Origin of the sequence: Streptomyces sp. NPDC102437 (assembly GCF_044765565.1) — a bacterium.
Classification (GTDB): domain Bacteria; phylum Actinomycetota; class Actinomycetes; order Streptomycetales; family Streptomycetaceae; genus Streptomyces.
On sequence record NZ_JBIWKI010000008.1, the window covers coordinates 56600 to 168864 of the forward strand.

100 protein-coding genes, 5 tRNA genes and 9 pseudogenes (2 of these 114 running past the window's edge) are annotated in these 112265 nt (G+C 71.3%); 77 read left to right on the forward strand and 37 right to left on the reverse strand.

Annotated features, from left to right (window positions below; genetic code table 11):
• A protein-coding gene (locus ACIRJP_RS12490; RefSeq protein ID WP_404171863.1) for an IclR family transcriptional regulator crosses the window boundary here: on the reverse strand, positions 1 to 325 show its beginning. Its footprint begins 440 nt before the window's first position; 325 of the gene's 765 nt are visible here — the first part of the coding sequence; it begins with the start codon at positions 323 to 325; its stop codon lies off the left edge, out of view.
• 239 nt (positions 326 to 564) lie between these two features.
• Here ACIRJP_RS12490 and metH point away from each other — a divergent pair, with 239 nt between their 5' ends.
• From metH to ACIRJP_RS12505, 3 genes are all read left to right on the forward strand, one after another.
• Positions 565 to 4077: a methionine synthase gene (gene metH, locus ACIRJP_RS12495; protein WP_404171866.1), complete on the forward strand. Its 3513-nt coding sequence runs from the start codon at positions 565 to 567 to the stop codon at positions 4075 to 4077.
• Positions 4078 to 4197: 120 nt separating this feature from the next.
• Positions 4198 to 4899 (forward strand): HAD family hydrolase, encoded by a 702-nt coding sequence (locus tag ACIRJP_RS12500; protein ID WP_404171869.1) that lies wholly within the window; start codon positions 4198 to 4200, stop codon positions 4897 to 4899.
• A gap of 365 nt (positions 4900 to 5264) precedes the next feature.
• Positions 5265 to 6866: an ABC transporter substrate-binding protein gene (locus tag ACIRJP_RS12505; RefSeq protein ID WP_404171872.1), complete on the forward strand. Its 1602-nt coding sequence runs from the start codon at positions 5265 to 5267 to the stop codon at positions 6864 to 6866.
• Between the two features lie 48 nt (positions 6867 to 6914).
• Here the strand turns inward: ACIRJP_RS12505 and ACIRJP_RS12510 are convergent, their stop codons facing one another.
• A complete protein-coding gene (locus ACIRJP_RS12510) occupies positions 6915 to 7586 on the reverse strand; it encodes a response regulator transcription factor (RefSeq protein ID WP_266736078.1) in 672 nt (223 codons plus the stop codon).
• Between the two features lie 10 nt (positions 7587 to 7596).
• Positions 7597 to 8442: a RecB family exonuclease gene (locus ACIRJP_RS12515; RefSeq protein ID WP_404172280.1), complete on the reverse strand. Its 846-nt coding sequence runs from the start codon at positions 8440 to 8442 to the stop codon at positions 7597 to 7599.
• Positions 8443 to 8613: 171 nt separating this feature from the next.
• Between ACIRJP_RS12515 and ACIRJP_RS12520 the strand changes: the two genes are divergently transcribed.
• The 3 genes from ACIRJP_RS12520 to ACIRJP_RS12530 all read left to right on the forward strand — a co-directional run bounded on the left by ACIRJP_RS12520 (position 8614) and on the right by ACIRJP_RS12530 (position 11660).
• Positions 8614 to 9864: a site-2 protease family protein gene (locus tag ACIRJP_RS12520; protein WP_404171875.1), complete on the forward strand. Its 1251-nt coding sequence runs from the start codon at positions 8614 to 8616 to the stop codon at positions 9862 to 9864.
• Between the two features lie 61 nt (positions 9865 to 9925).
• Positions 9926 to 10834 carry a tRNA (adenine-N1)-methyltransferase gene (locus tag ACIRJP_RS12525; RefSeq protein ID WP_351252494.1) on the forward strand — a complete coding sequence of 303 codons (909 nt, stop codon included), beginning with the start codon at positions 9926 to 9928 and terminating at the stop codon, positions 10832 to 10834.
• Between the two features lie 247 nt (positions 10835 to 11081).
• On the forward strand, positions 11082 to 11660 hold the full coding sequence (locus tag ACIRJP_RS12530; RefSeq protein WP_351252623.1) for a hypothetical protein: 579 nt from the start codon (positions 11082 to 11084) through the stop codon (positions 11658 to 11660).
• A 57-nt stretch (positions 11661 to 11717) separates the two neighbouring features.
• Here ACIRJP_RS12530 and ACIRJP_RS12535 read toward each other — a convergent pair whose 3' ends face one another.
• Positions 11718 to 12029: a ferredoxin gene (locus ACIRJP_RS12535; RefSeq protein ID WP_404171878.1), complete on the reverse strand. Its 312-nt coding sequence runs from the start codon at positions 12027 to 12029 to the stop codon at positions 11718 to 11720.
• A gap of 242 nt (positions 12030 to 12271) precedes the next feature.
• On the opposite strand from ACIRJP_RS12535, the gene arc reads away from it, so the two are divergent.
• The 6 genes and pseudogenes from arc to prcA all read left to right on the forward strand — a co-directional run bounded on the left by arc (position 12272) and on the right by prcA (position 18084).
• Positions 12272 to 14038: a proteasome ATPase gene (gene arc / locus ACIRJP_RS12540; protein WP_404171881.1), complete on the forward strand. Its 1767-nt coding sequence runs from the start codon at positions 12272 to 12274 to the stop codon at positions 14036 to 14038.
• 234 nt (positions 14039 to 14272) lie between these two features.
• Complete coding sequence (gene dop, locus ACIRJP_RS12545; RefSeq protein WP_404171884.1) at positions 14273 to 15784, forward strand: depupylase/deamidase Dop; 1512 nt, start codon at positions 14273 to 14275, stop codon at positions 15782 to 15784.
• Between the two features lie 121 nt (positions 15785 to 15905).
• Positions 15906 to 16124: a ubiquitin-like protein Pup gene (locus ACIRJP_RS12550; RefSeq protein WP_124718707.1), complete on the forward strand. Its 219-nt coding sequence runs from the start codon at positions 15906 to 15908 to the stop codon at positions 16122 to 16124.
• Between the two features lie 101 nt (positions 16125 to 16225).
• Positions 16226 to 16416 (forward strand): annotated as a pseudogene (locus ACIRJP_RS12555) (endonuclease domain-containing protein); the annotation flags it as partial.
• Positions 16368 to 17213 (forward strand): proteasome subunit beta, encoded by an 846-nt coding sequence (prcB, locus tag ACIRJP_RS12560; protein ID WP_356081054.1) that lies wholly within the window; start codon positions 16368 to 16370, stop codon positions 17211 to 17213. The pseudogene ACIRJP_RS12555 and the gene prcB, both read left to right, overlap by 49 nt.
• A gap of 58 nt (positions 17214 to 17271) precedes the next feature.
• On the forward strand, positions 17272 to 18084 hold the full coding sequence (gene prcA / locus ACIRJP_RS12565) for a proteasome subunit alpha (protein WP_404171889.1): 813 nt from the start codon (positions 17272 to 17274) through the stop codon (positions 18082 to 18084).
• A 68-nt stretch (positions 18085 to 18152) separates the two neighbouring features.
• On the opposite strand, the gene ACIRJP_RS12570 is transcribed toward prcA, so the two are convergent.
• Complete coding sequence (locus tag ACIRJP_RS12570) at positions 18153 to 19193, reverse strand: LacI family DNA-binding transcriptional regulator (protein WP_404171892.1); 1041 nt, start codon at positions 19191 to 19193, stop codon at positions 18153 to 18155.
• 137 nt (positions 19194 to 19330) lie between these two features.
• Between ACIRJP_RS12570 and ACIRJP_RS12575 the strand changes: the two genes are divergently transcribed.
• The 12 genes from ACIRJP_RS12575 (at position 19331) to ACIRJP_RS12630 (ending at position 31453) form a co-directional block, all read left to right on the forward strand.
• Positions 19331 to 20590 carry an MFS transporter gene (locus ACIRJP_RS12575; protein ID WP_404171895.1) on the forward strand — a complete coding sequence of 420 codons (1260 nt, stop codon included), beginning with the start codon at positions 19331 to 19333 and terminating at the stop codon, positions 20588 to 20590.
• Between the two features lie 9 nt (positions 20591 to 20599).
• Positions 20600 to 21961 (forward strand): Pup--protein ligase, encoded by a 1362-nt coding sequence (gene pafA / locus ACIRJP_RS12580; protein WP_404171898.1) that lies wholly within the window; start codon positions 20600 to 20602, stop codon positions 21959 to 21961.
• 126 nt (positions 21962 to 22087) lie between these two features.
• The gene (locus ACIRJP_RS12585) at positions 22088 to 23041 is read left to right on the forward strand and encodes an FKBP-type peptidyl-prolyl cis-trans isomerase (protein WP_404171901.1); all 954 of its coding nucleotides are present in this window, start codon (positions 22088 to 22090) and stop codon (positions 23039 to 23041) included.
• Positions 23042 to 23087: 46 nt separating this feature from the next.
• Positions 23088 to 23462, forward strand: a complete 375-nt coding sequence (locus ACIRJP_RS12590; RefSeq protein WP_404171904.1) for an FKBP-type peptidyl-prolyl cis-trans isomerase — start codon at positions 23088 to 23090, stop codon at positions 23460 to 23462.
• Between the two features lie 113 nt (positions 23463 to 23575).
• Positions 23576 to 24529: a WYL domain-containing protein gene (locus tag ACIRJP_RS12595; protein WP_351252485.1), complete on the forward strand. Its 954-nt coding sequence runs from the start codon at positions 23576 to 23578 to the stop codon at positions 24527 to 24529.
• A gap of 17 nt (positions 24530 to 24546) precedes the next feature.
• On the forward strand, positions 24547 to 25503 hold the full coding sequence (locus tag ACIRJP_RS12600; protein ID WP_404171907.1) for a helix-turn-helix transcriptional regulator: 957 nt from the start codon (positions 24547 to 24549) through the stop codon (positions 25501 to 25503).
• A gap of 19 nt (positions 25504 to 25522) precedes the next feature.
• On the forward strand, positions 25523 to 25792 hold the full coding sequence (locus ACIRJP_RS12605) for a hypothetical protein (RefSeq protein WP_404171910.1): 270 nt from the start codon (positions 25523 to 25525) through the stop codon (positions 25790 to 25792).
• A 99-nt stretch (positions 25793 to 25891) separates the two neighbouring features.
• Positions 25892 to 26089, forward strand: a complete 198-nt coding sequence (locus tag ACIRJP_RS12610; RefSeq protein ID WP_404171913.1) for a hypothetical protein — start codon at positions 25892 to 25894, stop codon at positions 26087 to 26089.
• A gap of 263 nt (positions 26090 to 26352) precedes the next feature.
• Positions 26353 to 26646: a Sec-independent protein translocase subunit TatA gene (tatA, locus tag ACIRJP_RS12615; RefSeq protein WP_266736054.1), complete on the forward strand. Its 294-nt coding sequence runs from the start codon at positions 26353 to 26355 to the stop codon at positions 26644 to 26646.
• 110 nt (positions 26647 to 26756) lie between these two features.
• On the forward strand, positions 26757 to 27647 hold the full coding sequence (gene tatC / locus ACIRJP_RS12620; RefSeq protein ID WP_404172283.1) for a twin-arginine translocase subunit TatC: 891 nt from the start codon (positions 26757 to 26759) through the stop codon (positions 27645 to 27647).
• A 17-nt stretch (positions 27648 to 27664) separates the two neighbouring features.
• Positions 27665 to 28573 carry a diacylglycerol kinase gene (locus ACIRJP_RS12625; protein ID WP_404171916.1) on the forward strand — a complete coding sequence of 303 codons (909 nt, stop codon included), beginning with the start codon at positions 27665 to 27667 and terminating at the stop codon, positions 28571 to 28573.
• Positions 28574 to 28618: 45 nt separating this feature from the next.
• Positions 28619 to 31453: a DEAD/DEAH box helicase gene (locus ACIRJP_RS12630; RefSeq protein ID WP_404171919.1), complete on the forward strand. Its 2835-nt coding sequence runs from the start codon at positions 28619 to 28621 to the stop codon at positions 31451 to 31453.
• A gap of 190 nt (positions 31454 to 31643) precedes the next feature.
• On the opposite strand, the pseudogene ACIRJP_RS12635 reads toward ACIRJP_RS12630, so the two are convergent.
• Positions 31644 to 32909: pseudogene (locus ACIRJP_RS12635) on the reverse strand (allophanate hydrolase); the annotation flags it as partial.
• A gap of 369 nt (positions 32910 to 33278) precedes the next feature.
• Between ACIRJP_RS12635 and ACIRJP_RS12640 the strand changes: the two are divergent.
• The 3 genes and pseudogenes from ACIRJP_RS12640 to ACIRJP_RS12650 form a co-directional block, all read left to right on the forward strand.
• Positions 33279 to 33857 (forward strand): annotated as a pseudogene (locus ACIRJP_RS12640) (DUF917 domain-containing protein); the annotation flags it as partial.
• 157 nt (positions 33858 to 34014) lie between these two features.
• Complete coding sequence (locus ACIRJP_RS12645; protein WP_404172286.1) at positions 34015 to 35883, forward strand: DUF917 family protein; 1869 nt, start codon at positions 34015 to 34017, stop codon at positions 35881 to 35883.
• A complete protein-coding gene (locus ACIRJP_RS12650; protein ID WP_404172289.1) occupies positions 35883 to 36383 on the forward strand; it encodes a DUF917 domain-containing protein in 501 nt (166 codons plus the stop codon). Before ACIRJP_RS12645 ends, ACIRJP_RS12650 begins: the two co-directional genes overlap by 1 nt.
• An 86-nt stretch (positions 36384 to 36469) precedes the next feature.
• Here ACIRJP_RS12650 and ACIRJP_RS12655 read toward each other — a convergent pair whose 3' ends face one another.
• From ACIRJP_RS12655 to ACIRJP_RS12675, 5 genes are all read right to left on the reverse strand, one after another.
• Positions 36470 to 36913, reverse strand: coding sequence for an SPW repeat protein (locus tag ACIRJP_RS12655; RefSeq protein ID WP_266736039.1), 444 nt, complete (start codon positions 36911 to 36913; stop codon positions 36470 to 36472).
• A 119-nt stretch (positions 36914 to 37032) separates the two neighbouring features.
• Positions 37033 to 38007 carry an ADP-ribosylglycohydrolase family protein gene (locus ACIRJP_RS12660; protein WP_404171922.1) on the reverse strand — a complete coding sequence of 325 codons (975 nt, stop codon included), beginning with the start codon at positions 38005 to 38007 and terminating at the stop codon, positions 37033 to 37035.
• Positions 38008 to 38085: 78 nt separating this feature from the next.
• On the reverse strand, positions 38086 to 39732 hold the full coding sequence (locus tag ACIRJP_RS12665) for a molybdopterin-dependent oxidoreductase (RefSeq protein WP_404171925.1): 1647 nt from the start codon (positions 39730 to 39732) through the stop codon (positions 38086 to 38088).
• Positions 39733 to 39793: 61 nt separating this feature from the next.
• Positions 39794 to 41155, reverse strand: coding sequence for a cryptochrome/photolyase family protein (locus ACIRJP_RS12670; RefSeq protein ID WP_404171928.1), 1362 nt, complete (start codon positions 41153 to 41155; stop codon positions 39794 to 39796).
• Between the two features lie 79 nt (positions 41156 to 41234).
• Positions 41235 to 41819 (reverse strand): sigma-70 family RNA polymerase sigma factor, encoded by a 585-nt coding sequence (locus ACIRJP_RS12675; protein WP_404171931.1) that lies wholly within the window; start codon positions 41817 to 41819, stop codon positions 41235 to 41237.
• A 76-nt stretch (positions 41820 to 41895) separates the two neighbouring features.
• On the opposite strand from ACIRJP_RS12675, the pseudogene ACIRJP_RS12680 reads away from it, so the two are divergent.
• Positions 41896 to 42096 (forward strand): annotated as a pseudogene (locus ACIRJP_RS12680) (ABC transporter permease); the annotation flags it as partial.
• A 12-nt stretch (positions 42097 to 42108) separates the two neighbouring features.
• Here ACIRJP_RS12680 and ACIRJP_RS12685 read toward each other — a convergent pair.
• Both ACIRJP_RS12685 and ACIRJP_RS12690 read right to left on the reverse strand, forming a co-directional pair.
• On the reverse strand, positions 42109 to 42579 hold the full coding sequence (locus ACIRJP_RS12685; RefSeq protein WP_404171934.1) for an ABA4-like family protein: 471 nt from the start codon (positions 42577 to 42579) through the stop codon (positions 42109 to 42111).
• Positions 42576 to 43580: a hypothetical protein gene (locus tag ACIRJP_RS12690; protein WP_404171937.1), complete on the reverse strand. Its 1005-nt coding sequence runs from the start codon at positions 43578 to 43580 to the stop codon at positions 42576 to 42578. Before ACIRJP_RS12690 ends, ACIRJP_RS12685 begins: the two co-directional genes overlap by 4 nt.
• Positions 43581 to 43700: 120 nt before the next feature.
• Between ACIRJP_RS12690 and ACIRJP_RS12695 the strand changes: the two genes are divergently transcribed.
• Complete coding sequence (locus tag ACIRJP_RS12695) at positions 43701 to 44396, forward strand: MerR family transcriptional regulator (protein WP_404171940.1); 696 nt, start codon at positions 43701 to 43703, stop codon at positions 44394 to 44396.
• A gap of 63 nt (positions 44397 to 44459) precedes the next feature.
• On the opposite strand, the gene ACIRJP_RS12700 is transcribed toward ACIRJP_RS12695, so the two are convergent.
• Together ACIRJP_RS12700 and ACIRJP_RS12705 are read right to left on the reverse strand one after the other, a co-directional pair.
• Entirely contained in the window at positions 44460 to 45302 is an 843-nt protein-coding gene (locus ACIRJP_RS12700; protein WP_404171943.1) for a siderophore-interacting protein, read from the reverse strand.
• A gap of 46 nt (positions 45303 to 45348) precedes the next feature.
• On the reverse strand, positions 45349 to 46257 hold the full coding sequence (locus ACIRJP_RS12705; protein WP_404172292.1) for a 5'-3' exonuclease H3TH domain-containing protein: 909 nt from the start codon (positions 46255 to 46257) through the stop codon (positions 45349 to 45351).
• A gap of 381 nt (positions 46258 to 46638) precedes the next feature.
• On the opposite strand from ACIRJP_RS12705, the gene ACIRJP_RS12710 reads away from it, so the two are divergent.
• The 4 genes from ACIRJP_RS12710 to ACIRJP_RS12725 all read left to right on the forward strand — a co-directional run bounded on the left by ACIRJP_RS12710 (position 46639) and on the right by ACIRJP_RS12725 (position 51170).
• Entirely contained in the window at positions 46639 to 47712 is a 1074-nt protein-coding gene (locus ACIRJP_RS12710; RefSeq protein ID WP_404171946.1) for a glycine betaine/L-proline ABC transporter ATP-binding protein, read from the forward strand.
• Positions 47705 to 49582: an ABC transporter permease/substrate binding protein gene (locus ACIRJP_RS12715; RefSeq protein WP_404171949.1), complete on the forward strand. Its 1878-nt coding sequence runs from the start codon at positions 47705 to 47707 to the stop codon at positions 49580 to 49582. The genes ACIRJP_RS12710 and ACIRJP_RS12715 overlap by 8 nt, the downstream gene beginning before the upstream one ends.
• A gap of 323 nt (positions 49583 to 49905) precedes the next feature.
• Entirely contained in the window at positions 49906 to 50451 is a 546-nt protein-coding gene (locus ACIRJP_RS12720; RefSeq protein WP_404171952.1) for a helix-turn-helix domain-containing protein, read from the forward strand.
• A gap of 11 nt (positions 50452 to 50462) precedes the next feature.
• Positions 50463 to 51170 carry a helical backbone metal receptor gene (locus ACIRJP_RS12725; RefSeq protein ID WP_404171955.1) on the forward strand — a complete coding sequence of 236 codons (708 nt, stop codon included), beginning with the start codon at positions 50463 to 50465 and terminating at the stop codon, positions 51168 to 51170.
• Here the strand turns inward: ACIRJP_RS12725 and ACIRJP_RS12730 are convergent.
• Complete coding sequence (locus ACIRJP_RS12730; RefSeq protein WP_404171957.1) at positions 51109 to 52305, reverse strand: TDT family transporter; 1197 nt, start codon at positions 52303 to 52305, stop codon at positions 51109 to 51111. The two genes, ACIRJP_RS12725 and ACIRJP_RS12730, sit on opposite strands and share 62 nt — an antisense overlap.
• 70 nt (positions 52306 to 52375) lie before the next feature.
• Between ACIRJP_RS12730 and ACIRJP_RS12735 the strand changes: the two genes are divergently transcribed.
• Both ACIRJP_RS12735 and ACIRJP_RS12740 read left to right on the forward strand, forming a co-directional pair.
• On the forward strand, positions 52376 to 53299 hold the full coding sequence (locus ACIRJP_RS12735; RefSeq protein WP_404171960.1) for a LysR family transcriptional regulator: 924 nt from the start codon (positions 52376 to 52378) through the stop codon (positions 53297 to 53299).
• Between the two features lie 125 nt (positions 53300 to 53424).
• On the forward strand, positions 53425 to 54381 hold the full coding sequence (locus ACIRJP_RS12740) for an aminoglycoside phosphotransferase family protein (RefSeq protein WP_404171963.1): 957 nt from the start codon (positions 53425 to 53427) through the stop codon (positions 54379 to 54381).
• 87 nt (positions 54382 to 54468) lie between these two features.
• Here the strand turns inward: ACIRJP_RS12740 and ACIRJP_RS12745 are convergent, their stop codons facing one another.
• Positions 54469 to 55164 (reverse strand): FadR/GntR family transcriptional regulator, encoded by a 696-nt coding sequence (locus ACIRJP_RS12745; protein ID WP_404172295.1) that lies wholly within the window; start codon positions 55162 to 55164, stop codon positions 54469 to 54471.
• Positions 55165 to 55339: 175 nt separating this feature from the next.
• Here ACIRJP_RS12745 and ACIRJP_RS12750 point away from each other — a divergent pair, with 175 nt between their 5' ends.
• Positions 55340 to 56272: a DUF2510 domain-containing protein gene (locus ACIRJP_RS12750; RefSeq protein WP_404171966.1), complete on the forward strand. Its 933-nt coding sequence runs from the start codon at positions 55340 to 55342 to the stop codon at positions 56270 to 56272.
• A gap of 24 nt (positions 56273 to 56296) precedes the next feature.
• On the opposite strand, the gene ACIRJP_RS12755 is transcribed toward ACIRJP_RS12750, so the two are convergent.
• Positions 56297 to 57499, reverse strand: a complete 1203-nt coding sequence (locus ACIRJP_RS12755) for an amino acid deaminase/aldolase (RefSeq protein WP_404171969.1) — start codon at positions 57497 to 57499, stop codon at positions 56297 to 56299.
• Between the two features lie 485 nt (positions 57500 to 57984).
• On the opposite strand from ACIRJP_RS12755, the gene ACIRJP_RS12760 reads away from it, so the two are divergent.
• The 3 genes from ACIRJP_RS12760 to ACIRJP_RS12770 all read left to right on the forward strand — a co-directional run bounded on the left by ACIRJP_RS12760 (position 57985) and on the right by ACIRJP_RS12770 (position 60897).
• Positions 57985 to 58890: a hypothetical protein gene (locus ACIRJP_RS12760; protein WP_404172298.1), complete on the forward strand. Its 906-nt coding sequence runs from the start codon at positions 57985 to 57987 to the stop codon at positions 58888 to 58890.
• Positions 58887 to 60083, forward strand: coding sequence for a type VII secretion-associated serine protease mycosin (gene mycP, locus ACIRJP_RS12765; RefSeq protein ID WP_404171972.1), 1197 nt, complete (start codon positions 58887 to 58889; stop codon positions 60081 to 60083). The genes ACIRJP_RS12760 and mycP overlap by 4 nt, the downstream gene beginning before the upstream one ends.
• Positions 60084 to 60168: 85 nt before the next feature.
• On the forward strand, positions 60169 to 60897 hold the full coding sequence (locus ACIRJP_RS12770) for an SseB family protein (protein WP_404171975.1): 729 nt from the start codon (positions 60169 to 60171) through the stop codon (positions 60895 to 60897).
• Between the two features lie 81 nt (positions 60898 to 60978).
• Here ACIRJP_RS12770 and ACIRJP_RS12775 read toward each other — a convergent pair whose 3' ends face one another.
• Positions 60979 to 61341 (reverse strand): DUF1844 domain-containing protein, encoded by a 363-nt coding sequence (locus tag ACIRJP_RS12775; RefSeq protein ID WP_351252451.1) that lies wholly within the window; start codon positions 61339 to 61341, stop codon positions 60979 to 60981.
• Positions 61342 to 61683: 342 nt separating this feature from the next.
• On the opposite strand from ACIRJP_RS12775, the gene infC reads away from it, so the two are divergent.
• The 9 genes and pseudogenes from infC to ACIRJP_RS12820 form a co-directional block, all read left to right on the forward strand.
• The gene (gene infC / locus ACIRJP_RS12780) at positions 61684 to 62382 is read left to right on the forward strand and encodes a translation initiation factor IF-3 (protein WP_404171978.1); all 699 of its coding nucleotides are present in this window, start codon (positions 61684 to 61686) and stop codon (positions 62380 to 62382) included.
• A 121-nt stretch (positions 62383 to 62503) separates the two neighbouring features.
• On the forward strand, positions 62504 to 62698 hold the full coding sequence (gene rpmI, locus ACIRJP_RS12785) for a 50S ribosomal protein L35 (protein ID WP_072484441.1): 195 nt from the start codon (positions 62504 to 62506) through the stop codon (positions 62696 to 62698).
• A gap of 113 nt (positions 62699 to 62811) precedes the next feature.
• On the forward strand, positions 62812 to 63195 hold the full coding sequence (gene rplT / locus ACIRJP_RS12790; RefSeq protein ID WP_072484442.1) for a 50S ribosomal protein L20: 384 nt from the start codon (positions 62812 to 62814) through the stop codon (positions 63193 to 63195).
• A 121-nt stretch (positions 63196 to 63316) separates the two neighbouring features.
• Positions 63317 to 64147 (forward strand): TrmH family RNA methyltransferase, encoded by an 831-nt coding sequence (locus ACIRJP_RS12795; protein ID WP_404171982.1) that lies wholly within the window; start codon positions 63317 to 63319, stop codon positions 64145 to 64147.
• 89 nt (positions 64148 to 64236) lie between these two features.
• The gene (locus ACIRJP_RS12800; RefSeq protein ID WP_404171985.1) at positions 64237 to 65397 is read left to right on the forward strand and encodes an ATP-binding protein; all 1161 of its coding nucleotides are present in this window, start codon (positions 64237 to 64239) and stop codon (positions 65395 to 65397) included.
• Positions 65398 to 65544: 147 nt separating this feature from the next.
• Positions 65545 to 66672, forward strand: coding sequence for a phenylalanine--tRNA ligase subunit alpha (gene pheS / locus ACIRJP_RS12805; protein ID WP_404171989.1), 1128 nt, complete (start codon positions 65545 to 65547; stop codon positions 66670 to 66672).
• A complete protein-coding gene (gene pheT, locus ACIRJP_RS12810) occupies positions 66672 to 69182 on the forward strand; it encodes a phenylalanine--tRNA ligase subunit beta (RefSeq protein WP_404171992.1) in 2511 nt (836 codons plus the stop codon). The genes pheS and pheT overlap by 1 nt, the downstream gene beginning before the upstream one ends.
• A 424-nt stretch (positions 69183 to 69606) precedes the next feature.
• A pseudogene (locus ACIRJP_RS12815) lies at positions 69607 to 70955 on the forward strand (transcriptional regulator).
• 101 nt (positions 70956 to 71056) lie between these two features.
• Positions 71057 to 71394: pseudogene (locus ACIRJP_RS12820) on the forward strand (NUDIX hydrolase); the annotation flags it as partial.
• Positions 71395 to 71500: 106 nt separating this feature from the next.
• On the opposite strand, the gene ACIRJP_RS12825 reads toward ACIRJP_RS12820, so the two are convergent.
• Positions 71501 to 72361 (reverse strand): 3-hydroxybutyryl-CoA dehydrogenase, encoded by an 861-nt coding sequence (locus tag ACIRJP_RS12825; protein WP_404171995.1) that lies wholly within the window; start codon positions 72359 to 72361, stop codon positions 71501 to 71503.
• A 198-nt stretch (positions 72362 to 72559) separates the two neighbouring features.
• Between ACIRJP_RS12825 and ACIRJP_RS12830 the strand changes: the two genes are divergently transcribed.
• Positions 72560 to 73837: a glycoside hydrolase family 10 protein gene (locus ACIRJP_RS12830; protein WP_404171998.1), complete on the forward strand. Its 1278-nt coding sequence runs from the start codon at positions 72560 to 72562 to the stop codon at positions 73835 to 73837.
• A 118-nt stretch (positions 73838 to 73955) separates the two neighbouring features.
• Here the strand turns inward: ACIRJP_RS12830 and ACIRJP_RS12835 are convergent, their stop codons facing one another.
• Together ACIRJP_RS12835 and ACIRJP_RS12840 are read right to left on the reverse strand one after the other, a co-directional pair.
• A complete protein-coding gene (locus tag ACIRJP_RS12835; protein ID WP_351252444.1) occupies positions 73956 to 74156 on the reverse strand; it encodes a DUF1918 domain-containing protein in 201 nt (66 codons plus the stop codon).
• A 111-nt stretch (positions 74157 to 74267) separates the two neighbouring features.
• A pseudogene (locus ACIRJP_RS12840) lies at positions 74268 to 74492 on the reverse strand (EamA family transporter); the annotation flags it as partial.
• 8 nt (positions 74493 to 74500) lie between these two features.
• Between ACIRJP_RS12840 and ACIRJP_RS12845 the strand changes: the two are divergent.
• Positions 74501 to 74703, forward strand: a pseudogene (locus ACIRJP_RS12845) (PLP-dependent aminotransferase family protein); the annotation flags it as partial.
• Positions 74704 to 74849: 146 nt separating this feature from the next.
• Complete coding sequence (locus ACIRJP_RS12850) at positions 74850 to 75425, forward strand: histidine phosphatase family protein (protein WP_404172001.1); 576 nt, start codon at positions 74850 to 74852, stop codon at positions 75423 to 75425.
• A 279-nt stretch (positions 75426 to 75704) separates the two neighbouring features.
• Here ACIRJP_RS12850 and ACIRJP_RS12855 read toward each other — a convergent pair whose 3' ends face one another.
• From ACIRJP_RS12855 to ACIRJP_RS12870, 4 genes are all read right to left on the reverse strand, one after another.
• On the reverse strand, positions 75705 to 76448 hold the full coding sequence (locus ACIRJP_RS12855) for a Clp protease N-terminal domain-containing protein (RefSeq protein ID WP_404172004.1): 744 nt from the start codon (positions 76446 to 76448) through the stop codon (positions 75705 to 75707).
• Positions 76449 to 76479: 31 nt separating this feature from the next.
• Complete coding sequence (locus ACIRJP_RS12860) at positions 76480 to 77037, reverse strand: hypothetical protein (protein WP_404172007.1); 558 nt, start codon at positions 77035 to 77037, stop codon at positions 76480 to 76482.
• Positions 77038 to 77147: 110 nt separating this feature from the next.
• Positions 77148 to 77645 carry a peptidylprolyl isomerase gene (locus tag ACIRJP_RS12865; RefSeq protein ID WP_404172010.1) on the reverse strand — a complete coding sequence of 166 codons (498 nt, stop codon included), beginning with the start codon at positions 77643 to 77645 and terminating at the stop codon, positions 77148 to 77150.
• A gap of 99 nt (positions 77646 to 77744) precedes the next feature.
• Positions 77745 to 78089 (reverse strand): hypothetical protein, encoded by a 345-nt coding sequence (locus ACIRJP_RS12870; RefSeq protein ID WP_404172013.1) that lies wholly within the window; start codon positions 78087 to 78089, stop codon positions 77745 to 77747.
• Between the two features lie 115 nt (positions 78090 to 78204).
• Between ACIRJP_RS12870 and argC the strand changes: the two genes are divergently transcribed.
• The 5 genes from argC to ACIRJP_RS12895 are packed head-to-tail and all read left to right on the forward strand — an operon-like array spanning position 78205 to position 83035.
• A complete protein-coding gene (argC, locus tag ACIRJP_RS12875; protein ID WP_404172016.1) occupies positions 78205 to 79233 on the forward strand; it encodes an N-acetyl-gamma-glutamyl-phosphate reductase in 1029 nt (342 codons plus the stop codon).
• Complete coding sequence (gene argJ / locus ACIRJP_RS12880) at positions 79230 to 80384, forward strand: bifunctional glutamate N-acetyltransferase/amino-acid acetyltransferase ArgJ (protein ID WP_404172019.1); 1155 nt, start codon at positions 79230 to 79232, stop codon at positions 80382 to 80384. Before argC ends, argJ begins: the two co-directional genes overlap by 4 nt.
• Complete coding sequence (gene argB / locus ACIRJP_RS12885) at positions 80381 to 81295, forward strand: acetylglutamate kinase (protein ID WP_404172022.1); 915 nt, start codon at positions 80381 to 80383, stop codon at positions 81293 to 81295. The genes argJ and argB overlap by 4 nt, the downstream gene beginning before the upstream one ends.
• Positions 81292 to 82488 (forward strand): acetylornithine transaminase, encoded by a 1197-nt coding sequence (locus tag ACIRJP_RS12890; RefSeq protein WP_404172025.1) that lies wholly within the window; start codon positions 81292 to 81294, stop codon positions 82486 to 82488. Before argB ends, ACIRJP_RS12890 begins: the two co-directional genes overlap by 4 nt.
• Positions 82489 to 82498: 10 nt before the next feature.
• A complete protein-coding gene (locus tag ACIRJP_RS12895; protein ID WP_266735980.1) occupies positions 82499 to 83035 on the forward strand; it encodes an arginine repressor in 537 nt (178 codons plus the stop codon).
• 24 nt (positions 83036 to 83059) lie between these two features.
• On the opposite strand, the gene ACIRJP_RS12900 is transcribed toward ACIRJP_RS12895, so the two are convergent.
• Positions 83060 to 83761 carry a L,D-transpeptidase gene (locus ACIRJP_RS12900; RefSeq protein WP_404172028.1) on the reverse strand — a complete coding sequence of 234 codons (702 nt, stop codon included), beginning with the start codon at positions 83759 to 83761 and terminating at the stop codon, positions 83060 to 83062.
• Between the two features lie 55 nt (positions 83762 to 83816).
• Positions 83817 to 84416, reverse strand: a complete 600-nt coding sequence (locus ACIRJP_RS12905) for a pyridoxamine 5'-phosphate oxidase family protein (protein WP_404172031.1) — start codon at positions 84414 to 84416, stop codon at positions 83817 to 83819.
• A gap of 262 nt (positions 84417 to 84678) precedes the next feature.
• Between ACIRJP_RS12905 and argH the strand changes: the two genes are divergently transcribed.
• The 5 genes from argH (at position 84679) to ACIRJP_RS12930 (ending at position 90403) form a co-directional block, all read left to right on the forward strand.
• Complete coding sequence (gene argH / locus ACIRJP_RS12910; protein WP_404172034.1) at positions 84679 to 86112, forward strand: argininosuccinate lyase; 1434 nt, start codon at positions 84679 to 84681, stop codon at positions 86110 to 86112.
• A gap of 136 nt (positions 86113 to 86248) precedes the next feature.
• Positions 86249 to 87220, forward strand: coding sequence for an aldo/keto reductase (locus ACIRJP_RS12915; RefSeq protein ID WP_404172037.1), 972 nt, complete (start codon positions 86249 to 86251; stop codon positions 87218 to 87220).
• A 141-nt stretch (positions 87221 to 87361) separates the two neighbouring features.
• Positions 87362 to 88276 (forward strand): sigma-70 family RNA polymerase sigma factor, encoded by a 915-nt coding sequence (locus ACIRJP_RS12920; RefSeq protein ID WP_404172040.1) that lies wholly within the window; start codon positions 87362 to 87364, stop codon positions 88274 to 88276.
• Between the two features lie 34 nt (positions 88277 to 88310).
• A complete protein-coding gene (locus ACIRJP_RS12925; RefSeq protein WP_404172043.1) occupies positions 88311 to 88862 on the forward strand; it encodes a TetR/AcrR family transcriptional regulator in 552 nt (183 codons plus the stop codon).
• Positions 88859 to 90403: an MFS transporter gene (locus ACIRJP_RS12930; RefSeq protein ID WP_404172046.1), complete on the forward strand. Its 1545-nt coding sequence runs from the start codon at positions 88859 to 88861 to the stop codon at positions 90401 to 90403. Before ACIRJP_RS12925 ends, ACIRJP_RS12930 begins: the two co-directional genes overlap by 4 nt.
• Before the next feature lie 111 nt (positions 90404 to 90514).
• Here ACIRJP_RS12930 and ACIRJP_RS12935 read toward each other — a convergent pair whose 3' ends face one another.
• A complete protein-coding gene (locus tag ACIRJP_RS12935; protein WP_124718788.1) occupies positions 90515 to 91186 on the reverse strand; it encodes a 1-acyl-sn-glycerol-3-phosphate acyltransferase in 672 nt (223 codons plus the stop codon).
• 235 nt (positions 91187 to 91421) lie between these two features.
• Between ACIRJP_RS12935 and ACIRJP_RS12940 the strand changes: the two genes are divergently transcribed.
• The 3 genes from ACIRJP_RS12940 (at position 91422) to ACIRJP_RS12950 (ending at position 93783) form a co-directional block, all read left to right on the forward strand.
• Positions 91422 to 92588: a glycerophosphodiester phosphodiesterase gene (locus ACIRJP_RS12940; protein WP_404172049.1), complete on the forward strand. Its 1167-nt coding sequence runs from the start codon at positions 91422 to 91424 to the stop codon at positions 92586 to 92588.
• A 94-nt stretch (positions 92589 to 92682) separates the two neighbouring features.
• Positions 92683 to 93243 carry a sigma-70 family RNA polymerase sigma factor gene (locus ACIRJP_RS12945; protein ID WP_404172052.1) on the forward strand — a complete coding sequence of 187 codons (561 nt, stop codon included), beginning with the start codon at positions 92683 to 92685 and terminating at the stop codon, positions 93241 to 93243.
• Between the two features lie 36 nt (positions 93244 to 93279).
• Entirely contained in the window at positions 93280 to 93783 is a 504-nt protein-coding gene (locus tag ACIRJP_RS12950) for a GNAT family N-acetyltransferase (protein ID WP_404172055.1), read from the forward strand.
• Between the two features lie 4 nt (positions 93784 to 93787).
• Here the strand turns inward: ACIRJP_RS12950 and ACIRJP_RS12955 are convergent, their stop codons facing one another.
• Positions 93788 to 94225 carry a hypothetical protein gene (locus tag ACIRJP_RS12955; RefSeq protein WP_404172058.1) on the reverse strand — a complete coding sequence of 146 codons (438 nt, stop codon included), beginning with the start codon at positions 94223 to 94225 and terminating at the stop codon, positions 93788 to 93790.
• Between the two features lie 2 nt (positions 94226 to 94227).
• Complete coding sequence (locus tag ACIRJP_RS12960; RefSeq protein WP_351252416.1) at positions 94228 to 94587, reverse strand: hypothetical protein; 360 nt, start codon at positions 94585 to 94587, stop codon at positions 94228 to 94230.
• Between the two features lie 592 nt (positions 94588 to 95179).
• Here ACIRJP_RS12960 and ACIRJP_RS12965 point away from each other — a divergent pair.
• From ACIRJP_RS12965 to ACIRJP_RS13005, 9 genes and pseudogenes are all read left to right on the forward strand, one after another.
• Positions 95180 to 96241: an ATP-binding cassette domain-containing protein gene (locus ACIRJP_RS12965; protein WP_358946668.1), complete on the forward strand. Its 1062-nt coding sequence runs from the start codon at positions 95180 to 95182 to the stop codon at positions 96239 to 96241.
• Positions 96238 to 96909: a methionine ABC transporter permease gene (locus tag ACIRJP_RS12970; RefSeq protein WP_266735965.1), complete on the forward strand. Its 672-nt coding sequence runs from the start codon at positions 96238 to 96240 to the stop codon at positions 96907 to 96909. The genes ACIRJP_RS12965 and ACIRJP_RS12970 overlap by 4 nt, the downstream gene beginning before the upstream one ends.
• Positions 96910 to 96984: 75 nt before the next feature.
• On the forward strand, positions 96985 to 97851 hold the full coding sequence (locus ACIRJP_RS12975) for a MetQ/NlpA family ABC transporter substrate-binding protein (RefSeq protein ID WP_404172063.1): 867 nt from the start codon (positions 96985 to 96987) through the stop codon (positions 97849 to 97851).
• Positions 97852 to 97988: 137 nt separating this feature from the next.
• Positions 97989 to 98636 carry a GNAT family N-acetyltransferase gene (locus tag ACIRJP_RS12980; RefSeq protein ID WP_404172066.1) on the forward strand — a complete coding sequence of 216 codons (648 nt, stop codon included), beginning with the start codon at positions 97989 to 97991 and terminating at the stop codon, positions 98634 to 98636.
• 94 nt (positions 98637 to 98730) lie between these two features.
• The gene (cbiE, locus tag ACIRJP_RS12985) at positions 98731 to 99966 is read left to right on the forward strand and encodes a precorrin-6y C5,15-methyltransferase (decarboxylating) subunit CbiE (RefSeq protein WP_404172069.1); all 1236 of its coding nucleotides are present in this window, start codon (positions 98731 to 98733) and stop codon (positions 99964 to 99966) included.
• 333 nt (positions 99967 to 100299) lie between these two features.
• The gene (gene cobT / locus ACIRJP_RS12990; RefSeq protein WP_404172072.1) at positions 100300 to 103761 is read left to right on the forward strand and encodes a nicotinate-nucleotide--dimethylbenzimidazole phosphoribosyltransferase; all 3462 of its coding nucleotides are present in this window, start codon (positions 100300 to 100302) and stop codon (positions 103759 to 103761) included.
• A gap of 172 nt (positions 103762 to 103933) precedes the next feature.
• Positions 103934 to 105190, forward strand: coding sequence for a uroporphyrinogen-III C-methyltransferase (cobA, locus tag ACIRJP_RS12995; protein WP_388667996.1), 1257 nt, complete (start codon positions 103934 to 103936; stop codon positions 105188 to 105190).
• A 100-nt stretch (positions 105191 to 105290) separates the two neighbouring features.
• The gene (locus tag ACIRJP_RS13000; RefSeq protein ID WP_404172075.1) at positions 105291 to 106127 is read left to right on the forward strand and encodes a TrmH family RNA methyltransferase; all 837 of its coding nucleotides are present in this window, start codon (positions 105291 to 105293) and stop codon (positions 106125 to 106127) included.
• A gap of 387 nt (positions 106128 to 106514) precedes the next feature.
• Positions 106515 to 106900, forward strand: a pseudogene (locus ACIRJP_RS13005) (heme-binding protein).
• A gap of 151 nt (positions 106901 to 107051) precedes the next feature.
• On the opposite strand, the gene ACIRJP_RS13010 reads toward ACIRJP_RS13005, so the two are convergent.
• Positions 107052 to 108371, reverse strand: a complete 1320-nt coding sequence (locus ACIRJP_RS13010; protein ID WP_404172078.1) for a serine/threonine-protein kinase — start codon at positions 108369 to 108371, stop codon at positions 107052 to 107054.
• Between the two features lie 617 nt (positions 108372 to 108988).
• On the opposite strand from ACIRJP_RS13010, the gene ACIRJP_RS13015 reads away from it, so the two are divergent.
• From ACIRJP_RS13015 to ACIRJP_RS13025, 3 genes are all read left to right on the forward strand, one after another.
• On the forward strand, positions 108989 to 109195 hold the full coding sequence (locus tag ACIRJP_RS13015) for a hypothetical protein (protein ID WP_266735954.1): 207 nt from the start codon (positions 108989 to 108991) through the stop codon (positions 109193 to 109195).
• Between the two features lie 254 nt (positions 109196 to 109449).
• On the forward strand, positions 109450 to 110421 hold the full coding sequence (locus ACIRJP_RS13020) for a phosphotransferase family protein (RefSeq protein ID WP_404172081.1): 972 nt from the start codon (positions 109450 to 109452) through the stop codon (positions 110419 to 110421).
• A 68-nt stretch (positions 110422 to 110489) separates the two neighbouring features.
• Positions 110490 to 110762: a zf-TFIIB domain-containing protein gene (locus ACIRJP_RS13025; RefSeq protein WP_404172083.1), complete on the forward strand. Its 273-nt coding sequence runs from the start codon at positions 110490 to 110492 to the stop codon at positions 110760 to 110762.
• Between the two features lie 134 nt (positions 110763 to 110896).
• On the opposite strand, the gene ACIRJP_RS13030 is transcribed toward ACIRJP_RS13025, so the two are convergent.
• The 5 genes from ACIRJP_RS13030 to ACIRJP_RS13050 form a co-directional block, all read right to left on the reverse strand.
• Positions 110897 to 110971, reverse strand: a tRNA-Val gene (locus ACIRJP_RS13030).
• Positions 110972 to 110994: 23 nt separating this feature from the next.
• A tRNA-Val gene (locus ACIRJP_RS13035) sits at positions 110995 to 111066 on the reverse strand.
• A gap of 19 nt (positions 111067 to 111085) precedes the next feature.
• Positions 111086 to 111157: transfer RNA gene (locus ACIRJP_RS13040), tRNA-Val, on the reverse strand.
• Between the two features lies 1 nt (position 111158).
• A tRNA-Cys gene (locus ACIRJP_RS13045) sits at positions 111159 to 111232 on the reverse strand.
• A 37-nt stretch (positions 111233 to 111269) separates the two neighbouring features.
• Positions 111270 to 111342, reverse strand: a tRNA-Gly gene (locus ACIRJP_RS13050).
• 163 nt (positions 111343 to 111505) lie between these two features.
• Between ACIRJP_RS13050 and ACIRJP_RS13055 the strand changes: the two genes are divergently transcribed.
• A protein-coding gene (locus ACIRJP_RS13055) for a chorismate-binding protein (protein WP_404172301.1) crosses the window boundary here: on the forward strand, positions 111506 to 112265 show its 5' portion. Its footprint extends 275 nt past the window's final position; the window shows 760 of its 1035 coding nt (coding positions 1-760); it begins with the start codon at positions 111506 to 111508; its stop codon lies off the right edge, out of view.

The window sequence follows — 112265 nt, forward strand, 5'->3', positions numbered from 1 at the left end:
GCTGATGCAGCACGCCCAGATGGGCGCTCTCGCCGCTGGAGCGGGCCAGGTCGTCCGTCCAGACCAGCGCGCGGGCCCGCAGCTCGTGGACGTCCAGATAGCTGTTGCCCAGGCGCAGCAGCTCGGCGCCCAGCTGATAGCGGCCGGACGCGGCGTCCTGCTCGACGAAGCCCTCATGCTGGAGCGTGCGCAGGATGCCGTGCGCGGTGCCCTTGGCCAGGCCCAGTGAAGAGGCGATGTCGGAGAGCCCCAGCCGACGCTCGCCACCTGCCAGCAGGCGCAGCATCGCCGCCGCCCGCTCCAGCGACTGGATGTTCTTGGCCATCGCGCCGTACTCCTCCACCTTGGTTCGACAATGCTGAACACTATCGGTCGATGCCGACCCCCGCTCGATCGTGCGCCAAAACCGCGACACCGCTGCGAACCGGACATCACCCCGCACAGCATGCAGTCCGTTCCGTGGGACGGAGTGACGGCCCCGGGCGTCGCCCGGCTACGCTGGCCTGGTGCGCCTTCCACCGAAGACGCAAAGCCGACAGCCGTCGCATCCCAGGGAGTACATCCATGGCCCCGTCGCCGACCCCTTCCGCCGACAGCCGGAACCGAGCCGAAGCCCTCCGCGAGGCGCTCGCCACCCGCGTGGTGGTGGCCGACGGTGCCATGGGCACCATGCTCCAGGCACAGGACCCGACCCTTGAGGACTTCCAGAACCTCGAAGGGTGCAACGAGATCCTGAACGTCACCCGCCCGGACATCGTGCGTTCGGTGCACGAGGAGTACTTCGCCGCCGGCGTCGACTGCGTCGAGACGAACACCTTCGGCGCGAATCTCGCGGCGCTGGGCGAGTACGACATTCCCGAGCGGGTCTTCGAGCTCTCGGAGTCCGGTGCGCGGATCGCCCGCGAGGTCGCCGACGAGTTCACCGCGTCGACGGGGCAGCAGCGGTGGGTGCTGGGCTCGATGGGCCCCGGTACGAAGCTGCCGACGCTGGGCCACGCCCCGTACACCAAGCTCCGCGACGCCTACCAGCAGAACGCCGAGGGCATGATCGCGGGCGGCGCCGACGCCCTCCTGGTCGAGACGACCCAGGACCTGCTCCAGACCAAGGCCTCCGTCATCGGTGCCCGCCGTGCCCTGGAGGCCACCGGGGCCAACCTTCCCGTGATCTGCTCCGTCACCGTCGAGACGACGGGCACCATGCTGCTCGGCTCCGAGATCGGCGCGGCGCTCACCGCCCTGGAACCGCTCGGCATCGACCTCATCGGCCTGAACTGCGCCACCGGCCCCGCCGAGATGAGCGAGCACCTGCGCTACCTCGCCCGGCACTCCCGCATCCCGCTGTCCTGCATGCCCAACGCCGGTCTCCCCGTGCTCGGCAAGGACGGCGCGCACTACCCGCTGTCCCCGTCCGAGCTCGCCGACGCCCAGGAGACCTTCGTCCGGGAGTACGGCCTCTCGCTGGTCGGCGGCTGCTGCGGCACGACTCCGGAGCACCTGCGCCAGGTCGTCGAGCGGGTCCGCGGCGTGGCCGTCACCCCCCGTACCCCGCACCCCGAGCCGGGCGCCGCCTCCCTCTACCAGACGGTCCCGTTCCGCCAGGACACCTCGTACCTCGCGATCGGTGAGCGTACGAACGCCAACGGGTCGAAGAAGTTCCGCGAGGCCATGCTCGAAGCCCGCTGGGACGACTGCGTGGAGATGGCCCGCGACCAGATCCGCGAGGGCGCGCACATGCTCGACCTCTGCGTCGACTACGTGGGCCGCGACGGGGTGGCGGACATGGAGGAGCTGGCCGGACGCTTCGCGACCGCGTCCACCCTCCCGGTCGTGCTGGACTCCACGGAACTGCCCGTGCTGCGGGCCGGTCTGGAGAAGCTGGGCGGGCGTGCCGTTCTGAACTCGGTGAACTACGAGGACGGTGACGGTCCGGAGTCCCGGTTCGCCAAGGTCACGGCGCTGGCCGTGGAGCACGGTGCCGCACTGATCGCGCTGACGATCGACGAGGAGGGCCAGGCCCGCACCGTCGAGCACAAGGTCGCCGTCGCCGAGCGGCTGATCGCGGACCTCACCGGCAACTGGGGCATCCAGGAGTCGGACATCCTCATCGACACCCTGACCTTCACCATCTGCACGGGACAGGAGGAGTCGCGGGGCGACGGCATCGCCACGATCGGGGCGATCCGTGAGCTGAAGAAGCGCCACCCCGACGTGCAGACCACCCTGGGTCTGTCGAACATCTCCTTCGGTCTCAACCCGGCCGCCCGGGTCGTGCTGAACTCGGTCTTCCTGGACGAGTGCGTCAAGGCCGGCCTCGATTCCGCGATCGTGCATGCCTCGAAGATCCTGCCCATCGCCCGACTGGAGGAGGAGCAGGTCAAGGTCGCGCTCGACCTGATCCACGACCGCCGCGCCGAGGGCTACGACCCGCTCCAGAAGCTCATGGAGCTGTTCGAGGGGGTCAGCACGAAGTCGATGAAGGCGGGCAAGGCCGAGGAACTGCTGGCCCTGCCGCTGGACGAGCGGCTCCAGCGCCGCATCATCGACGGCGAGAAGAACGGCCTGGAGGCCGACCTCGACGAGGCGCTCACCACCACGCCCGCCCTGGACATCGTGAACAACACCCTCCTGGAGGGCATGAAGGTCGTCGGTGAGCTGTTCGGTTCCGGGCAGATGCAGCTGCCGTTCGTGCTGCAGTCCGCCGAGGTGATGAAGACCGCGGTGGCCTATCTCGAACCGCACATGGAGAAGTCGGACGCCGAGGGCAAGGGCACCATCGTCCTGGCCACGGTCCGCGGCGACGTCCATGACATCGGCAAGAACCTCGTCGACATCATCCTGTCCAACAACGGCTACAACGTCGTCAACCTCGGGATCAAGCAGCCCGTCTCCGCGATCCTGGAGGCAGCCGAGGAACACCGAGCCGACGTCATCGGCATGTCCGGCCTCCTGGTCAAGTCGACCGTGATCATGAAGGAGAACCTCCAGGAGCTGAACCAGCGCAAGCTGGCCGCCGACTTCCCCGTCATCCTCGGCGGCGCGGCCCTGACCCGCGCCTATGTCGAGCAGGACCTCCACGAGATCTACGAGGGCGAGGTCCGCTACGCCCGCGACGCGTTCGAGGGGCTGCGGCTGATGGACGCGCTGATCGCGGTCAAGCGCGGGGTCCCGGGCGCGGTCCTGCCCGAGCTCAAGCAGCGCCGGGTGCCCAAGCGCGACACCGCGGTCCTGGAGGTCGACGAGCCGCAGGAGGGCGTGCGCTCCGACGTCGCGGTCGACAACCCCGTCCCCACCCCGCCGTTCTGGGGCACGCGCGTCGTCAAGGGCATCCAGCTCAAGGAGTACGCCTCCTGGCTCGACGAGGGTGCCCTCTTCAAGGGCCAGTGGGGGCTCAAGCAGGCCCGCACCGGCGACGGACCCACGTACGAGGAGCTGGTGGAGACCGAGGGCCGCCCGCACCTGCGCGGCTGGCTCGACAAGCTCCACACCGAGAACCTCCTGGAAGCGGCCGTGGTCCACGGCTACTTCCCGTGCGTGTCCAAGGGCGACGACCTGATCCTGCTCCACGAGGACGGTTCGGAGCGGACCCGCTTCACCTTCCCCCGCCAGCGCCGCGGCCGCCGCCTGTGCCTCGCGGACTTCTTCCGCCCCGAGGAGTCCGGCGAAACCGATGTGATCGGCCTCCAGGTCGTCACCGTCGGCTCGAAGATCGGCGCCGAGACCGCGAAGCTCTTCGAGGCCAACTCCTACCGCGACTACCTCGAACTCCACGGCCTGTCCGTCCAGCTCGCCGAGGCACTCGCCGAGTACTGGCACGCCCGGGTCCGCGCCGAGCTGGGCTTCGGCGGCGAGGACCCGACCGACGTCGAGGACATGTTCGCCCTGAAGTACCGGGGCGCGCGCTTCTCCCTCGGCTACGGGGCCTGCCCCGACCTGGAGGACCGCGCGAAGATCGCTGAGCTGCTCCAGCCGGAGCGGATCGGGGTGCATCTCTCGGAGGAGTTCCAGCTGCATCCGGAGCAGTCCACCGACGCGATCGTCATCCACCACCCTGAGGCGAAGTACTTCAACGCGCGGTAAGACGCCGTTCAACGCGCGGTAGCACGACAAGTCGTACACTTGTCGGCCCAGTGCAGGCCGGTCGCCCTTCCCACGGGAAATGGCGACCGGCCTTCTCGTCCCTTACGGAAGGTGTGCCGGATGACCAGCACCGTCCCCGCGTCCCTGACCCGCACGGCCGAAGGCGCCGCGCTCCAGGCCGTCCTCCTCGACATGGACGGCACCCTCGTCGACACCGAGGGGTTCTGGTGGGACGCGGAGGTGGAGGTATTCGCCGAGCTCGGGCACCAGCTCGACGAAGCCTGGCGGGACGTGGTGGTCGGCGGGCCGATGACCCGCAGTGCCGGCTACCTCATGGACGTCACCGGTGCGGACATCACCCTCGACGAGCTGACCGTGCTGCTCAACGACCGCTTCGAGGAGCGCATCGGCCGCGGTGTACCGCTGATGCCCGGCGCGGCCCGGCTGCTGGCCGAACTGGTCAGGCACGACATTCCCACGGCCCTGGTCTCCGCCTCGCACCGGCGGATCATCGACCGGGTACTGGAGTCGGTGGGCCGTCACCACTTCGCCCTCACCGTCGCGGGCGACGAGGTCTCCCGTACGAAGCCGCACCCGGAGCCGTACCTCTTCGCCGCTTCCGGCTTCGGCGCGGATCCCGAGTACTGCGCGGTCATCGAGGACACCGCGACGGGTGTCGCGGCCGCCGAGGCGGCGGGCTGCCTGGTGGTCGCCGTACCGTCCGTCGCCCCCATCGCCCCCGCGTCCGGCCGGGTGGTCGTACGTTCGCTCGAAGAAGTCGACCTCGCCTTCCTCCGGGGCCTGGTCACGGGAAAGCGTTGATCCGCATACCGAGAGTATTTCTGTGAATGAACAGAAAAGCTCTCGGCGGCGGATGGTGCATTTTCTGTCGTCCGCATGTGGGCAAGCCGTTGATCGAATAGTGGATTCGAACGGTCCCGGGCGTGAGCTTTCTCACCGAAAAAGCGGTCCGGAGGCTTTTCAAGATCCCTCGGCGTGTCTGTTTTGGGACACTTGGGTGTCCGGGTTCATCCTGATATCTGCGGAACATTTCTGGTGCGGAGAATGGGCTCGCCGTTAATTCCCCTCACCATCCGATTCCGCGCCGGTAGTTCTCCGGTCCGGCATTGCCGACGGTGCCTACTAATGTCGCTTTCTCCATGCCCGGATGAGGGAGAACGTCCAAGATGAACCGCAAGACTCTGGTGCTGCCGGCCGTTGTCGGCCTGCTCGCGCCCGTACTCGCCGCCTGCGGCGCGTCGGGTGACGGGGGCGATGGCAAGGACGCCGTCGTCGTCGGCGCCACGGACCGGTTCGTCGCCTCCAAGGACAACCCCGCGCCGCTCGATCCCGCCATCGGCTACGAAGCCGGCGTGTGGAACGTGCTCCGGCAGACCGTGCAGACCCTGATGCATGTTCCGCGCGGCGGCGGCCTGCCGGTGCCCGAAGCGGCCGAGAGCTGCGCCTTCACGGACACCCAGAACGAGAGCTACCGCTGCAGACTGCGCAGCGGCCTGGAGTTCGCCGACGGCAAGCCGGTCACCGCCGACGACGTGAAGTACTCCCTGGACCGGGTCGTCGGCATCCACGCCTCCAATGGGCCGGTCGCCCTGCTCGACAACATCGACATGGTCGAGACGAAGGGCGAACGGGAGGTCGTCTTCCACCTGCGCACACCGGACGCCACGTTCCCGTACAAGCTCGCCACCCCCGTCGCCGGGATCGTGCCGCGGAGCGCGTACCCGGCGAAGTCCGCACGGACCGGGTTCCGGGTGGACGGCTCCGGCCCGTACACCATGAAGGCGGAAGTTCGGCACAACAAGGCCATCAAGATCCACTTCACCAGGAACCCCCGCTACAAGGGGGACCTGAAGGTGCGCAACGACAAGGTCGAGCTGGACCTCTTCCCCGACGCGGCCGCGATGGGGAAGGCGTTCGACAGCAGGAAGATCGACATGATGGCCCACACCATGACGCCGGCCCAGGCCCAGGAGCTGCTGGAGAAGCCCGAGAGCGGCGTCAAGCTCACCGAGATGCCCGGCCTCGCCATCCACTATCTCGGCTTCGACACCAAGGACCCGGCCGTCAAGGACAAGGCGGTCCGTCAGGCCATGGCCCAGGTCATCGACCGGGGCGAGATCGCGGGCAAGGTCTACGGCACCACGGCCGAGCCGCTGTACTCGCTGATCCCCTCCAGCATCGCCGGGCACACCAACTCGTTCTACAACAAGTACGGCGAGCCCAGCACCGCGAAGGCCGCGGCGATCCTGCGCTCGGCGGGCATCCACACTCCGGTGAAGCTCACCCTGCACTACACGACCGACCACTTCGGCGTCGGCACCGCCGCCGAGTTCCGGGCCCTGAAGAAGCAGTTCAACGACACCGGGCTGTTCGACGTCACCGTCAAGGGCACCCCCTGGGAGAAATTCCGCCCCGCCCAGGTCCGCGGCGACTACGCCGTCTACGGCATGGGCTGGTTCCCCGACTTCCCGGACCCCGACAACTTCACGGCGCCGTTCCTCGACCGGAACAACTTCCTCAACTCGCCCTACAAGTCGGCCCTGGCGCAGAAGACGCTCATCCCGCAGTCCCGCCGCGAGACCGACCGCAGCGCCGCGGCCAAGACCTTCCAGCGGCTCCAGGACGTCGTCGCCACCGACGTACCCGTACTGCCGATCTGGCAGGGCAAGCAGTATGTCGCCTCCCGCGAGGGCCTCACCGGCGTCGAATGGGCGGTCAACGCCTCCGCCGACCTCCAGCTGTGGGAGCTGGCGGAAGACCCGCGCTGAGCCAGGAGGTGCCCCGGACCCGTCAGGCCGGGGCGCCCGCCGCTCAGGTCACTGGGCGCCGGGGCGGACCAGGCCGCTCTCGTACGCGTACACCGCGGCCTGCACCCGGTCGCGCAGCCCGAGCTTGGTCAGCACATGGCCGACATGCGTCTTGACCGTCGTCTCGCTGACGAACAGATCCGCGGCGATCTCCGCGTTCGACAGGCCGCGGGCCACCAGCTTCAGCACCTCGACCTCGCGGTCGGTCAGCGTGTGCAGGGTGTCGGGCAACGGTTCCTCGCCGGACGGCAGATGGTCCGCGTACTTGTCGAGGAGCCTGCGCGTGATGCTCGGGGCGAGCATCGCCTCGCCCGCCGCGACCACCCGGATGGCCTGCACCAGCTCATTGGCCGGGGCGTCCTTCAGCAGGAAGCCGCTGGCACCGGCGCGCAGCGCCTCCACCACGTACTCGTCGAGATCGAACGTGGTCAGCACCAGCACCTTCGCCGGGCCGTCGCGGCCCGGTCCGGTGATCTGGCGGGTCGCCTCGACACCGTCCATCCGCGGCATCCGGATGTCCATCAGCACCACATCGGGCTGCAACGCCCGCACCTGGTCGAGAGCCTGGAGACCGTCACCGGCCTCACCCACCACCGCGAGATCGCCCTCCGCCTCCAGGATCATACGGAAGCCGGTGCGCAGCAGGGGTTGGTCGTCGACCAGTAGGACGCGGATAGCCACAGGGTCTCCTTCAGGGTCCTTCGGGGGCCACAGGCCGGCCGGCCTCAGCTCGGACCGGATCCATTCTGCCCTGCACATCCTGCTCCGCCCCGGCCGGGCGGGTCGTCAACGGATAGACCGGGGGAGTGCCACCGAATTCGGGACAGACCGGCCGGTGGTCGCACCAGCCGCAGAGCTTCGTCGGCCGGGGCCGCCACTCGCCCGTCTCCGTGGCCAGCCGGATCGCGTCCCACAGCGCCAGCAGCTTGCGCTCCACCCGCTCCAGGTCGGCCACCACCGGGTCGTACGTCAGGATGTCCCCGCTGCCGAGGTAGACCAGCTGGAGCCGGCGCGGCACCACACCCTTCAGCCGCCAGATCACCAGGGCGTAGAACTTCATCTGGAAGAGCGCGCCCTCCGCGTACTCCGGGCGCGGCGCCTTCCCCGTCTTGTAGTCGACGATCCGGACCTCGCCCGTCGGCGCCACGTCGATCCGGTCGATCACCCCGCGCAGCCGCAGCCCCGACTCCAGCTCCGTCTCGACGAACAGCTCCCGCTCGGCGGGCTCCAGCCGCGTCGGATCCTCCAGCGAGAACCACCGCTCCACCAGGCTCTCCGCCTCCGAGAGCCAGCGGGCCAGCCGCTCGCCCCCGGCGTCCTCGGCGAACAGCTCCGACAGCTCCGGCCTGGACTCCAGCAGCCGGTCCCACTGGGCGGGGATCAGCGCCGTGGCCCGGCCCGCCGTGCGCTCCACCGCGGGGTTGTCGAACAGCCGCTCCAGCACCGCATGGACCAGCGTGCCCCGGGTAGCCGCCTCGCTGGGCTTCTCCGGCAGTTTGTCGATGACCCGGAAGCGGTACAGCAGCGGACACTGCATGAAATCGCTCGCCCGCGACGGAGACAGGGACGAAGGCGGCTGAGCGGGCCGCGGCAGGGAGGTCATGTCGAAGACCCTACGGCCCGCCACTGACAGCGGGCGGCATACCATCGACCACACAGCCTCGAACACTGAATGATCGTGCCGTAGGGCACCGACCGAAGGGACCCCGTGGACGAGAGCGGCGACAGCGGGCGGCCGCAGCCCGGTACAGGGGGAACAACCCCCGGACCCGGCCCCGACAAGGGCGAACCGCAGCGCCCCGAAGAGCCCGGAGGCGGCCTTCTCATGGGCCGCCCCTTCGGCGTGCCCGTGTACGTCGCGCCCAGCTGGTTCCTCGTGGCCGCGCTGATCACCTGGGTCTTCGGCGGCCAGCTCGAACGGGTGCTGCCCGAGCTCGGTTCGGCGCGCTATCTGGTCTCGCTCTTCTTCGCGATCGCCTTCTACGCCTCCGTGCTCGTCCACGAACTGGCCCACACCGTCGTGGCACTGCGCTACAAGCTGCCGGTGCGCCGCATCCAGCTCCAGTTCTTCGGCGGAGTCTCCGAGATCGAGAAGGAGTCCGAGACCCCGGGCCGCGAATTCCTGCTCGCCTTCGTCGGACCGCTGCTCTCCCTGGTGCTCGCGGGCCTCTTCTACATCGGGATGATGTTCGTCGAGCCCGGCACCGTGCCCGGTGTCCTGCTCGCCGGCCTGATGATCTCCAACCTCCTGGTGGCCGCCTTCAACCTCCTGCCGGGACTCCCGCTGGACGGCGGACGCATGCTCCGCGCCGTCGTCTGGAAGGTCACCGGAAAGCCGATGAGCGGCACCGTCGCCGCCGCCTGGGTCGGCCGCGCCCTCGCCGTCATCACCCTGATCGGCCTGCCGCTGCTCACCCACACCGGGACCTTCGGCAACGACCCCGGCGACCTCAGCAGCATGGACACCATCACCGACGCGCTGCTCGCCGCCATCCTCGCCGCGATCATCTGGACCGGGGCGGGCAACAGCCTGCGCATGGCCCGCCTGCGCGAACACCTCCCCGAACTGCGCGCCCGCACCCTCACGAGGCGCGCCGTCCCGGTGGAGTCCGCCACCCCGCTCTCCGAGGCCCTGCGCCGGGCCAACGAAGCCGGCGCCCGCGCCCTCGTCGTCGTCGACGGCCACGGCGAACCGAAGGGCATCGTCCGGGAGACGGCCATCGTGGGCGTGCCGGAACACCGCCGCCCCTGGGTCGCCGTCAGCGGTCTCGCCCAGGACCTCACCGAAGGCATGAAGGTCTCCGCCGAGCTGTCCGGCGAAGCCCTCCTGGACCGGCTCAAGGCCAGCCCGGCCACCGAGTACCTCGTCCTGGAGGAGACCGGCGAGATCTACGGCGTCCTCTCCACCGCAGACGTCGAACGCGCGTTCGTCGCCGCTCTGGCCAGGCCCACCGCCTGACCCGCCGCCCACGCCCCGGGCTCGCGGTCGGAGCCCGGGGAATCACCGGTACGCTGGTCACATGTCTGAACCGACCGGTGCCGCCCGCCGACGCGGGCCCTTCAAGGTCGGGGACCAGGTCCAGCTCACCGATCCCAAGGGACGCCACTACACCTTCACGCTCGAAGCCGGAAAGAACTTCCACACCCACAAGGGTTCTTTCCCGCACGACGAGCTGATCGGTGCCCCCGAGGGCAGTGTTGTCCGAACCACGGGAAACGTCGCCTATCTCGCGCTGCGCCCCCTGCTCCCCGACTACGTCCTGTCCATGCCCCGCGGCGCCGCCGTGGTCTACCCCAAGGACGCGGGGCAGATCCTGGCCTTCGCCGACATCTTCCCCGGCGCCCGCGTCGTGGAGGCCGGCGTCGGCTCCGGCTCGCTCTCCACCTTCCTGCTGCGCGCCATCGGCGACCAGGGCATGCTGCACTCCTACGAGCGCCGCGAGGACTTCGCCGAGATCGCCCAGCAGAACGTGGAACGCTACTTCGGCGAACCGCACCCGGCCTGGCAGCTCACCGTCGGCGACCTCCAGGACAACCTCTCGGACACCGACGTCGACCGTGTCGTCCTCGACATGCTCGCCCCCTGGGAGTGCCTGGAGGCCGTCTCCAAGGCGCTGGTGCCCGGCGGCATCCTCTGCGCGTACGTCGCCACCACCACCCAGCTCGCGCGGACCGTCGAGTCCATCCGTGAGATCGGCTGCTTCGCCGAGCCGCAGCCCTGGGAATCGATGATCCGCAACTGGCACGTCGAGGGCCTGGCCGTCCGCCCGGACCACCGCATGATCGGCCACACCGGCTTCCTCGTCACCGCCCGCCGCCTGGCCGACGGTGTGGAGGCCCCACTGCGCCGCCGCCGCCCCGCCAAGGGCGCCTACGGCGAGGACTACGACGGTCCCGGCAGCCAGAGCGGCGGCTCCTCCCGCGGCTGACCCGCGCAACGCACCGGCGCCGCCGTCGAGTTCCCGGACCGACCCGGGAACTCGACGGCGGCGCCCTTTCGTTGCCGGTTGGAGGACACCGTCCTCGAACGCGCCGTAATACGTGCCGACCCCACCGTTCCGCCGTTCTGTGAGGTGTGGCACGATGCTGGCCACCCCATGCCGCCGCGGCAGCCCCACCGGTGGCGCCGCCCACCCGGGCGTCCTCGATCCACAGGAACCACAGGAGACATCCCGCGTGCAGCCCTCCGAGCTCCCGGACCTCGCGCACACCGACACCAAGCCGCTGCACTGGCTCGCCACGGCGGCGGCCATGGCCGCAGTGGTCGCGGCCGCCGGCCTACTCCAGCCGGACCCCTCGGCCTCGGCCTCCACCCCCCACCGCACCACGGCGCAGCACGGCACCACGACAGTCACCGCCCCCGACCCGGCGCAGGCGGACTTCCCCCTGGAATGCGGCGGACTGGAGAACACCGTGGCCAAGCAGGCCACCGGCGACCTCGACGGTGACGGCCGGCCCGAGACGGTCGCGGTGGTCCACTGCGCGGCCGGCTCCGGCACCCCGCCCAGCGGGGTCTACGTCCTCACACGCGGAAGCGGGGCCGCACCGCGGGTCGTGGCGACCCTGGTGGACCCTGCTCAGGCGATGAGCATCAGCGATTTCGCGGTGCGTGACGGAATCATTTCGGCCACCCTGCTCGGCTACTCCTCCGACGAGGTGGCGCGCTGCTGCCCCGACCAGCAGGAGCGGGTCACCTGGCAGTGGAAGGGCGGTGCGTTCGTCCGCGCCACCCAGGCCGCCCCCGGCAACGCCTGACCGGTCACCGCGCCTGACTGGTCACCCGCGCGTGACCGGGGACCCGCGATCGCCGGGTCAGGCGGCCTCGGGGCCGTACACCTCGACGCTGTCCGAGACGCGCCGGACGTGGATGCAGTCCCCCGGGCACTCCTTGGCCGAATCGACCACGTCCTGGAGGAGCGGCAGGGGAACGCGCGTCGTAGCGCCCGGGTCCTGCAGCAGCTCGTCGTCGGCGCTCTTCACATAGGCCAGACCGTCGATGTCCAGCTCGAACACCTCGGGTGCGTACTGGACGCAGATACCGTCGCCCGTGCAGAGGTCCTGGTCGATCCAGACTTCCAGGTCCTGCGCGTCGCCACCGATGGGAGCGTCCTGCTGCACGGTCATTTCTCCTGCCGTTCCCTGCGTTATCCGAACCAAAAGAAGCCAGCCCTGACGGGTGTTGAACGGTTCGACGATACAACCGGCAGCTTTCCGATGTTGAAGGGTGGGTATTCCCCTGACACGAGGGGGAACGCAAGGGTGAAGATCGGACACGCCCCGCAGTCTTTGTGATCTAGGGGTTTCAATCATCACCCACCCAGGTAGGGTCAGGAAGCGTCCAGCTCCCCTTGGAGGAGGTGAGGACCGTGGCAGCCCACGACGACGACATCAACCGCGGCATCCGGCCCGGGCGGGGGTCCGAAGACCCAGCCGGCCAGGTCGCCTATCTCGAGCAGGAAATCGCCGTCCTGCGACGTAAGCTCGCCGACTCTCCGCGCCATACGAGGATTCTCGAAGAGCGGATCGTCGAGTTGCAGACCAACCTGGCAGGCGTGTCCGCACAGAACGAGCGGCTCGCCAACACACTGCGCGAGGCCCGCGACCAGATCGTGGCCCTCAAGGAAGAAGTCGACCGGCTCGCACAGCCGCCGGCCGGTTTCGGTGTGTTTCTTCAGGGCAATGAGGACGGCACCTGCGACATCTTCACCGGAGGCCGAAAGCTCCGGGTGAACGTCAGCCCCAGTGTCGAGATCGACGACCTCCGGCGCGGCCAGGAAGTCATGCTCAACGAAGCGCTCAACGTGGTCGACGCCATGGAATTCGAGCGGGCCGGGGACATCGTCACCCTCAAGGAGATCCTTGAGGACGGCGAGCGGGCCCTGGTCATCGGGCACACCGACGAGGAACGGGTGGTGAGGCTCGCCGAGCCGCTGCTGGACATCACCGTCCGCCCCGGCGACGCCCTCCTGCTCGAACCCAGGTCCGGCTACGTCTACGAAGTGGTCCCCAAGAGCGAGGTCGAAGAACTCGTCCTCGAAGAGGTACCGGACATCGACTACGACAAGATCGGCGGCCTGGGCGACCAGATCGAACTGATCCGGGACGCGGTCGAACTCCCCTACCTCCACCCCGACCTCTTCAAGGAACACGAACTGCGTCCGCCGAAGGGCATCCTGCTCTACGGTCCCCCCGGCTGCGGCAAGACGCTCATCGCCAAGGCCGTCGCCAACTCCCTTGCCAAGAAGGTCGCCGAGGTCACCGGCCAGCCGGCGGGCAAGAGCTACTTCCTCAACATCAAGGGTCCGGAGCTCCTCAACAAGTACGTCGGCGAGACCGAGCGGCACATCCGCCTGGTCTTCCAGCGTGCCCGTGAGAAGGCGAGCGAGGGTACCCCCGTCATCGTCTTCTTCGACGAGATGGAGTCGCTCTTCCGTACCCGCGGATCCGGTGTCAGCTCGGACGTGGAGAACACCATCGTCCCCCAGCTGCTCGCCGAGATCGACGGCGTCGAGGGCCTGGAGAACGTCATCGTCATCGGCGCCTCCAACCGCGAGGACATGATCGACCCCGCGATCCTGCGACCCGGCCGCCTCGATGTGAAGATCAAGATCGAGCGCCCGGACGCGGAGGCCGCGAAGGACATCTTCGCGAAGTACCTCACGCCTTCGCTGCCGCTGCACGCCGACGACCTCGCGGAGCACACCGGCTCCAAGGAAGCCGCCGCGCACGCCATGATCCAGTCGGTCGTCGAGCGGATGTACACCGAATCCGAGGAGAACCGCTTCCTCGAGGTCACGTACGCCAACGGCGACAAGGAAGTCCTGTACTTCAAGGACTTCAACTCCGGCGCGATGATCCAGAACATCGTCGACCGGGCCAAGAAGATGGCCATCAAGGCCTTCCTCGACCAGGGCCAGAAGGGCCTTCGCGTCTCCCATCTCCTCCAGGCGTGCGTGGACGAGTTCAAGGAGAACGAGGACCTGCCGAACACCACCAACCCGGACGACTGGGCCAGGATCTCCGGCAAGAAGGGCGAGCGGATCGTCTTCATCCGCACGCTCGTCACCGGAAAGCAGGGCGCGGACACCGGTCGCTCCATCGACACGGTGGCGAACACCGGTCAGTACCTGTAGAACGCAGTCAGGCTGCGGATGCCCGGCCGGGCATCCGCAGCCGGTTGCTTTCGGACCCGATCGCGCGACACCGCAGCAATGACGTAATTGATCTCCCCACCAGCACAGAGGCGCTCTAGGCTCTTGCGTACCGCCCGGTCGCGCAGTGCGTGGACGGGCAGTGCACGCGCACCGACAAGCAGCGGTACTTGAGCGCCGCCCCTCAAGGGAGCGCCGCCGGGCAAGGAGGGCCGCATGACCGTACGGCGAGTAATGGGCATCGAGACGGAGTACGGGATCTCCGTCCCCGGCCACCCCAACGCCAATGCCATGCTCACCTCGTCCCAGATCGTCAACGCGTACGCAGCGGCGATGCACCGGGCGCGCCGCGCCCGCTGGGACTTCGAGGAGGAGAATCCGCTGCGGGACGCGCGAGGTTTCGACCTCGCCCGCGAGACCGCGGACTCCAGCCAGCTCACCGACGAGGACATCGGCCTCGCCAATGTCATCCTCACCAACGGGGCCCGCCTCTACGTCGACCACGCGCATCCGGAGTACAGCTCCCCGGAAGTCACCAATCCGCGGGACGCGGTCCTCTGGGACAAGGCCGGCGAACGCATCATGGCCGAGGCCGCCGAGCGCGCGGCCCAGCTCCCCGGCGCCCAGCCGATCCACCTCTACAAGAACAACACCGACAACAAGGGCGCCTCGTACGGCACGCACGAGAACTACCTGATGAAGCGGGAGACCCCGTTCTCCGACATCGTGCGTCATCTGACGCCGTTCTTCGTCTCCCGCCAGGTGGTCACCGGGGCGGGGCGCGTGGGAATCGGCCAGGACGGCCACGAGCACGGCTTCCAGATCAGCCAGCGCGCGGATTACTTCGAGGTCGAGGTCGGGCTGGAGACCACGCTCAAGCGCCCCATCATCAACACCCGCGACGAGCCCCATGCCGACGCCGAGAAGTACCGCCGGCTCCATGTCATCATCGGTGACGCGAACCTCTCGGAGATCTCCACCTATCTCAAGCTCGGCACCACCGCACTGGTCCTCTCCATGATCGAGGACGGCTTCATCAACGTCGATCTCGCGGTCGACCAGCCGGTGCGCACCCTGCACCATGTCTCGCACGACCCGACCCTGAAGTACCTCATCACGCTGCGCAGCGGCCGTACGCTCACCGCGGTGCAACTGCAGATGGAGTACTTCGAGCTGGGCCGCAAGTACGTCGAGGAGCGGTACGGGGCGGATGCCGACGAGCAGACCAAGGACGTCCTGATCCGCTGGGAGGACACGCTCACCCGGCTGGAGAACGACCCGATGAGCCTGTCGGGCGAGCTCGACTGGATCGCCAAGCGGGAGCTCATGGAGGGCTACCGCCGCCGCGACAGGCTGGACTGGGACGCGGCACGCCTGCACCTGGTGGATCTCCAGTACGCCGACGTGCGGGCCGAGAAGGGCCTGTACAACCGTCTGGCGGCCCGCGGGAAGATGAAGCGGCTGCTGGACGAGAACGAGGTCGAGAAGGCCCGTACGAAGCCGCCGGAGGACACCAGGGCCTATTTCCGGGGCCGCTGCCTGGAGCAGTACGCCGACGACGTGGCGGCGGCCTCCTGGGACTCGGTCATCTTCGATCTGCCCGGTCATGACTCACTGCAACGGGTACCCACCCTGGAGCCGCTGCGGGGTACCCGGGATCACGTCAAGGAGCTGCTGGACCGTTGCCGCACGGCGGAGGAGCTGGTCCAGGTCCTGTCGGGCGGCTGAAAGGGCCAGGATCGGGGAATCATCGGGAGGACCCCCGGACGTTGAGGGAAAGTACCGGGCCGATGTCGGAGCCCGTGGGTAGGGTCTGATCAAGTGCTTCGAACCGAGCGGGGTGAGCTAGATGGCGACCAAGGACACCGGCGGCGGACAGCAGAAGGCGACGCGTTCCACCGAGGAGGTCGAGGAGCAGGCGCAGGACGCGCAGGTCTCCGAGGACCTTAAGGACCGCCAGGAGAAGCTGAGCGACGACGTCGACTCGGTTCTGGACGAGATCGATGATGTGCTCGAGGAGAACGCCGAGGACTTCGTGCGCTCCTTCGTTCAAAAGGGTGGACAGTAGTTCACGGATGTGAACGCGGGGGAGTGGAGAGCGGTGCGCGCGGTACGGGCCGGTTCGGCCCGTGCCGCGCGGGCGCAAACGGCACCGCGAGCCGCGCAGCTGCCCCCGCGGTTCATGTGGATCACCACCACGGGACGGGTAGGGTCCGTGGCGTAACCGCATCAACTGCAACTCGGCCATCGGCAAGTTGGGAGACGATCCTGACGCCTTGCTCAGGGCCGTCGCTTACCTGGAGGGAAACGCGTGGAAGCCAACACTCGTAGCACCGGGCGTCTACCAGCTGCCTTCCTGACGCCGGGATCCTCTTCGTTCATGGATTTCCTGTCCGACCAGTCGCCCGGGATGCTTCCCGGCAACCGGAACCTGCCGCCCCTCCAGGGGGCCATCGAGGCGCCGCACGGGACGACGATCGTCGCGGTGACGTTCGCCGGCGGCGTGGTGCTGGCCGGTGACCGGCGAGCGACCATGGGCAATGTGATCGCCCAGCGTGACATCGAGAAGGTCTTCCCGGCCGACGAGTACTCGGCGGTGGGCATCGCCGGCACGGCCGGACTGGCCGTGGAGATGGTCAAGCTCTTCCAGCTGGAGCTGGAGCACTTCGAGAAGGTCGAGGGCGCACAGCTCTCCCTGGAGGGCAAGGCGAACCGGCTCTCCACGATGATCCGCAGCAATCTGGCGATGGCCATGCAGGGCCTTGCCGTCGTGCCGCTCTTCGCCGGTTTCGACATCGACCGCGAGAAGGGCCGGATCTTCTCGTACGACGTCACCGGAGGCCGTTCCGAGGAGCACGGGTACGCGGCCACCGGCTCCGGGTCGGTCTTCGCCCGGAGCTCGATGAAGAAGCTCTACCACGGGGAGCTGACGGAGCAGGAGGCCCTCACCCTGGTCGTGCAGGCGCTGTACGACGCAGCGGACGACGACTCGGCGACCGGTGGCCCCGATGTGGCCCGGCGGATCTACCCGATCGTCACCGTCATCACCGACGAAGGCTTCCGGAGGCTGGACGAGGCGGAGTCCTCCGAGATCGCGCGCTCGGTCCTGGAACGCCGGCTGGAGCAGCCCGACGGCCCGCGCGCCGCGCTGCTCTGACCACCGTTCCGCTGCTTCTCCGATGCTCTCGTCACTGACAGAAAGGGACGGATAACCGGTGTCGACGCCGTTCTATGTCTCACCTCAGCAGGCCATGGCCGACCGGGCGGAATACGCCCGGAAGGGCATCGCCCGTGGTCGCAGCCTGGTTGTGCTGCAGTATGCCGACGGCATCGTGTTCGTCGGCGAGAACCCGTCCCGCGCGCTGCACAAGTTCAGCGAGATCTACGACCGGATCGGTTTCGCCGCCGCCGGTAAGTACAACGAGTACGAGAATCTCCGTATCGGCGGCGTGCGCTACGCCGATCTGCGCGGGTACACCTACGACCGTGACGATGTGACGGCCCGTGGGCTGGCCAACGTGTACGCGCAGACGCTGGGCACCATCTTCTCCAGTGCGGCCGAGAAGCCGTACGAGGTGGAGCTGGTGGTCGCCGAAGTGGGGACCGACCCGGAGGGCGACCAGATCTACCGGCTGCCGCACGACGGCTCGATCGTCGACGAGCACGGCTCGGTGGCGGTCGGCGGCAACGCCGAGCAGATCAGCACGTTCCTGGACCAGCGCCACCGCGACGGGATGACGCTCGCCGAGGCACTCAAGCTGGCGGTGCAGGCGCTGTCGCGCGATCCCAACGGCACCGAGCGGGAGATCCCCGCCGAGCGGCTGGAGGTCGCGGTCCTGGACCGTACGCGGCCCCAGCAGCGCAAGTTCAAGCGGATCGTCGGCAGGCAGCTGGCGCGGCTGCTGGAGGCGGACGGCGGCTCAGCGCCGACGGATGCCCCGTCCGACACCGAGGAGGGCGAGGGCAACGGGTCCGCCGCCGCTCCCGACGCATCGAAGCCCACCGACTCCGGTGGTGACGTGGAGTAGTCCGTCGAAGGACGGTCCACCGCTGTGACCGTGCCCCGGTCCGCCGCTCCCGGCGGGCCGGGGCACGGTCATGCCCGCGGGGTGTCCGGGGGCGGGGGTGCCGAGGAGCCGCGGGCGACCAGCTGCACCGGGAGGCTGCCGGTCTCGGCCGGCCGGTCGTCCAGGACCGCCAGCAGGGCGGCCATGCCGCGCTCCCCGACCTGCTCGGCGGGCAGCCGCACGGTGGTGAGCTCCGGCTCGACGGCCGTGGCCAGGGCCAGATCGTCGAACCCGGTGACGGACAGGTCGTCGGGCACCCGCAGGCCCAGCCTGCGGGCGGCCTTGCAGGCGCCCGCGGCGAGGATGTCGTCGTCGCAGACGAGGGCGGTGGGCCGGGGGCCCGGGGCGGCGAGCATGTGCTCCGCGGCGACGCGGCCCGCGTGGACGTCGAGCGCCGCCGTGACGGTCCGCACGGAGGTGCCGGGCACCGCCCGCAGGGCCTCGTGGAGCGCCCTGCCGCGTACCGCGAAGGTCCAGGAGCCGACCGCCGACGCCAGGTGGACGAAGCGGCGGTGGCCGAGGGCCAGGAGGTGCTCGGCGACCTGCCGCATGCCGTCGGCGATGTCCAGGTTGACGCGGGCCGCGACACCGGCGTCCGCCGGATCGCTGTCGAGCATCACCAGCGGCAGTCCCGCGCCTCGCAGCGCGTCGAGCGCCCCGGCAGCCATGGAGGAGGCGATCACGCCGTCCAGGGAGGCGCTCGCCGAGGCGAAGGGGTCCCGGGCCGGGCCGGTGCCGTCGGGGGACGGGTACAGGACGACGCCGAAGCCGTGCTCGGCGGCGACCTCGGCGGCGCCGGTGTAGACGCGTGCGAAGAACTCGTTGGTGAGCGCGGGGACGACCAGCAGTGCCGTCCTGGTGCTGCCCAGGCGCAGGTTGCGGGCGGCGAGGTTGGGCCGGTAGCCGAGGTCGTGGGCGGTGCGGCGCACGCGTTCGGCGGTGGCCTCGGAGACCCGGCCGCGCCATTTGCCGCCGAGCACGAGGGAGACCGTGGCCTGCGAGACGCCTGCGGCCCGCGCGACGTCGCGGCTGGTGGGCCGGGTCGGGGCGGGCTGTGGTGCGCTGGTCACTCGGGCCTCCGGGGCCGGTCGGGGCAGGCGTCGTGAGGTGGACCTGCGGACTGGGCACATGGTACGTATGAACCTCGACGTTATACGTAAAACCTCTGGGTGCCGGAAGAGCGCCCGAGGGAGAGGGGCGACAGGACATGGCCGCGGGATATCTGGACATCCTCCGGGCGCGGCATGCCGCCCGCCTGCTGGCGGGAACCCTGGTGGGGCGGCTGCCGAGCGGTACCGCCCACATCGCGATCGTGCTCTTCACCAGGGCCGAGGGCGGCAGCTACACCCTCGCCGGCGCGCTCGCGGCCGTGTACGGACTGTCCACCGCGGTCGGGCAGCCGCTGCTGGGCCGTGCCGTGGACCTGTACGGCCAGCCGCGCGTCCAGCTCCCGGCCGCCGTGGTGTCGGCGCTGGGAATGGCCCTGCTGGCCCTGGTGGGTCTGGGATCGCTGCCGCTGGCCTACGGGGCGGTGGTGGTGGCCGGTCTCTTCACACCGCCGCTGGAGGGTGGTCTGCGGGCCCTGTGGCCGAGCGTGCTGGGCGGTGAGGACCGGGTGCACCGGGCGTACGCCATGGATGCCGTCGCCCAGGAGGTCATGTTCACCGTGGGCCCGCTGCTGGTGACGGTGCTGGTCTCGCTGTGGTCGCCCGCCGCCGCCCTGCTCGTCATCAACGCGATAGGCGTCCTGGGGGCGCTCTCCGTCGTCCTCTCCGAGCCCTCCCGGGCCTGGCGCTCCGCGCCCCGCGAGGCGCACTGGCTGGGCGCGCTGCGTTCACCGGGGCTGCTGGCGCTGCTCGGGTCGTTCTTCTTCGTCGGGCTGGCGCTGGGCTCGATCACGGTGGCCGGCGTGGCCTATGCCGACGACCACGGCCGGGAGTCGGTCTACGGCTGGCTGATGGCCGCGCTCGGGCTGGGCGCACTGGTCGGCGGCGCGGTCTACGGGGCACGGCAGTGGGCCGGGGCGCCGGAGCGTCGGCTGCGGGTCATCGTCGCGCTGCTGGCGCTGGGCTATCTGCCACTGATGCTGACCCCGGGAGTGGTCGCCATGACCGCACTGGCGGCAGTGGCCGGAGTCTTTCTGGCGCCCGCGATCGCCTGCTCCTTCATCGTGGTCGACCGGCACGCGCCCCGGGGCACCGTGACCGAGGCGTTCTCCTGGCTGGTGACGACCTTCGGGGTCGGCGCGGCGGTGGGAACGGCCGTGGCGGGCCCGGCCGTCGAGCTGGGCGGCACCTCGTGGAGCTTCGCGGTGGCGGGGGCCGGTGGGGTGGCGGCGCTGCTCGTCCTGCTGGCGACGGGAAGGGTACTCGCAGTTCCCGGGCGTACGGCCGTTTCCGTACGGGGATCGGAAAATGATCGAAACGGTGCTGTCGAACCCGGTTTCAGCTCAGGCCATCAGGCGTAATGTTCAGTCATGGACCGCCGCATTTTCGGGCTGGAGAACGAGTACGGCGTCACGTGCACGTTCAGGGGACAGCGCCGACTGTCCCCTGATGAAGTGGCGCGCTACCTCTTCCGCCGTGTTGTGTCATGGGGCCGCAGCAGCAATGTCTTTCTGCGGAACGGCGCCCGCCTCTACCTCGACGTGGGATCGCATCCGGAATATGCAACCCCCGAATGCGACAACCTGACCGAGCTGGTCACCCACGACAAGGCCGGCGAGCGCATTCTCGAAGGCCTGCTCGTCGACGCCGAACGCCGCCTGCACGAGGAGGGAATCGCGGGCGACGTCTATCTCTTCAAGAACAACACCGACTCGGCGGGAAACTCCTACGGATGCCATGAGAACTACCTCGTGGCACGGCACGGAGAATTCTCCCGGCTCGCGGACATCCTCATTCCCTTCCTCGTCACGAGGCAACTGATCTGCGGCGCGGGCAAGGTGCTGCAGACCCCCAGGGGCGCGGTCTACTGCGTCAGCCAGCGTGCGGAGCACATCTGGGAGGGCGTCAGTTCCGCGACCACGCGTTCCCGCCCGATCATCAATACGCGTGACGAACCGCACGCCGACGCGGAGCGGTACCGCCGCCTCCACGTCATCGTCGGTGACTCCAACATGTCCGAGACGACCATGCTGCTCAAGGTCGGCGCGACCGACCTGGTGCTCCGCATGATCGAAGCGGGCACGGTGATGCGGGATCTGACGCTGGAGAACCCGATCCGGGCGATCCGCGAGGTCAGCCACGACACCACCGGGCAGCGCAAGGTGCGCCTGGCCAGTGGCCGCGAGGCGTCCGCCATCGAGGTGCAGCGCGAGTACTACGAGAAGGCGGTCGACTTCGTCGACCGCCGTGGCATCCGCACCGGAACCGTCGCCCAGGTCCTGGAGCTCTGGGGCCGCACGCTCGACGCGGTCGAAACCGAGGACCTCGACCGGATCGAGACCGAGATCGACTGGGTGATGAAGTACAAGCTCATCGAGCGGTACCGGGCCAAGCACAACATGACCATGTCGCATCCGCGGGTCGCCCAGATAGACCTCGCGTACCACGACATCCACCGTCGTCGCGGCCTGTACTACCTGCTGGAGCGCAAGGGACAGGCCGCCCGCGTCTGCAACGACCTGAAGATCTTCGAGGGCAAGTCCGTGCCCCCGCAGACCACCAGGGCGCGGCTGCGCGGCGACTTCATCCGCAGGGCGCAGGAGCAGCGGCGGGACTTCACCGTCGACTGGGTCCACCTCAAGCTCAACGACCAGGCGCAGCGCACCGTGTTGTGCAAGGACCCGTTCCGTTCGGTCGACGACCGGGTGGAGAAATTGATCGCGGGTATGTGAGCCGGCACGGCACGGTCTTGGCCACCGACGCGACGCGGGCCCCGTACGTTCCTCGTACGGGGCCCTGCGTACGCCCTAGAGTGTCGGGGACTCATCCAACTGTGCCGTCTGAGATCTGAGGAACAAGTGCGCCGACTTGCCGGCCTTCTCGTCGTCCCCCTGTTGCTGCTGACAGCGGCCTGCGGTGGCGAAAAGGGCTCCGATTCCGATTCCGTTTCTGCTTCCGCCGCGACGAAGGACGGGTTCCCCGCGATCACCGCGGGCGCGAAATTCGGTGAGAAGCCGACCCTGGCCAAGGGGACGGGGAACCCGCCCAAGGAGCTGAAGACCAGGGTCGTCAGCCAGGGCGACGGCGCCACGCTCAAGAACGGCGACGCGATCCAGGTCAACTACCTCGGCCAGTCCTGGGATTCCGACAAGCCGTTCGACAACAGCTTCGACCGCAAGCAGCCGTTCGACCTGACCCTCGGCGCCGGCATGGTCATCCAGGGCTGGGACAAGGGCCTCGTCGGCCAGAAGGTCGGCAGCAGGGTCCAGCTGGTCATCCCGCCGGACCTCGCGTACGGCGACCAGGGCCAGGGCGACATCAAGCCCAAGGCCACGCTCGTCTTCGTCGTCGACGTCCTGAAGGCGACGCAGATCCCTGTCTCGGCCAAGGGCACCGAGGTCGCCCAGGACAACATCGGCCTCCCGAAGGTCGGCACCAACACGGACGGCAAGGCCCCCAAGGTCACCATCCCGACCAAGACCGACCCGCCGACGAAGCTCGTCTCCAACTACATCCTGGAGTCCAAGGGCGAGGTCGTGAAGGACACCGACAGCGTCGTCGTGAACTACGTCGCACTGACGTGGAAGGACGGCAAGACCTTCGACAGCACCTACGCGGCGGGCAAGACGCAGACCTTTCCGCTCGCCCAGGTGACCCTGAAGGGGCTGAAGAACGGTCTGGTCGGCAAGAAGATCGGCAGCCGGGTGCTGCTCGTCATCCCGCCGGACCAGGGCTTCGGTGACAAGGCGCAGCAGACCATCCCCGCGAAGTCCACGCTGGTCTTCGCCGTGGACCTGCTGACGAAGATGTAAGACTGTCCCGGTTGTCCAGCAGTTCATCAGTAAGAGGAGCAAGTCAGTGAGCATCGAGAAGCCCGAGGTCGACTTCCCGGGTGGCGAGCCGCCGGCCGATCTGGAGATCAAGGACATCTGGGAGGGCGACGGCCCGGTCGCCCAGAAGGGCGCCGTCGTCTCCGTCCACTACGTGGGCGTGGCCTTCTCCACAGGCGAGGAGTTCGACGCCTCCTGGAACCGCGGCACCCCGCTGCAGTTCGAGCTCGGTGCCGGCCAGGTCATCGCCGGCTGGGACCAGGGTGTCCAGGGCATGAAGGTCGGCGGGCGCCGCCAGCTGATCATTCCCGCGCACCTCGCGTACGGCGACCGCGGCGCCGGTGGCGGCCGCATCGCGCCCGGCGAGACGCTGATCTTCGTCTGCGACCTGGTCGCCGTCTGATCCGCACCCGTGCGATACGAGGGCCCGTGCCGCCAGGCACGGGCCCTCGCTTTTGTCCCGACAGCGCGTAGCGGTACGGTCGAGCGTCGTAGAGCGAAACAGAAAGGGCGTCGATGGCGATTGCCAAGGCCGAGCGGCTGATGAACCTGGCGCTGTGTCTGCTGGGGACCCGCCGCCCGCTCAGCAAGCGCGAGCTGCGCGGCTCCATCGAGGCCTATCTGGAGGCGGGCTCCGACGACGCCTTCAACCGGATGTTCGAGCGCGACAAGGACGATCTGCGTGAGCTCGGTCTGATCATCGAGACCGTGGAGAACCTGGACGGCGAGACGGGATATCTCGCCCGTCGCGACAGCAACCGGCTGCCCCCGATCACGCTGGACGCAGAGGAGGCCGCGGCGCTCGGACTGGCCGCCAAGGTCTGGCAACAGGCGCGACTGGCCGGTGCGGCCAGCGGTGCGCTCCAGAAGCTGCGGGCCGCCGGCATGCCGGAGGCCGAGGACGCGTACGAGGTGCACAGCGCTCTCGAACCGCGCATCCCCGTCCACGAGGCGGCGTTCGAGCCGCTGATGCTGGCCTGCCGCGACCGCCGGCCGGTCACCTTCGACTACCGCAAGGGCAACGCCGCCACGCCGGAGCAGCGCCAGGTCGAGCCGTGGACCCTGGAGTGCTGGCGCGGACACTGGTACCTGGCCGGCTGGGACCGGGACCGGGGAGCCGAGCGGGTGTTCCGGCTCTCCCGGATCACCGGCCGGGTCCGCTCCCGGGCCGGGGCGTTCACCGCCGCGGTGCCCGACGTCGTGACCGTACGCGAGACGGTCGAGAGCTGGGCGGGGGAGACGGCGACCCGGACCGCGCTGATCAGGCTGCGCACCGGGGCCGGGTACCCGCTGCGCTCGCGCGCCGTGTCGGTGCGGGAACTCGGGAACGGGTGGGACGAGTTGGAGATTCCGTACGGACACGGTCTGGACGCCTGGCTCGTCGAGTTCGGCCCGGACGTGGTCGTACAGGAACCCGCCGATCTGCGGGCCGATGTGGTGGACCGGCTGCGCGCCGTGGCCAAGGACTGAGAGAGGGACGGCAACCCATGGCCACGAACGCGATCGACCAGACCCGCCGGATGCTCTCCCTGGTGACGTATCTGCGCGAGCGCCCCGGCGCCCATGTCCAGGACGTCGCCCGCGCCTTCGGGATCACCGAGGACGAGCTGATCTCGGACCTCGACGTGCTGCCCATGTGCGGGACGAGCTTCCGCGGCGGGGACCTGCTGGACATCGACACCGACGGCGACCGCATCTGGTGGCACAATCCGGACGACGTCGCCGAGCCGCTGCGGCTCGCCGCCGACGAGGCGACGGCCCTGCTGGTCGCCGCCCGTGCCGTGGCCACGCTGCCGGGGCTGCGCGAGAGCGACCGGCAGGCGCTGCTGCGGGCCACCGCGAAGCTGGAGACCGCGGCCGGTGAGGTGGGGGCGGCGAGCTCGCGGCTCTCGGTCACCTTCGAGTCCGAGGGCGGCGTCTTCGCCGATGTCGACCGGGCGATCTCCGAGCGGCGCCGGCTCTGGCTGCGCTACTACTCGCCCGCGCGCGACGAGCTCACCGAGCGCGAGGTGGACCCTATCCGGCTGTTCGCCGTGGGGCACACGTACATGGAGGCCTGGTGCAGGTCGTCCGAGGACCGGCGTACGTTCCGGCTGGACCGGGTCGCCGAGATCCGGCTGCTGGACGAGCCCGCCGCACCGCCCGAGCTGGAACTGCGCGACCTGTCCGAGGGGCTCGTCCAGCCGGCCGCGGAGGACCCGGAAGTCGTCGTCGAGGTGGGCCCCGGCGGACGCTGGGTCGCCGAGTACTACCCGCACGACAGCGCACGGGAACTGCCCGACGGCGGGCTGCGGATCACCCTGCGCACCCCCGACCCGGCCTCGCTGCGCAGGCTCGCGCTGCGGCTGGGCGGCGAAGGCCGCATCGTCTCCCCGCCGGAGCTGGCGCGCAGCGCACAGCAGGCGGCCCGTGCGGCGCTCGCCGCGTACGACGAACCGGCCTGAGCGGAAACCTGAGGAAGATATGAGCAATATGTCTGTGGTGTCAGGTGTTCCGACCGTGGTGGTGCCCGAGTCCGTACGGTTCAAGGCCGCCTGCCCGGACTGCCGCGAACGGTTCGAACTGGCCGCGGGCGCCATTCGCCTCGCGGTGGGTGCGAGCCGCCGGACGACGTTCTACTCCTTCACCTGCCCGCAGTGCGGTGCGGCCGTCCGCAAGCCCGCGGGGGAGCGGATAGTCGAGCTCCTCACCAGTGGCGGGGTGCGGACGCTGCGTCTGCACGCCGGCCTCTAGACCCTTTCCATGCTGTCGGCCCCCAGGGAGTGTCTGGCAAATGCCTGCAGCGTCGCATCCATTTATCAGACACCCCCTAGACACATCGAGGCTCAGCCCATGTTCTGGCCCATGCTCGCCATCGCCCTGGGGTTCCTGGGGATCGCCGTTCTCGGCGTGCTGGCCGTCAAGGTCTTCATCGAGACTCAGCGGCTCGGGCGTCAGGTGACGCGTACCACCCAGCGCATCAACCGGGCCGCCGAGGACCTCGAAAGGGCGGCGACAGACCTCGCCGCCGCCGGCGAGGCGCTGCGCTAGCCGTACCGCCTTTGCTGCCCCGATTTGCCCTGTGAGCAGGGCGGATGGATCGGAGCGGGCGCGGCCTGCAGTTTCCCGGTTTCGAGGGGTACGCTGCTGAAGGCGGCCCGGAGAGCGAGGCGTGGGCCGTAATCGCGAGGATGCGTGGGTATTGCCCTGCGTTTACTCCTGCGGGATACGATCGCTGACAGTACGAAGGTCGGACGTCCGTCCGAGGTTCGATCCGCCCCACCCCTGCTGCCTCGGTGAGAAGGTACACACATATGTTCGGAAGGCTCGGCGCTCCCGAGATCATCCTGATCCTCGTCGTCATTGTTCTGCTGTTCGGCGCGAAGAAGCTTCCTGACATGGCTCGCTCGCTCGGCAAGTCGGCCCGCATCCTCAAGAGCGAGGCCAAGGCCATGAAGTCCGAGGGCAGCCCTTCGGCGACCCCGGCCGAGCCGGCCGCCAACGACGCCGCCCAGGACCAGACCGCCCAGCGCACCATCAAGGCGGCCCCCGGCGACGTGAGCAGCTCGCGTCCGGTCGCGGAGCCGACCGACTCGACCAAGCGCTGACGACAACCGGGCCGACGCAGGCGCCCTGATCAGTGAGGGCCTGCTGCACGAGATGAGGACGTGGGTTGCTCAAGTCTGCCCGCAAGCAGGAGACGGACCCAGAGGGCCGCATGCCCTTGGTGGAGCACCTGCGTGAGCTGCGTAACCGGCTGGCGAAGGGCATGCTGGCCATCGTCGTCGTGACGATCGCCGCAGCCTTCTACAGCCAGGCGCTGATGGAGTTCCTCTCTGCTCCCGTGCCCCGTTGCGAGAAGGGTCTGGGCGAGACGACCGGGGGCGCGTGCGCGGTCATCGCGTACACCGACCTTCTCTCCCCCTTCACGACGACGGTCAAGGTCAGCCTCATGGCCGGCGTCATAATCGCCAGCCCGATCTGGCTGTACCAGCTGTGGGCGTTCGTTGCGCCCGGACTCCACAAGCACGAGCGGAAGTACACGTACGCCTTCGTGGCCGCCGCAGTGCCGCTGTTCCTCGGTGGTGCCGCGCTCGCCTACACGATCCTGCCGATCAGCATGCGTGTCCTGTTGGGCATCACGCCCGACGGGTCGGCGAACATCCTCCCGATGGACAAGATCCTCGACTTCACGGTCCGGATGGTGCTCATCTTCGGAGCGGCCTTCGAGCTGCCACTGCTGCTGATCATGTTGAACCTGACGGGGATAGTGACCGGTCGGCGCATGCTCGGCTGGTGGCGCGGTGTGGTCATGGGGGTGTTCGTCTTCGGGGCAGTGGCGACTCCCACCACCGACCCCGTGGGGATGATCGCGCTCGCGGGTCCGATCGTGGTCCTGTACTTCCTGGCGGTGGCCTTCTCCCTGCTGAACGACAAGCGGCGACGCCGCGCAAATCCCGACGCCGAGCTGGACGACGACGAGGCGTCGGAGCTTGACCTCACCCCCGAGGATGTCGGTGAGATCGAATCGGTCTCCTCCAGCCGGGCGTTGCCCGCACAGGCGAGTTCGGACCGGGACCGTGTGAACGGTTACGACGACATCACCTGACCTTGTAGGGTCCCCGGGTGACCAGCGAGATCACCCTCTTCGTCAATCCCACCGCAGGACGCGGCCGGGGCGCGCACGCCGCGCAGCCGGCCGCTTCCGCGTTGCGGGACGCCGGATTCTCCGTGCGCACGGTTCTCGGTGAGGACGCCGACGACGCTTTGCGGCGGGCCCGTGAGGCCGTCGCGGGCGGGACCGGAGCGTTGATAGCCGTGGGCGGGGACGGCATGATGTCCCTCGCCCTGCAGGCTGTCGCGGGGACGATGACCCCGCTCGGGGTCGTCGCGGTCGGCACCGGCAACGACTTCGCCCGCGCGCTCGGGCTGCCGATACGGGATCCGGCCGCCGCCGGACGGCTGGCCGCCGAGGCGCTCAAGGGCGGCGGCGTCCGAGAGATCGACCTCGGACGGGTCGGCGAGCGATGGTTCGGTTCGGTGCTCGCCTCCGGCTTCGACTCCCGGGTCAACGACCGCGGGAACCGCATGCGATGGGTCGGCGGACGGTTCAAGTACGACCTCGCGATCCTCGCTGAACTCGCCGCGTTCAAGCCCATCGCGTACCGCGTCAGACTGGACGACGGACCGGTCAGGGAGATCGAGGCGACGCTCATCGCGGTCGGCAACGGGTCGACGTACGGCGGGGGCATGCGGATCTGCGCGGACGCGGAGATGGACGACGGGTTGTTCGACGTGACCGTCGTCGGGGACTGCAGCCGTACCACCCTGCTCAAGGTGTTCCCCCGGGTCTACAAGGGAACGCATCTCAGCCACCCCGAGGTCACCGTGCACCGGGTTTCCTCGATCGAGCTGGTCGCAGCGGGGGTCACCGCCTACGCGGACGGTGAACCGCTCGGTGCCCTGCCGCTCACCGCGCGCTGCGTGCCCGGTGCGGTGCGGGTCCTCACGCCGGGTTGTTCCGGCGGGATTTAAAGATCGCGCCTGGTGTCAGAGGTGGCGGGTAGGCTCGAAAGCACGATGACAGAGGACCTCTCACCAGCTGAGCGATACCAGGCTTCTCGGATCCGCGCCGCCGAGCAGGCCACCGCACTCGCGCCCTTCCGCGAGCTGTACGAATTCGATCTGGACCCCTACCAGATCGAGGCCTGTGAGGCCCTGGAGGCGGGCAAGGGAGTGCTCGTCGCCGCCCCGACCGGCTCGGGCAAGACGATCGTCGGCGAGTTCGCCGTGCACCTCGCCCTCGCACAGGGTCGCAAGTGCTTCTACACCACGCCCATCAAGGCCCTTTCCAACCAGAAGTTCGCCGATCTGGTCAAGCGTTACGGGCCGGAGAAGGTCGGCCTGCTGACCGGCGACAACAGCGTCAACGCCGATGCCCCGGTGGTCGTCATGACCACCGAGGTGCTGCGGAACATGCTGTACGCGGGCTCGCAGGCGCTGCGGGGCCTCGGGTACGTGGTGATGGACGAGGTGCACTACCTCTCCGACCGCTTCCGGGGCGCGGTCTGGGAGGAAGTGATCATTCACCTCCCGGATTCCGTGACGCTCGTGTCACTGTCGGCGACCGTGTCCAACGCCGAGGAGTTCGGCGACTGGCTGGACACCGTCCGCGGTGACACCGAAGTGATCGTCTCCGAGAGCCGGCCCGTGCCGCTCTGGCAGCACGTCCTGGCCGGCCGCCGGATGTACGACCTCTTCGAGGAGGAGACCGACCACGGCGGCCGTGGCGCCGGACGCCGCGAGGTCAACCCCGACCTCGTCCGGCTCGCCCGGATGGAGAACCAGCGGGGCTACAACCCGCGTGAGCGCCGTCGCGGCAAGATGGTCCGCGAGGCGGACCGGGAGCGCGAACGGCGCCAGCGCAGCCGGATCTGGACCCCGGCCAGGCCCGAGGTCATCGACCGGCTGGACGCCGAAGGGCTGCTCCCCGCCATCACGTTCATCTTCAGCCGCGCCGGCTGCGAGGCCGCCGTGCAGCAGTGCCTGCACGCCGGACTGCGGCTCAACGACGAGGAGAAGCGGCGCCTGGTCCGCGAGATCGTCGAGGAGCGGACCGCCTCCATCCCCGGGGAGGACCTCCACGTCCTGGGCTACTACGAGTGGGTCGAAGGACTTGAGCGGGGCATCGCCGCGCACCACGCGGGCATGCTGCCGACGTTCAAGGAAGTCGTCGAGGAGCTGTTCGTCCGCGGGCTCGTCAAGGCCGTCTTCGCCACGGAGACGCTCGCCCTCGGCATCAACATGCCGGCACGCTCGGTGGTGCTGGAGAAGCTCGTCAAGTGGAACGGCGAGCAGCACGCCGACATCACCCCCGGCGAGTACACCCAGCTGACCGGGCGGGCCGGGCGGCGCGGTATCGACGTCGAGGGCCACGCGGTGGTGCTGTGGCAGCGCGGCATGGATCCGGGGGCGCTGGCCGGACTCGCGGGTACGCGCACGTATCCGCTGCGGTCCAGCTTCCGGCCCTCGTACAACATGGCCGTCAACCTGGTGCAGCAGTTCGGGCGGCACCGCTCGCGCGAGCTGCTGGAGACCTCCTTCGCGCAGTTCCAGGCCGACCGGTCGGTGGTGGGCATCTCCCGGCAGGTCCAGAAGAACGAAGAGGGGCTGGAGGGCTACCGGGAGGGCATGACCTGCCACCTCGGTGACTTCGAGGAGTACGCGCGGCTGCGCCGCGACCTCAAGGACCGGGAGACCGAGCTGGCCAAGCAGGGCGCGACGCAGCGGCGGGCCGAGGCGGCGGCGTCCCTGGAGAGGCTCAAGCCCGGCGATGTCATCCATGTGCCCACCGGCAAGTTCGCCGGGCTGGCGCTGGTGCTCGACCCGGGTCTGCCCGCCGGGCGGACCAATGGGCACGGCCATCGCGGGCTCGAATACCACGACGGGCCGCGGCCGTTGGTGCTCACGGCCGAGCGCCAGGTCAAGCGGCTCGCCTCGATCGACTTCCCGGTTCCGGTGGAGGCGCTGGAGCGGATGCGGGTGCCGAAGTCGTTCAATCCGCGCTCCCCGCAGTCGCGCCGCGACCTGGCCTCCGCGCTGCGGACCAAGGCCGGGCACATAGTTCCGGAGCGGCACCGCAAGAGCCGGTCCGTCGCGGCCGACGACCGGGCGATCGCCCGCTACCGGGCGGAGCTGCGCGCGCACCCCTGCCACGGGTGCGACGAGCGCGAGGACCACGCGCGTTGGGCCGAGCGGTATCACCGGCTGCAGCGCGACACGAGGCAGTTGGAGCGGCGGATCGAGGGGCGGACGAACACGATCGCCCGCACCTTCGACCGGATCGTCGCGCTGCTCACCGAGCTCGACTACCTGCGGGGCAATGAGGTCACCGAGCACGGGCGCCGGCTCGCGCGGCTCTACGGTGAGCTCGATCTGCTGGCGAGCGAGTGCCTGCGGGCGGGTGTGTGGGAGGGGTTGAACCCTGCCGAACTCGCGGCCTGCGTCTCGGCGTTGGTGTACGAGGCGCGGCAGGCGGATGACGCGGTGGCGCCGAAGCTGCCGTCGGGGCCCGCGAAGACCGCGATGGGCGAGATGGTCCGGATCTGGGGCCGGCTCGACGCCCTGGAAGAGGACTTCAAGATCAACCAGGCGGAGGGGGTCGGGCAGCGCGAACCCGACCTCGGCTTCGCCTGGGCGGTCTACATGTGGGCGTCGGGGCGGACGCTGGACGAGGTGCTGGGCGAGGCGGAGATGCCGGCCGGGGACTTCGTTCGGTGGTGCAAGCAGGTGATCGACGTGCTGGGGCAGATCGCGGCTGCGGCGCCGAGGGACGGGAGCTCCGTGGCCCGGAATGCGCACAAGGCGGTGGACGCGGTGTTGCGGGGGGTTGTGGCGTACAGCTCTGTGGGGTGAGGTGCCTGCGTGGTGCGGTGAGTTGAGGTGTGGTGAGCGCTGACGTGGGAACGGTCAGCGGCAACACGAGGCGGACCACGCGACCGAGGTCGATGTGGTCACGGGTGACCAGCCGCAGCTGAGGGCGCATTCGTCCAGTGGAAGGTGTGCTGGTGAGCGGTCAACCGGTTCCGGGGAGTAATGGGCGGGCGGGTTCGGCGAGTTCGGTGATGCGGGCCAGGTGTTCGTCCGTGTGTGCCGGGCCGATCAGCATCACGCCGTACGGCAGCCCGTCCACCTCGCCGACGGGCGCCGCCACCGCGCACTGGTCGAACAGGTTGGTGGAGCCGGTGAACCGGGCGAGGCGGGCGTTGACGGCCCGCGGGTCCGCCATGGCCTCGGCGAGCGTGGGGTGTTCCGGCACGGTGGGCAGCAGGAGGGCGTCCGCGTCGCCGAGCGCGGCCGTCGCGGCGGCACGGAGGCCGGTCAGCCGGGCCCTGTCGGCGAAGAGCCGGTGCGCCGGGATGTCGCGGGCCGCGGTGATGATCCCCGCCACCGTGGGGTCGAGGCCGGGTGCGTCGGGCGCGCCGTCGATGAACGCGCCGACCGCGGCATAGCGCTCGGAGACGAACGCGGAGTCGTACAGCATCGCGGACGCCTCGGTGAACGGCGTCGGATCGACCGGCCGGAGTACCGCGCCCGCCGCCCGGAGCCGGGCGGCCGTCGACTCGTACGCCGCGGCCCAGTTCGGGGCGGTTTCCAGTTGCCCGGTGGGCGGGACCGCGATCCGCCAGGGGCCCGGGACACGGGAGCGGTCGGGGTGCGGGGCGGGGGTGGCCATCAGGGCCACCGCCCGTTCGGCCTCGGGGAGCGTACGGGCGAAGACGGTGACGCAGTCCAGGCTCGCGCATGCGGGGACCACGCCGTCGGTCGGTACGAGACCGCGGGTCGGCTTCAGTCCGAAGACGCCGTTGAACGCCGCGGGGACACGGCCGGAGCCCGCGGTGTCGGTGCCCAGGGCGAGATTCACGATGCCCAGGGCCACGGCGACCGCCGAACCGGAGCTGGAGCCGCCGCCGATCCGGTCGGGATCGTACGCGCAGGCCACCGCGCCGTGCGGGGAACAGGTGCCGGTCAGGCCGGTGGCGAACTGGTCCATGTTGGTCGTGCCGATCACCAGGGCACCGGCGGCGCGCAGCCGGGCCACCACCGGGGCGTCGGAGCCCGGTTCGTACGCGTACGAGGGGCAGCCCGCAGTGGTGGGGAGGCCGGCCACGTCGATGTTTCCCTTGACGGCCAGCAGGCGGCCCGCCAGGGGGAGCCGCTCGCCCGAGGCCAGGCGGGCGTCGAGCCGTGCGGCCTCCGCCTCCACGTCGTGCCGGGGGCGCAGATCGATCCAGAGCTCGGGGCGCTCCACCGCGTCGATACGGGCATGGGCGTCCCGGACGCGGTTGAGGACGGGGGAGGTTGTCGCCATGGTCGGTCCTCGGATTCTTGTCCTGCCTCATTGTGCCGTCGGGGCGTCGGGGGCGCCGCCGGCGGACGTGGCCGGCTCGGTCGGGTGAGTGGACAGGCCCGCGCGGCAGGCCAGTTGGAGCGCGAGGCGGACATCCGGCTCGTGGCGGCGAGCCGGTCCGGGCGCGGCTCCAGCCGCACCCCGGTGACCTCCACCGCGTCGAGCGGGCCCACCAGCGGGCGGACCGCTTCGAGTCCGGGGGAGGAGAGGAGTTCCAGGATGTTCGCCATCCCTTCAGTGTGCTGCCGATGTGCCACCAGCACACCCGGCCGCCGCATCACGGGCCCATGGCCCATGGGGGGCGCGATCCGTCTCCGTACGCTGGGATTCATGCACGTGGACGCCAGAGCACTCGCCGACTTCGCGCGGGGCTGTGCCGTCCTGGGATCAGGGGGCGGCGGACCCGCCGATGTGACCCTCCCCGTCGCCGGACAGGCGATCGAGGAATGCGGTCCGGTGCCCGTCGTCGGCCCGGCGGCGCTCCCCGCCGACGGGCTCGTCATGCCGGTGGGGCTGGTCGGATCGCCCGCCGTCGCCGCCGAACGGATCGGCGGCCGGGCCGAGCCCGCACGGCTGCGGGACCGCTTCGAGGCGCTGCACGGCGCACCGGTCGCCGCGGTGATGAGCAGCGAGATCGGCGGCCTCAACGGCTGTGTCGCCGTCGCCTGGGCGGCCCGGCTGGGGCTGCCGCTGCTCGACGCCGACTCGATGGGCCGGGCCTTTCCCCGGATGGACCAGAACGTCCTGGAGCTGGCCGGGCTGCGTCCGGGACCGGCCGTCCTCGCCGACGAGCACGGTCACACCGCCGTGGTCGACGACGTGGACGGCGCGCACCTCGAACAGTTCGCCCGCGCCGCCGTCGTCGCCTTCGGCGGGCGCGCCGCGTCCACCGACTACCCGCTCACCGCCGGGCAGGCGGCCCGGCACGCCGTCCTCGGATCGGTCACCCGCGCCCTGGCGCTGGGCCGCGGCGAAGGCCCGGCCCCGCTGCTGACCGGCAAGGTCTCCTCCGTCCGGCAGGTACGCCACCGAGGGCGCCGACAGCGACGACGCCACGGGCGTCCTGCTGGAGGGCGGCGGCTCCGACGCGGGCCGGCTGGTGCTCGTCGAGGCCCGCAGCGAATTCGTCGCGGCCCTGGAGGACGGCATCCCGCTCGCCGTCGTACCGGACGTCATCGCCCTGGTCGACGTGACGACCGGCTGGGCCGTCCCGGTCGAGGAGGTCCGCTACGGACTGCGCGTCCACCTCGTCACGCTCCCCTCGGACCCCGTCTGGTACACCCTCGAGGGCCTGCGGCTCGCCGGGCCCGCCGCATTCGGTCTGGCCGGCCTCGCCGGAGCCGCCGACGGGTTCCGGGCTCCGGCGAGGCACCTCATGATCCTCGGTGTGGATGTCGGGCCCACCAACACCGATGCCGTGCTCCTCGACGGGGACCGGGCGGTGCGGGCCGTCAAGGTGACCTCGCTGGCCGGGGACGCCGTCGGATCGCTCGCCGCCGCCGTCCGCGCGCTCCCCGCCGAACTGCGCGGCCGGGCCACCCAGCTCGCCGTGGGCCTGCGGGTCGCCGCCCGAGCGGTCAGGGAACGGCACGGGCTCGCCCGGGTCGGCGTGCTGCGGGTCGGCGGCCCGGCCGCCGACGCCGTGCGGCCGCTGTTCGGCTGGCCCGAGGCGCTGCGCGACGCCGTGTGCGCCGACGCCGCGAACGTGCGGGGCGGCGGTGGTCTGGTCCCCCGTGACACCACGCCGCTCGACCGGGACGCGGTCGCCCGGTTCGGCGCCTCGCCGGCCGGACGCGCCGAGGCGTTCGCCGTCACCGCCGTGTTCTCGCCCGTCGACGGGGGCCAGGAGCGGGAGGCCGCCGAGATCCTGCGCGCCGAGACGGGCCCGGACACGACCGTCCTGCTCTCCAGCGACGTCGGCACCCTCGACCTGCTGGCCCGCGAGAACGCCACGGTCCTCGACGCGGCCCTGTCCGTGCTCGTGGCCCGGGTCGCCGACGAACTGACCGACACCCTGCCCCGGCTCGGCCTCGCCCCCGCCGCCGCCGTCCTCGTCACCCGCAGCGACGGCACGCTGATGAGCCTGGAGTACCTGCGCCGCCAGCCCGGACTCAGCCTGGGCAGCGGACCCGCCTGCACCATCCGCGGCGCCGGACTCCTGGCAAGGCTCAAGGACGCCGTGGTCGCCGACATCGGTGAACGCCGCGCCCGGGTCGGTGCGCTGACCGGCGGCTACCCCCAGGAGGCCGGCCCCGGAGAACGCTTCGGCGGTGTCCCGGTCAGCGTGCGCTTCCCCGACCTGATCACCGTGCGCGCCGACGCACACCGCGAACTCGCCGAGGCCGCCGACCGGATGCGCCCCGCCGCCGGACTCCTCCCGCTGATCCTGGTCGGCGGCGGTGCGGGCGGCGTACCCGCCGAGGTGCTGGCCGGGTTCGACGTCGTACGGCCCGGACACGGCGGCGTCGCCGGGGCGTTCGGCGCGGCGGCCAGCCCGGTCGGCGGCCAGTACGACCGGATCGTCCGCCGGGGACCCGGCCGACGGCTCGACGCCGTACGGGACGAGGTGCGGGATCTGGCCCGGGCCGGCGCCGTACGGGCCGGGGCCGATCCCAGGGGGATGGGGGCACCGACGGTGCTACTGGAACGCGTCCCTGCCGGGGGCGAGGAAGTGGCCGCGCTGCGCGCCCTGGAGAAGCACATCGGCCGGGCCGCCACCCACATCGCGCCGATCGAGGTCGGCGGCGTCAACTCCATGCTGCCCATCGCGTGCGCGGCGGAGGCCGGGCTGCCGCTGGTCGACGGCGACGCCATGGGCCGCGCCTTCCCCGAGGCGCAGATGGTGCTGCCCGGCCTGATCGGGGTGGCCAACACCCCGATGGCGCTCGCCGACGACAAGGGCAAAGCTGCCAGATCTCCAGCGCCGACACCGTGATGCGCGGCGACCAGCTCACCGACGGGCTCGTCCCCGCCATGCTGACACTCGCCGAGCGGTTGGGCGCAGCGGTGCGCGAGGCGCGGGCGGCGCACCCCGACCCGGTGCTCGCGGCCCGGACCATGCTGTCCGGAACCCATCTGCTGACCGGCGAGGTGATCGACGTCAGCCGCCGCACCGAGGGAGGCTTCACCCGGGGCAGCGCCCGGATGGAGGGCATCGGAGAGGACGCGGGCCGGGTGCTCGAACTCGGCTTCCAGAACGAGCATCTGCTGGCCACCCGCGACGGCGGGACGGTCGCCACCATGCCCGACCTGATCTGCGTGCTGGACACCGACACCGGCGATCCGGTGACCACGGAAGGGCTGCGTTACGGCCTGCGCGTCAGCGTCCTCGCGGCGCCCTGCGACCCGCGCTGGACCGCCCCGGGCGGCCTGGCGCTCGCAGGGCCGCGGTACTTCGGGTACGACGTGGACCACCTGCCGTTCCGCGAGAGCTGACCCACGGGCCGGCCCGCTCCGGCGCCCGGCCGGTCCGCACGGAGCGGGCCGGCCGGGCATTCCCTTCCGCCGGACGATCCCTCGTCTCAGACCGTCCGCTTGCCGCTCTTCATGGACACGGCGACGCAGGCCAGGCCCAGCAGTATGGTCAGGCCGCCGATGATGACGTTGTTGAGGACGATGCCGAGGTCGGGGCTGCTGCCGACGATCCACGTCGCGAGGATCGTCCAGATCCCCATCGCGCAGATGGCCCAGCTCAGGCCGTACATGCGTTCCGGCATCACGGTGAACCCGAGGCCCAGCGCGGCGATCGCGAGACCCATGATCAGGTTGTGCGTCGCGAGTGTGGGCTGACTTGCCGTGAAGTGCAGCACCCACGGCGAGATGGCGCAGTAGAGACCGACGAGGAACACCGGTGCGTCCACCAGGGCCACATCGCGGCCACCGAGCATGCGGGCATAACGATCGCGCATTTCGGAGACATCGGGGTGACTGGCCATGTCACGGCCGGTGTGCGAGATGTTTGACATGGGGTTCGTCTCCTTCGCTCCTGGCAGACCGTCGACCGCCGCAGCGACCGACCGCGCCGGTTGTGCGCGTTGAGGGCCTGCTCTGCCATTCTGCGCTTATATCGCCCTTATGTGTAGATTCAGGACTCGCGGAAATCCGTGGGAACCGCACGCGGTGACGCACTGTCCAGCCGCCGGGCCAGGGCCACCAGTCCGGGCGTCCGCAGCACCCGGTCCCCGTACCCCGGAAGAGGTACGTGCAGCGGCTCGGTCCAGCGCGGGGGGATCGCGCCGAAGCCGTGCACCGCACCCGCCAGGGCGCCGGTCACGGCGGCGACCGTGTCGGTGTCCCCGCCCACGTCCACAGCGGCGGCCAGGGCGTTCTCGTACGAATCCGTCGTGCGCAGCGCCCACAGCGCGGTGCCCAGGCACGGCCAGACCGCACCGTTGAACTCCGTCGCCGCCTCCGGGCGCCAGCCGGGCGCGAGGACGGCGGCCCAACGGCGCCGGTGATCCTCGTGCACGCTCTCCAGGGCGTCCGGGACGACGGAGAGCGGATCGCCGCCGTCCAGCGCCACCCGGATCAGCTCGTGGAGCACGGCGGTGCCCTCCCAGGCGGCCCGGTCGCCGTGAGTCAGGGCGGCGATCCGGCGGGCGGCGTCCATGGTCGCCGCACGGCCCAGGGCCGCGAAGTACACGGCGGAGGTGGCCGCCCGCATCAGCGAACCATTGCCCGCCGCACGTCCGCTCACCTGGAAGTGCAGCGCCGCCGCGAGGTCCCACTCCTCACCGCTCGTCAGGACTTCCTCGGTCTGGAGCCCGATGTCCTTCGGGTCGCCCGCCGCCCACCTGCAGAACCGGCCGAACATGTCGGGAAGGTCCAGACCGCCCCGCTCCAGCAGGGACTCAGCGACCAGCACGGCCATCTGCGTCGTGGCCTCACCGGGGGCCCAGCCGCCGCCCCCGCACATCGTGCCGACGCCGTCGGGGAAGCGCGCCGTGTACACACCGGCGGGCCCGAACTCGAAGGGCGCGCCCAACGCGTCACCCACCGCCGAACCGACGACGGCACCCGCCACCCTGTCCTGCCGCTCCACCATGCCCGGACGTCTCATCCGGTCAGGGTACGGAGCGCGAGTTCCTGCTGTACGTCGCAGAGGTGTTCCCGCCTGTGCTTTGTGGGGGAGCCGGGCTCAGGACACATCGACCACCACCGAGTGCCAGCCGGTCGCACCGTCGGGCACGGTGCCCGTACGGATGCCGGTCTGGGTGGCGCCGGTTCCGTCGGTTGCGCGGACCTCCAGGGTGTGACGGCCGGATGCGGCGGGCCACTCCCACACCCACTGGCGCCAGGTGTCGCGGGTTCCGGCGGCGGCCAGGCGGGCGGTGTGCCACTTCCCGCCGTCCACCCGGACCTCGACCCTGGAGATGCCGCGGTGCTGGGCCCAGGCGACCCCGGCCACCGGCACGACGCCGGCCTTCGGGGAGGCGGACGGGCGGGGGGTGTCGATCCGGGACTCGGTCTTGACCGGTGCCTGCTGGGCCCAGCCGCGCCGGACCCAGTAGGCGTCGTAGGCGGCGAACGTGGTCAGCTCGATGTCCTCGATCCACTTGCAGGCTGACACGTATCCGTACAGGCCGGGGACGACCATCCGGACCGGGAAGCCGTGCTCGAAGGGCAGCGGCTCACCGTTCATGCCGAAGGCGAGCATCGCGTCACGGCCGTCCATGACCGTTTCCACCGGTGTGCCGATCGTCATGCCGTCGACGGAACGCGCCACGATCTGGTCGGCGGGGCCGCCCTCGGACGGGGGGCGTACTCCCACCTCGCGCAGCAGGTCGGCCAGCCGTACCCCGAGCCACCTGGCGTTGCCGACCAGGGGTCCGCCGACCTCGTTGGACACGCAGGCCAGGGTGATGTCGCGTTCGACGACCTCCCTTCGCAGCAGGTCGTGGAGGCCGACGGTGGCGGGCCGCGTCACACCACGGCCGTGGATCCTCAGCCGCCAGGCGCCGGCATCGACGCGTGGCACGACCAGCGCCGTGTCCACCCGGTAGAAGTCCTTGTCCGGCGTGATGAACGGGGTCAGCCCCCGGATCCTCAGATCGGCCCCGGCCGGCACCGCCGGGGCGGCGGACCGCGGGGCCGGGAGGACCAGGTCATGACGGGAGGCGGAGGCCCCCGCCTGGACGGAGGAGGCGAGCCGGCGGCCCAGGAGCCCCGCGCCGGCGGAGACCGCAGCCGTGGCGGTGGCCGCGACCACGAAGCCGCGGCGGTCGAAGTCGCCGTCCGCGGGAGCAGGAGCAGGAGCAGGAGCAGTAGCAGTAGCAGGAGCGGGACCGGGACCGGGCGCCGGTGCGAGCCGTCCGACCAGGAGGTACAGCACCGCCACCGCCACCGCGGCCCCCACCACCGACGGCAGCGCATCGGCCGGCACGCCCTCCGGACGCCCTGCCGCCGCCACCGCCCCGACCAGGCCGAAGACCAGGACGGCGGCCGAACCCAGCCTTCGGTGACGTAGCGCCAGTACCCCGATCGCCATGGCGAAGAGCGCCAGGAGGACCAGGATCCCGAGCCGGAGCGCCAGCTTGTCGGCGGTGCCGAAGTTCCGTACGGCGAAGTCCCGCACGGCCGGGGGTGTGCCGTCGATCACCGCACCTCCCACCGCCGTGACCGGGCCCGCCTCGGGACGTACGAGGGCCGCGGCCAGCTCGGCGACCGCCAGGGCGCAGAATCCGGCGATCAGACCGCTGAGCGCGGCGAGGGCGGTGCGCGTCGCGCCCGGTCGTGGGGGCCGGGCGGTTCCGGTGGTCTGTGCGTCGTCTCGGTGTTCACTCACGACCGGGATTCGTCGCCCGGCGCCGGGCGGATTGGTACCTCACCCGATCGGTCGCGGGCCGTCACAGGCCGCGGGCCCGTTCGAACCGGGCGCGTGCCTCGGCCAGGCCGACGAGCGGATCCGGGTAGTCGATCGCGGCCCGGCGCGGCCCGGTGAGTTTCCACGGCTCATGGATCTCGCCGTCCGCCAGCTCCGCGAGCTCCGGCACCCAGCGGCGCACATAGGCGCCGCGCGGATCGAACCGCTTGCCCTGGACCACCGGATTCAGGAGCCGGTTGGGCCGGGTGTCGGTGCCGGTGCCCGCCATCCACTGCCAGTTGAGCTGATTGTTCGCCACATCGCCGTCGACCAGCAGGTCCAGGAAGTGCCGCGCACCCACCCGCCAGTCGGCATACAGCGTCTTGGTGAGGAAGCCGGCCACGAGCATCCGGCCCCGGTTGTGCATCCAGCCCTCGTACGCCAGCTGCCGCATCGCCGCGTCGACCAGCGGATAGCCGGTGCGACCCGTGCGCCAGGCCTGGATCTCGTCCTCGTCGCACCGCCAGCGGTCGTGCCGGGTGCGGTAGTCCTCCCGGGCGGCGTCCGGCCGTGCGGCGAGCACCTGGTGGTGGAAGTCCCGCCACGCCAGCTGCCGTACGAACGCGTCGGCGCCCGGTCCGCCCCGCTGCCTCGCCCGGTTGATCACTTCGGCTGCCGAGAGCGAGCCGAAGTGGAGGTGGGGGGAGAGCCTGGAGGTCGAATCACCGGCCAGATCGTCGTGGCCGCTCTCGTAGTCGGCCAGCGGGCCGCACAGCCAGGACGACAGCAGCCGGCGTCCGGCCGACTCGCCGCCCCTCGCGAGCCCGGGTGAGACACCGGCCACCTCCGCCCGCTCCGGCAGCGGTCCCGACTCCACTCCTTCCGGCAGCCGCACCGCCCGCGGCGCGGCCAGTGTTCCCCGTACCCCCGACTCCTGCCATCGGCGCAGGTACGGCGTGAACACCGCGTAGTGGTCACGGCCCGCCGGGACGAGCCGGCCCGGGGCGACCGCGGTGACCACCGCGTCGTGGACGTGCACGGCGCAGCCGACCGCCGCCAGCTCCGTACGGAGCCGGCTCTCGCGGTGCGTCGCGTACCCGCTCACCCCGTCGGCGACGTGCAGACTCCGCGCCCCGGTCTCCACGGCCACGGCACGGGCGACGGCCACCACATCGCCGTCCCGGACCACGAGCCGTCCGCCGCGGTGGCGCAGCGCCGCGTCGAGATCGGCGAGGCAGTCGGCGAGGAAGGCCAGCCGGTTCGGTGCGTCGAAGCCGGTCCGGTGGATGCCCCGGTCGCGCACGAACAGCGGAACGACGGCATCCGCCTCCCGTACCGCGGCCCGCAGCACCGGGTTGTCGTGCACCCGAAGGTCGGAGGTGAACAGTGCGACGGAGACAGCCATGGAGTGTGCCCTTCCCGGTCATGGGGGTGTGCGCTTGCGGCGGCGGCCCGGTGTGGCCCCGGTATCGGCCCGGTGCCGGTCATTCGCTCGTCCCGAGGCAGTCGCGCAGCCGGGTCAGTCCGTCGCGCAGCCGTGTCTTGACCGTCCCGAGCGGCACGGAGAGCAGCTCCGACACCTCGCGGTGGGTCAACCCCCGGTAGTACGCGAGGGTCACGGACTGGCGCTGCACCTCGGAGAGCCGCCCCAGGCAGCGGCGGACCTGTTCGTGCTCCAACCGGGTCTCCACCTGCTCGGTGACCTGGTCGTAGGCAGGCGTACGGTCCAGCAGCGCCGCCGCGCGCTCACGGGCCGCCGACGCCTCGGCCGAGCGGACCCGGTCCACGGCCCGGCGGTGGGCGAGGGTCAGCACCCAGCTCATCGCGCTGCCGCGGGCGGGCCGGAAGCGGGGGGCCGACCGCCACACCTCGACCAGGACCTCCTGCGCGACCTCCTCCGCCTGGGCCGGATCCCGGAGCACGTTCCGTACCAGCCCGAGGACGGGCCCGCTCACGGCGGCGTACACCGCGGCGAAGGCCTCCTGATCGCCCCGGGCGACCAGTCCCAGCAACTCCTGGAGGTCGGGCCCCGCCGACGACGCTCCGCCGGTGTGCGCGGCTTCCTTCACACGGGCTCCCTCTCTGGCGGACCGGTGCGCGAGATCCTTCCACGCCTCCCGGAAATCGCGATACATCTTGATTGACGCGCCCCGCCAGATGCCGTCCTGGATGCGTCACGTCGCCGACTTCGACCCGGTCGACCGGGCGATGGTGGCGGGCCGTTCCGCGTTGACCGCCGCCCCGGACTGGGGCGTGGTGCTCGGCCACGGGGGAGCCCTGCTGCTTCTCGCGGTGGTGGCGGTCGCGCTGTCGACCCGCACGTTCCGCTCGTACCAGAAGTCCGTCCGACAGGCGCGCCTACGACAGCGTCGTACCGCCGACCCGGTCCGGAACCGCACTCCCGGGCCGGGTCCTCGGCTTCAGTACCGCCCTCACCGCGAGGAAGACCAGCAGCCCGAACGGCGACAGCAGAACGGTCAGCACCAGCAACGGCCCCATCACCAGCGGCGAGATCCCCAGCCGCCGCCCCTCCAGGTACATCCACTGGCCCAGCAGCAGATCCCAGGCGATCACCTGCGCCCAGATCGCCCCGGCCCCGTTCGCCAGCGCCATCAGATCGCGGAAGGTGTCGATGTCGGGGCTGCGCACCGCGCCCCAGAGCTCGGGAAAGACGGGCACGGCCATGATCAGGTAGAGCGCCAGCACCGGCAGGACGGTGAGCGGCGAGGCGGCGACGCGCGCGGTGGGACGCCAGTTGGGCGCCAGAATCATGAGCAGCCAGAACGGAGCTGCCAGGAAGAACGAGATCTTGAAGAGCGCACCGGTCATGACGCGAACTCCTTCTGGGCGGAAGCGGATTCGGAGCCGGAGACGGCGTCGGATTCGGGGCTCGTGCCTGTTCGCCGCCCCGGGGGAGCCGGCCTCAGCGCCCCCAGCGTCCCGACGGTGCTCGCGACCACGATCAGCGTGGCGGCACCGAGCGTCGCACCGTCGGGGTGGATCAGCGGCTGGCCGCGCAGCGCCTGCCAGGTGACCAGCGCGACGACCGCCGCGTACGCCCCCGAGGCCACCAGTACCAGCCGCAGCCGGACCCGCGGGTCGCGCAGCCGCGCGAAGCGCGGGGCCAGGGCGACCAGCGCGAGCAGGAAGAGCGGCAGCAGCTGGAGCGCGTGCATTCCGATGAAGTGCGGGATTCGCAGATCGCCGCCGGTCGTGGACCAGCCGGTCAGCGGCATCGACGGGCCGCCGTCCGGTACGCCCACGGAGTGCGCGCCGATCACATCGGCGGTGTCCAGGTTCCCGGCCGCCCGCTGCTCGCGGGTTGGCTGGGTCATCAGGAAGCCGAATCCGGCGCCCACCAGGGCGAGCAGTACACCCGAGCGGATCGCCCAGGCGGAGGCGCGGTCGGCGATCCGGGCGCGCAGCAGCAGGATCGCGATGACCAGAGTGCTGGTCCAGAGGATGACGACGGTGACGGCCATCGCGTTGAACAGCGACTCGTCGAACGGTGTGGCGTGGTTGAAGTGGCTCCGCTTCCCGCGGATCACCTGCCCGGTGATGATCGCCATCTCGGCCAGGCTGGACAGCGCGACCACGGTCCCGGCCCACCAGCCGATCCGTCGGCCACGGGTGACCAGCGTCAGCATCCAGGCGAGGGCGAGTGCGTACACGACGAACGAGACCGCGAACTTGAACGGTTTGAACCATATCGCCGCGCCCGCGAGGACCCGGTCGTCGGCTATGAGGCCGATGGCCGAGACGACCGTCATGACGGCCATCACCGCGGCGAAGAGGACTAACGGGCGATGCCAGGAACGCCAGGAGGACATGAGGACCCCTCAGAGGTTATGGATAGCGGCACTTCCCGCTATCCGATAGTGGAACTATCTATGATGGGTCGGGGGACTGGCAAGCGCGGAAGTCGGCAAGCGCGGAAGGAAGAACACGCGGTGCGCATCGGCGAGTTGAGCAGCAGGTCCGGGGTCCCGGTACCGACGATCAAGTTCTATGTACGTGAAGGGCTGCTGCCGGCAGGGCAGTTGACCAGTCCGAACCAGGCGAGTTACGACTCCGGGCACGAGCGCAGGCTGCGGCTGATCCGCGCCCTGCTGGATGTCGGCGGGCTCTCGCTGGCCGCCATCGGCGATGTGCTGCGGGTGGTCGAGGATCCGGCGCAGCCGGTGCACAAGGTGCTGAACGCCGCGGCGAAGCGCCTCACTCCGCTGCACGAGGACGAGGCGGGGCCCGAACTGGAGGATGCCCGCGACGAGGTGGCGGAGCTGGTGGAGCGGCGGGGCTGGCGGGTCGAGGCGCACGGTCGGGCGGGAGAGTCCCTGGCCGGGGTGATCGTCGCGCTGCGGCGGGCGGGGCACGGCGGCTTCGTCGAGCTGCTCGACGACTACGCGGCCGCCGCCGAACCGGTCGCGCGAGCCGACCTCGACTACGTGGGGCGGCGGGTGGCGCGCGAGGACCTGGTGGAGAGCGTGGTGGTGGGCACGGTGCTGGGCGAGGCGATGTTCAACGCGCTGCGACGGCTCGCGCACGTGGACGCGTCCGCGCGCGCCTACGACGGGGACGGCGACATGGAAGGCGGTCCGGTCGGCGAGGGCATGGGAAGCGCGGAGGTGCCGGGCGCCGGTGGGTGAGCCGGGGGCCCGGACGCCGGTATGCCCCGGCCGGGGGCCGGGGCATACCTGAGCGATCCGGTGTTACGCGGCGCCTTCCTGCTCGCGCTCCACCTGTGCGTTCCACTCGCGCTTGACCGAGCGCCAGGCGTCGTCGTTCTGGCCGAGCCGCCAGTAGCCCGAGATCGACAGCCGGGAGAGCGGGATCCCGCGCTCCAGGCGCAGATGGCGGCGGATGTCCTTCACGAAGCCCGCCTCGCCGTGCACGAACGCCTGGACCTCGCCCGCGGGGAAATCGAGCCCCTTCACCGCGGCGGTCAGCGCCTCGCCGACCGGCCGCTCCCCGCGGTGCAACCAGGTCACACCGACACCGTCCGACGTCACGATCTTCTGCTCCTCGGCGGCGTCCGCCACCTCGATGAACGCATGCACCACCGCACCCGCCGGCATCCGCTCCAGGGCCGCCGCGACGGCCGGCAGAGCGCTCTCGTCGCCCGCCAGCAGATGCCAGTCCGCCGAGGCTTCCGGGCCGTAGCCGCCGCCCGGACCGAGGAAGGTCACCTGGTCGCCCGGGGCCGCCCGCAGTGCCCAGGGCCCGGCGAGGCCCTCGTCGCCGTGGACCACGAAGTCGATCGCCAGCTCACGGGTGGCCGGATCCCAGGAACGCACCGTGTACGTACGGGTCGTGGGCCACAGCTCGCGCGGCTGCTCCTCGCGGATGCGGGCCATGTCGAAGGGGTGCGCGTAGTCGGCGCCCTCGGGGGCGAAGCAGAGTTTGACGTAGTGGTCGGTGAACCCGGCGAGCTCGAAGCCGGCGAGGCCCTCACCGCCGAGCACCACGCGCACCATGTGCGGGGTGATCCGTTCGGTGCGCAGCACCTCGGCCCCCTGCGCCCGGGGTGCCTGCCGCGCCGGTCGTTCTGCCACGAGGTTCTCCCTGCTCTGATTGCTTAGGCTTACCTAAGCTAGCACCTCAGCTCTGGAGAGTGGAGAGCAGGCGCTGTACCGCTCCGCCCAGTCCCCACCGCTTGGCGAGGGCTTCCAGGGCGTCGGGATCGCGCGGCCCGGCGGGCAGCGTGGGATCGAATTCCGGCAGCGGTACGTCACCGGCGACGCGGACCACCTTCGGCGCGACGGCCAGGTAGTCCCGCGCCTCGTCGAGCCGCTTGCGCTGCGACGGCGTCAGCTTGGCCTTCGGGTCGTCGACGGCGGCCATGATCCCGGCCAGGTCACCGAAGGCGTCCAGCAGCTTCGCCGCGGTCTTCTCGCCGATGCCCGGGACTCCCGGCAGCCCGTCGCTGGGGTCGCCGCGCAGCAGGGCGAGATCCACGTAGCCGGAGCCGTCCACGCCGTACTTCTCCCGCAGCCACGCCTCGTCGGTCGGCTGGAGCGAGCCGACCCCCTTCAGCGGGTAGAGCACCCGGATCCCACGCGCGTCGTCGACCAGCTGGTAGAGGTCCCGGTCGCCGGTGACGATGTCCACGGGGCCGGTGGCGAGGCCGGTGAGCGTGCCGATCACGTCGTCCGCCTCGTAGCCCGCGACGCCGACGCGGGCGATGCCGAGCGCGTCGAGTACGTCCTCGATGACCGGCACCTGCGGGGCCAGCGTGTCGGGGGTCTCCTCCTCGTCGGGCAGCCCCTCTGCGGTCTCCACCGCGACCCGGTGAGCCTTGTACGTCGGGATCAGCTCGACCCGCCAGTGGGGCCGCCAGTCCGCGTCCATGCAGGCGACCAGGTCGTCCGGCCGGTGGTCCTGCACCAGGCGCCCGATGAAGTCGAGCAGCCCGCGCACGGCGTTGACCGGTGTCCCGTCCGGGGCGCGCACCGAGTCGGGGACCCCGAAGTAGGCGCGGTAGTAGAGGGAAGCGGTGTCGAGGAGCATCAGGCGTCGCGTCACACCCCGATGATGCCGCACCCCACTGACACCGATCGCCCCGGACGCCGGGCGCGGAAGGCTTCGGGTGACGTCGGGGTCACTCCGGATGACTTCGGGGTGAAGGAGCGGGCAACGGTGATCACCGCTCAAATATGACCTGGGTCACTCTTGTGTTTGCTATGTGTAAGCGGGGGCAGGCGCGCAGCCGGAGCGGATCACGTACCGGTTTCAACCAGTGCACGTGCCATGCGGGCCGAATCCGCGCCGCTCCACGGTCTGCCGGAGGGGGTTGGCAGACCGTTTTTCGGTTCAACCCGCGAGGTGTATGTGTCAAGGCTGCAAGCTGAACGCTTGTACAAGGTGTTCGGCAGACGACCCGGTCAAGCCGTGCAGAAGCTCGAAGGCGGCGCAGACCGCGACGAGCTGCGCGCCGACGGAACGACCGCAGCGGTGATCGACGCCTCGTTCACCGTGGAGCCGGGACAGATCTTCGTCGTGATGGGTCTGTCCGGGTCCGGGAAGTCCACGTTGCTGCGCATGCTCAACGGACTCCTGGAGCCCACTGCCGGGCGCGTGCTGTTCGACGGCCAGGACCTGACCGCCCTGAGCCCCGCCGAGCTGCGCCACGTCCGGTCCACCAAGATCAGCATGGTGTTCCAGCACTTCGCGCTCTTCCCCCACCGCAGTGTGCTGGAGAACGCCGCGTACGGCCTGGAAGTGCAGGGTGTGCCCCGCGCCGAGCGCGAGAAGCGCGCCGCCGAGGCCCTGGAGCTGACCGGCCTGGCCGGCTGGGAGAAGTCCTGGCCCGACGAGCTGTCCGGCGGCATGCAGCAGCGTGTCGGGCTGGCCCGCGCCCTGGCCACCGACGCCGACCTGCTGCTGATGGACGAGTCCTTCAGCGCACTCGACCCGCTGATCCGACGCGACATGCAGGACCAGCTGCTCGAACTCCAGAAGCGGCTGAAGAAGACCATCGTCTTCATCACCCACGACCTCAACGAGGCCATGCGCCTCGGCGACCGCATCGCTGTGATGCGCGACGGGAAGATCGTCCAGCTCGGCACCGCCGAGGACATCCTCGTCACCCCGGCCAACGACTACGTCGCCTCCTTCACCCAGGACGTCGACCGGACCCGGGTGCTGACCGCGGGCGCCATCATGGCCGAACCGCACACCGTCATGGGCACCAGCACGGACGACGGCAAGGAGCTGCGCACCGCCGCCGACGTGCTCGCGGCCGCCCCTGCCACCGTCACCGAGGCCACGCCGATCATCGAGCTCTTCACACCCTGCTCGCAGAGCGGGGCCGCCGTCGCCGTGACCGACGCCGAGGGCAAGCTCATCGGTGTCGTCCCGCGCGCCCGGCTGCTCGCCGTCCTCGGTGAGCCGATGACCCCCGCCGAGGCCCCGAAGGACGTCCGGACCAGCGCGACCCTCACGAAGAAGGTGGCCAGTGTTTAGGCTTCCTCTCGGTGACTGGGTCGACTCCGCCGTCGACTGGCTCCAGGCCCATCTCGCCTGGCTGTTCGACGCGATCAGCTCCATAGTCAGCAACATGTTCGACGGCATAGCCGCCGTTCTCTCCGCCCCCGCCCCACTGCTCTTCGCGGGCATCGTCGCGGTCATCGCCTGGTGGCTGCGCGGTCTGCTCGCCGGTGTGCTCGCCTTCGTGGGCTTCGCCGTCATCGACTCCGTCGAGCTGTGGGACGAGGCGATGGACACCCTCACCCTGGTGCTCGTCGCCACCATCATCGCGCTGGTGCTGGCCGTACCGCTGGGCATCTGGGCGTCCCGCTCCAAGACCGTCAGCGCGGTGACCCGGCCGGTCCTGGACTTCATGCAGACCATGCCCGCCATGGTCTATCTGATCCCCGGCGTCATCTTCTTCGGCGTCGGCGTGGTGCCCGGCATCATCGCCACCATCATCTTCTCGCTGCCCCCGGGCGTCCGGATGACCGAGCTCGGCATCCGCCAGGTCGACGGCGAGCTCGTCGAGGCGGCCGAGGCCTTCGGTACCACCCGGCGCAACACCCTGCTGCGGGTCCAGCTGCCGCTCGCCCTGCCCACGATCATGGCGGGCATCAACCAGGTCATCATGCTGGGCCTGTCCATGGTGGTCATCGCCGGCATGGTCGGCGGCGGCGGCCTCGGCGGCGCCGTCTACCGCGCCATCGGCAACGTGGACGTCGGCCTCGGCTTCGAGGCGGGCATCTCCATCGTCATCGTGGCGATGTACCTGGACCGGATGACCGGCGCCCTCGGCCGCGAGGTCTCCCCGCTCGCCCGCCGCGCGCTCGCCAAGGCGCAGGCGATGGCCGGCGGCTTCAAGATCTGGAACCACCGCCCGCAGCCCGTCGTCGCGGTCTCCGGCGTCGTCGTCCTCGCGCTCGTCGCGGGCGCCCTGGGCGTCTTCGGCTCGTCCGGCTCGGACAACGCCGAGAACACCGCCGAGGGTTCGGACATCGGCGCGGGCAAGAAGATCAGCATGGGGTACATCCCGTGGGACGAGGGCATCGCCTCCACCTTCCTCTGGAAGGAGATGCTGGAACGGCGCGGTTTCGAGGTCGACGTCAAGCAGTACGAGGCCGGGGCGCTCTACACCGGTATGGCCAACGGCCAGATCGACTTCGAGACCGACTCCTGGCTCCCGGTCACCCACGCCAGCTACTGGAAGAAGTACCAGGACCGCCTGGAGGACATGGGCTCCTGGTACGGCCCCACCTCGCTGGAGCTGGCCGTCCCCTCGTACATGAAGGACGTCAAGTCCCTCGCCGACCTCAAGGGCAAGGGTTCGCAGTTCAAGAACCGGATCGTCGGCATCGAGCCGAGCGCCGGTGAGATGGGCCTGCTCAAGGACAAGATCCTGCCGGGCTACGGCCTGGACAAGGAGTACAAGGTCGTCGACGGGTCCACGCCGTCGATGCTGGCCGAGCTGAAGCGCGCGTACGCCAAGAAGGAACCGATCGTCGTTCCGCTCTGGTCGCCGCACTGGGCCTACAACCAGTTCGAGCTCACCAAGCTCAAGGACCCCGAGAACCTCTGGGGCAAGGGCGACGGCATCCACACCCTGGCCCGCAAGGGCTTCTCCGCCGACAACCCCGAGGTCGGCAACTGGCTCAAGAACTTCAAGATGACCGAGGACCAGCTCACCAGCCTTGAGGCGCAGATCCAGAAGTCCGGCGCCGGCAAGGAGCAGGAAGCGGTCCGCACCTGGCTGAAGGCCAACCCGGGCGTCGCCGACAAGTGGACCCCGGTCGCCAAGGCCGCGCCCGCCAAGGCCGCGACCGGCAAGGACGAGCGCGACCGCGCCGTCGAGATGGCCTGGTTCTGACGAAGTGGTTCAAGGACTTCAAGCTGAGCGAGGACCAGCTCGCCGGTCTGGAGAACCAGATCCAGAAGCACGGTGCGGGGCACGAGGAAGAGGCCGTGAAGGCCTGGATGGAGAAGAACCCGGGCATCGCGGACAAGATGGCTCCGCAGTAGGGCCTCCCGAGGACTTCCCGTAGGTTCCGAAGGACCGGAAAGGGTGGGCACCGCCGTCGGCGGGCCCGCCCTTTCGGCGTTTTCGGACGTTCGTCATCCGGCCGACCTTGCGCAACCGTGTGCGTAATGTGCTGGCAGCCGGAAGGATGGCGAGTCGGGAGGGAGCCGGACATGGACGAGAAGGAAGCACTCCGCGTGGGCGCCGCGGTCCGCCGAAGGCGCAGGACCCTGGGGCTCACGCTGGCCGCGGTCGCCGGCCGCAGTGGTCTGTCCGTGCCGTTCCTCAGCCAGATCGAGAACGAGCGGGCCCGGCCCAGCGCCCGGTCCCTGGACCGGGTCGCCGAAGCCCTGGAGACCACCACGGCACGGCTGCGCGCCGCCGCGGACTCGGCACGCGCCGTCGATGTCGTACGGGCGGCCGAGCACGACGGCGTACGCAGGGTGGTGCGCGGACGCCACCAGCTCAGCGCCCTGGAGTTCACCGGGGAGATCGACCTCGCGCGCGAGTTCCAGCACCGCAACGACGAGCTGATGTACGTGGTGCGGGGCGCCGCCGAGGTGGAGGCCGAGGGGCAGGCGTACCGGCTGGAGCAGGGCGACACCCTCTTTCTGTCCGGCGGGGTGCGGCACCGCTGGCGGGCCACCGTGCCCGGCACCAGACTGCTGGTCGTCGCGGTCGCCGAGCACATCGACGCCACCTACGACCCGCGCCGCTGAGAGGGCCCGTCGTGCGCGTCGTCTCCCTGGTCCCCTCGCTCACCGAGGCCGTCGCCGTCACGGCGCCCGGCCTGCTGGTCGGCGCCACCGACTGGTGCACCCACCCGGCCGGGCTGGCCGCGGCCCGGATCGGCGGCACCAAGAATCCCGATGTTCCGGCCGTCCTCGCGCTCCGGCCCGATCTGGTCGTCGCCAACGAGGAGGAGAACCGCGAGCCCGACCTCGCGGCGCTCCGGGCCGCCGGGACCGAGGTGCTCGTCACGGAGATCCGCACCCTCGACCAGGCCTTCGAGGAACTGGACCGGGTCCTGGTCACCGCCTGCGGGCTGGCCAGGCCGCGCTGGCTGGACGAGGCCGAGGCGGCCTGGGCCGAGCTGCCGCCGCCCCGTGCGCCCCGCCGCGCGATCATCCCGGTCTGGCGCAGGCCCTGGATGGTGCTGGGCCGTGACACCTTCGCCGGGGACCTGCTGGCCCGGCTGGGCGTCGAGAACGTGTACGCCGGCCACGCCGAGCGCTACCCCCGCATCCCGCTCGACGTGCTCGGCGCGGCGGGCGCCGATCTGGTCGTCCTGCCCGACGAGCCGTACCGCTTCACCGCCGACGACGGGCCCGAGGCCTTCCCCGCACTGCCCGCCGCACTCGTCGACGGGCGGTACCTCACGTGGTACGGGCCGTCACTGGTGCGGGCGCCTGCGGTGCTGCGAGCAGCGCTCCGCTGAACAGCCCGCGCAGCGTCCGGACCCCGGCCACCGCCCAGGCCGCCACCAGCAGGACGTACAGCGCGACGGCCAGCCAGGTGTACGCGGTGAGCCCGGTGTGCCGGGCCAGACCGGCGGCGCCGGTGACACACGTACCGATGGGGAAGGTGAAGCCCCACCACGTCATGCCGAAGGTCATGCCGTTGCGTGCCGCCTGCACCACCATCGCGACGGCCAGCGCCAGCCACATCAGCGCGAACCCCATCACCGGCACCCCGTACAGCACGGCGAACACCCCTAGCCCGGAGGCGTACGGTTCCCCGATCGCACCTCGCGCCACATCGGCGAGCTGATTGACCGCGGTCGTCGACTGGCCCAGCGGTCCGAGGACCAGGAACAGGGTGGGGGTCAGCGCGAGCGGCAGCGGCCCCTGGTGGACGAGCCGGGCGAAGATCAGCGGCAGCATCACCAGCGTGGCCAGCAGGCTCAGACCGAACATCGCGTAGCAGGCCAGCAGCATCGCCTCCTGCCACTGCCCGGCCGGCAGCTCGGGCACCAGCAGCGGACCCAGAGCCGCGGAGACCATCGGCGCCACCACAGGAAGCAGCCACACCGGTGACGCGTTGCCGGGCTCGATCCGGTGGCGTACGACCATCAGATACGGGATCGCGACCGCCGCGGCCAGCCCGATCAGCGTGCCCGCCGAGTACAGCACCACGTCCAGGGCGAGCGCCGCCCGGTGCCCGATCAGATCCTGCCCGACCACCATCGTCGAACCGCCGACCGCGAGCAGGGCCATCGACAGACAGCCGTAGAACGGGGCGACGGCCGGGTCGAGCAGATGGCTGCGGGCCTGGTCGCGGTGGGCGATCCAGTGCCCGCTCCGGGCCGCGAGCACCGCGGCGAGCGCGACCACCGCGAGCACCCACACCACCGTGCAGGCGGCCCGCAGCCCCGGCACGTCCACCGGCAGCGCGACGCCCGCGCTCGCGACGATCGAGGTGCCCATCACGGCCGCGTACCAGTTGGGGCCGAGGTATCGCAGGGCGGGCAGCCGCTCGGCGGCCGGAAGCGGGGTCGAGGACCGCTGCGCCTGCCGGGGCTGCCGTGCCTGCTGCGTCTGTCGCGTCTGCTGGGTCTGCGGAAAGGTGGCCATGCCACGATTTTCGCGGCGGGGGCCGGGCCCCACCAGGGAGTCCGTCTCTATGAGGTCATAAGGTGGCTTTATGGCCGGTGAAGCGCATGTCCCCCTCTCCCACCGCATCCCCGACCTCGGAGCGCTGGAACTCCTGCTCGCCGTGGCCCGGCACGGCAGCCTGGGGCGCGCGGCCCGTGACGTCGGTGTCACCCAGCCCGCCGCCAGCAGCCGGATCCGGTCCATGGAACGCCAGCTCGGCCTGGCGCTGCTGGACCGTTCACCGCGCGGCTCCCGGCTCACCGACGCGGGCGCGCTGGTCACCGACTGGGCGCGCCGGATCATCGAGGCGGCGGAGGCGTTCGACGCCGGGGCGCAGGCGCTGCGCGACCGGCGGGACTCCAGGCTGCGGGTCGCCGCCTCCATGACCATCGCCGAATACCTGCTGCCCGGCTGGCTGATAGCGCTGCGCGCCGAACGGCCGGACACGGCGGTCTCGCTGCTGGCCGGAAACTCGGCGGCGGTGGCGGGCCGGCTCCTGGTCGGCGAGGCCGACCTCGGATTCGTGGAAGGCCTCTCTGTGCCGGAAGGGCTCGACGGCACGGTCATCGCCCACGACCGCCTCGTCGTCGTGGTCGCCCCGTCCCATGCCTGGGCCCGCCGCCCGGCGCCCCTCACGCCGCAGGAACTGGCCGCGACCCCGCTGATCCTGCGCGAACACGGCTCCGGCACCCGCCAGGTCCTGGACGCGGCCCTCGCCGTGCACGGCGGCCTCGCCCAGCCGCTGCTCGAACTCTCCTCCACGACCGCGGTGAAGGGGGCGGCGGAGAGCGGCGCCGGGCCGTGCGTCCTGAGCGAACTGGCGCTCGGCGAGGAACTGTCCTCGCGCCGGCTGGTCAAGGTCCCGGTCGCCGGAGTACGCCTGCGGCGCCAGCTGCGCGCGGTCTGGCCCTCGGGCCACCGCCCGACGGGCCCGGCCCGCGACCTGCTGTCACTGACGGGACGGGACACCTGACTCCTGGGCCCGTAAGACCCCTGGGTCCTCACGTCCTGACCCCCCATGCCCCGGCCCCTCGCGCCGCGGCGAAAACGCTGGTGGAAGTGCTGGCGGGCGCCCGCTCCGTGACGAAGAATGCGCGGATGAACGTGATCGCTCCACCCGCCACCGGAGTCCGGCACCACTGGGCCGACCTCCCCGCACCCGTCCGCGACGCCGTCGAGGACATCCTCGGCGGCCGGGTCGTCGAGGCGCGCAGCCAGAGCGGCGGGTTCTCGCCGGGGGTCGCCGCCCGCGTCCGGCTCGCGGACGGCCGGCGCGCCTTCGTCAAGGCGGTGAGCGCCGAGACGAACCCCGGCAGCCCCGACCTGCACCGCGCCGAGGCCCGCCACACCGCGGCGCTCCCGCCCGGCATCCCCGCGCCCCGGCTGCTGGGTTCGTACGACGACGGCACCCGGGTCGCCCTCGTCCTCCAGGACATCGACGGCCGCCAGCCCCGCGTCCCCTGGAACGCCACCGAACTGGACCGGGTCCTGAGGGCGGTCGGCGAACTGGGCGCGGCCCTCACCCCGGCGCCGATCGACGCACCTGCCGCAGCCGACCGCAAGGCCGGGATGTTCAGCGGCTGGCGGACCCTGCTGGCCGACGGGGACACCGGCCGCCTCGCCCCGTGGACGGCGCGCAACCTCGCCCTGCTCGCGGAACTGGAGTCGGGCTGGCCGGAACCGGCCACGGGGGACAGCCTCGCCCACAGCGACCTGCGGGCCGACAACATCCTGCTCACCGACGACCGGGTGGTCTTCGTCGACTGGCCCCACGCGCTGCGCGCCGCTCCCTGGTTCGACCTGCTGACGATGCTGCCGTGCGTGGCGGCGCAGGGCGGCCCCGACCCGGAGGCCGTCTTCACCGCCCACCCGCTGGGCCGGGACGCCGACCCGGCGGGAGTGACGGCGGTACTCGCCGCGCTGACCGGCTACTTCGTGGCGGGATCACTCAAGCCGGCCCCGCCCGGTCTCCCGACGCTACGGGCCTTCCAGGGGGCCCAGGGCGCGGCGGCGCTGCGATGGCTGCGCGGCAGGCTCGGGGACGTCGCTCCCTGAGACGGCCCCCACGGCCGCAATGGTGGACGCGGAGACCTTTAAGCCTGTCGGGGCCGCGGCGGGCGAAGGGCGCCAAGCCCTTCCGACTCAGGTCAAGAACCCGCGCAACAGTGCGGCCGTACCCGCGCAGTGCTCGCGCATGACCGCGCGTGCGGCCTCCCCGTCCCCGTCGAGGACCGCCTCGACGAGGCTGGTGTGCTGGTGCTGCGAATGCTCCAGGTTGCGCACCAGCAGCGGTATGCAGTCCAGCAGGTCGTTCAGGGTGGCCCGGACGGCCGCGTACTGCGTCGTCAGCGACGCGGACCCGGAGAGTTCGGCCAGGGTCAGATGGAGCAGGGTGTCGCGCCTGCGGTAGTCGTGCAGCGGGGCCTCGTGAGTCGCAGTCAGCGCGGCACGCAGCCGGTCCGCGCCCTCGTCGTCGAGCCCCTGCGTGGCGCACAGCTCGGCCGCCCCGGCCTCCAGCACCTCGCGGAAGCGCAGCACGTCCTCGATGTCGACGGAAGCGATCCTCCGGCGCAGCTCGTCCTCGCCGGGGCTGGTGGTGGGCCGCAGCACGAACGTACCGCCGTACCGGCCGCGCCTGCTCTCCACCAGGCCCTGGTCCTGGAGGACCTTCAGCACCTCGCGCAGGGTCACCCGGCTGATCCCCAGCAGCTCGGCGAGATCGCGCTCGGCCGGCAGCCGGCCACCGCCCGGCACCAGCCCGAGCCTGATCACCTGGAGGATCTGCTCCAGTGCCTCCTCGAAGCCGTTCCCCGCCCGGACGGGCCGCAGTACGGGCATCAGGCGGTCGATGTACTCGCTTTCCCCGGCCACGCCCCGTTCCCCTTCCAGGCCGATGGCCGGCCAGTAATGGTTGAACTGCACACCTTAAGCTTCACGGCTTAAGTCTTCGGCTCAATTGGACAGTCCGACAATCGACGGGTCGGTGCCGGTGGCCGAACCCTAAGGTGTGGGGATGAGCAACGCGACACCGCCCGGCTGGTATCCGGACGCCGCGACACCGGGCACCGACCGCTGGTGGGCCGGTACGGCGTGGACCGCGCACACCCGCCCGGCCGCCGCGCCGCAGCCGTTCGGCCCGCCCGAGCCGGTCACCACGCCACGCGGTAACGGCTCCGCCGCATCCGGCCGGAGCAGCACTCACATCGTCGCGCTCGCCGGGGCCGGACTGATCGTCGTGGGCGCCGCGGTCACCGGCGCCGTCCTGCTCGGCAGGGACGACGACGGTACGCGGCCCGGGGCCGGGCCGGGCGTCTCCGCACCCTCGCCCACCGCCGCCACGGCCACCCCGTCGCCCAGCGGTTCACCGGCCGAGGACGACCCGAAGGTCCTCGTCGACCAGCTCAACGGCATCACCCTGCCGATCCCCGACGGCTGGGAGAAGCCCGCCAGGACCGCCGACCAGGTCCTCACCATGCGTACCGTCGACTCCTACGACTGCCCCGGCAGCTCCTCCGACTTCTGCTACCACGCCACGGTCACCAGCCGCGTCGCGAGCGCCACCGGCATCACCTCCGCCGAGAAGCTCGCCGAACAGGACATCGCCACCGCCGCCGACGGCGCCTACGAGAAGAACATCGTCGGCAACCGGATCCACGGCGGCATCACCTCCCACAAGGTTCTCGACTCCGGGTCCGTGAGCGTCGCCGGACGGGCCGGCTACCAGGTGCGCTGGCGGGTCGACACGGCCAAGGGGCCAGGCGGTTACGTGCAGTCGCTCGTCTTCCCGTCACCGACCGGCAGCGAGTCGCTGGTCATCGTGCGGTACGCCTTCGACGCGGGCCTTGACGGACCGCCGCTCCGGCTCATGGACACCATCACCAAGGGGATCCGGCCGATCGGCGACAGCGCGACGAGCGGCGGCGCGGGCAGCTCGATCGAGCACTGAACGGCCGCCCGGCGGCCGTCCGGCTCAGAGGAACGTACGGCCCTCGCCCCGGTACGTCGGCACCGTCGCGGTCACCCGGTCGCCCTCTATCAGCTGCAACTCGTCGAAGCGCTCGCACAGTTCACCGGCCTTCGCGTGCCGGAACCACACCTTGTCGCCGATCAGCAGATCGTCGGCCGGGGCCCCGAGCAACGGGGTCTGCACCTCGCCGGGCCCCTCCTGCGGGTCGTAGCGCAGCCCCTCCGGCAGATACGGGACGGGCAGCCGGTCCGGGCCCGCCGGGCCGGACGCCGGATAGCCGCCGCCGAGGACCGTCACCACCCCCACACCGGGCCGGCGCACCACGGGCTGGGCGAACAGAGCCGCCGGACGGGCCGTGAACGACGTGTAGTTGTCGAACAGCCTCGGCACGTAGAGCCCGGAACCGGCCGCGATCTCGGTCACCGCACGCTCGGCCGCGGTGTGCTGCACACTGCCCGTGCCGCCGCCGTTCACGAACTCCAGGTCCGGTGCCACCGCTCGCACCGCTCGCACCACCTCGGCCCGCCGGACGGCCAGCTCCCTGCGGCCCGCGGCCTGCATCAGCCGGACCGCCCGGGAGCGCAGCGGCTTGCCCGCGACGGAGTCCCCGACCCCGGCGATATGGCCCTCGTACGCCATCAGGCCCACCAGCCGGAATCCCGGCCGCCGCGCCACCGAGCGTGCCAGCTCCGCCAGTTGGGCGGGGGAGCGCAGCGGCGAACGCCGGGCGCCGACCCTGACCCGGCCGCCGAGCAGCTGGAGCGAGGTGTCCAGCTCCAGGCAGACCCGGATCTCCTCGCTCCCGCCCGCCCGCGCCGCGTCGATCAGCTCCAGCTGCGCGTGGTCGTCGACCATCAGCGTCACCGCGGCGGCCAGCTTCGGATCGGCGGCCAGCTCGGCGATGGCAGCCCGGTCGGCCGAAGGATAGGCCAGCAGCACGTCCTCGAACCCGGCCCGCGCCAGCCACAGCGACTCCGCCAGTGTGAACGACATGATCCCGGCGAAACCGGGCCGCGCGAGCACCCGCTCCAGCAGGGTCCGGCAGCGAACCGACTTGCTCGCCACGCGGATCGGCTTCCCGGCCGCCCGGCGGACGAGATCCTCGGCATTGGCGTCGAACGCGTCGAGATCGACTATGGCGATCGGGGCGTCCAGATGGGCGGTGGCCCGGTTGTAACGGGTCCGGTCAGCGGCACGGGCAGTCATGGCCGCAGCTTGCCAGACGTCCGTACCGCTGGGTAGGGGGATGAACTGCGCAGATCGTCCCGGGCGGGGAACCGCCCGCTCCCGCCGGGGCCGTCCCACCCCGTAGAGTGACGGCACGCGGCAATCAACGGGCCTGCCTGTGAAGTCGAACCGCGCGCGGTACGGAACGGAACCAGGGGGGGCGGATGAGTACCGAGGCGCAGCGCGCTCCTGTCCCGCCCCGCCCCACGACTCCGCCACCGACGCCCCCGGCGCAGGGACCCGCGACGACCTCCACGGGCGCGCCGGTCCCGACGAGCCGGAGCACAACTGAGCCCGCGGCCGCCGTCCCGCCCGTGGAGACGACGGCCCGGCTGAGGCCGGTGCCGCCGGCCCCCGCGCCCGACGTGCCCGCGACCGTCCCGCCCGTCGCGGCCCCTCCCGCCACCGCTCCGCCGCGCCCCGAGCAGCCGCCCACCGCGACCCGTCGGCGGCCCGTCGGTGCCGTGGACCTCACTCCGCGCCCGGGAGCGGTTCCGTCACCGGGCGGCCCGGCCCCCGCCTTCCCGCACGCCTATCGACAGCCGCAGCCGTACCGCGTTCCCCCTCCCGAGACACCCGCCGAGACCACCACCCGGCTGCGCCCGATCCGTACCCGGCACCCCGCCAGGACCGCGGCCGCGGCGGCCTGCGTGGTGCTCGGGCTCGGACTGATCGGCGGCGCGGCCACCGGCGCCTGGCTCACCAGCGACTCCTCGGCCGACGCCGCCGCCCACAGCGCCTACACCGTGGGCCGCTCCGCCTGGCACAACGTCCCCGTGGACACCCTCTTCCCCCGCACCCTGACCGGTGACGGAGCGGGCCCCGGCGGCGCCGACCGGGTCTGGACCCGGATCGCCGTCGCCCCGGACAGCGGCTGCCGCCAGGCCCTGGACCCGCTGCTGGCCCGGACTCTCGGCCCGGTCGGCTGCGCGCGTATGCTCCGTGCCACCTACACCGACGCCACCGCCAGCAGCGTGACCACGGTCGGGGTGGTCTTCACCGAGGGCGACGAAGCGGCGATGAAGGCGCTGAGCGCCCGCTTCGCCGACCAGCATCTCGGCCGGCGCACGGACCTGATGCCCCGCACCTACCCCGTCAAGGGCACCGTCGCCGCCGGATTCGGCGACCGGCAGCGCGCCAGCTGGACCGTCCACGTACTGACCGAGGTGCCCGTCGTCGTGTTCTCCGTGTCCGGCTTCGCCGACGGGCGCACCGTCGCCGACCCGCAGCCCGTCGACAGCGCCATGGCCGCGGACGCCACGATGGCCGCCGCCCAGGCCGGGCTCGGCCACGAGGCCAAGGGCGTCGCCGACCGGATCGAGCGTGGTCTGCGCAGGACCGTCACCGACCTCACGGAGAAACCGGAATGAGCCGCCGCACCCGCCGCCACCGCGCCCTGGGCGCGGTCTGCGCCGCCACCGCGTTCGCGCTCCTGCCCGCCGTGCCGGCCAGGGCCGATGCCATCAGGGACCAGCAGTGGGGTCTCCAGGCGCTCCACACCGACCAGGCGTGGCGGACCACGAAAGGCAAGGGAATCACCGTCGCCGTCGTCGACACCGGGGTCGACGGCAACCTGCCCGATCTGTCCGGCCAAGTACTGCCCGGCAAGGACATGATCGGCTTCGGCGCGGGCCGAGGTGACCGCTCCTGGGCCCGCCACGGCACCGCGATGGCAGGCATCATCGCAGGTCACGGCCATGGGACGGGGCGCAGCGACGGCGTGCTCGGCATCGCGCCCGAGGTGAAGATCCTCCCGGTCCGGGTGATCCTCGAAGCCTCCGACCCGGCCCGCGCCAAGGCCCGGAAGTCACGCGGCACGGCCCTCGCCGACGGCATCCGCTGGGCCGCCGACCACGGCGCCGACGTCATCAACCTCTCGCTCGGCGACGACAGCAAGTCCGCGCACCCCGACCCGGGCGAGGACGCCGCCATCCAGTACGCGCTGAAGAAGGGGGCCGTCGTCGTGGCCTCCGCGGGCAACGGCGGCGAGAAGGGCGACCACATCTCGTACCCCGCCGCCTACCCCGGCGTGATCGCGGTCGCCGCCGTCGACCGGTACGGCACCCACGCCGCGTTCTCCACCCGCCGCTGGTACGCCACCGTCAGCGCACCAGGCGTCGACATCGTCGTCGCCGCGCCCGACGGGCAGTACTACGTGGAGTGGGGGACCTCGGCCGCCTCCGCGTTCGTCTCCGGCGCCGTCGCGCTGGTCCGCGCCGCGCACCCGGGGCTGACGCCCGCCCAGATCAAGAAGCTCCTCGCGGACACGGCCCGCAGCGCCCCGGCGTCCGGCCGGGACGACGCCCGGGGGTACGGCATCGTCGACCCCGCCGCGGCGATCGAGGCCGGCGCCGCGGTCCGCCCCACCGGACTGCACGCCGAATCCACCGAGACCGGTTACCGGAAGCGATACTTCGGCTCCGGTCCCACCCCCGAGCAGCACGAGAACGGCGCCGCGGGCTGGCTCGCGGCGGGCGCGGGCGGTCTGGGAGCAGTCCTGCTGGCCCTGGCCGTGGTGCTCTGGCGCGGCAGGGGCCGGGGCTTCGTCACCGTACGGGGCTGAGCGCCCCGCACCCGTGCCCGTACGGACGGGGCGGCGGTACGGACCTGTCGGCAGGGGGGCACGGCCCAGGGACTAGGCTCGCCCCGTGGCGCAGAAGAACATTCCGGACCCCGGATACTCCGACGACGACGGCACGGCCGACCCGGCACTGGCAGCGGCCCTGGCGGCCTGGGCCGAGGACCGCAAGGCCGTCGGCCCGGTACTCGAAGCCCTCAAGGGCGCCCGGCTCCTCGTCCCGGTCGTCGCCGTGCTGGGGCAAGTGGAAGAAGACGAGAACGGGCTGCGTCGCGAGAAGACCAGCGACATGGCCGTCCCCACCCTCCAGGCCGGGGACCGGCGGGCCCTGCCCGCCTTCACCTCGACCGACACGCTGGCCCGCTGGGATCCGCAGGCACGCCCCGTCGCCGTACCCCTGCACCAGGCGCTGCAGGCCGCCGCGCACGAGAAGGCGGACACGGTCGTCCTCGATCTCGCCGGCCCGGTCGCGTTCGAGCTGACCGGCTCCGCGCTGCTCGCCCTCGCCGAGGGCCGCACCAGCGCCGACCCGCTCGACGACCCCGCCGTCACCTCGGCGGTGCGCGACGCGGTCGCCGGCGAGCCCTCGGTGCTCCGCGCCCACCTCGGGCCCGGCCGGGCCGACGGCACCCTCGCCCTGGTCCTCGCGCCCGGCACCGACCCCGCCGAAGCGGCCCGCCGGGTCGCGGAAGTGCTGGCGGCCGACGAGGTCCTGCGCGCCCGCCTGGTGCGTGGCCTGGACCTGGCGCTGCTGCCGGCCGACGCCGTCGCACCGGGCGAGCCGCTCTTCACGCGCTGACCGCGCCGCAACGCGATCGAGTCCCCTGCCCACCCGGGCAGGGGACTCGATCGCGTCGAAGGAGCAGAAACGGGGAGGGGCTCAGCCGAAGACGGGGCCGGTGTACTTCTCGCCGGGGCCCTGACCGGGCTCGTCCGGCACGAGCGACGCCTCGCGGAACGCGAGCTGCAGCGACTTCAGGCCGTCCCGCAGCGGGGCCGCGTGGAAGGAGCTGATCTCGGTGGTGCTGGCGTCCAGCAGCCCGGCCAGCGCGTGCACCAGCTTGCGGGCCTCGTCGAGGTCCTTGTGCTCGTCGCCGTCCTCGGTCAGCCCGAGCTTCACGGCGGCGGCGCTCATCAGATTGACCGCGACCGTCACGATCACCTCGACCGCTGGCACCTCCGCGATGTCGCGGGTCATGTCGTCGAAGCCGGGGGAATCACTGGTGGGGGTCGCGTCACTCATGCGCCATACGATAGGCCCACGCAGCTGCCGCCCCGTCCGCGGGAGCACCGGGCGAGAGCCGGTTAGCGTCCGCCCGGGGGAGCTGCTAACCTTGTGTAACGACCGGCTGGGCAGCTATGTGCCCGGCCCACAAGTGGAGGCTCCGATCTCCCACCTGACCGTCCTTCGGGACGGCGGGTCATCCGGTCAGGCGGTGACCATCGTTCCGTACGGACGATGGGGCCGCCCGATGCGCCCCGCGGTTGACCGCGGTGGTTCCGGTTGTTCCAGGAGCCCCGCCTGTGTCCCGTCCGGGGCATTTTTATTGCACTGGTGCGGTTGGTCTCACGAAACAGACGTTACGTGGCTGTCCGCCAGGCGGCCGCGTGGTGCTACCGAGGAGGATCCATCAGCGCCGAGCCCCGCATCAACGACCGGATTCGCGTTCCCGAGGTGCGACTTGTCGGTCCCAGCGGCGAGCAGGTCGGGATTGTTCCGCTTGCCAAGGCCCTGGAACTCGCACAGGAGTACGACCTCGACCTGGTCGAGGTGGCGGCGACCGCCCGTCCGCCCGTGTGCAAGCTCATGGACTACGGGAAGTTCAAGTACGAGTCGGCCATGAAGGCCCGTGAGGCGCGCAAGAACCAGGCGCACACGGTCATCAAGGAGATGAAGCTCCGGCCGAAGATCGACCCGCACGACTATGACACCAAGAAGGGTCACGTCGTCCGGTTCCTCAAGCAGGGCGACAAGGTCAAGATCACGATCATGTTCCGTGGTCGTGAGCAGTCCCGCCCCGAGCTGGGCTTCCGACTGCTCCAGCGTCTGGCTTCGGACGTGGAGGAACTCGGCTTCATCGAGTCCAACCCGAAGCAGGACGGCCGGAACATGATCATGGTTCTGGGCCCGCACAAGAAGAAGACCGAAGCCATGGCCGAGGCCCGCGAGGCCCAGGCCGCCCGCAAGGCGGGGCGTCAGGGTTCCACCCCCGACGCCGAGGCCGCGGGTGAGGCTGCCGAAGCGCAGCCCGAGGCTCCGGCCGACACACCTTCCGAGGCCTGACCTCAGGGGGCCGCCATCCAGGCGGCCCCGGGTCTCCCCGGAATTCCCACCAAGATCTGACGCCCCTGCTGCCCGGTGCCCGCACCGCGAGGGGCGCCACTGACGAGGAGAGAACGGCGCGATGCCGAAGAACAAGACGCACAGCGGTGCCAGCAAGCGCTTCAAGATCACCGGCTCCGGCAAGGTGCTCCGTGAGCGCGCAGGCAAGCGCCACCTTCTTGAGCACAAGTCGTCCAAGAAGACCCGCTCGCTGACCGGCACGGTCGTAGTGGCTCCGTCCGACGCCAAGAAGATCAAGAAGCTTCTCGGCAAGTGAGTCCGCGGCCCGCGGCGAATCCGCGGGCGGCGCATTCGAGACCGGGACCAATTCGTTTCCGGGCTGGGTGAGTCGACACCACGAACACCAGCCCCGCTACAAGGAGTTAAAAAGTGGCACGCGTCAAGCGGGCAGTAAACGCTCACAAGAAGCGCCGGGCAATCCTCGAGCAGGCCAGCGGCTACCGCGGTCAGCGCTCCCGCCTGTACCGCAAGGCGAAGGAGCAGGTCACCCACTCCCTCGTCTACAACTACAACGACCGCAAGAAGCGCAAGGGCGACTTCCGTCAGCTGTGGATCCAGCGCATCAACGCCGCTGCCCGCCAGAACGGCATGACGTACAACCGCCTCATCCAGGGTCTGAAGGCCGCCAACATCGAGGTGGACCGCAAGATCCTGGCCGAGCTCGCGGTCAACGACAGCAACGCGTTCGCCGCCCTCGTCGAGGTTGCCCAGAAGGCCCTCCCGAGCGACGTCAACGCCCCGAAGGCCGCCTGATCCAGGTCGCACTGTCTTCCGTTCCGGACCCGCAGGCGCATGCCGTCTGCGGGTCCGGTGCGTTGCACGACGCATTCCGTACGTCCGCCACCTCCGTACGCAGAGAGGCTCGCCGCCGACCATGGGCACCCCCGAACTGATCTCCCCGCGATCGCCGCGCGTCACCGCCGCCCGGCGGCTGGCCAAGCGCAACTTCCGCGGCAAGGAGCGCAGGTTCATCGCCGAGGGGCCGCAGGCCGTGCGCGAGGCCGCCGAGCACCGCGGCAGCGACGGCGAGCCGACCCTGATCGAGCTGTTCGCCACCGTCGAGGCGGCCGAGCGGTACGCCGACATCGTCTCCGCCGCCCACGCGGCCGGCGCCCGGGTGCACCTCGCCGACGGCGACGTGCTCGCCGACGTCTCGCAGACCGTCACCCCGCAGGGCCTGATCGGCGTCTGCCGCTTCCTCGATTCCCCGTTCGACGCGATCCTCGCCGCGAAGCCGAAACTGGTCGCCGTCCTCGCCCACGTACGCGACCCCGGGAACGCCGGGACGGTGCTGCGCTGCGCCGACGCGGCGGGCGCCGACGCCGTCGTGCTCACCGACGCCTCGGTGGACCTGTACAACCCCAAGTCCGTCCGGGCCTCGGTCGGTTCGCTCTTCCATCTGCCGGTCGCCGTCGGCGTCCCGGTCGAGCAGGCCGTGCAGGGGCTGCGGGCGGCGGGCGTACGGATCCTCGCCGCCGACGGCGCGGGCGACGACGACCTGGACGACGAGCTCGACGCGGGCACCATGGGCGGGCCGACCGCCTGGGTCTTCGGCAACGAGGCCTGGGGCCTGCCGGAGGAGACCCGGGCCCTGGCCGACGCGGTCGTGCGGGTGCCCATCCACGGCAAGGCGGAGAGCCTCAACCTGGCGACGGCGGCGGCCGTGTGCCTGTACGCCTCCGCGAGGGCCCAGCGCCCGCGGTGACAACGCAGGGTGTCGCCGCGTCACCGACGACTAGTAGGGTGGCGAACTCGGGGGCCCACTGCACCGGTTCGAGAGGTGGGGTACGGGATATGGCTGTCGGCATGAGCACGCCGCGCGAGACACATGCCGCCGTCGTGCGCGCCGAATCCGCCGACGCGGCGGACGACGCGGCCGAGAGCCTTGAGCCCCCGGCCGTCGGCCCGGGGATCGATCCCGACGACCTGCCCGACGGCCTGGTCGTCGCCGACGGGACCGGCCGGATCATCTGCTTCAACGCCGCGGCCGCCCGGATCACCGCGATGCCCCGCGCCGCCGCCCTCGGCCGCTCTCTGGAGCACGTACTGCCGCTGGAGGACCTCAAGGGCCGCCGCTGGTGGGCCCTGACCGACCCGTACGGGGGCCTCGCCACCCGGGTCGGCCAGCCCGAACGGAATCTGCTGCTGCCCGGCGGCCGGGAGGTCCTGGTCTCCGCCCGCTACGTGCGCGAGCACCCGACCGGACCGGTGCGCCGGGTGGTGGTCTCGCTGCGCGGCACCGAGGCCCGCCGCCGCAACGAACGCAGCCACGCCGAGCTGATCGCCACGGTCGCCCATGAGCTGCGCTCCCCGCTGACCTCGGTCAAGGGCTTCACCGCGACCCTCCTCGCCAAGTGGGAGCGGTTCACCGACGACCAGAAGCGGCTGATGCTGGAGACGGTCGACGCCGACGCGGGCCGCGTCACCCGGCTCATCGCCGAACTGCTCGACATCTCCCGGATCGACTCCGGACGCCTGGAGCTGCGGCGCCAGCCGGTGGACCTCTCCCTCGCCGTCGAACGCCACGTCCAGGCCCTCACCGCGACCGGCCAGAACCCCGACCGCTTCCTCGTCCGCACCTGCCAGCCGCTGCCCGCGGTCTGGGCCGACCCGGACAAGGTCGACCAGGTGCTCGGCAACCTGCTGGAAAACGCGGTGCGCCACGGCGAGGGAACCGTCAGCATTGAAGTCGCACCCGCACCCGCGAAGAGCGACGAGAAGGGAACGGCGGTCACCGTGAGCGACGAAGGCCCCGGCATCCCCGAGGAGTCGATGGGCCGTGTCTTCACCCGCTTCTGGCGGGGGAGCAAGCGCGGCGGCACGGGCCTGGGCCTCTACATCGTCAAGGGCATCGTCGAGGCGCACGGCGGCACGATCACGGTCGGCCGCGGCCCCGGCGGCGGCGCGGAATTCCGATTTATCCTGCCCGTGAGCACGCCGGCCTACCTGGTCTGAGCGGGCCCACGGGCCTCCCACACATCCTGTGGCCCGTAGACTCGACCTTTGGCACCTTTGCGTCCTCCAGTCGTCGATCGGGGCCATGGGGGTCCGGGGCCTTTCCCCGGTAAGCGCAGTATCAGCCAATCGGAAGCACGGGAAGAGATGTCGGCACCGAACAAGTCGTACGACCCAGTCGAGGTCGAGGCACTGAAACCGGAAGAGATCGAGCGCATGCGGGACGAGGCGTTCGCCGCCTTCGCCGCCGCCGGTGACCTCGACGCGCTCGCCCAGGCGAAGACCGCGCACACCGGGGGTACCTCCCCGCTGTCGCTCGCCAACCGCGAGATCGGCGCACTGCCGCCGCAGGCCAAGGCCGAGGCGGGCAAGCGCGTGGGCCAGGCCCGCGGCGCCGTCTCCAAGGCCCTCGCCGCCCGTCAGGCGGAGCTGGAGGCCGAGCGGGACGCCCGCGTGCTGGTCGAGGAGGCGGTGGACGTCACGCTGCCCTACGACCGCACCCCGGCCGGCGCCCGCCACCCGCTGACGACCATCATGGAGCGCGTCGCGGACGTCTTCGTGGCCATGGGCTACGAGGTCGCCGAGGGCCCCGAGGTCGAGGCGGAGTGGTTCAACTTCGACGCCCTGAACTTCGTGCCCGACCACCCGGCCCGGCAGATGCAGGACACCTTCTTCGTCCAGGGCCCCGACGGCGCCAGGAACGACGAGTCCGGGGTCGTGCTGCGAACCCACACCTCGCCGGTCCAGGCCCGCTCCCTGCTCGACCGGGAACCGCCGGTCTACGTCGTCTGCCCCGGCCGCGTCTACCGCACCGACGAGCTCGACGCGACGCACACCCCGGTCTTCCACCAGATCGAGCTGCTGGCCGTCGACGAGGGCCTCACCATGGCCGACCTCAAGGGCACCCTCGACCACATGGTCCAGGCGCTCTTCGGCCCGGACATGAAGACCCGGCTGCGGCCCAACTTCTTCCCGTTCACCGAGCCGTCCGCCGAGATGGACATGGTCTGCTTCGTCTGCCGCGGCGCGTCCGTCGGCAACCCTGACCGCCCCTGCCGCACCTGCGGCAGCGAGGGCTGGATCGAGCTCGGCGGCTGCGGCATGGTCAACCCCAAGGTGCTCATCGCCTGCGGCGTCGACCCCCAGAAGTACAGCGGATTCGCCTTCGGGTTCGGCATCGAACGGATGCTGATGTTCCGCCACAACGTAGAAGACATGCGAGACATGGTCGAGGGTGACGTCCGGTTCACCCGGCCGTTCGGGATGGAGATCTGATGCGCGTCCCGCTTTCCTGGCTGCGGGAGTACGTCGACCTGCCGGCGACGGAGACCGGCCGTGACGTACAGGCCAAGCTCGTCGCCGTGGGTCTGGAGGTCGAGACCGTCGAGCAGATCGGCGCCGGCCTCAAGGGCCCGCTGGTCGTCGGACAGGTACTGACCATCGAGGAGCTGGAGGGCTTCAAGAAGCCCATCCGCTTCTGCACGGTCGACGTCGGCAGCGCCAACGGCACCGGCGAGCCGCAGGAGATCGTCTGCGGCGCCCGTAACTTCTCCGTCGGCGACAAGGTCGTCGTGGTCCTCCCGGGCGCCGTGCTGCCCGGTGACTTCGCGATCGCCGCCCGCAAGACGTATGGCAAGACCTCGCACGGCATGATCTGCTCCACCGACGAGCTCGGCATGGGCGACGACGGCACACACGGCATCATCGTGCTGCCGCCGGAGCACGAGGTGGGCACCGACGCGATCGAGCTGCTCCAGCTCGTCGACGAGGTCCTGGACATCGCCGTCACGCCGGACCGCGGCTACTGCCTCTCCATGCGCGGCGTCGCCCGCGAGACCGCCATCGCGTACGGGCTGCCGCTGCGCGACCCGGCGCTGCTGGACGTGCCCGCGCCGAACGCGTACGGCTACCCGGTCAAGGTCGCCGACCCGATCGGCTGCGACAAGTTCACCGCGCGCACCGTGGTCGGCCTCCAGCCCGAGGCCCGCTCCCCGATCTGGCTGCAGCGCCGCCTGCAGAAGGCCGGGATGCGTCCGATCTCGCTCGCCGTCGACATCACCAACTACGTGATGCTGGAACTCGGCCAGCCGCTGCACGCCTACGACCGCACCCGCGTCGACGGGCCGATCGGGGTGCGCCGCGCCCAGCAGGGCGAGAAGCTCACCACCCTCGACGGCACGGTCCGCGTCCTGGACGCCGAGGACCTGGTCATCACGGACAACCGCGGGCCGATCGGCCTCGCGGGCGTCATGGGCGGTGCCAACACCGAGATCGCGGACGTCGACGGCGAGCACCACAGCGCCGAGGTCGTCATCGAGGCCGCGCACTTCGACGCGATCTCGATCGCCCGGACCGCGCGCCGCCACAAGCTGTCCTCCGAGGCGTCCAAGCGCTTCGAGCGCGGATCCGACCCGCAGGCCGCCGCGGCCGCCGCACAGCGCACCGTCGACCTGCTGGTGCTGCTCGCCGGCGGCACCGCCGAGGCCGGGGTCACCGAGATCAGCGCACCCTCGGCGCCCCGCACCATCGCGATGCCCGCGAATCACCCCGACAAGGTGGCCGGTGTCGAGTACGGCCGCGAGACCGTCGTGCGCCGCCTCCAGGAGGTCGGCTGCGACGTCTACGGGCAGGACGAGCTGATCGTCACCGTGCCGTCGTGGCGCCCCGACCTCAGCGAGCCGAACGACCTCGCCGAAGAGGTCATCCGCCTGGAGGGCTACGAGAACCTCCCGTCCACCCTCCCGACCCCGCCGTCCGGCCGCGGGCTCACCGACCGCCAGCGGCTGTACCGCAGGGTCGGCCGGGCGCTCGCCGGAGCCGGCTACGTCGAGGCGCTGAACTACCCGTTCATCGGTGAGGCGGCGCTCGACCAGCTCGGGCTCGACGCCGAGGACGCCCGCCGGCGCACCGTCAAGCTCGTCAACCCGCTCTCCGACGAGGAGCCGGCGCTGCGCACCACGCTGCTGCCGGGCCTGCTCGGCGCACTGCGGCGCAACGACGGCCGCGGCAGCCACGACCTCGCGCTCTTCGAGACCGGCCTGGTCTTCCGGCCCACCGGCACGGAGACCAAGGCAGTCCGGCTGCCCGTCGACCACCGTCCCACCGCCGAGGAGATCGCCGGGCTCGACGCCTCGCTGCCGCGTCAGCCGCGCCGCGCCGCGGTCGTCCTCGCGGGCGCCCGTGAGCAGGCCGGCTGGTGGGGCAAGGGCCGCCCGGCCGACTGGGCGGACGCCATCGAGGCCGCCCGCACCATCGCCCACGAGGCCGGTGTCGAGGTGACCGTGCGCAGTGACCGGCACGCGCCGTGGCACCCGGGCCGCTGCGCCGCGCTGTACGTCACGGTGAACGGTGAGGAGACCCTGTTCGGTCACGCCGGTGAGCTGCACCCGAGGGTCGTCAAGGACCTCCACCTGCCCGAGCGGACCTGCGCCATGGAGGTCGAGCTCGACGTCCTGGAGCAGGCCGTCGACGGCGTGCTCCAGGCACCGCGGATCTCCACCTTCCCGGTGGCGACCCAGGACGTCGCGCTGATCGTCGCGGAGAACGTCCCGGCCGCCGACGTGGAGCGGGCGCTGCACGAGGGCGCGGGCGAACTACTCGAATCGGTGCGGCTGTTCGACGTCTTCACCGGTGAGCAGATCGGTGCGGGCCGCAAGTCGCTCGCGTACGCGCTGCGCTTCCGCGCGGCGGACCGCACGCTGACCGTGGACGAGGCCTCGGCCGCGCGCGACGCGGCGGTGGCCCTGGCCGCCGAGCGGACGGGCGCGGTGCTGCGCGGCGCGTAGCGTTTCCGCGCACAGACGGCGAGGAGGGGCACATCCGGTGACCGGATGTGCCCCTCCTGCCGTGCTCGCCGAACGGCGTGGACCGCACGCGGGCCCCGGCACGGCCCGGGGGAACCCGGCTCCGAGCCGATCCCGCAGCCACCCTCCGATCCGTGGGCAGTGGGCCGTGCGGTCCGGCGCCGTCCGCGCTGCCACGGAGTGTCGGGCAGGTCGGCAGGGCGGACGGCGCGGTTGCGGGTCGTCGTACTGTACGAGGGGGAGCAGACGACCCGTCCGCCTCTTGCGAGACGACTGATTCAACCCATCCGCGCACCGGCGCAACAGGGTGCGCAGCGGGACGGTTCGGGCATTGCGTTCACACCCCGTGTGAATCGTGCTCCACTGGTGCGACACGCCTCGGCGTGCCGAACCACCGGAGGGGCACATGGGGGCAACGGAGCCCAACATTCTGCTGGCTGCCCTGATCGAGGAGGCGGGCGTCTCCCGGGCGGGTCTCGCCGCGCACATCAACCGGGCCGGCCGCCCGAGCGGACTGTGCCTGCGCTACGAACACACCGCGGTGGCCCGCTGGCTGAAGGGTCAGCGCCCGCGCGGCCGGGTGCCCGACCTGATCTGCGAAGTGCTCGGCGAGCGGCTGAGCAGGCCCGTCTTGCTGGACGACATCGGCATGGCGGCCCCGGGGACCGGCTCGCCCGTGCCCGGCTCCCCGCTCACCGGCTTCGTCGAGCGGGCCACCGCGCTGTGGCGCTGCGACGAGGCGCAGCGCGCGCAGGCCCTCGACCCCGCCGCCGTCACGGGCACCACGGCGGTGATGCCGGTCTGGGAGTGGGAGAACCCGCCGGAGGACACCGACGTCTCGCGCGAGGGGCCGACCCGGGTCTCCATGGCCGACATAGAGACCCTGCGTGCGGCCCGCACCCACTACGAACTGATGTACCGCCGGGCAGGCGGAATCGCGACCCGTTCCCGCATCGTCGGCTTCCTCAACGCCGAGACCGCCCCGCTGCTGCGCGGCGGCTACAGCGACGCGATGGGCCGCCGGCTGTACCGGGCGGCGGGCGGCCTGGTGGCGGTCGCGGGGATCTGCGCGTACGACTCGGACGCGCACGGGCTCGCCCAGCGCTACTTCCACCAGGCGCTGCGGCTGGCCAAGGCGAGCGGGGACCGGGGGCTCGGCGGCTATGTGATCGCCCTGCTGGTCAACCAGTCGCTCCACCTCGCCGACTACCGGCAGTCCGTGGCCTTCGCGCAGGCGGCGCTGCGGGCCGCCACCGGGCACATCAGCCCGGCGCTCGCCGCCGACCTGTACGCGATGCAGGCCAAGGCGTACGCCCGGCTCGGCGACGCGAGCGGGGCCCGGGAGTGCATCCGGCGGGCCGAGTCGGAGGCCGGGCGCATCCGGCCGGGCCAGGAACCGGACGAGACGGGGTACGTCCAGCCGGGCCTGGTCGATGTGCAGGTGGCCGAGGCGCTGCTCGGCATCGGCGATCTGCCGGCCGCCCGGGAGCACGCGGCCGAGGCGGTGCGGATCCCGGCGCACGACCGGGGGCGGGTGCACCGGCTGGCCATGCTGACCCATATCGAGCTGCGCCAGAGCGAGGCGGACCGGGCGGCGGCCACCGCCGTGGAGATGGCGGAGCAGGCCGCGGGCATGGAGTCGCGGCGGCTGCGCGACCGGCTGCGCGCCGTGCGCGAGACCTGGTCGCGAGCGGCTGCGCCGACGCGGGGCGGGCCGCCGAACTGATCGAGGGGGCGTTGCGCGTACCGCTGTGAGCGCGGTGGTTCGGCTCGTACTTCGCGGAGACCGGTACGTTCCGTTCCGATGCCGTTCCTGCTGCGATGTTGCCACCTACTTGCCAAAAGGTGGCAGAACCGTGCAATGGACGAACCTGAACGAACAAACCGTGTATGAAGATCGCTGGTTCCGGGTCGATCCGGCAGACGAGGTCGTCCCTGACGGCAGCCATCTCGACCACATCGCGGCGGCCGCCGCCCGCAGGATGGAGGAGGAGACCGGCTGGCGCCCCGGGCCGCTGCGCCCGCTGCTGACCGTGGAACCGTCGAAAACGGCCTCACCGACGCCCGGCACCACCTCTACTGGTCCGAGAAGGCCTGCTGGACCGGCCCGCCCAGCGACGCCTTCGAGTCCTCGCGCCGCGAGTGGATACAGCTGGTGCCCGACATGATCGCCCGAGGCGACATCCCGGCCGCCGGTTACGGCTGGGGTGAGGCGCCGCACGGAGGCGCGGCCACGCACAACCGCGTACGCGGCCGGCCGGGGATCGCCCGGACCGGCCCCGTACGGGCACGACGAAGGATCAGGAGTACGGGTAGAAGCCGGAGCCCGTCTTGCGGCCGAGCCTGCCCGCGTCCACCATGCGCTGGAGCAGCGGAGGAGCGGCGTACAGCGGCTCCTTGAACTCGGCGTACATCGAGTCGGCGACCGAGGCCACCGTGTCGAGACCGATCAGATCGGCGAGCTTGAGCGGGCCCATGGGGTGGGCGCAGCCGAGCTCCATGCCGTTGTCGATGTCCTCACGGCTGGCGATCCCCGACTCGAACATCCGGATCGCGGAGAGCAGGTACGGGATCAGCAGCGCGTTGACCACGAAGCCGGAGCGGTCCTGGGCGCGGATCGGGTGCTTGCCGAGCACGTCCTGCACCAGGGCCTCGGAGCGCTTCACCGTCTCGTCGGACGTGGTCAGCGCCGGGATCAGCTCGACGAGCTTCTGCACCGGGGCCGGGTTGAAGAAGTGGATGCCGATGACCTGGTCCGGGCGGGAGGTCGCCACGGCCAGCTTCACCAGCGGGATGGAGGAGGTGTTCGAGGCGAGGATCGCGTCCTGCCGGGTCACCACCTGGTCGAGCACCTGGAAGATCTCGGTCTTGACCTGCTCGTTCTCCACGACGGCCTCGATGACGAGGTCGCGGTCGGCGAACTCGCCGAGGTCCGTGGTGAAGCTCAGCCGGGCGAGCGTCTCGTCGCGCTCCTCGGCTGTGATCTTGCCGCGCTCGGCGGCCTTCGAGAGGGAGTTGTGCAGCCGGGTGCGGCCGATCTCCAACGCCTCTCCGGTGGTCTCGGCCACCATGACCTCAAGACCGCTGCGCGCGCACACCTCCGCGATACCCGCGCCCATCTGGCCACAGCCCACCACTCCGACGCGTGCAATGTCGGCCATAGAGTCCGTCACCTCGTGCCTTTCGCTGTTCTGCGTGTCGCAGGTTCCCGTCTGATTCCGGTGCCCGCCCCGACGCCACGACGTTACTCCGCGGCCTACGGGTCATCGTGGGCCGGGGCGGGCATGCTCTGCGTTACGCCTGATTACAGGGGCGACAGACGATGGCGACGATGACAGAGAGACGGCAGGTGCAGCTTTATGCGGCAAATGGCCCGAAGAAGCTTTGTTGCGGGGGCGGCCGGGGTGGTTGCGGGGATGGTGAGCACCGTCCCCATGGCCGGTGACGCCTTCGCGGATCCGCCCCGGCGGACCGGAGCGCCGGAGCGCTACGGCCGCGGGCATGCCGCCCGGCGCGAGCTGCGCGGCATGTGGGTCGCCACCGTCGCCAATCTCGACTGGCCCTCGAAGCCCGGCCTGACGGCGGCCGCGCAGCAGGCCGAACTGACCGCGTACCTGGACGAGGCCGTCGAGCGGCGGCTGAACACCGTCATCCTCCAGGTCCGGCCGACCGCCGACGCGCTGTGGCCCTCGCCGTACGAGCCGTGGGCCCAGTACCTCACCGGCGTCCAGGGCAAGGACCCCGGCTGGGACCCGCTGGGCACCGCCGTCCGCGAGGCGCACAGCCGAGGCCTGGAACTGCACGCCTGGTTCAACCCGTACCGGGTCGCCAACCACACCGACCCGTCCCGGCTGGCTGCCAACCACCCGGCCCGGCTGCACCCCGACTGGGTCCTGCCCTACGGCGGGAAGCTCTACTACAACCCGGGGATTCCGGAGGTCCGCCGCTTCGTCCAGGACGCGATGCTCGACGCGGTCCGCCGCTACGACATCGACGCCGTGCACTGGGACGACTACTTCTATCCGTACCCAGTGGCCGGGCAGGTCTTCGACGACGACGCCACGTACGCCAAGTACGGCGCGGGCTTCCCGGACAAGGCCGCCTGGCGGCGCGGCAACACCGACAAGCTGGTGCGCGAGACCGCCGAGCGGATCAAGAAGATCAAGAAGAACGTCCAGTTCGGGATCAGCCCGTTCGGGGTGTGGCGCAACGCCGCGACCGATCCGCTCGGCTCCGACACCAGGGCGGGGGTGCAGACCTACGACGATCTGTACGCCGACACCCGCGGCTGGGTCCGGAAGGGCTGGATCGACTACATCTGCCCGCAGGTCTACTGGAACATCGGCTTCGCCGCCGCCGACTACGCCAAACTGGTGCCCTGGTGGAGCGAGGTGGTACGCGGCACGGAAGTCGACCTGTTCGTGGGGGAGGCGCTCTACAAGGCCGGTGACCCCGCCCAGCCCGCCGCCTGGCAGGACCCGGCCGAACTGTCCCGGCACATCGACTTCGCCGCCGGGTACGACCAGGTGCGCGGTCACGTCTACTTCTCCGGGAAGGACGTGGTCGTGGACCGGATCGGGGGCATGGACCGGGTGGTCGCCGACCACTACCGCAACAGGGCGCGCCCACCCCGCTGACCGAAGGGCGGAGTGGACGCGATGGGTGATCGGGGCGGGCCGCCCGGGAACGGGCCGGCCCGCCCCCGGCCCGGTGGCGAAGAGCAGTGCCGAACGCCGGAGGCCGCTACGGAGTCTCCTAGGGCTGCTTCCGGGTTTCGGTGTGCTGTACGACGCTGTCGGGACCGGGTGAAACCAGGTGTTCGTGTCCGTCCTCGAAGCGGACGCGGTACGGGGGAGTGCCCCCGGCCCCGAGCACTTCGACGATCTCTGCGACCTTGTCGTGCTGCCCCACGGTCCTGCCGTGTATCAGCAGCCGGTCGCCCGTGTGTGCCTCCATCGGGACTGACCTCCTCACGGGTGGCGGTCCATGTCGACAAGTCTATGGCCGAAAGCCGACTTCGCCCGGTGGGGGAGTACGGACAGTTCACCGCCGGGGAGTACGGACCGCTCACCGCGGCCGCCGGTCACGCACCGCCCGCTGGGGGCCGCGAGGCAGACGCACCGCGACCGCGGCCACCGGCGCAGCCGCCGGGACCGTCTTGCCGAGCAGGAGGAACGACCACAGCAGGGTCGGCAGGGGCTGCCCCAGCTGGAGCCGGCCGGCCCGCGGCACCCCGATCTCCGCCGTCCCGCGGTACCAGACGTACAGGCCGAGGAAGGTCGAAACGACTGCCGGACTAGTCCGCGGTGGTCTCGGCGGCCGTGCGCGCGGGCGTCGCCATCGCGCCCGGCCGCCCGTACTTCTGGGCCGAACCTCCGTACCCGCAGATCCGGCTGAGCCTCTCCGCGGCTGTCGGGGAGTCCGAGATCGCCGGGGGGTCCGTCGGCTGCGCACCGCCTACGGCGAAGTTCTGACCGGTTCCGGGGGCGGTCGCCGGCCCTGACCGGGGCGGCCCGCGCGCCCCTTGAGAAGGATGGTTCCAGCCAATCGGGGACGGGTGCTGCGGGATCCGCCTCGCCCCGGGCCGGGTCGGACGGACTTGTGGAGGCCCTCTTGACCGGAAGAGTGTTCGGATCCACGATCGCCGCCATGACTTCCAGAGTCTCGTTGGTCGCCGCGGCGCGCAGCTCCACCCTGCTTGCCGAGCGCTTCGACGACGACCGGCCGCTCGACCACACCGGTCTGTACGAGATACAGCTCGCCGCGCCCGCCCTCATGCCGCTGGGCGCCGCCGAGCTGCGCTACTGCTCGCCGACGCCGCGCAGCCGCGCCACCGGCGACGCACTCGGCTTCGCCCCGCTCGTCCAGCCGGCCCTGCGCGACTGCGACATGGGCCGCTGGCGGGGCTGCACCCTCGCCGATGTCACGGCGTGCGAACCCGCGGCGGTCGACGCCTGGCTCGCGGATCCGCGCTCAGCCCCGCACGGCGGCGAACCGCTGCTCGCGTTCATCTCGCGGATAGGAGGCTGGCTGGACACCCGCCCCGCATGCGACGGCGCCATCGTCGCCGTCGCCGAACCGGCGGTCGTCCGGGCCGCGCTCGTGTACGCGCTCAAGGCCCCGCCGTCGACGTACTGGAACGTGGATGTCGGGCCGCTCTCCACGGTCACTCTCACCGGAATGCCGGGCCGCTGGAGCCTCAGGCTCGAAGCGGGAGTCCGCTGACCGCCCGCCGAGACGGCCGGCAATCCGCGGTCCGCGCCCCCTCCAGCGACGGGAGGCCCAGGCCGACAGGAGCGGGAGTCCCTGGTCAGCGGGACCGGAGTCCCTGGTCGACGTACGGTCCACGAGCGGGGGGCCACCCGCTCCGCGCGCCATTTCCGCGGCAGCGGGGGCGCCATGGCCTCGCCGCCCGGATCGCCGCGTACCGGCCGGAATTCGCCGCGACCGGCGCGGGGAGGCCGCGCACCGGCCGCCGTCACACGACGGCCGGCGCCGCCCCGCTCAGTCGTTCTCCTCCGGGGTGGTGAGCAGGGTGAGGGCCTCGGCGATGGCGGCCTCGGCGGCCGCCTTGTCGATGCCGAGACCTGTCAGCACTCCCGCACCGTCCTCCTGTTCCAGCAGCGCGAGCAGGATGTGCTCGGTGCCGATGTAGTTGTGGCCCATCCGAAGGGCCTCCCGGAACGTCAGTTCCAGCGCCTTGCGGGCCCCGGCGTCGTACGGGATCAACTCCGGCAGCTCGCCGGCCGCGGCCGGCGGCAGCGCCTCGGTGGCGGCCCGGCGGACGTCCTCCAGGGAAATGCCCTGGGCCTTGACGAACGCAGCGGCCAGTCCTTCCGGCTCGCTGAGCAGCCCCAGGGCCAGGTGCGCGGTGCCCACCTCGTCGTTGTGTGCCGTACGGGCCTCGTTCTGCGCGGCCATCACGACGTTCTTGGCCCGTGGGGTGAAGCGGCTGAACCCCTGACTGGGGTCGAGATCCGACACCTCGCCGGGGTCCTTGGCCACGAACCGCTTCTGGGCGGCCTGCCTGGTCACCCCCATGCTCTTGCCGATGTCGGTCCAGGAGGCGCCGGAGCGCCGGGCCTGGTCCACGAAATGGCCGATCAGATGGTCGGCCACGTCACCGAGGTGGTCCGCGGCGATCACCGCGTCCGAGAGCTGGTCGAGGGCGTCGGTGTGAACCTTCTTGATGGCCTCGATCAGGTCGTCGAGGCGCACGGGATGCGTCGGGCGTACGGGATTCACCATGTGTCAACCTTAGGTTGACAGTCCTGAGGTGTCAACTGTCGGTTGACAGTGAGGTCGGTGAGGGTGATGCGCCACGGAATCGGCGGGGCGCCACGGACCGGTTGCAGAAGGCGCATGCGTCCCAGTACGCCGGCGCGCACAGCACGCGGTGCCGTACGCATGAGGCCATGGCGGCCTCCTCCGGGCCGGGGAAGGGGAACCTGCCGCCCTGCGGTTCGGCGTCGGCGGGGTCGAACGCCTCGACCATCTCCCGGTACTGCCGCAGATATCCTTCGGCGAAGGGCGGCTCGTAACCCAGCTCGTCCCACCGGTGTCCGCGCAGCGTCAGATCGATCACTCGAAGGATGAAGTCCTTCGCGGCGGCCCGCTCGTCGGCAAAGCCGCCCCAGTCGATCTCCTCCAGGTCGAATCCGGCCATCCCGCGCCCCACGGCGCCCTGGTCCTGGAGGGTCAGCAGGGTGGCGAAGCGGTACTCCCAGACGCTCTCGGCGAGATCGGACACAGCCAGCACGAGCACGTCGACGAAGGCGTCCGTGCCTCCGTTGGACATGGACAGGCTGCGGCCGCCGCCGTGGAATGTGTTCCCCATCCCGGCACCGTACCGAGGGGCCGGCCGGCGTCCGGGCGCCGGTACGACGGAGCGCGCCGCCCGGCGGGACTGCCGGGCGGCGCGCTCGATTCAGCGGTTGTGGACGCGGGTCAGAGGACGCCGCTGTCCGCGATGGTGATCTTCGCCTGCGGGCGGCCGCTCTGCGTGCCGAGGGCCTCGATCTTCTTGACCAGGTCCATGCCGGCCTCGTCGTCGACCTCGCCGAACACCACGTGCTTGCCGTCCAGCCACGACGTCACGATCGTCGTGATGAAGAACTGCGAGCCGTTGGAGTCGGGGCCGCTGTTGGCCATGGACAGCTGGCCCGGCTTGGTGTGCTTCAGCTTGAAGTTCTCGTCCGGGAACTTGGCGCCGTAGATGCTCTTGCCGCCGGTGCCGTTGCCCGCGGTGAAGTCGCCGCCCTGGAGCATGAAGTCGGGGATGATGCGGTGGAACGAGGACCCCTTGTAACCGAAGCCCTTCTCACCGGTCGCCAGCGCGCGGAAGTTCTCCGCCGTCTTGGGAACGATGTCGTCGAACAGCTTGAACGTGATCCGCCCGGCGGGCTCGTCGTTGATGGTGATGTCGAAGTAAACCTTGCTCGTCATGGAACCATCCTGACATCGACGCCTCCGGCATCGACGGGCGGGCACGGTCACAGTGCGGCGCGATGGGCGGCGCCGGGGCTCACCGGACCCGTGGCGGCTTCAGCGGGTGCGTCGCAGACGGGCGCCGATCTGCAGGAACGCGGGAACGAGCGGGGGCACGGGGACGGCCGGGGACATCACCTGGGATCCGTAGTGGACGATGACGGTCTCCAGCCCGGGGGAGACGAAGAAGCGCTGGCCGTGGATGCCGCTGGCCATGAAGGATCCGTAGGGGTCGTTCAGGATCCACCAGTAGTCGTGGGACAAGAGCGTGGCGGGGGCGCTGGGCGGGGCGGCGGGGAAGCGGACGCGCCCGGCGTAGCTCTCCGGGGCGTCGGGGATGGCGGCGATCACCGCGGCGGGCACGATCTGGCGGTCCCCGACGGCGCCCCCGCAGCGGATCATCTCTTCTAAGGCGACGGAGCACACTGACAGCGTGGCCGGTGTAGAGGGGCCGGGCGAAAGCTTTGCATAAAAGTGCAGGACTGCGTATAGTCATGCCATCGACGAGGAGGTTTCGATGGTGGTACGTGCCGCAGTGGCAGGGGCGAGCGGATACGCCGGTGGGGAGCTGCTCCGTCTCCTGCTGGTTCACCCCCAGGTCGAGATCGGGGCGCTCACCGCCAACTCCAACGCGGGGCAGAAGCTCGGCGCGCTCCAACCGCATCTGCGCCCGCTCGCCGACCGGGTCCTCCAGCCGACCACCCCCGAGGTCCTCGCCGGGCACGACGTCGTCTTCCTCGCCCTCCCGCACGGGCAGTCGGCCGCCGTCGCCGGGCAGCTCGGCGACGAGGTGCTGGTCGTCGACATGGGGGCCGACTTCCGGCTCAAGGACGCGGTGGACTGGGAGAAGTTCTACGGTTCCCCGCACGCCGGCACCTGGCCCTACGGCCTGCCCGAACTGCCGGGCGGGCGTGCCGCGCTCGCCGGTTCCAAGCGGATCGCGGTGCCCGGCTGCTACCCGACCGCCGTATCGCTCGCGCTCTTCCCGGCGTACGCGGCCCAGCTGGCCGAGCCCGAGGCCGTGATCGTCGCCGCGTCCGGCACCTCCGGAGCGGGCAAGGCGGCCAAGCCGCATCTGCTCGGCTCCGAGGTGATGGGCAACATGTCCCCCTACGGCGTCGGCGGCGCCCACCGGCACACCCCCGAGATGATCCAGAACCTCAGCGCGGCGGCCGGTGAACCGGTCACGGTCTCCTTCACGCCGACCCTGGCGCCGATGCCCCGCGGCATCCTCGCCACCTGCAGCGCGAAGGCCAGGCCCGGGGTGAGTGCCGGGTCCGTCCGTGACGTGTACGAGAAGGCGTTCGCCGACGAGCCCTTCGTCGAGCTGCTCCCCGAGGGGCAGTGGCCCGCCACGGCGTCCGTCTACGGTTCCAACGCCGTACAGATCCAGGTCGCCCTCGACGAGGCGGCCGGCCGGATCATCGTGATCAGCGCCATCGACAACCTCGCCAAGGGCACCGCCGGCGGTGCCCTGCAGAGCATGAACATCGCCCTCGGACTTCCCGAGGACACAGGTCTTTCCACGATCGGAGTCGCACCGTGAGCGTCACGGCAGCACAGGGGTTCTCCGCGGCGGGCATCGCCGCGGGAATCAAGGAGAGCGGTAACCCCGACCTGGCCCTCGTGGTCAACCACGGTCCGCGTCGCGCCGCCGCGGGCGTCTTCACCTCCAACCGTGTCAAGGCCGCCCCCGTCCTCTGGTCGGAGCAGGTGCTCAAGGGTGGCGAGGTCACCGCCGTCGTCCTCAACTCCGGTGGTGCCAACGCCTGTACGGGCCCCAAGGGCTTCCAGGACACCCACGCCACCGCCGAGAAGGCCGCCGAGGTGCTCACCGGCCACAACGCCGGTGAGATCGCGGTCGCCTCGACCGGACTGATCGGCATGCTGCTCCCGATGGACAAGCTGCTGCCCGGCATCGAGCAGGCCGCCGCCGCCCTCAGCGAGCACGGCGGCGAGAAGGCCGCCATCGCGATCAAGACCACCGACACCGTCCACAAGACCGCCGTCGCGGGCGGCGAGGGCTGGACCGTCGGCGGCATGGCCAAGGGTGCGGGCATGCTCGCCCCGGGCCTCGCCACCATGCTGGTCGTCCTCACCACCGACGCCGACGTGGACGCCGCCGGGCTCGACTCCGCGCTGCGCGCCGCCACCCGCACCACCTTCGACCGGGTCGACTCCGACGGCTGCATGTCGACCAACGACACCGTGTTGCTGCTGGCCTCCGGGGCGAGCGGAATCACCCCGGGGCAGGGCGAGTTCGCCGAGGCCGTACGGACCGTCTGCGCGGACCTGGCCCGCCAGCTCATCGGTGACGCCGAGGGCGCCTCCAAGGACATCCGGATCGAGGTGATCAACGCCGCGACCGAGGACGACGCCGTCGAGGTGGGCCGCTCCATCGCCCGTAACAACCTCCTCAAGTGCGCCATCCACGGGGAGGACCCCAACTGGGGCCGGGTGCTCTCCGCGATCGGCACGACGAAGGCCGCCTTCGAGCCCGACCAGCTGAACGTCGCCATCAACGGCGTCTGGGTCTGCAAGAACGGCGGCGTCGGCGAGGACCGCGACCTGGTCGACATGCGCTACCGGGAGGTCAAGATCACCGCCGACCTCGCCGCCGGCACCGAGTCCGCCGTCATCTGGGCCAACGACCTCACCGCGGACTACGTCCACGAGAACAGCGCGTACAGCTCATGAGCGCGGCGCGGAAACACACCGCACTCCCGAAGGCGCAGATCCTCATCGAGGCACTGCCCTGGCTGACCCGGCACAACGGCAAGACCGTCGTCATCAAGTTCGGCGGCAACGCCATGATCGACGACGAGCTGAAGGCGGCCTTCGCCCAGGACGTGGTCTTCCTGCGCCAGGCCGGCCTCAAGCCCGTCGTCGTGCACGGCGGCGGCCCGCAGATCAGCGCCCAGCTCGACAGGCAGGGCCTGGTCAGCGAGTTCAAGGCGGGGCTGCGTGTCACCACGCCCGAGGCGATGGACGTCGTACGGATGGTGCTGGCCGGCCAGGTGCAGCGCGAACTCGTCGGCCTGCTCAACCAGCACGGCCCGCTCGCCGTCGGCATGACCGGCGAGGACGCCCACACCATCACCGCCGTCCAGCACCGGCCCACCATCGACGGCGAGAGCGTGGACATCGGCCGCGTCGGCGAGATCACCGCCATCGACACCGGGGCGATCCAGGCGCTGCTGGACGACGGCCGGATCCCGGTCATCTCCTCCATCGCCCGCTCCGCCGACGACAACCACGTCTACAACGTCAACGCCGACACCGCCGCCGCGGCGCTCGCCGCCGCGCTGAACGCCGAGACGCTGATGGTCCTCACCGACGTCGAGGGCCTCTACGAGGACTGGCCCAACAGCGACGACGTGATCAGCCGGCTCACCGCGGCCGAGCTGGAGAAGCTGCTGCCGGAACTCTCCAGCGGCATGGTGCCGAAGATGCAGGGCTGCCTGCACGCCGTGCGCAACGGCGTCGAGACCGCCCGGGTCATCGACGGCCGGGTCCAGCACTCGATTCTGCTGGAGATCTTCACCGACGAAGGAATCGGCACGATGGTCGTGCCCGACGCACGGCCGGACGCGCAGGGGGAGTCATGAGCAACCAGGAACTCGCACAGCGCTGGAGCCACGCGCTGATGGACAACTACGGGACCCCGAAGCTGTCCCTGGTCCGCGGCGAAGGTGCCCGGGTGTGGGACGCCGACGGCACCGAGTACCTCGACTTCGTCGGCGGTATCGCGGTGAACGCACTGGGGCACGCACACCCGGCCGTCGTCGGGGCCGTCTCCACCCAGATCGCCTCCCTCGGCCATGTCTCCAACCTCTTCATCGCCGAGCCGCCCGTCCGTCTCGCCGAACGGCTGCTCCAGCTCTTCGGCCGGAGCGGCCGTGTCTACTTCGCCAACTCGGGCGCCGAGGCCAACGAGGCGGCCTTCAAGATCGGCCGGCTGACCGGGCGGACCCACATGGTCGCCACCGACGGCGGCTTCCACGGCCGGACCATGGGCGCGCTCGCACTGACCGGCCAGCCCGCCAAGCGCGACCCGTTCCTCCCGCTGCCCGGTGACGTCACGCACGTCCCGTACGGCGACGCGGAGGCCCTGCGTGCCGCCGTCACCACCGACACCGCGCTGGTGATCATCGAGCCGATCCAGGGCGAGAACGGTGTGGTCGTACCGCCCGCCGGGTATCTGGAGGCCGCCCGGGAGATCACCCGCGCCACCGGCACCCTGCTGGTGCTCGACGAGGTGCAGACCGGCATCGGCCGCTGCGGCCAGTGGTTCGAGCACCAGGCCCACCAGGGCATCGAGCCCGATGTCGTCACCCTCGCCAAGGGTCTGGGCGGCGGGCTGCCGATCGGCGCGACCGTGGCCTTCGGCCCGGCCGCCGAGCTGCTGAAGCCGGGCCAGCACGGTACGACGTTCGGCGGCAACCCGATCGCCTGCGCCGCCGGTCTCGCCGTCCTGGACACCCTGGCCGCCGACGGCGCCCTGGACCGGGTGAAGCGGCTCGGCGAGAAGATCCGGGACGGAGTGGAGGGCCTCGGCCACCCGCTGGTGTCCCACGTAAGGGGCTCCGGACTGCTGCTGGGTATCGTGCTCACCGAGCCGCTCGCGCCCCAGGTGCAGCAGGCGGCTCAGAGTGCCGGAATCCTGGTGAACGTACCCGCCCCCGATGTCCTGCGGCTCATGCCGCCGCTGATCATCGGCGACGCGGAAGTGGACGCGTTGCTCCAGGCGCTGCCCGGCGCTCTCGACGCGGCACAAGGGGACGGACGATCCGGAGAATGAGGCGACGACGATGACCGAGGCGCAGGAATCCGAGTACGGCGGGCCGTCCGTGCCGCAGACCCGCACCGCACGCCACCGCCGGATCGTGGACATCCTGAACCGGCAGCCGGTGCGCTCGCAGAGCCAGCTGGCCAAGCTCCTCGCCGACGACGGGCTGAGCGTCACCCAGGCGACGCTCTCCCGCGATCTGGACGAGCTCGGCGCGGTGAAGATCCGAAACACCGGCGGCGAGCTGATCTACGCGGTGCCGAGCGAGGGCGGATTCCGCACCCCGCAGGCGCCGTTGGGCGGGTCCGCGAAGGAGGAGCGGATGCGGCGGCTCTCCGCCGAACTGCTCATCTCCGCGGAGGCGTCGGCCAACCTCGTGGTGCTGCGCACCCCGCCGGGCGCGGCACAGTTCCTCGCCTCGGCCATCGACCAGGCCGAACTGCACGACATCCTCGGCACCATCGCGGGTGACGACACCCTGATGCTGATCAGCCGCGACCCGTCGGGCGGCCAGGCGCTCGCCGACCATCTGCTGCGACTGGCGCAGAACGAGCGCTGAGCGCACCGGTGTTGCCGGGCCGTGTCAGTAGCGGGTGATCGCGGTCGGGCCCGAGATGGTCCCGATCGCGATGTGCGGACGGCGGGCCGGGTTCACCCAGTCGAGGATCCGGTCCATCGCGGCCGCCGGCACGGAGACGCAACCGGCGGTCGCGCCACGCCCGTTGACGTGGAGGAAGATCCCCGCGCCGCGACCCCGTACCGGCCGTTCGTAGTTGAAACCGATGACGAGCGCGCGGGCGTACTGCGTCGGGTACGCGATCAGATGCTCCGCCTCGCCTGCCCGGCAGTCCGCGGGCCGTGGCTCCACCCAGCGGTTGTAGTCCCGCGCCGCGTTGTCCTGGCACCACCACGACCGTTCGACGACCCGGCGGTAGGGATGGACGGTGCCGGGCGGTGCGGGCTTGATGCCGAAGGCGTACGGCAGGTCGTACAGGCCGGTGGGGGTGGTGTTCGTGCCCTGCTTGCGCGACGCCCCCTCGGCCAGGCCCTTCGCGCCGAATCGGGCCGGAGTGGAGCCGCCCTTCACCCAGGTGCCCCGGCGCAGGTTCCACCAGGTGACAGTGCCCGTGGTGGAGCCCGTGGCCGGGGCCTCGGCCGTGATCAGCTGGGTGCCGCCGCCGGTGTCGGCCATCCGGTGCGGGAGCGGGGGCGTGGCGGCCGGCCGGGCCGCGACGGAGCCCGCCAGCGCGAGCAGTACCGAGAAGGTCACCAGGGATCTGCGCATGCCCGGACGGTAGACCCTCCGGCCGGGCGCCACCCGCGGATCTGCTCCGTACGGCTCAATCGCGCCGCGCCGGCGGCATGGCAGGCAGCGGGAGCGGCAGCCCCGGGAGCCCGTCGATGCTCGACGCGATGTGCTCCTTCTTCTCGAAGTAGGCGCTGAGCGAGGCGTCGTCCTCGCGGGCGAAGCGCTTGGCGTGCAGTGGCCGGTCCTCGTCGTACGACATGAACGGCACCGCGTAGCCGCAGGTGTCCCGGATCAGTTCGGCCCGCACCACGATGACGGCGCGCAGCCCGTGGAGGCTGGCGTCCACGTCCGGGAAGTGGGTGAGCAGTGTGCCGAACCGGGGATCGTCCCGGAAGACCGGCTCACCGCGGCCGTGCACCCGCACGATGTTCGGCGGCCCCTGGAAGGCGCACCACATCAGCGTTATGCGGCCGTTCTCGCGGAGGTGGGCGACGGTCTCGGCATTGCTGCCCGCGAAGTCCAGATAGGCCAGTGTCAGCTCGTCGATCACGGCGAACGAACCGCTGACGCCCTTGGGGGAGAGGTTGACCGTGCCCTCCCCGTCCAGGGGCGCCGTAGCCGTGAAAAAGATGTGCTGCTCCTCGATGAAGGTCCTGAGCCGTCCATCGATGCGTTCATATGTCTTTCCCATGGCTGTCATTCTCGTCGCCGACTCCGTTGCCGATGAGGTGATTTGGACTCGCACGACGCACTGGCGCCCACGCGGGCCGGTGAGGCGGCGCATATCTTTGACAAACCATACAGTGGTCTGCATAGTTATACCTATCACTCGGGCGGCGCGACGGCGAAGCGTGACCTCGCCCGACCCCCCGTAGTTACGTCACCGCCTCTTCGGCCCTCCGCGCGGGGAGGCGGTCGCACACCCATCACCCGGTTCTTCCGAGGAGCACGCAGTGAGCAACGGCAACGGCAAGAGCGACGTACGCCTCTGGGGCGCCCGCTTCGCCGACGGTCCGGCCGAGGCGCTGGCCAAGCTGTCCGCCTCCGTCCACTTCGACTGGCGGCTCGCGCCGTACGACATCGCCGGTTCCCGCGCCCACGCGCGCGTGCTGAACAAGGCGGGCCTGCTCACCGAGGACGAGCTGGGCCGCATGATCGCAGGTCTCGACCAGCTCGAAGCCGATGTCGCCGACGGCTCCTTCACCGGCACCGTCGCCGACGAGGACGTCCACACCGCGCTGGAGCGCGGGCTGCTGGAACGCCTCGGCCCCGACCTCGGCGGCAAGCTGCGGGCCGGCCGGTCCCGCAACGACCAGATCGCCACGCTCTTCCGGATGTACCTGCGCGACCACGCCCGGATCATCGGCGGCCTGATCGCCGAACTCCAGGACGCGCTGGTCGGCCTCGCCGAGGCACACCCGGACGTCGCGATGCCCGGCCGTACGCACCTCCAGCACGCCCAGCCGGTGCTCTTCGCCCACCACGTCCTGGCCCATGCGCAGTCCCTGTCCCGGGACGCCGAGCGGCTGCGCCAGTGGGACGAGCGGACCGCCGTCTCGCCGTACGGCTCCGGCGCCCTGGCCGGGTCGTCCCTCGGCCTCGACCCGGAGGCGGTCGCCGCCGACCTCGGCTTCGAGCGCGGCTCCGTCGGCAACTCCATCGACGGAACGGCCTCCCGCGACTTCGTCGCCGAGTTCGCCTTCATCACCGCGATGATCGGTGTGAACCTCTCCCGGATCGCTGAGGAGGTCATCATCTGGAACACGAAGGAGTTCTCCTTCGTCACCCTGCACGACGCCTTCTCCACCGGCTCCTCGATCATGCCGCAGAAGAAGAACCCTGACATCGCCGAGCTGGCGCGCGGCAAGTCCGGCCGCCTGATCGGCAATCTGACCGGTCTGATGGCCACGCTGAAGGCCCTCCCGCTCGCGTACAACCGCGACCTCCAGGAGGACAAGGAGCCGGTCTTCGACTCCTGCGACCAGCTGGAGGTCCTGCTGCCCGCCTTCACCGGCATGATGGCCACGCTCACGGTGAACCGCGAGCGCATGGAGGAGCTGGCCCCGGCCGGCTTCTCGCTCGCCACCGACATCGCCGAGTGGCTGGTCAAGCAGGGCGTGCCGTTCCGGGTCGCCCACGAGGTCGCCGGTGCGTGCGTCAAGGAGTGCGAGCAGCACGGCATCGAGCTCGACCAGCTGACCGACGAGCAGTTCGCCAAGATCTCCGAGCACCTCACCCCCGAGGTCCGCACGGTCCTCGACGTGGCCGGCGCGCTCGCCTCCCGCAGCGGTCGCGGCGGTACGGCCCCGTCGGCCGTGGCCGTCCAGCTCGCCGAGGTGAAGGCCGACCTCGCGGTCCAGCAGGCCTGGGCCACCGCGAAGGACTGACCGCGCCGAGGGCAGCGCCGGAGGGCGGGAGCGACGGTACCGGAAGGCGGGGAGCGTACGTACGCTCCCCGCCTTCCGGTTTCCGTGCGCTGGGTTACGTTGACGGGGAGCGCACCGACCGAGGAGGAGCCCCACGATGCCTTTCGCCCGGCTGGCCACAGCGACGACTCCGACCGCCCACATCGGGCTCGGCCTGGCGGCGGTCGGCAGGCCCGGCTACATCAATCTCCACCGCGACCGCGATCTGCCCGCCGACCGCAGCGTCGAGGCGATGCGCACACGCACCCACGAGCTGCTCGACGCCGCCTACGCCCAGGGCGTCCGATACTTCGACGCGGCCCGCTCCTACGGCCGCTCGGAAGAGTTCCTGGCCCAGTGGCTGACGGCCCACCCCGAGGTGGACGATGTCGTCGTCGGCAGCAAGTGGGGCTACACCTACACGGCCGACTGGAGCGTCGACGCCGAGGCGCACGAGGTCAAGGACCACAGCCTCGCCACCTTCCTGCGCCAGCGGGCCGAGACCGACGCGCTGCTCGGCGACCGCCTCGACCTCTACCAGATCCACTCGGTCACCGCGGACAGCCCGGCCCTCACCGACAAGGAACTGCACGCCCGGCTGGCCGCGCTCGCCGCCGAGGGCGTCAGCGTCGGCCTCTCCACCAGCGGCCCCGCCCAGGCGGACGCGATCCGGGCCGCCCTCACCGTCACCGTGGACGGCGAGCCGCTCTTCCGTACGGTCCAGGCCACCTACAACGCCCTGGAGACCTCGGCCGGGACGGCGCTCGCCGAGGCCCATGCGGCCGGACTCACCGTGATCGTCAAGGAGGGCATGGCCAACGGGCGGCTCGCCGGGACGGAGGCCCCCGCCGTGGTCCGGGAGATAGCCGCCGACGCCGGTCTCGGCAGCGACGCGGTCGCCCTGGCCCTGGTGCTGCACCAGCCCTGGGCCGGGGTGGTGCTCTCCGGTGCGGTGACCGTCGGCCAGCTCGCCGGGAACCTGCACGCGGCGGTCGTCGATCTCGACGAGGAGCAGCGCGCCCGGCTGGACGCGCTGGTGGAGGAGCCCGAGGCGTACTGGCGCCACCGCGCCGGGCTGGGCTGGAGCTGACCGGAGCCGGTCCTGCGGACCAAGGACGGGGTCCGGCCCTGGCCCGCAGGACAGGCCCAGGGAATCGGCGCGGGCCGTCCGTCACATCGACGGGGTTCCGTCCGTCAGACCTGTGACGGAACACGACGGAGGAATGTGGCTGTGGACGGAAATGAATTCCTGGCGGAGCGGTTCGAGGAGAACCGGGGCCGGCTGAAGGCCGTGGCCTACCGGATGCTCGGTTCGACGAGCGAGGCCGAGGACGCCGTCCAGGAGGCGTGGATCCGGCTCAGCCGTTCGGACGACCGGGCGATCGACAATCTGGGCGGCTGGCTGACGACGGTCGTCGGACGGGTGTGCCTGGACCTGCTCCGCTCCCGCCGCTCCCGCCGTGAGGAACCCCTCGGCACCGGGGCGCCCGAGGAGCCGACCCCCGGCCCGGACCTCGGTGACCGGCCGGGGACCGACCCCGAGCAGCAGGCGCTGATGGCCGACTCGGTCGGTCTCGCGATGCTCGTGGTGCTCGAAACGCTCGACCCCGCCGAGCGGCTGGCCTTCGTGCTGCATGACATGTTCGCCGTGCCGTTCGACGAGATCGCCGGTGTCGTGGACCGCACCCCGGCCGCTGCCAGGCAGCTCGCCAGCCGGGCGCGGCGCCGGGTGCAGGGCGCGGAGCCGGTGCCGGACCCGGATCTCACCCGCAAGCGCGAGGTCGTCAACGCCTTCCTGGCGGCCGCCCGTGACGGTGATTTCGAGGCCCTCCTGGCCGTGCTCGATCCGGACGTGGTGGTGCGGTCCGACATCGGCGCCGGCACTGCCGGTGCGGCAGGCCTGGTACGGGGTGCCGCGGCCGTTGCCCGTCAGGCGATGATGTTCGCGCCGTTCGCGCGGTCCTCGCAGCGGGCCCTGGTCGACGGGGAACCGGCCGTCATCGCGGCGCGCGAAGGTCACCGGTTCTCGGTCATGATCTTCACGGTCGCCCGGGGAAGGATCGTGGAGATGTCCGTGATCACCGATCCGGCCCGCCTCCCCGGCCTCGATCTGACGGTCCTCCCGGAGGCCACCCCTCCCCGTTGAGACAATCTTGTCTCATGTGGTCTACAATTGTCTCATGAGTCTCGACCGTGAACAGGTGCTGCGCAGCGCCGCCGCTCTGCTGACCCGTAAATCGACCGCCACCATGGACGAGGTCGCCAAGGCCGCAGGCATCGGCCGCGCAACCCTGCACCGGCACTTCGCCGGACGGGACGCCCTGGTCAAGGCGTTGGAGAATCTGGGCATCCAGGAGTTCGAAGCGGCGCTGGACGCCGCTGCCCTCGACGAGGGCAGCACGCCGGAGGCGCTGCGCCGTCTGGTCGCGGCCGTCGAGCCGAGCGCGGGACTGCTCTCCTTCCTGGTCACCGAGAACCAGCTCTTCGAGGGCCAAGAGGTGAACGAGGGCTGGAACCGGCTCGACGCCCGGGTCTCAGCCCTGTTCAGACGCGGCCAGGAGCGAGGTGAGATCCGCATCGACCTCACCCCGGCCTGGTTGACCGAGGCCCTCTACGGACTCATCTCCAGCGGCGCCTGGGCGGTCCAGGACGGCCGGGTCGCGAGCCAGGACTTCCAGTACATGATCGTCGAGTTGCTGCTCGGCGGAGCACGCCGGAGCGTGGAGCAATGAGCCGTATCGAACAGCGCGTGGCGTCCCCGGACGAGCTGCACCGTCCCGGGCGGTGGATCGCGCTGTCCGTGCTCGTCCTCGCGGTGCTGCTCGTGGCGATCGATGCCACCGTCCTGGGCCTCGCGACCCCGTTCCTCACCGAGGACCTCGAACCGACCGGCACCCAGCTGCTGTGGATCGGCGACGTCTACTCCTTCGTCATCGCCGGCCTCCTGGTCTCGATGGGCAGCCTCGGCGACCGCATCGGCCGCAAGAAGCTGTTGCTGTGCGGTGCGACGGCGTTCGGCGCGGTATCCGTGCTCAACGCCTACGCGCACACCCCCGAGATGATGATCCTGGCGCGGGCGCTGCTCGGTGTCGCGGGTGCCACCCTGATGCCGTCCACCCTCGCCCTGATCCGGAACCTCTTCCACGACCCGCGCGAGCGCAGCCTCGCCATCGGGATCTGGGGAGCGATGGCCTCCGCCGGGGCGGCCGTCGGCCCGGTGGTCGGCGGACTGCTGCTGGAGCACTTCTGGTGGGGCTCGGTCTTCCTGATCAACCTGCCGGTCATGGCGGTCCTCGTGGTCGTCGGCGCGAAGATGATCCCCGAGTCCAGGAATCCGGCCCCGGGCCCCTGGGACCTGGCGAGCGTCGCGCTCTCCTTCGTCGGCATGATCGGCGTCGTGTACGCCATCAAGGAGCTGGCGGCACACGGCCCGAGCACGGGGAACATCGCCGCGGGCATCGGCGGTGTGGCGGCACTCTGCTGGTTCGTACGCAGGCAGCTCACCCTCCCGGCGCCCCTGCTGGACATGCGGCTCTTCCACCACCGGGGCTTCTCCGCCGCCGTCCTGGCCGACCTGCTGACCATTCTCGGCCTGTCCGGACTGGTCTTCTTCCTCTCCCAGTTCCTCCAACTGGTGCAGGGGCGCGGGCCGCTGGAGGCCGGTCTCGCCGAACTGCCCGCGGCCGTCGGCGCGGTCGTCGCCGGCCTGATCGCGGGCCGGGCGGCCCGCCGCTTCTCGGTACGTTCGGTGGTGAGCGGCGGCCTCGCGGGGATCGGCCTGGCCCTCGCCGCGGTCACCCTGATCCACAAGGAGACCTCCTACCCGCTGATCGGGGCGGTGCTGCTCGTCGTCGGGGTGGGCGCGGGCTTCGCCTTCACCGTCACCTCCGACGTGATCCTCTCCAGCGTCCCCAAGGAGCAGGCGGGTTCCGCCGGCGCGGTCTCCGAGACGGCGTACGAACTCGGCGCGGCCCTCGGCATCGCCCTGCTCGGCTCCATCGTCACTGGCGTCTACCAGGAGTTCGACACACCCCAGGGCGTCCCGTCGGGCCCCGCGGCGGCAGCCCACGAATCGCTCGGCGGCGCCGTCGAGGCGGCCCACGGACTGCCGGCCCAGCAGGGGCAGGCACTGGTCTTTGCGGCGCAGGAGTCGTTCGTCCAGGGACTGGGTCTCGCCGCGGGCGTCGGCGCGGCGGTCCTGCTGGCGACGGCCGTGGCCGCCTGGTTCCTGCTGCGCGGTCAGAAGCTGGAGGACGGCATCGTGCACCAGTAGCCGTCCCGGCCCGGACACGCGGAAGGGCCCGTACCACCGGGAAACCGGGGTACCGGCCCTTCCGTGCGTCCTGCCGACAGCAGTCCTGCCGTCGGCGCTTCGCGCCTCAGCTCACGCGGCCTTGGCCTTCGTGGCGTACATGTCGACGTACTCCTGACCGGACAGCCGCATCACCTCGGCCATCACGGAGTCGGTCACCGCCCGCAGCACATAGCGGTCGCGGTCCATGCCCTCGTACCGGGAGAACTCCATCGGCTCACCGAAACGGACCGTCACCTTGCCGGGACGCGGCAGGCCGGCCCCGCCGGGCTGGAGCTTGTCCGTGCCGATCATCGCGAACGGCACCACCGGCGCGCCCGTCATCAGCGTCAGCCGGGCGATGCCCGTACGGCCCCGGTACAGGCGGCCGTCGGGAGAGCGGGTGCCCTCGGGGTAGATGGCGAACGCCTTGCCCTCCTCCAGCACCCGACGGCCCGTCATCAGCGCCGCGACACCGCCGCGCCCGCCGTCCCGGTCCACCGGGATCATGCCGCAGCCGGTGAAGAACCAGGCCATCGCCCGGCCCTTGAGCCCCTTGCCCGTCACGTACTCGTCCTTGCCGATGTAGAACACCGGCCGGTCGCAGCAGATCGGCATGATCATCGAATCGATGAACGTCAGATGGTTGCCCGCGAGGATCACCGGACCGTCCCCGGGAATGTTCTCCACGCCTTCCACCTGGGGGCGGAACATCAGGCGCAAGATCGGTCCGAGCACTGCCTTGATGAGTGCGTGTCGGGACAACGGTTCCTCCGGTGTAGTGGCCGGGGCCGGCCGAGGTGCGGGATCGTGACGGTCCATGCAGGTGAGGACGATACTCGCGGCCGCTCACAGATCGCACATCGGGTTCACGGAACGGATACGCGGTGTTGACATGAGTTTCCGCCATGTTCGTCCAGGGGCTGCCTCCACGACGGTACTGCTGCTTACGCTCGGGCCCCGTCCGACAGGTACCGGACATCACACGCGAGGAGCATTCATGACTGAGCGCGCGCAGGCCGGTCCCGGCCGCAGAACCATGCTGGGAGCGGGAGCCGCCGTACTGGGCACCGCCGCCCTCGGGCTGGCCGGCGGCCCGGCCGACGCCGCGGGGAATGTCTCCGAACGCCGCGGCGGCCACGGCTTCCGCCTCGACCTGCCGGTGCCCACCGTCATCGGACACCGCGGCACCAGCGGCTACCGGCCCGAACACACCCTCGGTTCCTACCAGCTGGCCCTCGACATGGGCGCGCACATAGTCGAGCAGGACCTGGTGCCGACCCGCGACGGCCATCTCGTATGCCGCCACGAGAACGACATCACCGCCACCACCGATGTCGCCGACCACCCCGAGTTCGCGAGCCGCAAGGCCACCAAGAAGGTCGACGGAGTCTCCCTCACCGGCTGGTTCACCGAGGACTTCACCCTCGCCGAACTCAAGACGCTGCGGGCCAAGGAGCGCATCCCCGGCACCCGTCAGAAGAACACGCTCTACGACGGCCGCTGGGAGATCCCCACCTTCGAGGAGGTGCTCCGCTGGGCCGACCGGGAGGGCCGCAGGCGTGGGCGGCCCGTCTGGCTGTACGTCGAGACCAAGCACCCCACTTACTTCCGGGGCCTCGGCCTCGGTCTTGAGGAGCCGCTCGCCAAGCTGCTGCGCCGCTACGACCGGCACCGTCAGCAGTCGCCGCTCATCCTCCAGTCCTTCGAGCCCGGCAGCATCCAACGGCTGGCCCGGCTCGTCGCGACCCCGCGCGTCGTACTGCTCTCCGGCGCGGGCGAGCGCCCCTGGGATTTCGCGACGTCCGGCGACCCGCGCACCGTCGCGGACCTGGTGAAGCCCGAGGGGCTGAAGTGGATGGCCTCCTTCGCCCAGGGCATCGGCCCCACCCTGGATCTGGTCATCCCCAAGGACGCCTCCGGGCGGCTCACCGCACCGACCACCCTGGTGAAGGACGCGCACGCGCAGGGCCTGGTCCTGCACCCCTATACCATGCGCAACGAGAACAGCTTCCTGCCCGCCGACTTCCGGCGCGGCACGGACCCCACGGCCTACGGCGACGCGTTCGGCGCGTTCCGGACGTACTTCGCGACGGGCATCGACGGAATCTTCTCCGACAACCCGGACACCGCCCTGCTCGCCGCCGCGGACCACAACGCGAGGTGACCACCGCGTCAGCACCCGGCCGGGGCGTGCCCCGGTCGGGTGGTGCCCGCCGGGTACGGCAACCGGCCGCCGCCGCGGGCGCGTCGGCCGGGGCATGACGCTTCTCGATCTTGTTCCGGCAGGACCCGCCCCCGCGACCGTCGTCCGTGCTCTGTACCCGCTGGTGAGCGCCGAGGCCAGCGCGGAGGTGGCCGCCTCGGTGACGGGTGCGGCGGTCGAACCGGCCGACCTCGAACAGGCCGTCTGGCTGCGACTGCTGGAGCTGCTCGCGGGGGAGGGGCCACCGGCGGACCCGGCCCGCTGGGTACGGGACGCGGTACGGGCGGAGGCCCGCAGGGCCCGCCGCACCGCCCGGCACGAACGCCCCTACCGTGACGAGACCGCCGCGGACCCGGCCGGCTGCCCCGAACGGCTCGCCCTCGGCGCCGACGAACGCCGGGCGCTGCGCGCGGCGGTGGACCGGCTGCCCGGCAGATGCGCGCGGCTGATGGCGGCGATGCTCGCGCCCAGCGACCCCACCTACCGGGAAATCGCAGGGAAGTTGGGTATGTCACAGGGGAGCTTGGGTCCGATCCGTTCCCGTTGCCTTGGATGTCTGCGCAGAATGCTCGCGGCGGAGGTTGCTGCTCCTGAACTGCGGGGAAAGGAGCGTTAGACAACCGGTGGATCAGGTGGGCGGAGGCATGCGCGAATGGGCATGAGCGTGATCATCTCGGCGGCGACGGCGCAGGACGCCGAACAGATCTTGAAACTCCAGTACCTCTGCTTCCAGAGCGAGGCGGAGCTGTACGGGAACTACCGGATCGACCCGCTCGTCCAGACCCTCGACTCGTTGCACGCCGAGATCGCCACGAACCTGGTGTTCGTGGCGCGGCTGGGCGACGAGGTCGTGGGCTCGGTCCGGGGGGCCGTCGGCGAGGACGGGGCGGGGGAGATCGGCAGGCTCTGCGTCCACCCCCGGCTGCAGGGGCACGGCCTCGGTGCCCGGCTGCTGCGGGCGGCGGAGGCGGGACTCAGCGACGAGCGGTCGGCCACCCTGTTCCGACTGCACACCGGCCACCGCAGCGAGAGCAATCTGCGGCTCTACCGGCGTGCGGGATACGCCCCCGTGGGCAACGAGACCGGCCGGGACGGCGTCCTGATGATCCTGCTGGAGAAGGACGCCACGAAACCCGCGTACGTCGCCAGCGCTTGAGCGTCTACGCCTGCCTGGCCCGGCGCAGCCACATCATCCCGGTGATCGGCAGGATCACCGGGATGAACAGGTAACCCATGCCGAAGTCGGACCAGACGGTGGCGTCCGCGAACGCCGAGGGCTCCACCATCGTCCAGGTCCCGACGACCAGCACGCCCAGCAGCTCCGCGGCGCAGCACACCAGCGCCGTCCTGCGCGCCTTCTCGCCCCCGCGCACCAGCGAGTACGTGATGAACCCGTACACCAGCGCCGCAGCGGCCGACAGCACGTAGGCGAGCGGTGCCTTGCCGAAGTCCAGGACCATCTGGACGATCGAGCGGGAGGCGGCCGCGACGGTGAACACCCCGTAGAACCAGACCAGTACCCGTCCGGGACCCGTCCCGAGGTCGAAGGGCTGCTTCTCGCCGGTGGCCGCCGCAGGGGTGCGATCGGTGTCGGTCACGGTCAGTTTCCCCAGATGTCGTAGAGCCGTACTTCGAGGACGGCCAGCACGACCGCGCCCGCCGCCACCGTCACCGAACCCCACCGGGTCCGCTCGGTCAGCGAGAGGAAACCGGCCGCGGGCACCGCGAGGAAGGCCCCGATCAGATACGCGATGAAGATCGTCATGCCCTGCTCGGGCCGTTCGCCCCGGGACAGCTGCACGATGCCCACCACCAGCTGGGCCAGCGCCAGCAGCGAGACCACAGCCATCCCGATGAAGTGCCAGTCCTTGGTCGGCTGGTCCCGGTAGGCGGCGAATCCGCACCAGGCGGTGAGGGCGAGCGCGGTCACGGCGACCGCGACCGTCAGGGCGTCAAGCATGTGGTGAGGGTATTACGGACCAATCGGCCCCCTGCGTGCGGCCCCGCGCCCAGGGAACGCGGGCCGTGGCCTTTGCCACAGCCAGTGAGCGTTCCGGGCCGGTCGCGGCTGCCGTCGTCGCCGGCCTCTGCGTGGCCTCTCCGCCGTATCGGAGCAGGTCACAGCCGGGCGAGCGGGAATCACGGCAAGCGGCCGGGCCGTCTCATCACCCCGTCCACGTCTGTCCGCTATTCGGACAGGCTGGTCAAGTGGAGCGTTACGTCTGTTTTACTTGGCCCATGACCACGACGAGCAGCCGCATCCTTGCGACCGAGGCGATCACGACGCCCGGTGCTCGTTGTATGTGTCGAATGCGCACCTTCTGAGGGCCCCCGCCCGATCCTCGCGCCCCGAAGCGAGACCGAGCCCGAGCCGTCCGCATCCAGCGGATCGAGCCTGCCCCAGCACCGCTGCCCGGCCACCCGCCGCCGCCCTGAGCCGTGCCGAGACCCCAGCTTGGAACGTCCGATCGAAACGTCCAACCAGTCTCATCAGACGAATGCCCCGTGCCCGGCGGACATCGCGCCGCGCACTCGACAGTGACGGAAACCCTGTGATCACCACTTCGGGCCTCACGAAGGTCTACCAGTCGCGCGGCCGCGAGGTCACCGCACTGGACGGCGTCGACCTGCACGTCCGCGAGGGCGAGGTGTACGGCGTCATCGGACAGAGCGGCGCCGGCAAATCCTCCCTGATCCGCTGCGTCAACCTCCTGGAGCGCCCCACCTCCGGCACCGTGACCGTGGCCGGCCAGGACCTCACCGCACTCGCCGGACGCGGCCACCGGGCCGGCAAGGAACTGCGCGAGGCACGCAGCCGCATCGGCATGGTCTTCCAGCACTTCAACCTGCTGTCCTCCCGCACCGTCCGGGACAATGTCGAACTCCCGCTGGAGATCCTCGGCGTCCCGGGCCGGGACCGCTCCCGCAAGGCCCTCGAACTCCTCGACCTGGTCGGCCTCGCCGACAAGGCCAAGGCGTACCCCGGCCAGCTCTCCGGCGGCCAGAAGCAGCGCGTCGGCATCGCCCGCGCCCTCGCCGGCGACCCCAAGGTCCTGCTCTCCGACGAGGCCACCTCGGCCCTCGACCCCGAGACCACCCGCTCCATCCTCCAGCTGCTGCGCGACCTCAACCAGCAGCTCGGCCTGACCGTCCTGCTCATCACGCACGAGATGGACGTCGTCAAGACGGTCTGCGACTCAGCCGCGCTGATGCAGAAGGGACGCATCGTCGAGTCAGGCACCGTCGGCGAACTGCTCGCCACCCCCGGCTCCGAACTGGCCCACGAGCTGTTCCCCGTCGGCGGTACGGCCTCCGGCCCCGACTGCACGGTCGTCGACGTCACCTTCCACGGCGACGCCGCCGGCCGGCCGGTGATCTCCCAGCTCTCCCGTACGTACAACATCGACATCTCGATCCTGGGCGCCGCGATGGACACCGTCGGCGGCAAGCAGATCGGCCGGATGCGCATCGAGCTGCCCGGCCGCTTCGAGGAGAACGTCGTCCCGATCGGCTTCCTGCGCGAGCAGGGCCTCCAGGCCGAGGTCGTGGAGCACGACGGCCCCGTCATCCCCGTACAGACCCCCGCCCCGCTCACCAAGGAGGTGGCGAAGTGACCTGGTCCGAAATGCAGCCGCTGCTCACCCAGGGGACCATCGACACCCTCTACATGGTGCTCTGGTCCACGGTCGTCACCGTGCTCGTGGGACTGCCGCTCGGCGTCCTGCTGGTCCTCACCGACAAGGGCGGACTGCTCCAGAACACCCCGGTGAACAAGGTCATCGGCGTGATCGTGAACATCGGCCGCTCGCTGCCGTTCATCATCCTGCTGATCGCCCTGATCCCCTTCACCACCTGGGTCGTGGGCACCTTCATCGGCCCGTCCGCGATGATCGTGCCGCTCTCCGTCGGCGCCATCCCGTTCTTCGCCAGGCTCGTCGAGACCGCCGTCCGCGAGGTCGACCACGGGCTCGTCGAGGCCGTCCAGTCGATGGGCGGATCCATCCCGACGATCGTCCGCAAGGTCCTCCTGCCGCAGGCTCTGCCCTCGCTCATCTCCGGCGTCACCACCACCGTCATCGTGCTCATCGGCTACTCCGCGATGGCCGGCGCGGTCGGCGGCGAAGGGCTCGGCTCCAAGGCCGTCACCTACGGATTCCAGCGCTTCGACAACCAGTTCATGCTCATCACCGTCGCGGTGCTGATCGTCATCGTGACCGTGATCCAGCTGATCGGCGACCTGGCCGTACGCCTGCTGGCCCGCCGGGGCCGCGCCACCACCTGAGACCTCCACCGCGCTCACAAGCCCGAACTCCTTGTCCGGGCGCACCACCATCACCACCGGAAAGAGGCACTTTTCGTGCGTAAGAACATCAAGATCACCGCTGCTGCCGCCGCAACCGCCGCCATCGCCCTCGGCCTCACCGCCTGCGGCACCTCGTCCGACCCGGGCGCCGAGGGCGAGACCGGTGCCAAGGCCGACACCTCCAAGGCGCTCGTCGTCGCCGCGTCCCCGACGCCGCACGCCGACATCCTGGACTTCGTCAAGAAGAACCTGGCCGAGAAGGCGGGCCTCAAGCTGGAGGTGAAGGAGTTCACGGACTACGTCCTGCCGAACACCGCCACCGAGACCGGCCAGGTCGACGCCAACTTCTTCCAGCACCAGCCGTACCTGGACGACTTCAACAAGAAGAAGAACACCCACCTGGTCTCCGTCGGCACCGTCCACCTGGAGCCGCTCGGCCTCTACTCCAAGAAGGTCAAGGACCTCAAGGGCCTCAAGGCCGGCCAGACCGTCGCCGTCCCCAACGACACCACCAACGAGGGCCGCGCCCTCCAGCTCCTCGCCGAGAACGGCCTCATCACCCTCAAGGACGGCGTCGGTACCAGCGCCAAGCTGAGCGACATCACCGACAAGAAGGGCCTGGAGTTCAAGGAGCTCGAGGCCGCCACCGTGCCCCGCGCCCTGAACGACGTCGACGCCGCCGTCATCAACGGCAACTACGCGATCGAGGCCGATCTGAAGCCCGCCAAGGACGCGCTCGTGCTCGAAAAGGCCGACGGCAACCCGTACGCCAACATCATCGCCGTGAAGAAGGGCAACGAGAAGGACCCCCGCGTCCAGAAGCTCGTCGAGCTCCTGCACTCCGACGAGGTCAAGAAGTTCATCGAGGACACCTACCAGGGATCCGTCATCCCGGCCTTCGGTACCGCCGCCAAGTCCTGACACCCGCACGGCATCCGTCCGAAGAGCCCCGCACCCGCCAAGGGGGTGCGGGGCTCCGCCGTGCGGACCCGCCCATGCGCGGCACGGGCCCGATGCTGCATGCTGTGCCTTTAACGGTCTTCGGTATGGAGCTGCGCATGACTTCCACCTTTCCGGACATCTCCATCAGCACGGATCGGTTGGTGCTGCGCCCCTTCGACATGGTGGACGCCCCCGCGTACATCGAGATGATGAACGACGAACTCGTCGTCGCCTGGACCGAAGCCCCGCACCCCTACACCCAGGTCGACGCCGAACGCTGGATCCGCAGGATCGCACCCGCCCAGCGCACCACCGGTGACGGCATCGTCCTCGCCGTCACCGAATTCCTCACCCAGCGGCTGGTCGGCTCGGTCCGTCTCCGCAACACCGACTGGCGCACCCGCGCCACCGAGGCCGCCTACATCACCGCCCCCTGGGCCCGCGGCGAGGGATACGCCACCGAATCCGTACTGGCACTGGCCCAGTGGCTCTTCCGCGACCAGGGCTTCGAGCGCATCGAACTGCGCACCGCCGCCGACAACACCGCCTCCCAGCAGGTCGCCCAGAAGCTCGGCTGCATCAGCGAGGGCGTCCTGCGCAACGCCCGGATAGCCCGCACCCGGACCGACAACGGCACGGACGGCGGCTGGACCGACATCAGGACCGACCTGATCGTCTGGGGCCTGCTGCCCGAGGATCTGGAAGGCGTCGCCGAACAGCTCGCCGACGCGGGCGGCTACGGCGCCTACAACGACTGGAACTGACCCCGCGAAGGGGCCCCGACACCACGCCGGTACGGACCGGGTACTCTCACCCTGCCCACCCCCACCTGCGACGACTCCAGGAGACTGACGACAGATGGCCGATCGGGTCACCGTGATCGGCTGGGACGGCTCGCCACTGACCAAAGCGGCCACGGCCGCCCTCTCGGCCGCCACGCTCGTCGCCGGAGCCGCCCACCACCTCGCACTTCCCGAAGTCCCGGCGAACGCCGAACGCATCCGCCTGGGCTCCATCGACCTGGCCGCCCGCCGGATCGCCGGCCACCGCGGCAGCGCCGTGGTCCTCGCCGACGGGGACCCGGGCTTCTTCGGCGTCGTGCGAAACCTCCGCGCACCCGAACACGGACTTGAGGTCGAGGTGGTCCCGGCCGTCTCCTCGGTCGCCGCCGCCTTCGCCCGCGCGGGAATGCCGTGGGAGGACGCCCGGACGGTCGTCGCCCATCCCCGCACCCTGCGCCGCGCCGTGAACGTCTGCCGCGCCCACCACAAGGTCGCCGTCCTCACCTCACCCGGCGCCGGCCCCGCCGAACTCGCCCTGCTCCTCGAAGGCGTCCACCGCACCTTCGTCATCTGCGAGGAACTCGGCACCAGCCGCGAACAGGTCACCGTCGTCACCTCCGACAAGGCCGCCGACCACGTCTGGCGCGACCCCAACGTGGTCGTCGTCATCGGCGGCGGCCCCGAACCGCGGGCCGCCGGAGCCTGGATCGACGGCCTCCCCGCCCACCCCCATGACGTACGCGGCTGGGCACTGCCCACCGAGGCGTACGCGGGGGACGCCGGTGGGCGCGGCACGGAGAGCGGTGAGGGTGATTCCCCGGGGCTGCGCGCCGCCCAGCTGGCCCACCTCGGCCCCCGGACCGGCGACCTCCTCTGGGACATCGGCTCCGGCAGCGGGGCCCTGGCCGTGGAGGCCGCCCGCTTCGGCGCGGCGGTCCTGGCGGTCGACAGCGACCCGGCCGCCTGCGCCCGGACCTCGGCGGCGGCAAGGGCGTTCGGCGTGCAGATCCAGGTCGTCGAGGGCTGGGCCCCCCATGTGCTGGAACGGCTGCCGGAACCCGATGTCGTACGGATCGGAGGCGGCGGAGTCCCGGTTGTCACAGCCGTCACCGAACGGCGGCCGGAACGCATCGTGACCCACGCGTCGACGCGGGACGAGGCCGAGGCGCTCGGCGCCGCCCTGGCCGGAAACGGATACACGGTCCGGTGCTCGCTCCTCCAGTCCGTCGAACTCGACACGGCAGCATGGTCGGAGCGCGAACGCTCGGTCGTGTTTCTCCTGTCTGCGCTGCGTTCCGACCTCGCCCCGTGACCCGGTCGGCGTACAGCGAGAGGTAGGCTGGCCGATCGTTGCACCGCGCCCGGACGTTCGTCGCTTCGTTCGTCAATGTCCGGAAAGGGGGACCGTTTTGGCCCCCGTTGTGGTACGGCAGAACCGGGGGATGCGCGACGTGGCGCAGTCCACAGCGGGCCGTGGCGAAATGAGCTGCCGCGGCGGCGAACGGCCGCGAGAATGAAGTATGTCCGCGACCGATTCGTGCCGCGCGGCGAGCCCGCTCGTTCTTGTTGACGAGCGCCGGCGTGCCGTGTTCGGGCGTCCCGGGCGAAGGGCCGAAGGAGCACTGACGATGGGCGAGGGGTACGCATGAGTGACACCGGCCAGATCCCGGTCGAGGGACTGCCGGAGAACGCAGGCACGGTGGAGCAGCCGGGCGTCGCCGCCCCGGACGCCTACACCTACCTCGCTCCCTCCGAGCATGTCTCCGAGGACGACGACATCCTTCTGATGCCGAGCCCGCAGGGTGCCTGGAGCGACCCGCAGGCCGTACCGGCTCCGGGCCAGTACCCCGAGGGCGTCGTCACCCAGGCACCGCTGCCCGCGCAGGGTGCCCACCAGGCCCAGCCGATGGCACAGCCCTACGCCCAGTCGCCCGGCGAGATGCCGACGCAGCCCCAGGGGCCCGTCCAGGTACAGGAGCCCGTTGTGGCCCAGGCCGCCGAGGCGTACGTCGCCCAGCAGGCGGTGGTGGCGGAGCCGCTGCCCGGAAACGGCCAGGGAACGCACGAGTCCGGTGGCCGCGACTCCGGTTCGGTCGACCTGACGGGTGTCCGCATGCCGTCGCCCGCCCCGGCTCCGGCCGCCCAGGCCCAGCCCCAGACGCCGGTGCGCCGACCGCTGCACCGCGGCCCGGCCGTGCCCGACGGCACGCCGTCCTACGGCGGGACGCCGACCGGCGGAGTGGTCCGTTCGCTCGCCGACCGCGGCCCCGCGGGCGCGCCCCAGGCGCAGGCCCGTACCCAGGCCCCGGCGCGGCACGCCGGACCGCCGACCACCGGCCCGGAGTACTTCGAGCTGCCGGGTGACGACGCGTCGGCATTGCCGGGTCCGCAGCTCGGCGAGATCCTGCCGCAGGGCGGCAGCCCGTGGGGGGCCCAGGCCCCTCAGCCCGTGGCAGCAGAATCGGTCGTTCCGGAGCAGGCTGCCCCGGCGGATGTCGTTCAGGAGCAGGTCGTTCCGGAGCAGGTCGTTCCGGCGCCGGTCGCCGAGCCCGTTGCGGAGCAGGCCGCCGAGCCGGTTCAGGCGCCCGCGCCGCAGCCGGTTCAGGCCGTCCCGGCCGTGGCGCCGGAGACCGTGGCCGCTTCCGTCGCCGGACCGGTACCCGCCGCGGTCGAGATGCCCGCCGAGGCGCACGCCGAGGTCCCGGGCGGGATCCCCGCCGAGGCGATCGCGCCGCAGGAGATCGCGGAAGCCGTCCCCATGGGCCAGTTCGTGCCCGTGGAGGGTTCGCTGCCGACGACTCCGCACCTGGCCCCGACGCCCGTGGCCGGGACGAGCGCCGAGGCGGAGCCCGTAGCAGGGCCCGAGCCCGAGGCCGAGGCCGAGGCCGAGCGCGTGCCGATCGCCATGGAGCCCGTGGCGCCGGTGGAGCCCGTCGTGGCAGAGGCGGCCGTCGAGCCTTCCGCGCCCGCTGCGGACGCCGAGCCGATCGAGCCCGTGACGATCGCCGAAGCACCCGTCGTCGTACCCGCGCCCGCCCCCGAGGCCGAAATCCTGACGGTGTCCGAGCCGGAGCCCGAGCAGGGCCCGGAGGTCATCGAGACCCCGGACATCACGCCCGTCACGGACACCGTGGAGTCCGTGGACTCCGTGGAGGACGCCGCCGTCACGGACACCGGTCAGGTGGATTCCGTACAGGCCGAGGCCCTGCCCGTCGAAGTTCCTGCCCAGGAGCCCGCCGAGGCGGTCGAGGTCCAGGCCACTGCCGCTGTCACTGCTGCTGGGCCGGAAGCCGCTGAAGCCGGGACCCCTCAGGTCCAGGGGACCCCCGAGGCCACCGAGCCGTCCGAGGCCGACGAGGCCGAGGTTCCCGCCGGTCCGCCGGCCCCCGGTTACGACGACGCCGAGCGCGAGGCGGTGCTCCGCGTCATGCGTGAGCGCCGTGACATCCGCAACGGCTTCCGCAGCGACCCCATCCCGCACGAGGTGCTGCTCCGCGTCCTCGAAGCCGCGCACACGGCGCCCAGCGTCGGCCACTCGCAGCCCTGGGACTTCGTCGTCATCCGCTCGGCGGAGACCCGTCGCTCCATGCACGAACTGGCACAGCGTCAGCGCGACGCGTACGCCAAGTCGCTGCCCAAGGGCCGCGCCAAGCAGTTCAAGGAACTGAAGATCGAGGCCATCCTCGACACCCCGGTGAACATCGTCGTCACCGCCGACCCCACCCGCGGGGGCCGCCACACCCTCGGCCGGCACACCCAGCCGCAGATGGCCCCGTACTCCTCCGCGCTCGCCGTCGAGAACCTGTGGCTCGCCGCCCGCGCCGAGGGGCTCGGCGTCGGCTGGGTCAGCTTCTTCGACGAGCGCGAGATGGTCCGGGCCCTGGGGCTGCCGGAGCACCTCGAAGTCGTGGCGTACCTGTGCGTCGGTTACGTCGACGAGTTCCCCGAGGAGCCCGAGCTGATGCAGGCGGGCTGGTCCAAGCGCCGCCCGCTGTCCTGGGTCGTCCACGAGGAGACCTACGGCCGCCGCGCCCTGCCCGGCGAGGAGCCGCACGACCTCCTGCAGGAGACCATCTCCAACATCCGCCCGCTGGACGCCAAGGCGCTCGGCGAGGCGTGGGAACGCCAGAAGCGGATGACCAAGCCGGCCGGCGCGCTCGGCATGCTGGAGATCATCTCGGCCCAGCTGTCCGGGCTCTCCCGGCTGTGCCCGCCGCCGATCCCCGAGCCCGCGGCCGTCGCGATCTTCGCCGGCGACCACGGGGTGCACGCCCAGGGCGTCACGGCCTGGCCGCAGGAGGTCACCGGCCAGATGGTCGCCAACTTCCTCGGCGGCGGCGCGGTCTGCAACGCGTTCGCGGCCCAGGTGGGCGCCGAGGTGTGCGTGGTCGACGTCGGCGTGGCCATGGAGCTGCCCGCGACGCCCGGCCTCCTGCCCCGCAAGGTGCGCGCCGGAACGGCCGACTTCACCACCGGTCCCGCGCTCACCCGCGAGGAGGTGCTCGCGGCGATCGAGGTCGGCATCGAGACCGCCCGCGATCTGGTCGCGGCAGGCAACAAGGGCCTGCTCACCGGTGAGATGGGGATCGCCAACACCACGGCCTCGGCCGCGCTGATCTGCGTGTACACGGGCATGGACCCGGCCGAGGTGACCGGTCGCGGTACCGGCATCAACGACGAGATGCACGCCCGCAAGGTGGACGTGGTCCGCCGCGCCCTCGAACTGCACCAGCCCGACCCGGCCGACCCGATCGGTGTCCTGGCTGCCGTCGGCGGCCTGGAGCACGCCGCGATGGCGGGCTTCCTGCTGGGCGGCGCCTCGCTCCGTACGCCCGTCATCCTGGACGGCGTCAGCGCCGGTGCCGCGGCCCTGGTCGCGCGGGCCATCGCTCCCGAGGCTCTCGCCGCCTGCATCGCGGGCCACCGCAGCGCCGAGCCCGGCCATGTCGCCGCCCTCAACAAGCTGGGCCTGCGCCCGCTGGTCGACCTCGACCTCCGCCTCGGCGAGGGGACCGGAGCGCTGCTGGCACTGCCGATCGTGCAGAGCGCGGCGAGGGCGATGCACGAGGTCGCGACGTTCGACTCGGCGGGCGTCACGGAGAAGTAGACCGGCCCCGGGGTTCGGGGGCTCCGCCCCCGGACCCCCGATCCTCGATCGCCGGAGGGGCTGAGGGGCCCCGACCCCGTATCGTGGACCCACCCCCACGAAACCGCACGTCACAGCCGCTCCACCGTCGCAGCGGCCCGCACCCCGCACCGCACGAGGAGTCCGCACCGCCATGGCCGAGCACGCCGATCACCCCGCGTACCCCGTCGGACTGCGCCTGAGCGGGCGCCGCGTCGTCGTCGTAGGCGGCGGCCAGGTCGCGCAGCGCCGCCTCCCCACGCTCATCGCGGCCGGCGCCGACATCACCCTCGTGTCGCCGTCGGCGACCCCGGCCGTCGAGGCGATGGCCGACGCCGGTGAGATCCGCTGGGAGCGCCGCCGGTACGAGGACGGGGACCTGGCCGACACCTGGTACGCGCTGATCGCCTCCGACGACGACGCCGCGAACGACGCCGCGTCCGCCGAGGCCGAGCGCACCCGCACCTGGTGCGTACGGAGTGACAACGCCGATGTGGCGACCGCCTGGACCCCGGCCACCGGCCGCAGCGAGGGCGTGACCGTCGCCGTCCTGTCCACCGACGCCCAGGGCCGCGACCCGCGCCACTCCGCCGCCGTCCGCGACGCCATCGTCGAGGGACTGCGCGACGGTACGCTCGCCGCCCCGCACCACCGGACCCGGCCCACCCCCGGCGTCTCCCTGGTCGGCGGCGGCCCCGGCGACCCCGACCTGATCACCGTGCGCGGCCGGCGCCTCCTCGCCGAGGCCGACGTGGTCATCGCCGACCGGCTCGGCCCGCGCGACCTGCTCGACGAACTGCCGCCGCACGTCGAGGTGATCGACGCGGCGAAGATCCCGTACGGCCGCTTCATGGCGCAGGAGGCGATCAACCAGGCGCTCATCGAGCACGCCAAGGCCGGCAAGGCCGTCGTACGGCTCAAGGGCGGCGACCCGTTCGTCTTCGGCCGGGGCATGGAGGAGGCCCAGGCGCTCGCCGCCGAAGGCATCCCGTGCACCGTCGTCCCCGGAATCTCCAGCTCGATCTCCGTGCCCGGCGCGGCCGGAATCCCCGTCACCCACCGCGGGGTCGCCCATGAGTTCACCGTCGTCAGCGGCCATGTCGCCCCCGACGACGAGCGCTCGCTGGTCGACTGGGCGGCGCTCGCCCGGCTGCGCGGCACCCTCGTACTGCTGATGGCCGTCGACAAGATCGGCGCCATCGCCAAGGCCCTCGTCGCCCACGGCAAGTCCCCGGACACCCCGGTCGCCCTGGTCCAGGAGGGCACCACGGCGTCCCAGCGCCGCGTCGACGCCACCCTGGCGACCGTCGCCGAACGGGCCGCCGCCGAGGACGTTCGTCCCCCCGCGGTCATCGTCATCGGTGACGTCGTCGCGGTCGGCACCGGCATCGTGCCGCTCCCCGCCGAGTAGCCGGCCCGGACACCGCCCGCACCCGCACCGAGTAACCAGCGGTAACGGATCTTCTTCCGATCCGTTGGCACCACACACCGGACAAGGCAGTATCGAACCCGTGGCTGATCTCATCACCGTCGACGACCCCGACGACCCCCGACTGCGCGATTACACCGGACTCACCGATGTCGAACTCCGGCGCAGGCGGGAGCCCGCCGAGGGCCTCTTCATCGCCGAGGGCGAGAAGGTCATCAGGCGTGCCAGGCACGCCGGGTACGAGATGCGCTCGATGCTGCTCTCGGCGAAGTGGGTCGACCTGATGCGGGACGTCATCGACGAGGTCCCGGCCCCGGTGTACGCGGTGAGCCCCGAACTCGCCGAGCGTGTCACCGGCTACCACGTGCACCGGGGCGCGCTCGCCTCGATGCAGCGCAAACCGCTGCCGACGGCCGACGAACTGCTGGCGACGACCTTCGGCGAGGCGGTCACGGGGGCACGCCGCATCGCCGTGTTCGAGGACATCGTCGACCACGCCAACCTGGGTGCCGCCTTCAGGAACGCCGCCGCCCTCGGCATCGACGCGGTCCTCCTCACACCTCGCTGCGCCGACCCCTTCTACCGGAGGTCCGTGAAGGTCTCGATGGGGGGAGTCTTCCAGGTGCCGTGGACCCGGCTGGAGTCCTGGCCGAAGGACGTCGAGGTCCTGCGTTCCGCTGGGTTCGCGCTCGCCGCCCTCTGCCTGAGCGAACGGGCGATCACCCTCGACGAACTCGCCGCGCGCAAGGACGAGAAGCTCGCGCTGGTCTTCGGTACGGAAGGAGCCGGCCTCGCCCCCGGTACCCTCGCCGCGGTCGACGAGCACGTCCGCATCCCGATGGACGCCGGTGTCGACTCCCTCAACGTGGCAGCCGCCTCGGCCGTCGCCTTCTACGCCACCCGGCCGGGAGCGGCCTGACTCCGGCGCGACTCCCGCCCGGCTGCCCGGGGTCAACCGATCGGATGACCCCGGTGTCAGCCTTCCCGCTAGGCACATGAAGCCGGTACGTCGACGGACCGGGCGGGTGTCCGGCCGCAACCTTGATCAGAACGGGACGGCAGCAGCCGGCGGGCCCGAACGCCGGAATCCCCCGAGCGGACGGAGCCGCATCCCGCACCCATCACAGGAGTGACCGGAACGAAGCACGCCAAGAAGACCACGAAGCGTATGCGCGTCGTCATCGGCGGTACGTTGGTCGGCGCCGCCGCTCTCGGTACGTTCGCCGTGGTCTCGGCCAGTGCGGGGTCGTCCCCGAGCACCGCCCCCCGGTCGGCTGCGGGCAAGAACCTGGCCCGGTCCACGCACCTGAGTGCCGACGCGGCCGGCCGGGCCGCACAGGCCGTTCTCGACGCCGCCGCGAAGGAGAACCAGCGGGCCTCCGTCGCCGTCGTCGACCGCAACGGCAACACCATCGTCACCCTGCGCGGCGACGGAGCGGGCCCCCAGGCGTACGAGGCGGCCCAGAAGAAGGCGTTCACCGCCGTCTCCTGGAACGCCCCGACCTCCGAGCTGGTAAAGCGCCTGGAGAACGCCCCCACGCTGAAGGACATCCCGGCACCCTCTTCCTCGGTGGCGGAGTGCCGGTCGACGCGAAGGGCGCGCCGACCGCAGGCATCGGTGTCGCGGGAGCCCCGTCCGGTGACCTGGACGAGAAGTCCGCCCGGGCCGGTGCCGCGGTCCTGGGCAAGTAGTAGGGGCCGTTCCCGGCGGGGAACGTGACAAAGGGCGTGCGGGGCCGTGACGGGCGGGGGACCGCACCCGCCCGTCGCGGACCGGCCCCCGGGAACGCCCGACGGCCCGTCCGGCGGGTCAGGGCGCCGGACAGGCCCTGACCCCGGCGGGCTACCGGCTCTGGCTCTGGCTCTGACCCTGCGTCCGGCCGTCGCTCTGATCGGCACCCAGCCCGCGGGCCGGCCCCTGGCAGCCCTGGGCCGCCGCGATGCCGAGCGCCACCAGGAGCGTCACCACGACGAAGACGACGAGCCGTTGCCGCAGCAGTCGCGGATTGGCGGGACGCAGTCCCGAAGAAGTCGGACGGGCCCCGGGCCGCGTTCCCGGCCGGCCGTTCGCCCCGTTCGTACCCTGCGGGCGCCGCCCGGACCGGGTCGTGTTGCGCGGCGGCTGATGCTGCCGGGGGCGCGAACCACCGGTCCGGGGCGAGCCGGCCCGCGACGACGAGGCCGGCCGGCCGCCCTGCGGTTGCTTCTGCTTCTGCTGACGGGGCGCGGGCGGAGCCGCACGCCGGGTCTGCTGCTCGGTGTACGGGCCGTCGAGACGGCCCGTCGGCCGGTCCAGTTCCTGCGCCGAACGCTGCACGGGCGGCCGGCTCTCGTGCAGCCCCTGCGCCTCCCGCGCCGCGATCTCCTTGAGCCGCATGGAGAGTTGGAGCGTGCTCGGCCGCTCCTCGGGGTCCTTCGCCAGGCATGCGCTCACCAGCGGCGCGAGTGCGTCGTGCACATCGCGCAGCTGAGCCTCCTCGTGCACCACGCGGTACAGCATCACCTCGGAACTGCCGTGCCCGAAGGGCGAGTCGGCCATGGCCGCGTACGCCAGCGTGGCACCGAGCGAGAACACATCGGTCGCGGGCGTCACGGCCGCGCCGCGCACCTGCTCGGGTGCGAGGAACCCCGGCGAGCCCACCGCCGTACCGACATGGGTGAGGGTGGACGCCCCGGTCGCCCAGGCGATCCCGAAGTCGATGATCCGGGGACCCTTGGGGGAGAGGAGGATGTTCGACGGCTTCAGGTCGCGGTGGACGACCCCGGCCTCGTGCACCGCGACGAGGCCCTCGGAAAGCGCGGCCCCGATCGAGGCCACCTCGGCCGCCGACAGCGGGCCCTCCTCGGCCACCTTGTCGTGCAGCGAGGGCCCCGGAACGTACTGCGTGGCGAACCACGGACGGTCCGCCTCCAGGTCGGCGGCCACCAGGCGCGCCGTGCAGCCGCCGCGGATCCGCCGTGCGGCGGACACCTCGCGCGCGAAGCGGGAGCGGAACTCCTGGTCCTCCGCCAGATCCGGGCGGATCACCTTCAGCGCCACCCGCTGGCCCCTCCGGTCCGAACCCAGGTAGACCACACCCATGCCGCCCGCGCCGAGCCGCCGGTGCAGTCTGAACGAGCCGACGACACGCGGGTCCTCGCGCCGGAGCCGCATCATCGCCATGTCTGCCCATCCCCGCTGCCTGGTCCGCCTGACGAGGCACAGCTTACGTACCCGGCGCCCGGGGCGCTCAGAGGCCGCGCCCTCACCGGTAGATCGATTGTCGGTGCGCGGCGCGCCCCCTGACGGGGCATGGAGCCGGGGCGCGTCCGGTACCGGACGCGCCCCGGGCCTCAAGGCGGGTGAGGGCAAGGGCGGTTGGAGCGGTGCCGGACATCCGCGATACGGCGCCGGCCTCGGCCCGGACGGGTACGCGCGGCCCCCTCCGGCGCGGGCGGACCGGCTTCCGGGAACCGGGACGGGCAAGGGTGAGTGAAGTCACGGTGGCCGTCGCAGTGCGTACCGGTGGGCCCGCGTCCAACCGCTCCGGCGCCGCGCGAAGTTCGCCGCCCGCGCGGACGCCCCCTCCGGGATGTCCCCAGGGCCGGGCACACCCGGTCTCCACCCAGGGGAGTACAACGACGGCCCGGGGCTCATCCTCCGGGAGGCCCGGCAATCGGTACGCGGGCATGACGACCGCAGCGCCGCACGTCCCTAATGTTGAGGCCAAGCGGCGGGCGCAATACTCGTCCCCCGAGGTCACACGCCCGCCGCCCCACATCGAGTCAGGAGAGGAAACCATGGCGGACACGGCAACGCGGACCATGATCCGCGCAGGACGCAGGGCCCATGCCTCGTTCGGCAGCCGCCCGTCCTCCGGCACGCGCCACCCACTCGTGGCGACGGCGATGGTTCTTCCCCTGGCGGCCCTGCTCGTGGTCGTCTTCGGCGGCTGGGACGCAGTGGTCACACAGGCGTCGTCCGTGGGCGTGATGCTGGGGCGCTGAGCGGCGCCCCGGGTCCGGAAGAGCGGTCCGGACCGGGACATCCGGCCAACAACCCCGTGGGGACGGGGGTGCGGCGGACGGCAGCGTTTGTCCGGTCAGCTGGGGAGCTGACCGGACATCGCGCTTTCCGGGGGCGTTCGCGGTGCGGCGGCGGTCGCCGCCCGCCCGCGACTCCTCCCGGCGCGCGTACGCTCATCGGCGGACCCGGTGCGGACCGGGCCCACGCCCGTACCAGTCCGCCACCGGGGGAGACCGTGACCACCGCAGTCCTACGCGCGCTGGGCGATCTCGCCCATCGGGCCGCCCACGAACACCCCGGGGACCCCTGCGCCTGCCCGCCCCCTGCGGTGCTCGCGGACCGTGAGGACGGCACGGTGGTCCGCAGCGGGGCCGTCGTCGCCAAGGCCCACGCCGCAGGCACGGACGCCTCCGGCCTGCTCACCCGCCTCACCCTCGCGAACGACCCGCGCCTCACCGGCATCCTGCTCGCCCCGCTGATCCCCGGCCCCTGTGCACCGTCCGCCACTCTCCATGACCGCCCCGTCACGCTCTGGCCCCACGGCCGGCCCGTCGACCCCGGCGACCCCGACGCCGCCCCCTGGGAGGACGCCGCCGTTCTGCTGGCCGGACTGCACCGGACCCCGGCCCCGCCCGCCTTGGCGCTCCCGCCCATGCGGGGCCCCGCGAAGGCCGCGCTCGCCGTCGCCCGGATGCGCGCCGCCCGGCCGGGCGACCCGGCCACCACCCCCGTACTCGAAGCCTGGCACCGCCTGCCGGCCTGGGCCCGCGACGAGGCCACCGCGCCTTCGCACCGCTCGCGCTACCTCTGCCACGGCGATCTGCATCTCGGACAGCTCGTCCGCCACCCGTCCCCGCACGGCCCCTGGTTGCTCATCGACGTCGACGACGCGGGTCTCGGCGATCCCGCCTGGGACCTCGCCCGCCCCGCCGCCTGGTACGCGGCCGGGATCCTGCCTCCCGAGGTCTGGCTCCGCTTCCTGGACGCCTACCGGGCAGCGGGCGGCCCCGCCGTCCGCGCCGAGGGCGATCCCTGGCCGGACCTGGATGTCCCGGCCCGTGCCCTGACCGTGCAGGCCGCCGCACTGGCATTCGCCAAGTCCGCGCAGGAAGGCCGGTCTCCGGATGAGGTGGAGCGGACAATGATCGAAACCTGTGCCCGAATCGCATCTCTCCCGCCCGAGTTGGGCGCCGAACACTCGTCGTAGGCTGAACCGACCGTCGACGGGCAGGAATTCCGGCGACGGCGACCCGAAGGCGAGGAGTGAGCCCAACCATGCAGTGTCCCAAGTGCCACGCACAGATGCACACGTACAACCGCAACGGCATACAGATCGAGCAGTGCAGCGGCTGCCGGGGAATCTTCCTCGACTACGGCGAGCTGGAGTCCCTCACCCGCGTCGAGGCTCAGTGGACGCAGCAGGCCCCGCCCGCACCGCCGGCCCCGCAGGCCTACCCGGCCGCCCCGGCGCCCGCCTGGGGCGCCCCCCAGCACCACGGCGGTCACTACCGGCACAAGAGCTTCGGCCGCATGCTCTTTTCGTCCTGAACGGAGCACCGCCGCTGAGTGCCTGACCGCGGGCCCGGACACCTTCCGTCCGGGCCCGCAGTGCGTCCGCACCGACATGCTGCGTACGACGGAAACGAGAAAGCCCCGGTCGTCGAGACGACCGGGGCTTTCACTGGTGCGCGATACTGGGATTGAACCAGTGACCTCTTCCGTGTCAGGGAAGCGCTCTCCCGCTGAGCTAATCGCGCAGGGTGAACCTGCGTGTACTGCGTGCGCGATACTGGGATTGAACCAGTGACCTCTTCCGTGTCAGGGAAGCGCTCTCCCGCTGAGCTAATCGCGCGGGGATCCTTGCGGATCAGTGGACGATACTGGGATTGAACCAGTGACCTCTTCCGTGTCAGGGAAGCGCTCTCCCGCTGAGCTAATCGTCCTTGGAGGTGGAGACGGGATTTGAACCCGTGTAGACGGCTTTGCAGGCCGTTGCCTCGCCTCTCGGCCACTCCACCACGAGCGGGGGTTCAGGAAGATCCCCCACCTTGTGCGAGCGGACGACCAGGTTCGAACTGGCGACCTCAACCTTGGCAAGGTTGCGCTCTACCAACTGAGCTACGTCCGCTTGTCTTTCCCGGTCCGCTTGCGCGTCCCGGCGACGTGTTGAACTCTAGCGGATTCCCGGGCCAGTACAAAAACGCGTTTGTGCAGCGTGCTGAGGTGCGCTCGCGCCGGGGCAGCTCATCGCGCGCCGTCCTAGACTCGACGACGTGCACGACCTCGCTCCGATGGCCCGCTTCGGCGGCCTCCTCGCGTCCGATCTGCAGGACGTGACCAGTGATCCCGCAGCCCTCCAGTCGTCCGGCTTCTGGGCCGTGTCCGCCGATTTCGAGGGCCGTCTCGTCTGCGCGCGCTTCGGCTCCGTACGTACCCGCGCGGTGCCCGTCCCCGTGCCGGGCGCCTGGCGCGGGCCCGCGACCGGTGACTGGACCTCGTCCCTGGACCGCGCCTCGTACATCGCGGGCGTGCGGCGGATCCGCGAGTACATCGCGGCGGGCGAGGTGTACCAGGCCAACCTCTGCCGGGTGCTGACCGCGCCGCTGCCCGATCCGGGCGCCGCGGACGTGGACGCGCTGACCGCGCTGCTGGCCCGCGGCAATCCCGCCCCGTACGCGGGGACGATCCGGCTGCCCGCGCACGGCGTGGAGATCGCCACCGCGTCCCCCGAGCTCTTCCTGGAGCGCAACGGCCGGACCGTCGAGTCGGGGCCGATCAAGGGCACCGGGCGGACCGAGGACGATCTGCTGGAGAAGGACCACGCCGAGAACGTGATGATCGTCGACCTGGTCCGCAACGACCTGGGCCGGGTCTGCGCCACCGGATCGGTCACCGTTCCCGACCTCTGCGTGGTCGAGAAGCATCCCGGCCTGGTCCACCTCGTCTCGACCGTGCGCGGGGAGCTCGCAGAGGGCGCCGGCTGGCCCGAGCTCCTCGGCGCCGCGTTCCCGCCCGGCTCCGTCACCGGGGCACCCAAGTCCAGCGCCCTGC

What these genes read in the sequence shown, in the direction of transcription:
- ACIRJP_RS12650 (WP_404172289.1), top strand. Translation starts at nt 35,883, where the DNA reads ATGCGCGGCGACCAGCTCACCGACGGGCTCGTCCCCGCCATGCTGACA.
- ACIRJP_RS12740 (WP_404171963.1), top strand. Translation starts at nt 53,425, where the DNA reads ATGAACGTGATCGCTCCACCCGCCACCGGAGTCCGGCACCACTGGGCC.
- dop (WP_404171884.1), top strand. Translation starts at nt 14,273, where the DNA reads ATGACCGTACGGCGAGTAATGGGCATCGAGACGGAGTACGGGATCTCC.
- ACIRJP_RS12755 (WP_404171969.1), bottom strand. Translation starts at nt 57,499, where the DNA reads ATGACTGCCCGTGCCGCTGACCGGACCCGTTACAACCGGGCCACCGCC.
- ACIRJP_RS12835 (WP_351252444.1), bottom strand. Translation starts at nt 74,156, where the DNA reads ATGGAGGCACACACGGGCGACCGGCTGCTGATACACGGCAGGACCGTG.
- ACIRJP_RS12860 (WP_404172007.1), bottom strand. Translation starts at nt 77,037, where the DNA reads ATGGGGAACACATTCCACGGCGGCGGCCGCAGCCTGTCCATGTCCAAC.
- ACIRJP_RS12855 (WP_404172004.1), bottom strand. Translation starts at nt 76,448, where the DNA reads ATGGTGAATCCCGTACGCCCGACGCATCCCGTGCGCCTCGACGACCTG.
- ACIRJP_RS12505 (WP_404171872.1), top strand. Translation starts at nt 5,265, where the DNA reads ATGAACCGCAAGACTCTGGTGCTGCCGGCCGTTGTCGGCCTGCTCGCG.
- ACIRJP_RS12915 (WP_404172037.1), top strand. Translation starts at nt 86,249, where the DNA reads ATGCCTTTCGCCCGGCTGGCCACAGCGACGACTCCGACCGCCCACATC.
- metH (WP_404171866.1), top strand. Translation starts at nt 565, where the DNA reads ATGGCCCCGTCGCCGACCCCTTCCGCCGACAGCCGGAACCGAGCCGAA.
- tatC (WP_404172283.1), top strand. Translation starts at nt 26,757, where the DNA reads ATGCCCTTGGTGGAGCACCTGCGTGAGCTGCGTAACCGGCTGGCGAAG.
- ACIRJP_RS13025 (WP_404172083.1), top strand. Translation starts at nt 110,490, where the DNA reads ATGCAGTGTCCCAAGTGCCACGCACAGATGCACACGTACAACCGCAAC.
- rpmI (WP_072484441.1), top strand. Translation starts at nt 62,504, where the DNA reads ATGCCGAAGAACAAGACGCACAGCGGTGCCAGCAAGCGCTTCAAGATC.
- ACIRJP_RS12685 (WP_404171934.1), bottom strand. Translation starts at nt 42,579, where the DNA reads ATGACCGGTGCGCTCTTCAAGATCTCGTTCTTCCTGGCAGCTCCGTTC.
- ACIRJP_RS12720 (WP_404171952.1), top strand. Translation starts at nt 49,906, where the DNA reads ATGGACGAGAAGGAAGCACTCCGCGTGGGCGCCGCGGTCCGCCGAAGG.
- ACIRJP_RS12600 (WP_404171907.1), top strand. Translation starts at nt 24,547, where the DNA reads ATGGCCACGAACGCGATCGACCAGACCCGCCGGATGCTCTCCCTGGTG.
- cobA (WP_388667996.1), top strand. Translation starts at nt 103,934, where the DNA reads ATGGCCGAGCACGCCGATCACCCCGCGTACCCCGTCGGACTGCGCCTG.
- ACIRJP_RS12705 (WP_404172292.1), bottom strand. Translation starts at nt 46,257, where the DNA reads ATGCTCCTCGACACCGCTTCCCTCTACTACCGCGCCTACTTCGGGGTC.
- argC (WP_404172016.1), top strand. Translation starts at nt 78,205, where the DNA reads ATGGTGGTACGTGCCGCAGTGGCAGGGGCGAGCGGATACGCCGGTGGG.
- ACIRJP_RS12515 (WP_404172280.1), bottom strand. Translation starts at nt 8,442, where the DNA reads ATGCAGTGTCCGCTGCTGTACCGCTTCCGGGTCATCGACAAACTGCCG.
- ACIRJP_RS12730 (WP_404171957.1), bottom strand. Translation starts at nt 52,305, where the DNA reads ATGGCCACCTTTCCGCAGACCCAGCAGACGCGACAGACGCAGCAGGCA.
- ACIRJP_RS12905 (WP_404172031.1), bottom strand. Translation starts at nt 84,416, where the DNA reads ATGGGAAAGACATATGAACGCATCGATGGACGGCTCAGGACCTTCATC.
- ACIRJP_RS12945 (WP_404172052.1), top strand. Translation starts at nt 92,683, where the DNA reads ATGACGCTTCTCGATCTTGTTCCGGCAGGACCCGCCCCCGCGACCGTC.
- ACIRJP_RS12900 (WP_404172028.1), bottom strand. Translation starts at nt 83,761, where the DNA reads ATGCGCAGATCCCTGGTGACCTTCTCGGTACTGCTCGCGCTGGCGGGC.
- mycP (WP_404171972.1), top strand. Translation starts at nt 58,887, where the DNA reads ATGAGCCGCCGCACCCGCCGCCACCGCGCCCTGGGCGCGGTCTGCGCC.
- ACIRJP_RS12775 (WP_351252451.1), bottom strand. Translation starts at nt 61,341, where the DNA reads ATGAGTGACGCGACCCCCACCAGTGATTCCCCCGGCTTCGACGACATG.
- ACIRJP_RS12690 (WP_404171937.1), bottom strand. Translation starts at nt 43,580, where the DNA reads ATGTCCTCCTGGCGTTCCTGGCATCGCCCGTTAGTCCTCTTCGCCGCG.
- cbiE (WP_404172069.1), top strand. Translation starts at nt 98,731, where the DNA reads ATGGCCGATCGGGTCACCGTGATCGGCTGGGACGGCTCGCCACTGACC.
- ACIRJP_RS12660 (WP_404171922.1), bottom strand. Translation starts at nt 38,007, where the DNA reads ATGAGACGTCCGGGCATGGTGGAGCGGCAGGACAGGGTGGCGGGTGCC.
- ACIRJP_RS12825 (WP_404171995.1), bottom strand. Translation starts at nt 72,361, where the DNA reads ATGGCCGACATTGCACGCGTCGGAGTGGTGGGCTGTGGCCAGATGGGC.
- ACIRJP_RS12890 (WP_404172025.1), top strand. Translation starts at nt 81,292, where the DNA reads ATGAGCAACCAGGAACTCGCACAGCGCTGGAGCCACGCGCTGATGGAC.
- ACIRJP_RS12800 (WP_404171985.1), top strand. Translation starts at nt 64,237, where the DNA reads ATGGCTGTCGGCATGAGCACGCCGCGCGAGACACATGCCGCCGTCGTG.
- ACIRJP_RS12940 (WP_404172049.1), top strand. Translation starts at nt 91,422, where the DNA reads ATGACTGAGCGCGCGCAGGCCGGTCCCGGCCGCAGAACCATGCTGGGA.
- ACIRJP_RS12500 (WP_404171869.1), top strand. Translation starts at nt 4,198, where the DNA reads ATGACCAGCACCGTCCCCGCGTCCCTGACCCGCACGGCCGAAGGCGCC.
- ACIRJP_RS12605 (WP_404171910.1), top strand. Translation starts at nt 25,523, where the DNA reads ATGAGCAATATGTCTGTGGTGTCAGGTGTTCCGACCGTGGTGGTGCCC.
- ACIRJP_RS12735 (WP_404171960.1), top strand. Translation starts at nt 52,376, where the DNA reads ATGGCCGGTGAAGCGCATGTCCCCCTCTCCCACCGCATCCCCGACCTC.
- ACIRJP_RS12655 (WP_266736039.1), bottom strand. Translation starts at nt 36,913, where the DNA reads ATGTCAAACATCTCGCACACCGGCCGTGACATGGCCAGTCACCCCGAT.
- ACIRJP_RS12950 (WP_404172055.1), top strand. Translation starts at nt 93,280, where the DNA reads ATGGGCATGAGCGTGATCATCTCGGCGGCGACGGCGCAGGACGCCGAA.
- pafA (WP_404171898.1), top strand. Translation starts at nt 20,600, where the DNA reads ATGGACCGCCGCATTTTCGGGCTGGAGAACGAGTACGGCGTCACGTGC.
- pheT (WP_404171992.1), top strand. Translation starts at nt 66,672, where the DNA reads ATGCGCGTCCCGCTTTCCTGGCTGCGGGAGTACGTCGACCTGCCGGCG.
- ACIRJP_RS12575 (WP_404171895.1), top strand. Translation starts at nt 19,331, where the DNA reads ATGGCCGCGGGATATCTGGACATCCTCCGGGCGCGGCATGCCGCCCGC.
- ACIRJP_RS12525 (WP_351252494.1), top strand. Translation starts at nt 9,926, where the DNA reads ATGTCTGAACCGACCGGTGCCGCCCGCCGACGCGGGCCCTTCAAGGTC.
- ACIRJP_RS12925 (WP_404172043.1), top strand. Translation starts at nt 88,311, where the DNA reads ATGAGTCTCGACCGTGAACAGGTGCTGCGCAGCGCCGCCGCTCTGCTG.
- ACIRJP_RS12595 (WP_351252485.1), top strand. Translation starts at nt 23,576, where the DNA reads ATGGCGATTGCCAAGGCCGAGCGGCTGATGAACCTGGCGCTGTGTCTG.
- ACIRJP_RS12630 (WP_404171919.1), top strand. Translation starts at nt 28,619, where the DNA reads ATGACAGAGGACCTCTCACCAGCTGAGCGATACCAGGCTTCTCGGATC.
- ACIRJP_RS12870 (WP_404172013.1), bottom strand. Translation starts at nt 78,089, where the DNA reads ATGATCCGCTGCGGGGGCGCCGTCGGGGACCGCCAGATCGTGCCCGCC.
- ACIRJP_RS13010 (WP_404172078.1), bottom strand. Translation starts at nt 108,371, where the DNA reads ATGGCGATGATGCGGCTCCGGCGCGAGGACCCGCGTGTCGTCGGCTCG.
- ACIRJP_RS12960 (WP_351252416.1), bottom strand. Translation starts at nt 94,587, where the DNA reads ATGCTTGACGCCCTGACGGTCGCGGTCGCCGTGACCGCGCTCGCCCTC.
- ACIRJP_RS12550 (WP_124718707.1), top strand. Translation starts at nt 15,906, where the DNA reads ATGGCGACCAAGGACACCGGCGGCGGACAGCAGAAGGCGACGCGTTCC.
- cobT (WP_404172072.1), top strand. Translation starts at nt 100,300, where the DNA reads ATGAGTGACACCGGCCAGATCCCGGTCGAGGGACTGCCGGAGAACGCA.
- ACIRJP_RS12850 (WP_404172001.1), top strand. Translation starts at nt 74,850, where the DNA reads ATGACTTCCAGAGTCTCGTTGGTCGCCGCGGCGCGCAGCTCCACCCTG.
- ACIRJP_RS12745 (WP_404172295.1), bottom strand. Translation starts at nt 55,164, where the DNA reads ATGCCCGTACTGCGGCCCGTCCGGGCGGGGAACGGCTTCGAGGAGGCA.
- ACIRJP_RS12865 (WP_404172010.1), bottom strand. Translation starts at nt 77,645, where the DNA reads ATGACGAGCAAGGTTTACTTCGACATCACCATCAACGACGAGCCCGCC.
- tatA (WP_266736054.1), top strand. Translation starts at nt 26,353, where the DNA reads ATGTTCGGAAGGCTCGGCGCTCCCGAGATCATCCTGATCCTCGTCGTC.
- ACIRJP_RS12610 (WP_404171913.1), top strand. Translation starts at nt 25,892, where the DNA reads ATGTTCTGGCCCATGCTCGCCATCGCCCTGGGGTTCCTGGGGATCGCC.
- ACIRJP_RS12535 (WP_404171878.1), bottom strand. Translation starts at nt 12,029, where the DNA reads ATGACCGTGCAGCAGGACGCTCCCATCGGTGGCGACGCGCAGGACCTG.
- ACIRJP_RS12830 (WP_404171998.1), top strand. Translation starts at nt 72,560, where the DNA reads ATGCGGCAAATGGCCCGAAGAAGCTTTGTTGCGGGGGCGGCCGGGGTG.
- ACIRJP_RS12930 (WP_404172046.1), top strand. Translation starts at nt 88,859, where the DNA reads ATGAGCCGTATCGAACAGCGCGTGGCGTCCCCGGACGAGCTGCACCGT.
- ACIRJP_RS12795 (WP_404171982.1), top strand. Translation starts at nt 63,317, where the DNA reads ATGGGCACCCCCGAACTGATCTCCCCGCGATCGCCGCGCGTCACCGCC.
- ACIRJP_RS12670 (WP_404171928.1), bottom strand. Translation starts at nt 41,155, where the DNA reads ATGGCTGTCTCCGTCGCACTGTTCACCTCCGACCTTCGGGTGCACGAC.
- ACIRJP_RS12980 (WP_404172066.1), top strand. Translation starts at nt 97,989, where the DNA reads ATGACTTCCACCTTTCCGGACATCTCCATCAGCACGGATCGGTTGGTG.
- argB (WP_404172022.1), top strand. Translation starts at nt 80,381, where the DNA reads ATGAGCGCGGCGCGGAAACACACCGCACTCCCGAAGGCGCAGATCCTC.
- ACIRJP_RS12895 (WP_266735980.1), top strand. Translation starts at nt 82,499, where the DNA reads ATGACCGAGGCGCAGGAATCCGAGTACGGCGGGCCGTCCGTGCCGCAG.
- pheS (WP_404171989.1), top strand. Translation starts at nt 65,545, where the DNA reads ATGTCGGCACCGAACAAGTCGTACGACCCAGTCGAGGTCGAGGCACTG.
- ACIRJP_RS13015 (WP_266735954.1), top strand. Translation starts at nt 108,989, where the DNA reads ATGGCGGACACGGCAACGCGGACCATGATCCGCGCAGGACGCAGGGCC.
- ACIRJP_RS12750 (WP_404171966.1), top strand. Translation starts at nt 55,340, where the DNA reads ATGAGCAACGCGACACCGCCCGGCTGGTATCCGGACGCCGCGACACCG.